The sequence below is a fragment of the Dyadobacter sp. OTU695 genome, from assembly GCF_038440355.1.
Classification (GTDB): Bacteria; Bacteroidota; Bacteroidia; order Cytophagales; family Spirosomataceae; genus Dyadobacter.
The window spans coordinates 1-114,311 of sequence record NZ_JASATN010000021.1 but is presented as its reverse complement, the minus strand read 5'-3'; the positions used below and the strand labels follow the sequence as shown (position 1 = coordinate 114,311).

Annotated in this window: 92 protein-coding genes and 3 tRNA genes; 28 read left to right on the top strand and 67 right to left on the bottom strand. The window is 49.1% G+C overall.

Features of this window, described 5'->3' with window-relative positions:
• Positions 1–27: 27 nt before the first annotated feature.
• Both AAHB90_RS27445 and AAHB90_RS27440 read right to left on the bottom strand, forming a co-directional pair.
• Complete coding sequence (locus AAHB90_RS27445) at positions 28–582, bottom strand: hypothetical protein (protein ID WP_342088453.1); 555 nt, start codon at positions 580–582, stop codon at positions 28–30.
• A gap of 81 nt (positions 583–663) precedes the next feature.
• Positions 664–2,994, bottom strand: coding sequence for a TonB-dependent receptor (locus AAHB90_RS27440; RefSeq protein WP_342088452.1), 2,331 nt, complete (start codon positions 2,992–2,994; stop codon positions 664–666).
• 194 nt (positions 2,995–3,188) lie between these two features.
• Here AAHB90_RS27440 and AAHB90_RS27435 point away from each other — a divergent pair, with 194 nt between their 5' ends.
• Complete coding sequence (locus tag AAHB90_RS27435) at positions 3,189–3,914, top strand: hypothetical protein (RefSeq protein ID WP_342088451.1); 726 nt, start codon at positions 3,189–3,191, stop codon at positions 3,912–3,914.
• 31 nt (positions 3,915–3,945) lie between these two features.
• On the opposite strand, the gene AAHB90_RS27430 is transcribed toward AAHB90_RS27435, so the two are convergent.
• From AAHB90_RS27430 to AAHB90_RS27410, 5 genes are all read right to left on the bottom strand, one after another.
• Positions 3,946–5,007 carry a 6-bladed beta-propeller gene (locus AAHB90_RS27430; RefSeq protein ID WP_342088450.1) on the bottom strand — a complete coding sequence of 354 codons (1,062 nt, stop codon included), beginning with the start codon at positions 5,005–5,007 and terminating at the stop codon, positions 3,946–3,948.
• A 73-nt stretch (positions 5,008–5,080) separates the two neighbouring features.
• Positions 5,081–6,040, bottom strand: coding sequence for a 1-phosphofructokinase family hexose kinase (locus AAHB90_RS27425; protein ID WP_342088449.1), 960 nt, complete (start codon positions 6,038–6,040; stop codon positions 5,081–5,083).
• A gap of 104 nt (positions 6,041–6,144) precedes the next feature.
• Positions 6,145–6,837 (bottom strand): SDR family NAD(P)-dependent oxidoreductase, encoded by a 693-nt coding sequence (locus tag AAHB90_RS27420; protein WP_342088448.1) that lies wholly within the window; start codon positions 6,835–6,837, stop codon positions 6,145–6,147.
• Positions 6,838–6,948: 111 nt separating this feature from the next.
• Positions 6,949–8,193 (bottom strand): ATP-dependent Clp protease ATP-binding subunit ClpX, encoded by a 1,245-nt coding sequence (gene clpX / locus AAHB90_RS27415; protein ID WP_342088447.1) that lies wholly within the window; start codon positions 8,191–8,193, stop codon positions 6,949–6,951.
• Positions 8,194–8,446: 253 nt separating this feature from the next.
• The gene (locus AAHB90_RS27410) at positions 8,447–9,121 is read right to left on the bottom strand and encodes a ClpP family protease (RefSeq protein WP_342088446.1); all 675 of its coding nucleotides are present in this window, start codon (positions 9,119–9,121) and stop codon (positions 8,447–8,449) included.
• A 249-nt stretch (positions 9,122–9,370) separates the two neighbouring features.
• Between AAHB90_RS27410 and AAHB90_RS27405 the strand changes: the two genes are divergently transcribed.
• Positions 9,371–9,748: a helix-turn-helix domain-containing protein gene (locus AAHB90_RS27405; protein WP_342088445.1), complete on the top strand. Its 378-nt coding sequence runs from the start codon at positions 9,371–9,373 to the stop codon at positions 9,746–9,748.
• 59 nt (positions 9,749–9,807) lie between these two features.
• Here AAHB90_RS27405 and tig read toward each other — a convergent pair whose 3' ends face one another.
• Together tig and AAHB90_RS27395 are read right to left on the bottom strand one after the other, a co-directional pair.
• Entirely contained in the window at positions 9,808–11,160 is a 1,353-nt protein-coding gene (gene tig / locus AAHB90_RS27400; protein WP_342088443.1) for a trigger factor, read from the bottom strand.
• 165 nt (positions 11,161–11,325) lie between these two features.
• Positions 11,326–11,407: transfer RNA gene (locus tag AAHB90_RS27395), tRNA-Leu, on the bottom strand.
• Positions 11,408–11,524: 117 nt separating this feature from the next.
• Here AAHB90_RS27395 and AAHB90_RS27390 point away from each other — a divergent pair.
• The 3 genes from AAHB90_RS27390 (at position 11,525) to AAHB90_RS27380 (ending at position 15,871) form a co-directional block, all read left to right on the top strand.
• Positions 11,525–13,864 carry a RelA/SpoT family protein gene (locus AAHB90_RS27390; RefSeq protein ID WP_342088441.1) on the top strand — a complete coding sequence of 780 codons (2,340 nt, stop codon included), beginning with the start codon at positions 11,525–11,527 and terminating at the stop codon, positions 13,862–13,864.
• A gap of 127 nt (positions 13,865–13,991) precedes the next feature.
• On the top strand, positions 13,992–14,492 hold the full coding sequence (locus AAHB90_RS27385) for a Fur family transcriptional regulator (protein ID WP_291204066.1): 501 nt from the start codon (positions 13,992–13,994) through the stop codon (positions 14,490–14,492).
• A gap of 77 nt (positions 14,493–14,569) precedes the next feature.
• On the top strand, positions 14,570–15,871 hold the full coding sequence (locus AAHB90_RS27380; protein WP_342088439.1) for an adenylosuccinate synthase: 1,302 nt from the start codon (positions 14,570–14,572) through the stop codon (positions 15,869–15,871).
• Between the two features lie 132 nt (positions 15,872–16,003).
• Here the strand turns inward: AAHB90_RS27380 and AAHB90_RS27375 are convergent, their stop codons facing one another.
• The 7 genes from AAHB90_RS27375 to AAHB90_RS27345 all read right to left on the bottom strand — a co-directional run bounded on the left by AAHB90_RS27375 (position 16,004) and on the right by AAHB90_RS27345 (position 23,735).
• Positions 16,004–18,946, bottom strand: a complete 2,943-nt coding sequence (locus AAHB90_RS27375) for a DEAD/DEAH box helicase (RefSeq protein WP_342088438.1) — start codon at positions 18,944–18,946, stop codon at positions 16,004–16,006.
• Positions 18,947–19,178: 232 nt separating this feature from the next.
• Positions 19,179–19,949 (bottom strand): isocitrate lyase/PEP mutase family protein, encoded by a 771-nt coding sequence (locus AAHB90_RS27370; protein WP_342088436.1) that lies wholly within the window; start codon positions 19,947–19,949, stop codon positions 19,179–19,181.
• A 94-nt stretch (positions 19,950–20,043) separates the two neighbouring features.
• Positions 20,044–20,856: a helix-turn-helix domain-containing protein gene (locus AAHB90_RS27365; RefSeq protein WP_342088434.1), complete on the bottom strand. Its 813-nt coding sequence runs from the start codon at positions 20,854–20,856 to the stop codon at positions 20,044–20,046.
• Positions 20,857–21,040: 184 nt separating this feature from the next.
• Positions 21,041–22,579, bottom strand: a complete 1,539-nt coding sequence (locus AAHB90_RS27360; protein ID WP_342088432.1) for an FAD-dependent monooxygenase — start codon at positions 22,577–22,579, stop codon at positions 21,041–21,043.
• Positions 22,580–22,620: 41 nt separating this feature from the next.
• Positions 22,621–23,427, bottom strand: a complete 807-nt coding sequence (locus tag AAHB90_RS27355; RefSeq protein ID WP_342088431.1) for a helix-turn-helix domain-containing protein — start codon at positions 23,425–23,427, stop codon at positions 22,621–22,623.
• Between the two features lie 85 nt (positions 23,428–23,512).
• Positions 23,513–23,598, bottom strand: a tRNA-Leu gene (locus tag AAHB90_RS27350).
• 64 nt (positions 23,599–23,662) lie between these two features.
• A tRNA-Gly gene (locus tag AAHB90_RS27345) sits at positions 23,663–23,735 on the bottom strand.
• 392 nt (positions 23,736–24,127) lie between these two features.
• Between AAHB90_RS27345 and AAHB90_RS27340 the strand changes: the two genes are divergently transcribed.
• Together AAHB90_RS27340 and AAHB90_RS27335 are read left to right on the top strand one after the other, a co-directional pair.
• Positions 24,128–25,201 carry a TerC/Alx family metal homeostasis membrane protein gene (locus AAHB90_RS27340; RefSeq protein WP_342088429.1) on the top strand — a complete coding sequence of 358 codons (1,074 nt, stop codon included), beginning with the start codon at positions 24,128–24,130 and terminating at the stop codon, positions 25,199–25,201.
• A gap of 25 nt (positions 25,202–25,226) precedes the next feature.
• The gene (locus tag AAHB90_RS27335) at positions 25,227–29,231 is read left to right on the top strand and encodes an AAA domain-containing protein (RefSeq protein ID WP_342088427.1); all 4,005 of its coding nucleotides are present in this window, start codon (positions 25,227–25,229) and stop codon (positions 29,229–29,231) included.
• Here AAHB90_RS27335 and AAHB90_RS27330 read toward each other — a convergent pair.
• The gene (locus AAHB90_RS27330; RefSeq protein ID WP_342088426.1) at positions 29,226–29,930 is read right to left on the bottom strand and encodes a 3-keto-disaccharide hydrolase; all 705 of its coding nucleotides are present in this window, start codon (positions 29,928–29,930) and stop codon (positions 29,226–29,228) included. The genes AAHB90_RS27335 and AAHB90_RS27330 overlap by 6 nt on opposite strands.
• Before the next feature lie 127 nt (positions 29,931–30,057).
• On the opposite strand from AAHB90_RS27330, the gene AAHB90_RS27325 reads away from it, so the two are divergent.
• On the top strand, positions 30,058–30,447 hold the full coding sequence (locus AAHB90_RS27325; RefSeq protein WP_342088425.1) for an HIT family protein: 390 nt from the start codon (positions 30,058–30,060) through the stop codon (positions 30,445–30,447).
• A 3-nt stretch (positions 30,448–30,450) separates the two neighbouring features.
• On the opposite strand, the gene AAHB90_RS27320 is transcribed toward AAHB90_RS27325, so the two are convergent.
• From AAHB90_RS27320 to aspS, 14 genes are all read right to left on the bottom strand, one after another.
• Positions 30,451–31,935 (bottom strand): capsule assembly Wzi family protein, encoded by a 1,485-nt coding sequence (locus tag AAHB90_RS27320; RefSeq protein ID WP_342088423.1) that lies wholly within the window; start codon positions 31,933–31,935, stop codon positions 30,451–30,453.
• Between the two features lie 107 nt (positions 31,936–32,042).
• Positions 32,043–33,485: a capsule assembly Wzi family protein gene (locus tag AAHB90_RS27315; protein WP_342088422.1), complete on the bottom strand. Its 1,443-nt coding sequence runs from the start codon at positions 33,483–33,485 to the stop codon at positions 32,043–32,045.
• A gap of 48 nt (positions 33,486–33,533) precedes the next feature.
• Complete coding sequence (locus AAHB90_RS27310; protein ID WP_342088420.1) at positions 33,534–34,955, bottom strand: capsule assembly Wzi family protein; 1,422 nt, start codon at positions 34,953–34,955, stop codon at positions 33,534–33,536.
• Positions 34,956–34,993: 38 nt separating this feature from the next.
• Positions 34,994–35,995: a sugar transferase gene (locus AAHB90_RS27305; protein ID WP_342088419.1), complete on the bottom strand. Its 1,002-nt coding sequence runs from the start codon at positions 35,993–35,995 to the stop codon at positions 34,994–34,996.
• A gap of 338 nt (positions 35,996–36,333) precedes the next feature.
• Complete coding sequence (locus AAHB90_RS27300) at positions 36,334–37,401, bottom strand: glycosyltransferase (RefSeq protein WP_342088418.1); 1,068 nt, start codon at positions 37,399–37,401, stop codon at positions 36,334–36,336.
• A gap of 48 nt (positions 37,402–37,449) precedes the next feature.
• Positions 37,450–38,565, bottom strand: a complete 1,116-nt coding sequence (locus AAHB90_RS27295; RefSeq protein ID WP_342088416.1) for a glycosyltransferase family 4 protein — start codon at positions 38,563–38,565, stop codon at positions 37,450–37,452.
• A 30-nt stretch (positions 38,566–38,595) separates the two neighbouring features.
• Positions 38,596–39,672, bottom strand: coding sequence for a glycosyltransferase family 4 protein (locus AAHB90_RS27290; protein WP_342088415.1), 1,077 nt, complete (start codon positions 39,670–39,672; stop codon positions 38,596–38,598).
• Entirely contained in the window at positions 39,665–40,972 is a 1,308-nt protein-coding gene (locus AAHB90_RS27285) for an O-antigen polymerase (RefSeq protein ID WP_342088413.1), read from the bottom strand. Before AAHB90_RS27285 ends, AAHB90_RS27290 begins: the two co-directional genes overlap by 8 nt.
• Positions 40,962–41,693, bottom strand: coding sequence for a glycosyltransferase family 2 protein (locus AAHB90_RS27280; RefSeq protein WP_342088412.1), 732 nt, complete (start codon positions 41,691–41,693; stop codon positions 40,962–40,964). The genes AAHB90_RS27285 and AAHB90_RS27280 overlap by 11 nt, the downstream gene beginning before the upstream one ends.
• Before the next feature lie 3 nt (positions 41,694–41,696).
• Positions 41,697–42,848: a glycosyltransferase family 4 protein gene (locus AAHB90_RS27275; protein WP_342088411.1), complete on the bottom strand. Its 1,152-nt coding sequence runs from the start codon at positions 42,846–42,848 to the stop codon at positions 41,697–41,699.
• Positions 42,845–44,302: a lipopolysaccharide biosynthesis protein gene (locus AAHB90_RS27270; RefSeq protein WP_342088410.1), complete on the bottom strand. Its 1,458-nt coding sequence runs from the start codon at positions 44,300–44,302 to the stop codon at positions 42,845–42,847. Before AAHB90_RS27270 ends, AAHB90_RS27275 begins: the two co-directional genes overlap by 4 nt.
• 123 nt (positions 44,303–44,425) lie before the next feature.
• Complete coding sequence (locus AAHB90_RS27265) at positions 44,426–45,514, bottom strand: lipopolysaccharide biosynthesis protein (RefSeq protein WP_342088409.1); 1,089 nt, start codon at positions 45,512–45,514, stop codon at positions 44,426–44,428.
• Positions 45,515–45,520: 6 nt separating this feature from the next.
• The gene (locus AAHB90_RS27260; RefSeq protein WP_342088408.1) at positions 45,521–47,941 is read right to left on the bottom strand and encodes an SLBB domain-containing protein; all 2,421 of its coding nucleotides are present in this window, start codon (positions 47,939–47,941) and stop codon (positions 45,521–45,523) included.
• Between the two features lie 132 nt (positions 47,942–48,073).
• Positions 48,074–49,843 carry an aspartate--tRNA ligase gene (aspS, locus tag AAHB90_RS27255; RefSeq protein WP_342088407.1) on the bottom strand — a complete coding sequence of 590 codons (1,770 nt, stop codon included), beginning with the start codon at positions 49,841–49,843 and terminating at the stop codon, positions 48,074–48,076.
• Between the two features lie 92 nt (positions 49,844–49,935).
• On the opposite strand from aspS, the gene AAHB90_RS27250 reads away from it, so the two are divergent.
• From AAHB90_RS27250 to AAHB90_RS27210, 9 genes are all read left to right on the top strand, one after another.
• The gene (locus tag AAHB90_RS27250) at positions 49,936–50,859 is read left to right on the top strand and encodes a PE-PGRS family protein (protein ID WP_342088406.1); all 924 of its coding nucleotides are present in this window, start codon (positions 49,936–49,938) and stop codon (positions 50,857–50,859) included.
• Between the two features lie 9 nt (positions 50,860–50,868).
• Complete coding sequence (locus tag AAHB90_RS27245) at positions 50,869–52,755, top strand: CocE/NonD family hydrolase (protein ID WP_342088405.1); 1,887 nt, start codon at positions 50,869–50,871, stop codon at positions 52,753–52,755.
• Positions 52,756–52,787: 32 nt separating this feature from the next.
• On the top strand, positions 52,788–54,878 hold the full coding sequence (locus AAHB90_RS27240; RefSeq protein WP_342088403.1) for a prolyl oligopeptidase family serine peptidase: 2,091 nt from the start codon (positions 52,788–52,790) through the stop codon (positions 54,876–54,878).
• A 182-nt stretch (positions 54,879–55,060) separates the two neighbouring features.
• Positions 55,061–55,723 carry a hypothetical protein gene (locus AAHB90_RS27235; protein WP_342088402.1) on the top strand — a complete coding sequence of 221 codons (663 nt, stop codon included), beginning with the start codon at positions 55,061–55,063 and terminating at the stop codon, positions 55,721–55,723.
• Positions 55,724–55,734: 11 nt separating this feature from the next.
• The gene (locus AAHB90_RS27230; RefSeq protein WP_342088401.1) at positions 55,735–56,706 is read left to right on the top strand and encodes a T9SS type A sorting domain-containing protein; all 972 of its coding nucleotides are present in this window, start codon (positions 55,735–55,737) and stop codon (positions 56,704–56,706) included.
• 11 nt (positions 56,707–56,717) lie between these two features.
• Positions 56,718–58,409 (top strand): T9SS type A sorting domain-containing protein, encoded by a 1,692-nt coding sequence (locus AAHB90_RS27225; protein WP_342088400.1) that lies wholly within the window; start codon positions 56,718–56,720, stop codon positions 58,407–58,409.
• A gap of 80 nt (positions 58,410–58,489) precedes the next feature.
• Entirely contained in the window at positions 58,490–60,325 is a 1,836-nt protein-coding gene (locus tag AAHB90_RS27220) for a leucine-rich repeat domain-containing protein (RefSeq protein WP_342088399.1), read from the top strand.
• 251 nt (positions 60,326–60,576) lie between these two features.
• The gene (locus tag AAHB90_RS27215) at positions 60,577–62,700 is read left to right on the top strand and encodes a bifunctional aldolase/short-chain dehydrogenase (protein ID WP_342088398.1); all 2,124 of its coding nucleotides are present in this window, start codon (positions 60,577–60,579) and stop codon (positions 62,698–62,700) included.
• A 69-nt stretch (positions 62,701–62,769) separates the two neighbouring features.
• Entirely contained in the window at positions 62,770–64,053 is a 1,284-nt protein-coding gene (locus tag AAHB90_RS27210; RefSeq protein ID WP_342088397.1) for a sugar isomerase, read from the top strand.
• A 204-nt stretch (positions 64,054–64,257) separates the two neighbouring features.
• Here AAHB90_RS27210 and AAHB90_RS27205 read toward each other — a convergent pair whose 3' ends face one another.
• A complete protein-coding gene (locus AAHB90_RS27205) occupies positions 64,258–65,277 on the bottom strand; it encodes a GntR family transcriptional regulator (RefSeq protein ID WP_342088396.1) in 1,020 nt (339 codons plus the stop codon).
• A 110-nt stretch (positions 65,278–65,387) separates the two neighbouring features.
• The gene (locus tag AAHB90_RS27200; RefSeq protein WP_342088395.1) at positions 65,388–66,605 is read right to left on the bottom strand and encodes a DUF6600 domain-containing protein; all 1,218 of its coding nucleotides are present in this window, start codon (positions 66,603–66,605) and stop codon (positions 65,388–65,390) included.
• A gap of 118 nt (positions 66,606–66,723) precedes the next feature.
• Between AAHB90_RS27200 and arfB the strand changes: the two genes are divergently transcribed.
• On the top strand, positions 66,724–67,131 hold the full coding sequence (gene arfB, locus AAHB90_RS27195) for an alternative ribosome rescue aminoacyl-tRNA hydrolase ArfB (protein ID WP_342088394.1): 408 nt from the start codon (positions 66,724–66,726) through the stop codon (positions 67,129–67,131).
• Between the two features lie 15 nt (positions 67,132–67,146).
• A complete protein-coding gene (locus AAHB90_RS27190; RefSeq protein ID WP_342088393.1) occupies positions 67,147–68,388 on the top strand; it encodes an MFS transporter in 1,242 nt (413 codons plus the stop codon).
• Here AAHB90_RS27190 and AAHB90_RS27185 read toward each other — a convergent pair.
• From AAHB90_RS27185 to AAHB90_RS27155, 7 genes are all read right to left on the bottom strand, one after another.
• Positions 68,373–68,738: a DUF6984 family protein gene (locus AAHB90_RS27185; protein WP_342088392.1), complete on the bottom strand. Its 366-nt coding sequence runs from the start codon at positions 68,736–68,738 to the stop codon at positions 68,373–68,375. The two genes, AAHB90_RS27190 and AAHB90_RS27185, sit on opposite strands and share 16 nt — an antisense overlap.
• 30 nt (positions 68,739–68,768) lie before the next feature.
• The gene (locus tag AAHB90_RS27180) at positions 68,769–69,800 is read right to left on the bottom strand and encodes a hypothetical protein (protein WP_342088390.1); all 1,032 of its coding nucleotides are present in this window, start codon (positions 69,798–69,800) and stop codon (positions 68,769–68,771) included.
• A 44-nt stretch (positions 69,801–69,844) separates the two neighbouring features.
• The gene (locus AAHB90_RS27175; RefSeq protein ID WP_342088389.1) at positions 69,845–70,189 is read right to left on the bottom strand and encodes a DUF5615 family PIN-like protein; all 345 of its coding nucleotides are present in this window, start codon (positions 70,187–70,189) and stop codon (positions 69,845–69,847) included.
• A complete protein-coding gene (locus tag AAHB90_RS27170) occupies positions 70,179–70,424 on the bottom strand; it encodes a DUF433 domain-containing protein (RefSeq protein ID WP_342088388.1) in 246 nt (81 codons plus the stop codon). The genes AAHB90_RS27175 and AAHB90_RS27170 overlap by 11 nt, the downstream gene beginning before the upstream one ends.
• 127 nt (positions 70,425–70,551) lie before the next feature.
• Positions 70,552–73,983, bottom strand: coding sequence for a PVC-type heme-binding CxxCH protein (locus AAHB90_RS27165; RefSeq protein WP_342088387.1), 3,432 nt, complete (start codon positions 73,981–73,983; stop codon positions 70,552–70,554).
• A 138-nt stretch (positions 73,984–74,121) separates the two neighbouring features.
• The gene (locus tag AAHB90_RS27160; protein ID WP_342088386.1) at positions 74,122–74,676 is read right to left on the bottom strand and encodes a Uma2 family endonuclease; all 555 of its coding nucleotides are present in this window, start codon (positions 74,674–74,676) and stop codon (positions 74,122–74,124) included.
• Positions 74,677–74,752: 76 nt separating this feature from the next.
• On the bottom strand, positions 74,753–75,958 hold the full coding sequence (locus AAHB90_RS27155; protein WP_342088385.1) for a DUF763 domain-containing protein: 1,206 nt from the start codon (positions 75,956–75,958) through the stop codon (positions 74,753–74,755).
• A gap of 22 nt (positions 75,959–75,980) precedes the next feature.
• Between AAHB90_RS27155 and AAHB90_RS27150 the strand changes: the two genes are divergently transcribed.
• Complete coding sequence (locus tag AAHB90_RS27150; RefSeq protein WP_342088384.1) at positions 75,981–77,396, top strand: hemolysin family protein; 1,416 nt, start codon at positions 75,981–75,983, stop codon at positions 77,394–77,396.
• Positions 77,397–77,436: 40 nt separating this feature from the next.
• On the opposite strand, the gene AAHB90_RS27145 is transcribed toward AAHB90_RS27150, so the two are convergent.
• The 7 genes from AAHB90_RS27145 to atpA form a co-directional block, all read right to left on the bottom strand.
• On the bottom strand, positions 77,437–78,126 hold the full coding sequence (locus AAHB90_RS27145) for an SDR family NAD(P)-dependent oxidoreductase (RefSeq protein WP_342088383.1): 690 nt from the start codon (positions 78,124–78,126) through the stop codon (positions 77,437–77,439).
• A gap of 20 nt (positions 78,127–78,146) precedes the next feature.
• Positions 78,147–79,010: a UTP--glucose-1-phosphate uridylyltransferase GalU gene (gene galU / locus AAHB90_RS27140; protein ID WP_342088382.1), complete on the bottom strand. Its 864-nt coding sequence runs from the start codon at positions 79,008–79,010 to the stop codon at positions 78,147–78,149.
• Positions 79,011–79,160: 150 nt separating this feature from the next.
• Positions 79,161–80,156 carry a mevalonate kinase family protein gene (locus tag AAHB90_RS27135; RefSeq protein WP_342088381.1) on the bottom strand — a complete coding sequence of 332 codons (996 nt, stop codon included), beginning with the start codon at positions 80,154–80,156 and terminating at the stop codon, positions 79,161–79,163.
• Positions 80,157–80,339: 183 nt separating this feature from the next.
• Positions 80,340–80,867 carry a YceI family protein gene (locus AAHB90_RS27130; RefSeq protein WP_342088380.1) on the bottom strand — a complete coding sequence of 176 codons (528 nt, stop codon included), beginning with the start codon at positions 80,865–80,867 and terminating at the stop codon, positions 80,340–80,342.
• 128 nt (positions 80,868–80,995) lie between these two features.
• Entirely contained in the window at positions 80,996–81,727 is a 732-nt protein-coding gene (locus AAHB90_RS27125) for an outer membrane lipoprotein-sorting protein (RefSeq protein WP_342088379.1), read from the bottom strand.
• Between the two features lie 83 nt (positions 81,728–81,810).
• Positions 81,811–82,695, bottom strand: a complete 885-nt coding sequence (gene atpG, locus AAHB90_RS27120) for an ATP synthase F1 subunit gamma (RefSeq protein ID WP_342088378.1) — start codon at positions 82,693–82,695, stop codon at positions 81,811–81,813.
• Between the two features lie 86 nt (positions 82,696–82,781).
• Positions 82,782–84,359, bottom strand: a complete 1,578-nt coding sequence (gene atpA / locus AAHB90_RS27115) for a F0F1 ATP synthase subunit alpha (protein WP_342088377.1) — start codon at positions 84,357–84,359, stop codon at positions 82,782–82,784.
• Between the two features lie 289 nt (positions 84,360–84,648).
• Here atpA and AAHB90_RS27110 point away from each other — a divergent pair, with 289 nt between their 5' ends.
• Both AAHB90_RS27110 and AAHB90_RS27105 read left to right on the top strand, forming a co-directional pair.
• Positions 84,649–85,407, top strand: a complete 759-nt coding sequence (locus AAHB90_RS27110; RefSeq protein WP_342088376.1) for an FKBP-type peptidyl-prolyl cis-trans isomerase — start codon at positions 84,649–84,651, stop codon at positions 85,405–85,407.
• Between the two features lie 11 nt (positions 85,408–85,418).
• Positions 85,419–87,545, top strand: coding sequence for a carboxy terminal-processing peptidase (locus tag AAHB90_RS27105; RefSeq protein ID WP_342088375.1), 2,127 nt, complete (start codon positions 85,419–85,421; stop codon positions 87,543–87,545).
• A gap of 75 nt (positions 87,546–87,620) precedes the next feature.
• Here the strand turns inward: AAHB90_RS27105 and AAHB90_RS27100 are convergent, their stop codons facing one another.
• The 4 genes from AAHB90_RS27100 to AAHB90_RS27085 all read right to left on the bottom strand — a co-directional run bounded on the left by AAHB90_RS27100 (position 87,621) and on the right by AAHB90_RS27085 (position 94,080).
• Positions 87,621–89,066, bottom strand: a complete 1,446-nt coding sequence (locus AAHB90_RS27100; protein WP_342088374.1) for an efflux transporter outer membrane subunit — start codon at positions 89,064–89,066, stop codon at positions 87,621–87,623.
• 68 nt (positions 89,067–89,134) lie between these two features.
• Positions 89,135–92,293, bottom strand: a complete 3,159-nt coding sequence (locus AAHB90_RS27095; RefSeq protein WP_342088372.1) for an efflux RND transporter permease subunit — start codon at positions 92,291–92,293, stop codon at positions 89,135–89,137.
• Between the two features lie 29 nt (positions 92,294–92,322).
• Positions 92,323–93,468, bottom strand: a complete 1,146-nt coding sequence (locus AAHB90_RS27090) for an efflux RND transporter periplasmic adaptor subunit (protein WP_446717935.1) — start codon at positions 93,466–93,468, stop codon at positions 92,323–92,325.
• A gap of 192 nt (positions 93,469–93,660) precedes the next feature.
• Entirely contained in the window at positions 93,661–94,080 is a 420-nt protein-coding gene (locus AAHB90_RS27085) for a hypothetical protein (protein ID WP_342088370.1), read from the bottom strand.
• Between the two features lie 319 nt (positions 94,081–94,399).
• On the opposite strand from AAHB90_RS27085, the gene AAHB90_RS27080 reads away from it, so the two are divergent.
• Positions 94,400–95,497 carry a GNAT family N-acetyltransferase gene (locus AAHB90_RS27080; protein ID WP_342088369.1) on the top strand — a complete coding sequence of 366 codons (1,098 nt, stop codon included), beginning with the start codon at positions 94,400–94,402 and terminating at the stop codon, positions 95,495–95,497.
• Positions 95,494–96,111, top strand: a complete 618-nt coding sequence (locus AAHB90_RS27075; protein ID WP_342088368.1) for a YdeI/OmpD-associated family protein — start codon at positions 95,494–95,496, stop codon at positions 96,109–96,111. The genes AAHB90_RS27080 and AAHB90_RS27075 overlap by 4 nt, the downstream gene beginning before the upstream one ends.
• Before the next feature lie 49 nt (positions 96,112–96,160).
• Here AAHB90_RS27075 and AAHB90_RS27070 read toward each other — a convergent pair whose 3' ends face one another.
• The 7 genes from AAHB90_RS27070 to AAHB90_RS27040 all read right to left on the bottom strand — a co-directional run bounded on the left by AAHB90_RS27070 (position 96,161) and on the right by AAHB90_RS27040 (position 102,583).
• Positions 96,161–96,742 carry an HmuY family protein gene (locus AAHB90_RS27070; protein ID WP_342088367.1) on the bottom strand — a complete coding sequence of 194 codons (582 nt, stop codon included), beginning with the start codon at positions 96,740–96,742 and terminating at the stop codon, positions 96,161–96,163.
• 2 nt (positions 96,743–96,744) lie between these two features.
• Positions 96,745–98,142, bottom strand: a complete 1,398-nt coding sequence (locus AAHB90_RS27065) for an HmuY family protein (protein WP_342088366.1) — start codon at positions 98,140–98,142, stop codon at positions 96,745–96,747.
• A gap of 36 nt (positions 98,143–98,178) precedes the next feature.
• Positions 98,179–100,254, bottom strand: coding sequence for a TonB-dependent receptor plug domain-containing protein (locus AAHB90_RS27060; RefSeq protein WP_342088365.1), 2,076 nt, complete (start codon positions 100,252–100,254; stop codon positions 98,179–98,181).
• A 118-nt stretch (positions 100,255–100,372) separates the two neighbouring features.
• On the bottom strand, positions 100,373–100,903 hold the full coding sequence (locus AAHB90_RS27055; protein ID WP_342088364.1) for a YceI family protein: 531 nt from the start codon (positions 100,901–100,903) through the stop codon (positions 100,373–100,375).
• Between the two features lie 24 nt (positions 100,904–100,927).
• Positions 100,928–101,266 carry a n-acetylglutamate synthase gene (locus tag AAHB90_RS27050; protein ID WP_342088363.1) on the bottom strand — a complete coding sequence of 113 codons (339 nt, stop codon included), beginning with the start codon at positions 101,264–101,266 and terminating at the stop codon, positions 100,928–100,930.
• Positions 101,267–101,319: 53 nt separating this feature from the next.
• On the bottom strand, positions 101,320–101,706 hold the full coding sequence (locus AAHB90_RS27045) for a VOC family protein (protein WP_342088361.1): 387 nt from the start codon (positions 101,704–101,706) through the stop codon (positions 101,320–101,322).
• A gap of 67 nt (positions 101,707–101,773) precedes the next feature.
• Complete coding sequence (locus AAHB90_RS27040) at positions 101,774–102,583, bottom strand: helix-turn-helix transcriptional regulator (protein ID WP_342088360.1); 810 nt, start codon at positions 102,581–102,583, stop codon at positions 101,774–101,776.
• A 194-nt stretch (positions 102,584–102,777) separates the two neighbouring features.
• Between AAHB90_RS27040 and AAHB90_RS27035 the strand changes: the two genes are divergently transcribed.
• Together AAHB90_RS27035 and uvrB are read left to right on the top strand one after the other, a co-directional pair.
• Positions 102,778–103,632 (top strand): cupin-like domain-containing protein, encoded by an 855-nt coding sequence (locus AAHB90_RS27035; RefSeq protein ID WP_342088359.1) that lies wholly within the window; start codon positions 102,778–102,780, stop codon positions 103,630–103,632.
• 147 nt (positions 103,633–103,779) lie between these two features.
• Positions 103,780–105,798, top strand: a complete 2,019-nt coding sequence (uvrB, locus tag AAHB90_RS27030) for an excinuclease ABC subunit UvrB (protein WP_342088358.1) — start codon at positions 103,780–103,782, stop codon at positions 105,796–105,798.
• Here the strand turns inward: uvrB and AAHB90_RS27025 are convergent.
• The 3 genes from AAHB90_RS27025 to AAHB90_RS27015 all read right to left on the bottom strand — a co-directional run bounded on the left by AAHB90_RS27025 (position 105,795) and on the right by AAHB90_RS27015 (position 106,923).
• Entirely contained in the window at positions 105,795–106,097 is a 303-nt protein-coding gene (locus AAHB90_RS27025) for a type II toxin-antitoxin system RelE/ParE family toxin (RefSeq protein ID WP_342088357.1), read from the bottom strand. The genes uvrB and AAHB90_RS27025 overlap by 4 nt on opposite strands.
• A complete protein-coding gene (locus AAHB90_RS27020; protein WP_342088356.1) occupies positions 106,084–106,299 on the bottom strand; it encodes a hypothetical protein in 216 nt (71 codons plus the stop codon). The genes AAHB90_RS27025 and AAHB90_RS27020 overlap by 14 nt, the downstream gene beginning before the upstream one ends.
• 90 nt (positions 106,300–106,389) lie before the next feature.
• Positions 106,390–106,923, bottom strand: a complete 534-nt coding sequence (locus AAHB90_RS27015) for a 5' nucleotidase, NT5C type (RefSeq protein ID WP_342088355.1) — start codon at positions 106,921–106,923, stop codon at positions 106,390–106,392.
• Positions 106,924–107,037: 114 nt separating this feature from the next.
• On the opposite strand from AAHB90_RS27015, the gene AAHB90_RS27010 reads away from it, so the two are divergent.
• Positions 107,038–107,787 carry a DeoR/GlpR family DNA-binding transcription regulator gene (locus tag AAHB90_RS27010; RefSeq protein ID WP_342088354.1) on the top strand — a complete coding sequence of 250 codons (750 nt, stop codon included), beginning with the start codon at positions 107,038–107,040 and terminating at the stop codon, positions 107,785–107,787.
• A gap of 11 nt (positions 107,788–107,798) precedes the next feature.
• Here the strand turns inward: AAHB90_RS27010 and AAHB90_RS27005 are convergent, their stop codons facing one another.
• The 6 genes from AAHB90_RS27005 to ileS all read right to left on the bottom strand — a co-directional run bounded on the left by AAHB90_RS27005 (position 107,799) and on the right by ileS (position 113,300).
• Complete coding sequence (locus AAHB90_RS27005; RefSeq protein ID WP_342088353.1) at positions 107,799–107,948, bottom strand: hypothetical protein; 150 nt, start codon at positions 107,946–107,948, stop codon at positions 107,799–107,801.
• A gap of 99 nt (positions 107,949–108,047) precedes the next feature.
• Positions 108,048–108,416 carry a hypothetical protein gene (locus AAHB90_RS27000; protein ID WP_342088352.1) on the bottom strand — a complete coding sequence of 123 codons (369 nt, stop codon included), beginning with the start codon at positions 108,414–108,416 and terminating at the stop codon, positions 108,048–108,050.
• Positions 108,417–108,430: 14 nt separating this feature from the next.
• Positions 108,431–109,210: a 3-hydroxyacyl-CoA dehydrogenase gene (locus tag AAHB90_RS26995; protein ID WP_342088351.1), complete on the bottom strand. Its 780-nt coding sequence runs from the start codon at positions 109,208–109,210 to the stop codon at positions 108,431–108,433.
• A 7-nt stretch (positions 109,211–109,217) separates the two neighbouring features.
• The gene (locus AAHB90_RS26990) at positions 109,218–109,391 is read right to left on the bottom strand and encodes a hypothetical protein (RefSeq protein ID WP_177194259.1); all 174 of its coding nucleotides are present in this window, start codon (positions 109,389–109,391) and stop codon (positions 109,218–109,220) included.
• Between the two features lie 21 nt (positions 109,392–109,412).
• Positions 109,413–109,862, bottom strand: a complete 450-nt coding sequence (locus tag AAHB90_RS26985) for a DUF6934 family protein (protein WP_342088350.1) — start codon at positions 109,860–109,862, stop codon at positions 109,413–109,415.
• 9 nt (positions 109,863–109,871) lie between these two features.
• Complete coding sequence (ileS, locus tag AAHB90_RS26980) at positions 109,872–113,300, bottom strand: isoleucine--tRNA ligase (RefSeq protein WP_342088349.1); 3,429 nt, start codon at positions 113,298–113,300, stop codon at positions 109,872–109,874.
• Positions 113,301–113,477: 177 nt separating this feature from the next.
• On the opposite strand from ileS, the gene can reads away from it, so the two are divergent.
• Positions 113,478–114,107 carry a carbonate dehydratase gene (gene can, locus AAHB90_RS26975; protein ID WP_342088348.1) on the top strand — a complete coding sequence of 210 codons (630 nt, stop codon included), beginning with the start codon at positions 113,478–113,480 and terminating at the stop codon, positions 114,105–114,107.
• Positions 114,108–114,311 lie beyond the last annotated feature (204 nt).

Here is a 114,311-nt window from a genome sequence, read left to right as displayed (position 1 = left end):
ATCATATTTGATACAGCGCTTTTTGTTTTACTTCACCTTCAATATAAAATCCAGATTTACATCGTCGCTGCCGGGTGTAGGTGTGCCGTTTTTGGCGCCTGGCTGGTGGCGTAGCTGCACTTTCAGTTTTCCGTCGCCAGCAGCACCGGTCTTCGCGGAGCCAGTGAGCCCTATCGGGTAATTGTTTTTGTCCTTATCGCCGTAGGTGTAGGTCAGCAGCGCCGCGGGCGAAGGCGTGTAGACGAATAAGTGCTCGTAAGATTCTTCCTCCACCTCTTTGGTGATATCGTCAACCGGAGACTTGCTTTCGTCAAGCAGCTCGATGGCCAATGTATAAGTCGTATTCGGTTTCAGTGAAATCGTATCGAATTTGGTAGGTGCATTGCCACCGTCGCCGTCGGCATCCTTATAGGAAAAAGTACTGACGTTGGAAGTGCCCTGTTCGGTGAATTTCAATGTTACAGAAGTGATCAGCTCGTTCTCGTCGTCCGGTTCCACATCATCGCCCGAATCTTTACATTGCACAAAAGCCATTGTCATAGCGGCGAGCAGCATCCAGGTCAGCTTGCGGTTCATTTTCATATGTAATAGGTTTATGTATTGTATTAAAATTCATTTTCAGGCCGGGCCTCGTCAGGCCGGGCTTCGCTAAGCCGGGCTTCGCTAAGCACCGAACTTCCATTTCAGGCGGAGCGATGCATTGCGCCCCATATCGTCGGCATAATAGCGGAAGCGGTTCAGGTAATCCCGGTAAACGGTATTGAACACGTTCTGTACATTGATACCTATTTCCAGCTGTTGTTTTTCCGAAACTTTCAGCGTTGTGCCGGCTTGAAGGCTCCAAAGCGAATAGGCTTTCGGAGGAGGTAAGAAATCGCTGTTCGGCGGAACGCGTTTCTGCTCGGCTACCAGCAGGTTTCCGATTGAAATAAACCCGTCCTTCCATTTGCCGCGGTCGGCCAGTTGGTATTTCAGCTGATTGTCCAGCCGGTTAGGCGGGATCATAACTAGGTAACCATCGTTGCGCTCGTCGTACACGCGCAGGTAGGTGAGTTTACTCGAAATGGTGGTGCGTTTCACAAATTCCCAGCTACCCGACACGTCGATACCCTTGAAAGAGGCATCGGTTTGAGTGTATTTGAAATACGGAAACGCGCCCCTGATCGTCAGAATGGGTTCTGGTTGTGGTTTTAGGTAAATAAAATCAAATATGTAGTTGTAATAACCTCCTACTTCCAGGCTCCATTTCGGTGCAGCATATTTTGCGCTGGCAATCGAATTGAGCGCTTTTTCGGGTTGCAAAGTAGCGTCGCCTTTCTCGTACGCGGCTGCGCCGTGGTGCACGCCGTCGCTGAACAGCTCGCTCACGTTAGGCGCGCGCCAGGCCGTACCTACGTTCACACGCGCGGAAAAGCGGTCGTAGAAGTTGCGAGTGGCGCCAGCCGTTCCCGAGAAATTGCCGAAATCGAAATGGTCCGCAACCTTCTCGCGGTTCACGATCCGGTAGGTTTTCAATGTGCGGTAATCGTAGCGCAAGCCTGCTTCAAGCTCCCATTTGCTCGTCACATACCGCTCGATCCAGAATAGCCCGATATTGAATTGGTTAAAGTTGGGGATCAGCGGGCGACCGCTCATGAGGTTGTATTGGTATAATGTACTTACACCAATTTGCCCGCTGATCTTCCCGGCGATGGGTTTGTGGTCCCAGACCACATCGTTTGTCAATGAAGTGAGTTTGAAAGTCAGTTCGGGATGGTTGAGCGCCGCTATGCTATCGTTGCGGGGGCGGTGCAGGTCGAACTCGTTGCGGTTATTATACTGCCGAGCGATCGTCCATTGCAGCCGGTTACCATCCTTGAAGTGGTAATGTGTTTCGGCTTTAAGTAATTCGTGTGTCGCATTCTGGTTGGGCCGGTTAATGGCATAGCTGAACCCGGATTTCACGAAAGGCTCACCATTTTTGATCACATTGAGCAAATCCGTAACGCTGCCGATGTGCGAGCCGGAGAAAATGCCGATTTGTGTATCAAAACGACTGTAAAAAACATCAATGCCCAAGCCCTTATTGCGGTAGCCCGCCGCCAACGAGAAATTGTTTTCGCTAATGCCCGTATTATCGAGGAAATAATTGGGTGTGCGGATGTTTCCGCCACGTTTGATCGTACCCTGTGCACGCCACCCAAAACCTTTCACAAAATTTAGCCCGCCCTGCACAGTTCCGGATAACACGCCCTGCCGACCATTGGAAAAGCCCACCGCATTCAGCTCGCCGGTGATCGGCTTGTCGACAGGCAGCTCTTCCGGCTCCACTAAAATGACACCGCCAATCGCATCCGATCCATACCGTACACCGGCAGCGCCTTTCACGACCGATATTCTGGTTGCTATGAACGGATCGATCTCCGGCGCGTGCTCGGAGCCCCACTGCTGGCCTTCCTGGCGAATGCCGTTGTTCATAATGAGCACACGGTTGCTGTGCAGGCCGTGGATGACCGGTTTTGAAATAGATGAGCCGGTTTGTAATGTCGTAACGCCTGTAACGCCTTTCAGGCTCTCGCCCAGCGTTTGTCCGCGTGTTTTATCCAGATCGGCGCCGGAAATAGTGGTTAGCGGCTGTGAGGAAGGTGCATCGGTGCGATGCGCCGTGATTTCCACGTCGCGCAAATGCACTTCCTGTTCGAGCAGGTTGAAATTTTCTTCATGCCCGGCCGTCAGGTCGACCTTTTGCTGGAACGGGCTGTAACCGACAATGCGGCATTCAAGCGTATAATTTCCCGGACACAGGTTCCTGATCTCATAACGGCCGTTCTCATCCGTAAAAACGCCATTGCTTTGCCCGACGATTAGCACGGTAGCACCTACAATGGGCTGGCTGGTGTGCCGGTCTTTCACCACTCCTTTCACGAAGCATTCGCAAGCCGGTTTCTGTGCATTGGCCGCAACCGAAAGCAACGCCAGCAGGATGGTAAAAAGGAAGTTTTTGGCGAAAGACATTGGGGACGGCTCGAAGTGGGTTATGCTCTTTTTGTTACAACGTTGCAAAAATAAGATGATTGCAACTGTGTTGCAATTAAAATCGGGAAGTATTTTCTTAAATTTTCAGTGGATTAGGCCCTTAAATGTAAATTTGTGCTCCATTTTGCCGCATCAAATCATTGTCCGATCTGCTTTTAACCAAAATTATGCTCATGCCCCCGCTCATTGCCGGGGTAACTATGGCCGTCCGCAAATGGGGCGAGGGACTTGGCGGCTGGATCGGCGGGTTTCCATGGGTGGCGGGGCCGATCTCCTTTTTCATCGCATTGGAACACGGCGCTGCATTCGCCGCATCGACGATCACTTCGGCATTGCTGGGGTCTATCGGTACAATGCTTTTTGCGTTGGTGTATGCCACACTTTCCGCGCGGATGCGCTGGCTGCCGACCGTATTGCTTAGCTATGGGGCGTTTTTCGTCGTTGCATTGCTTTCTCTGGGACGGGATATTTCCCTTGCGGCTGGGGTTGGGCTCAATATGGTGGTGCTGACGCTCGTCTTGTATTTTTTTCCAAAACCTAAAACAAAAGCCGATTTCAAAAAGCAGCCATCCTGGGATATTCCGCTGAGGATGCTGGTAGCGACGCTTTTCGTGGTAGTGCTGACCCAGGCGGCCGATTATCTCGGTCCGACGTGGAGCGGAATATTGACGCCTTTCCCGATCATGACCTCCACCCTGGCGGTTTTCACGCATTCGCAGCAAGGGTCGGACGCGGCGATCAGGATATTGTATGGTTTGTTGCTGGCAGGCTATGGGTTCGTTGCTTTCCTGGTGGGGGTGGCATGGCTGGTACCGATCATGCCGATCGGGGCCGCTTATGGTATTCTGACCGTTTCAACGATGGTCGTGAACGGGATCACTATCAGGCTGATCCGCTGACATCTGCCAGCGGACCAGCTATTCTATTTACTTAAACTCTTTCCAGCTTTACCGGATACGTCTTCTTCGCATTCCACTGGCAAACGTAAATGTTGTGATCGTTGTCTACGCAAACATCGTGGCAGTGCATGAATATCGGCTTTTCCTGTAACATCAGTTGCAGCTCGCCGTTTTTGTACTCCGGTTTGGTACCGCCCGGATTGGAGATTACTTTATTGGATTTGTCGATAATCGTTACGAAGCCGGAATTAGGAGTTTGGTTAAGGTAGCGCAGACGCGACCAGCAAACGCCCGCGTAAAGGGTGTCGTCCTTGAAAACCGGCCGGCAAACATATGCACCGGGTAGGAATATGGTGCTGAGATATTTGCCGTCTAATGTAAATTTTTTGAATGCATTGTGCGCGCGCGAAGTGACTATCAGCGTCGGGTTGGCTTTGTCGCGGTAATCGATTGCAATGCCGTGGGCGGTGGAGAACTGCGCGTCACCGTCGCCCGAACCGCCGAACTTGTCGATAAACTCGCCTTTGGGGGTGTATCTCAAAATCCATTGTGAGCCGTAGCCGTCGGCGATGTAAATAGTACCGTCGGGCCCGATGGCCGTTTCGGTCGGCTTGAACGGGTCGGCTTCTTTATAGGCACCTACTTTCGACGGGTGTTCGATCGTCAGCAAGACTTTTCCTTTCAAATCTGTTTTGAAGACTTTGCCGATATTGGGATCGCTGATGAATAGAAATTCTTCTCCGTTCGCATTCCATAGGGTAAGACCATGCCCACCGGGAAACTCGTGTCCCCAGCTTTCGAGCAGCTTGCCAGAGCGATCGTACACAAGGATGTTGTTTTTGACCTCATCTCCCACCATAATCAGCCGACCTTTGCTGTCCTGCACCATTTCATGACAGTTGTTGACCGGGAACTGGGACGCATCGAGGTTGCCCCAGCCCTGGTGCACCTTATAGCGGTGACTACCGTGGCCAATCACCTCGCCATCCGCTTTGGGCTTGGCGTGAAGGATGTAAAATGGCTTGAAAGTAAGGGCTGCGGCAGTAGCTGCGGTAATTTTCGCGAACTGACGGCGGGAATGTGTTTCGGACATGACAAATCTTTTTAATTTTTTTAAAAAAGACCGTACCCCCGATTTCTTACTATTTGTTCGTACATAGATTTGATCAGCTGGCCGAGTAACGTTTTCCGTAACGGTTCAGCCAGTCGAGCAGGCGGTTTACGTCCTGCATTCTAAATAGCTCACTACCTGAGTTCATCGTGGCAGCCGTACCACATGCAACGCCCATTCGTACGGCTTCGCGGTAGGATTTGCCTTGCGACAATGTCCATACAATCCCCGCCAGCATACTGTCGCCGGCGCCAACCGTGCTTTTTGGTTGCACGGGGGGAGCAGGGATGTGTTCCACCTGGTCTTCGGTGACGAGCATGGCGCCCATAGCGCCCATAGATACCATCACGATCTCGCATTGCCCGCGTATGATGAGTGCGCGTGCCGCATCGTCGACCTCGTCCATTTCCAGCTTATCGACACCTACCAGCTCGCTTAGCTCAATGATATTCGGCTTTAAAAGATATACGCCCGCCTCGGTAGCATAGCGAAGGGCATCGCCGGAAGTATCGGCAATGAACCTTGCGCCCTGGTTATGGGCTATTTTAGCGATTTGCCCGTAAAAGTCGGAGGGTACACCCGGCGGAAGGCTGCCGCTGGCGATAATGTAAGATGGTTTCGGGTCGAGCTCCTCCATTGTTTCGAGGATCGCTCGTACTTCTGTCGGCATCATTTCGGTGCCGGGCATTCCGAAGCGGTACTGAAAGCCGGTGCTGGTTTCCAATACGTGAAAGTTTTCGCGCGTCCACTGTTTGGTTTCGATCACCATCGTTTCTACACCCTCGCTTTTCACGAGCTTGTGCAGGCGCTGGCCTGTGGGGCCACCAACGGTAAAGATAGCAATCGGGTTGCCTCCGAGACGGTGAATAGCCTTGGCTACGTTAATACCTCCGCCTCCTGCCTCAAAATTGGGTGTGTCACAACGCAGTTTATTGTCGGGGACAATGCGCGATACATTAGAACTTTTGTCGAGCGCAGGATTTATTGTAAGGGTTACAATCGGTCCGGTAGCCATAGGAGTACGGTGTCTGGTGAACTATTTTACGCGAATAAAAGAAAAAAAGCGATTCTCTCTGCGTTTATAGCAATTTCTTCACAGCGCAGCCGTTTTACCGGCCGTTAGTATTGCTCTTCCAGCACACTCCGGCCACCGTCGACTACGAGCAGCTGACCATTCGTAAACCGTGCATGATCGGACAGAAGATACACGGCGGCACCATCCAGATCGGCGGGTGTTGAGGTCCCGGTTGAGATCACGTTGACGCGGATATCATGTTCAGCATAGGTCGCCGCAATGGATTTAGAAAAGCCGATCACAGCTGCTTTCGAAGTGGCACGCGCATGGCTGGCCAGGTTGCCGTCCGTCGACGGGCTTTCCGGGCTAAGGTTCAGAATAGATCCGCCTTTGTTCATCCCCATAAAAGTCCTTACAGCGGCCTGGTTGGACAGCATCAGCGAAGTTAGGTTCTGATCCAGTGCCTTGCGCCAGCTTTCAAGGTTCAGCTGATGCAACGGGCCGTCGGTCGCAGGCTCCTCGTGTTCTTCCGGAGCGTGATATAATGCGTCGAAACTTCCGAATTCGCGGATACAGAGCTGGATCGCATCCAGCGCTGTTTGTTGCTGCGTAACATCGCCCTGTTTGGCCCTTGCGTTGCTTCCCAGGTTTAGTTCTGCCATCAGGCAGCTTTCAGGGTTGCGCCCCACTACCACTACGTTCGCGCCGTTACGCACGAAGGCTTGTGCCGCGGAAAGTCCCGCGCCGGTGGTACCCCCGATAACAACAATCGACTTATTTATGAGCCAGGTTTCCATTTAAATAATATAGTGTTTTTGTGTAAAAATAGGATTATTGGGATGAAAAAAGAAGCGCCCTGCTTCTTTGAAAGAGGCAGGGCGCTTGTAAAAATGCTAATGCAATGACTACTAAGCTACTGAGCGAAGTAAGGACATGGAAGATTTTTCGAATTTATCCTTCGCATAGTCGAGCGACAGCGTGAATTCTTTTACGTCTTTCTGCGACGGCAGGTCGAACATCGCGTCGGTCATGATCGATTCGCAGATCGCACGCAGACCACGGGCGCCTAATTTGTAAATCATCGCTTGGTCGACAATGTAGTCGAGTACCGCCTCTTCGAAATGTAGGGTAATGCCTTCCATCGCGAAAAGCTTGGCATATTGTTTTACCAAAGCGTTTTTCGGTTCTGTCAGGATGCGTCGTAATGTTTCGCGATCCAGCGGGTTCAAATGCGTCAGCACAGGCAGACGACCGATCAATTCGGGTATCAAGCCGAAAGATTTAAGGTCCATTGCCGTTACGTACCGCATCAGGTTGCCTTTGTCGAAGATCTCTATAATGCGGTTGTCGCCGGAGAAGCCGATCGGACGTGTATTGATCCGCTTTCCGATGTGGCGTTCGATGCCGTCGAATGCACCGCCGCAAATGAACAGGATATTGTCGGTGTTGAGGCTGATCATCTTTTGGTCCGGATGCTTGCGGCCTCCCTGCGGCGGCACATTTACAACCGACCCTTCGAGTAGTTTGAGCAGAGCCTGCTGAACACCCTCACCGCTTACGTCACGGGTAATAGAGGGGTTGTCCGACTTACGGGCGATTTTGTCAATTTCATCAATATAAACAATACCACGCTCGGCAGCTTCCACATTATAATCCGCAGCCTGGAGCAGGCGCGTCAGGATCGTTTCCACATCTTCACCCACATAACCTGCCTCCGTCACAACCGTCGCGTCCGCTACGCAAAAAGGTACCTGCAGAATGCGGGCGATGGATTTCGCCAGATAGGTTTTGCCGGTACCCGTTTCGCCTACCATGATGATGTTGGATTTCTCTATTACAACGTCGTCGTCGGTGTTTGCCTGGTTGAGGCGTTTGTAATGGTTATATACCGCCACCGCCAGTGAGCGTTTCGCTTCGTCCTGGCCAATGACATATTGTTCGAGGAAATGCTTGATTTCAACAGGGGGAATGGGCTTTAATTTAGGAAGTTTCGATTTCTTCTCTTTTTTATCCTCTTTCGGTCCCAGCTCTTCCGTAACGACCTGATGCCCCTGGGCAATGCAGTGGTTACAAATGTGAGCGTCAATTCCGGAAAGAAGCAAATCTACTTCGCTTTTCTTACGTCCGCAGAACGAACAACTTACTTGTGCCATCGATTCGATTTTAGCAGTTTGGTGAATGTTTCCGGCTCTAAAAACGCAAAAGCCGTGTTAAACAAACATGTGAGTCAAAGTAACAAGAAGACCGAACGTAATGTTTCAAATCTCCTTTTCAATTGACAATTAGTGGTTATCTTATTTACAAATTTCCGGTTTTTTGACCGGGTTACCAAATCAAGGTTAGGCCATATACTAAAAACGCCCCGACAGAGTACTGCCGGGGCGATATTTTGAATGGCTATTCAGCTTATTTGTCGCGGGTCAGGACCTCGTCGATCAAGCCGTATTCTTTTGCCTCCAGCGCTTTTAACCATTTGTCGCGGTCCGAATCCAATGCAATTTGCTCTGGCGTCTGACCAGTGTGGTTGGCAAGGATCTCGTACAGTTCGTGACGCAGCTTCACGATCTCGCGGGTGGTGATCTCAATGTCGACCGAAGTGCCTTGTGCGCCGCCCGATGGCTGGTGGATCATCACACGTGCGTGCGGGAGCGCCGAGCGCTTGCCTGCCGCGCCGCCTGCGAGCAACACCGCGCCCATAGACGCCGCGAGGCTGGTACATACGGTCGCTACATCAGGGCGAACATATTGCATGGTGTCGTAAATACCCAAGCCGGCATAAACCGAACCGCCCGGGCTGTTGATATACATCAGAATGTCCTTTTTAGGATCTGCCGATTCGAGGAAGAGTAGCTGGGCCACGATGATGTTGGCGATGTTGTCGTCCACCCCGGTACCCATAAATATAATGCGGTCGGCCATCAGACGGGAGAATACGTCGACCTCGCGGAAGTTCATAGGACGCTCCTCGATTACCGAACGGGTCATGTTTTCAACAGTGTGGTTCATATAACCGTCGACCGTCAGACCATTCATTCCCAGGTGGTGAACGGCATATTTTCTAAATTCATTTCCGTGATTCATCGAAAAATTTAAATTTTAATTAATCAATAGTTAAAGGGTAACCGACTTCGAGAACAAAAAGCAATATAGCTTAGTTTCTGTTTATATCGCCGCTGGTTTCCCGGTTGCATGGCACAAATTTGACTATTTCACCGAATAATCCTTGTCAATTTCGGCGACAATTTATCGAAAAATGCGACAGTCAGCAGCCATCATAAAAGATTACATTGCAGCATAAAAACGTTGTACCACGCATTATAATCGGACATTATGAACGTGACATCCAATTTATCAGAGAAAATTAGACAGATAAGGCTGCAAAAAGGCCTTTCGCAGGAAAATATGGCAGACATGCTCGGGCTGTCGACGACAGCCTATGGCGATATCGAACGCGGACGTACCGAACTTTCAGTTTCAAGGCTTGAAAATGTAGCCAAACTGCTCGACGTGCCGTTGCCGGAGTTGCTGGGCATTGATATCTCCATGTCGGAGACTGAGTGGCTCCGGCAGGAGAATACCCGCATTCTGGCGGAGAACCGTCGGTTGCAAAACGAGCTGGATCAATGGAAAATGAAATTTCGGCAGTTGTTCGGCGACGGCATTATCCGGCAAATAGGAGAGGAGCGCGAACGCATTGGCTTTAAATAAAAAAACACCGCCCGGTTACCCGGGACGGTGAAAAAAAATGCTTTTTATATTTCTGAAAATCAGGCTTCGGCTTCCACTTCGCCTTTCACCAGTTTTTCGAATTCTGATACTTCTACGGTCTGCTCGTCGGTGCTTACCTGGCCGCGGATAACTTCGAGAACCTTGTTGTCAAACACCTGGTTGAACACGCTCGTATAGTTGTCACGTTCTTTATCGGCAAGGTACCCTTGTGCAACGCGGTCGATCGTTTCTCTCATCGATTCGTCGTCGCCGTAGATTCCGAACTGACCTTTCACCATTTCGCGGGTAAATGCCAAGATTTCAGGGTATTCTACTTTAACTTCCGATTTGTCGGCGATCTTGTTTTTGATCAGGCTCAGTTTCAATGATTTCGCGAAATCACCGAATTGCTCGTCGATCTGCTCGCGGGTGAATTTGCCTTCGTTGGTACGCTCCAACCAGTTTTTCAAAAACTCTTCCGGCAATTCGATTGAAATGGAATCCAGCAATGCAGTCTCGATATCGCGGCGTAGCAATGCTTCTGTTTCGCGCTCGTAGTTGCCTTTGATGATTTCAAGAACCTTCTCGTTGAACTGCTCTTCGCTTTCAACTTGGCCTGGCCCCAATACTTTATCGAAAAACTCCTGCGTCAATGCAGCTGGTGCAGAGCGCGTTACGTCTTCAACGGTCAATGTATATTCGCCAGAAAGTTCAGCGATATCTTCTTTCTTTTTACCGGTTACGTGGGCGATCGCCGACTCGTCGGTAAATGTATCCTGAATATCGAAAGTGATCACATCACCTTTTTTCGCACCGATGAACTTCGCAACAGCTTCTTCTTTAACCTGCTTGGTAGGGATCGCTGTGCGGGTTGTAAATTCGGTCGATTCCTGTTTCAACTCACCGAAGATCATGTCTCCTGCCTCGCTTACCTCAGGGTGAATGCTGTCGGCAAAACGCTCGCGAAGGCTGTCGATCGTCTTAGTCAGTTCGTTATCATCAACATTGATCGTGTAACGCTTTACAGCGGGCAGCTCAGCCAGGTTTGCTTCGAAATCGGAAGCAATACCGAGGTCGTAGCTGAATTCGAAAGCGCTCGGGGTGTCCCAGTTCACTTCTGCCGCTTTGTCGCGATCAGGTACAGGATCACCTACAACCTGCAGTTTGTTTTCGCGGATGTAGTTGCTTACCGCATTGCTGAGGATATTGTTCACCTCGTCAACCAGAATGCTTTTACCATACATGCGTTGGATCACATGGGATGGTACTTTGCCGGGACGAAATCCTTTCAGGTTCACGCGTTTCGAATAATCCTTGATCGTTTTATCAACTTTTGGCTGATAATCTTCCTTGGTCAACGTTACTTTCAGAGAGGCTAAGGTCGGCGAACTCTTTTCTAACAAAACTTCCATGTGTCGCTAAGCTATTGGTAAATACCTTTGTTACATTTGAACTGAAAAAATAAAAATGCCCTCAAAACGAAGTCCTGAGGGCATTTGACGGGTTTCAATACTACGGAGCAACTCATTTCCCAAACAAAACAGGAATCTGACGCCCCGTCATTCCCTTGTATTTCGTACGGGCGGAGGGAATCGAACCCCCACGCCTTGCGGCACTAGATCCTAAGTCTAGCACGTCTACCAGTTCCGCCACGCCCGCTCACTTTACCCCGTTTTCAACTCGATCGTCGAATTGGGAGTGCAAAGGTATTCCTATTTTTTAAAAACTTCCAAACTTTTTCCGAAATTTTATCTTTGGGTAAAAGCGTGTTGAAAAATGTCGCTAAAATTTGTTATTTTGGTGAAGCATACCAATTTGAATATAGCAGTGGAGCAACTGGTTGAATCCCTCAACATTGACCTGGAACAGGAGCGTAAGGACATCCTCAAAAAATACCGCCGGCTTTTAAGAACAGCCAAACCTTTTTTGAAGGATAATGATGCTAAATTAATCAAAAAAGCCTTTTATACTTCCGTCGATGCGCATAAAGACATGCGGCGCCGGTCGGGAGAGCCATATATTTACCACCCGCTTGCGGTGGCGCAAATCGTGGTGGAAGAGATCGGGCTCGGTACCACCGGCATCGTGGCGGCATTGCTGCACGACGTCGTGGAGGATACCGATATGGGTATCGACGATATCGAACGTCTTTTCGGTAAAAAAGTAGCGAAGATCATCGACGGGCTGACGAAAATTTCAGGCCGGTTTGAATATGGCTCGTCGCAGCAGGCCGAGAACTTCCGGAAAATGCTGCTCACGCTCTCTGACGACGTGCGGGTGATCCTCGTAAAGCTCGCCGACCGCCTTCATAATATGCGGACGCTCGACAGTATGCCGCGCGACAAGCAGCTCAAAATCGCTTCGGAAACGATATTCATTTACGCCCCGCTCGCGCACCGGCTGGGGTTGTACAGCATTAAGTCGGAGCTCGAAGAGCTTTATTTGAAATACACCGAACCCCAAGAGTATAGGGCCATTGCCAGGAAGCTGCGCGAGACGAAAAATATCCGCGACCGCTTTATTTCGAAGTTTATGGAACCCATCGCCCAGGATCTCGAATCGGCAGGGCTGAATTTTATATTGAAGGGCCGCCCCAAGTCGATCTATTCGATCTGGAACAAGATGCGGAAGCAGAACAAACCTTTTGAGGAAATTTATGACCTTTTCGCGATCCGAATCGTACTGGAATCGCCGCCGGAAAGCGACCGCGAAAAAGCGATCTGCTGGCAGGCCTATTCCATTGTTACCGACCATTACAAGCCCAACCCCGACCGGTTGAAAGACTTCCTGAGCACACCGCGGGCGAACGGGTACCAGTCACTGCACTCGACAGTAATGAGTAAGAGCGGGCAATGGGTGGAGGTGCAGATACGCACGTCGCGCATGGACGAGATCGCAGAGAAAGGGTATGCGGCGCACTGGAAGTACAAAGGAAATGATACGAAGGTAAAAGGCAATATCGAGCAGTGGATCACGCAGGTGCGCGAGACGCTGGAAAATGGATTCGGGGATAAAACGGCCGCTATCGAGTTCTTGGACGAATTCCGTAGTAATCTGTTTAATGAAGAGGTATTTGTATTTACTCCAAAAGGCGAACTGAAGGTGTTGCAGGCCGGTTCAACGGCGCTGGACTTTGCATTCGATATCCACTCGGAGGTAGGAGCACATTGTATGGCCGCCAAAGTGGGCGGTATACTCGTGCCGATCAGCTACGTTTTGAATAATGGTGATCAGATCGAGATCATTACTTCAAGCAAACAAAAACCCAACGAGGACTGGCTGCGCATTGTAGTAACTTCCAAAGCGAGGGCGCGGATCAAGGATTTCCTGAAAGAGGAAAACCGCAGGTATGAGACGGATGGCCGCCAGTTCGTAGAGAAAAAACTCAAGATACTGGGAATGGACGCTACCGCGGAGGTAATGAACCAGCTCAGGGCATTTTTCGAATGTAAAACCACCACTGATTTCTTTTACAGGATCGGCAAGGGGTATATTCCGATCGACGACCTGAAACGGTTCAAGCGCGACCGGGATGCGAAGGAAAAGAAAGCAGCAGAAAACGGTGCATCCAGCAGTGCCGCGCCAACTACGGGAACCGACGGCAAGGCGCTTACCAAATATTTAAAACAGATTCATGGCGACCGTGCTGACAGCGACACGCTGCTGATCGGCGACGACATGGATAAGATCGACTACAAACTGGCGCAATGCTGTAACCCCATTGCCGGCGACGACGTTTTCGGGTTCGTGACGATCAACGAAGGCATTAAAATACACCGCACGACGTGCCCCAACGCGGCCGAGTTGATGTCCAAGCATGGCAACCGCATTATCAAGGCCAAATGGTCGGGCAAGGAGGAGGCATTCCTCGCGGGACTCTATCTGTCGGGTACCGATCGGGTGGGTTTGGTCAACGACGTGACGCGGATCATTTCAAACGAGCTGCACATCAATATGCGCGGGCTGACGATCGATACCAAGGACGGTGTTTTTAACGGGGATATTAAACTTTACGTGCAGGATACCAGGCACTTGGATATTCTGATCCAGAAACTGGAACAGGTTGAAGGCGTTTATAATGTGCAGCGTTTCGACACCAATCTGAGCGGGAAATAGCCATATTGAACCATTGCCGCTCCATAGTGTTATTGGATTGGTAATTAATGAAGTAGCAAGACTATGCTTGCGAATGTGAGAATGATTTAAGTAAAAAAGCGTATTTTCGCGCAAGAATATCAGAGATATGCCACAAGCCAGCAAACCAAATTTCGAGGCCGCTAAGAAAATATTAACGGCTTACCTGGAAAATAAGGGACTTCGTAAAACGCCCGAGCGCTTTGCGATACTCGAAGAAATTTATACCAGGGAGGATCATTTCGATGTAGATGAACTGTATATCAGCATGAAAAACAAGCGTTACAGGGTGAGCCGGGCGACCGTCTACAACACGCTGGACGTTCTGGTGGACTGCGACCTGGTTACCAAGCATCAGTTTGGCAAAAACCTTGCGCAATTCGAAAAGTCGTACGGTAACAAGCAGCACGACCACCTGATTTGTACAGATTGTCATAAAGTAATGGAGTTCTGCGATCCGCGAATCCAATCGATCCAGAACATGGTAGGAGAGATGCTGAATTTCAGCGTAATGCACCACTCGCTTATTTTCTACGGAAACTGCAACAAGGAAAATTGCCAGAACCGCACGGAGGCACCGCGGGAAACGGCAGTTTACGAAGACAGATAATTTCACGATCAGGCCCGGTAATGCACCCATTACCGGGCCACTTACACCATATTAAGTTTCAGTAATCCAATATTTGAATGAAAGTTGACGTACTACTTGGTCTTCAATGGGGAGACGAGGGAAAAGGAAAAATTGTGGATGTCCTGGCGCCACGCTATCAGGTTGTAGCCCGTTTTCAGGGTGGGCCGAATGCCGGACACACATTGGAGTTTGACGGTATCAAACACGTTTTGCACCAGATCCCATCGGGGATTTTCCGGAGCGATATCCAGAATATCATCGGTAACGGCGTCGTGCTGGATCCCGTTGTGTTCAAAAGAGAAATTGAAGGTCTCGCGAAATATAACCTGGACCTGATCAGCAATTTGTTTGTATCTAAAAAGGCTTCCCTGATCCTTCCTACCCACGCCCTGCTCGACGCTGCTTACGAGCGTTCGAAAGGTGATTCCAAGATCGGTTCAACTTTACGTGGCATCGGCCCTGCTTACCAGGATAAGGTAGCGCGCCTGGGTTTGCGCGTAGGAGATATTCTTTCGCCTAATTTTGCCGCCAAATACAAGAAACTCGTCGATGCACACAAAGTAATCCTTGATTTCTATTCATTCGACTACTCGGAAACATTGCCAGCAGCTGAGGAAAAATTCTTCGATGCAATCGAGTTTACGAAACAATTCAAGCTGGTGAACAGCGAATACGTAGTGAACGACGCGTTGACGCAGGGCAAAACTGTGCTCGCAGAAGGCGCACAAGGTTCGTTGCTCGATATCGATTTCGGCTCATACCCGTTCGTAACCAGCTCTACCACCATGACTGCCGGTGCTTCAACCGGATTGGGCATTGCGCCACGTCAGATCGGAGAGGTTTTCGGTATTTTCAAAGCTTACTGTACCCGTGTGGGAAGCGGTCCGTTTCCGACTGAGCTGAATGACGAAATAGGCGAGAAGATCCGTCAGGAAGGCCGCGAATTTGGTGCAACTACCGGTCGTCCGCGCCGCACAGGCTGGCTCGACCTGCCCGCATTGAAATACGCGATCATGATCAACGGCGTAACCCAGCTGATCATGATGAAAGTCGACGTTCTGACCATTTTCGATAGCATCAAAGTTTGTACCCAATACCGTCTTGCCGACGGTACTTTGACCGACCAGGTGCCTTACGACCTTTGTGACGAAGGTGTTGAGCCGGTTTACAAGGAGTTCAAAGGCTGGCAAAGTTCATTGGACGGCGTCCGCGATTTTGACGCGATCCCGGCAGAACTGAATGCCTATGTGAAGTTCCTGGAAGCGGAGTTGAATCTGCCAATTACATTTATTTCAACCGGCCCTGACCGCGAGGCGCTGATCAGCCGTGAGGCGCAGGCCGCCACTGCGGAAGCTTGATATTGAACTAACATTTGTTCGGGGATAACGTTACTGTCACCCTGAGCGCAGTCGAAGGGTAGTTGCGTCACGCGAAGCCCTTCGACTCCGCTCAGGGTGACGGTCGTTTGTGCGTGACTATAATTAATACTATTAAGACAGCAGGTTCAAAACATCTTCCCGCGTCAGCGACTTGATAAACCCTTCTTCGCTGGAAATCAAATCATCTGCCAGCTGCTTTTTCGAGCGCTGCAATGCGAGAATCTTTTCTTCTACCGAATTTTTGGTGATAAACTTATAAGTGAATACCGTCCGGTCCTGACCAATCCGGTGCGCCCGGTCGATGGCTTGTGCTTCAATGGCCGGGTTCCACCAGGGATCCAGGATAAAAACGTAGTCGGCGGCGGTCAGGTTGAGGCCTAACCCGCCCGCTTTGAGGGAAATGAGGAAGATTTTAATGTTTTCGTCATTCTGAAACGATTCTACCTGCTCCTGACGGTCACGCGTGGCGCCGTCGAGGTAGGCATAATTGATTCCCTTTCCGTCGAGATAATGCCGGAAAAGATCGAGGTGTTTAATGTATTGGCTGAAAATCAAAATCTTATGATCCTCGCTCATAACGGTTTGCAGCTTGTAAAGCACGTCTTCAAACTTGCCTGAATCATGCGCATAATCCGGGTCGACCATGAGCGGATGGTTGGCGAGTTGCCGGAGTTTGGTCAGGCCTTGCAGCACAACGAGTTGCGATTTGGAAATACCTTCCGAATCGATGCTTTGGAGGATCAGGTTACGGTAGTAGGCTTTGGCTTCCTCGTACGCTTTCTCCTGTTCATCCGACATGTCGCAATATTGAATGCTCTCTACTTTTTCGGGCAAATCGGTGGCAACCTGGGATTTTAATCTCCTTAGAATAAATGGCTTGATCAGATTGTAAAGCCGTTTGGTCTTTTCCTCATCACCCTTCTTCTCGATCGGGATTTGGAATTCATCCCTGAAAAACGTCTGGCTACCTAATAATCCAGGATTCACAAATGACATTTGGGACCAGAGATCGAGGGTATTGTTTTCAATCGGTGTGCCGGTCAAAACCAGCCTGTGCGCCGAATTTAGCCTTCTTACGGCCTTGGTAATGATCGACGACGGGTTTTTAATAGCCTGCGATTCATCGAGGATGACGTAATTGAAGCGATAATCCTCCATAAGGTCGATATCAAGCCGCACAATGCCGTAGGAAGTCAATACCAGGTCGTAGTTGTCAAACTGGGCGGTATCTTTTTCGCGGTTTGTGCCGGTGTAAAGCAACACGCGCATTTCGGGCGTGAATTTACTGGCTTCAAGCTGCCAGTTGTAGAGCAGCGACGTTGGCATAATGAGAATGGAAGGCCGATCCGCACCACCTTCTTTCTCCGCTTGCAGCATGGCGAGCGTCTGTACGGTTTTTCCCAGACCCATATCGTCAGCCAGGCAGCCCCCGAACCGGTATTGTTTTAAAAAACGCAGCCAATCGTAACCCGTTTTCTGGTAAGGACGCAACAGGCCGTGAAAGTTTATCGGGGATTCCGCAGGCTCGATATGCTGAAAATTCCGCAGGTTTTCGAGTTTTCGGCTGATCACTGCCGTGGCCAGGTTATCCTCTTTCAGTTCCTGGACTAATGCGAGATGATGCATCCTCAGGCGCAGCTGATCGTCCTCGTGGCTGTTTTCGGTAAATGAAAAGAACTCGGAGTACTTGGTAAACCACCATTCGGGAATTACCGCTATTTCGCCGTTAGGCAGCAAAAATTCCTTCTTGCGGTTTAAAATGTAGTTCCTGAGTTGAATAAAAGGTATTTCAAATTCCCCGAACAACACTTTTGCATGGATATCAAACCAGTCGCGGCCTTCCTGAATCGAGATATCGAGCGATGAATAGCCCAGAAAGTAACGCTTTGTATCGGCTGTATTTTGCCTGACTGTAATGCCATGCTCGGCCAATGCGATCGCATTACTTTGTAACCAGCCAAATGCTTCTGATTTAGGCATCCGAACTTTCCCGTTACGGATATTCAGCCCTATGTCCTTTAAAATCCGCACGTGCTGGCCCTCGACCTCTATATTTCTTTTGACCTTGTTGAAGAAATAGTCGTTGCCTTTCTTCTCCATATGGACGCTCGACGCATGTGCAAAGCTGTCGTAATGGAATGAGAATCCGGCATATTGAAACGAAAGCTCGAATGTTACGTCGTTATCTTCTTCTTCCAGCACTTCCACATCCTCACTGTCCTGAAAAAGTACCGCAGATTTTTTCGGGCTGGATGAATATTCTGAAATCGTCAGGATCGTTTTGGGCAACGACGACACGTTTCTGATCTCAAACCCGCGGGCGACTACGTCATAAGACGCGATGAGCGGCGCCACAAAGCGGCCGTAGTATTGTTCTTCAACCTGTCCGGGAATGGCAATGAATTTTTTCGCCAGAAAAGGTTTAATCTTTTTACCATCCACATTACCCTCAAAATGATAAAGATGGCCATCGAGCACCAACCATGCAGGGTCTTCGCAGATCAGAAACGCATTTTTATACTGAAATTCCAGTTTCTGCATTTTATGCCTGATCGTGGGGAAATAATGCGTATTGTCTTCGTTCCGGATAAAATGGAAGCGTATCGTTGCTTTTTCAGGCTCCCATGTGACTGGTTTCCAAAGTGGGTTGCCGTCGTTACCCATAATGAATATGTCCTTTCCGGCGAGCCTGTCCAGAATCCGCGATTTGCAGCTTTCGAGATAGCCGGCAATCGTTTCCTGAATAGCCTTATCACCTTTCTGCGCGTCGTAAACTTTCAGGAAAAAGTCTACCGCATTCAGTTTTTTCGGGTTGTATTTTTTAAGAACGGTATCCTGCTGGATATCGTCGATCAGCTTAACGAGCTCGAAGTCCTTGGTATCCAGCCCGGAGCGGAACTCCTTGATGTTTTTGGAAGAAATATTCTGGACCTGAAACGAAAACTCACCCTGGCTGGTAAGCTGAACGGCAAAGGCCTCGAAGATGTACCCCAGATACTCATGGTTAAGAATTGAATAGACAATTTTAAATGGCTCTGAGGGAGAAACTTTCATTAGGATATCGTTGGCTAAGATTCGTGTTGATGCCGAAGAAGCCCTCCCGTAAATCAGCAGGGATCTTTCGATTTGGGAAACTTCAAATATAAATTAAATCAACCCGAAAAGAAAGACCCCTTTGACCGTTTCTTGAAAAATATTGTAGAATAAATTTGAATTTCGATTGAAATGTTTTCGAAACTAAACTTTTTCTGTTTTTAGTTTAATCATAAATGCAAATCGCCTGATGCTAGGAAAATAATGGAGCGAAACTTTGCGCTTCGATGATATTCCTTGCCAGCGTGCCCGTTTGCGCAGACATCTTGTTAAATAGAAAAGGCCCCATACTGATCCTTTTGACATTCAGGGATTGCAGCGCATTGAAATCGGGCAACGCGGGCATGCACATAACATTAATGGGGAGGACCGTCTCGCGGGTAATGGTCTCGATATCTTCGGCGCGCACTATACACGGCACGAAAATCCCGTGTATTCCCGTATTTGCATATATGTTAATGCGGCTGATGGTTTCGTCCAGTGCATCAGGCAGGCCCAGCAGGAATGCGTCGGTCCTTACGTTCAGAAATACTTTGATATTTTCCCGGTCCAGCTCTTCCGCGATTTCGGTTAGCAGCTGTTTGAACTCGTCGGCGGGGCGGAGCTGGCGCGAGGGCTTGGCGCGTGTGTCTTCCAAGTTGATCCCGGCAACGCCTGCTTCGTGAAGCATTTTAATATGCTCAATAATACCCGCGGCCGTGTCACCGTATCCGCCTTCAATATCCACCGTGAAAGGGATTTTAACCGTAGCAACAACCCGTTTTGCCACACGCAGAAGTAAATCGAACGGAAGATTTTCCCCATCGTCGTAGCCGAATGCGGCGGCCAGCGCGTGGCTCGAAGTACCGATGGCCTTGTAGCCTGCGGCTTCCATGATATGTGCGCTGTTGACGTCCCAGATGTTGGCGAGCAGGAGTGGTTCTGCTTGTTGATGAAGCTGCAAGAATGTTTCGAATGAACTCATGATCTGATATTTACCTTTGTTTTGAAATGAATTGATGTTACAAAGGTATTTCAGTAATAAGGCCGATAATTGTACAAACCGGAACGTTCCGATTTTAATTGATCAGCATCTGGTTCACCGTCGAAAGATTATTCAGATAGGCGGTGGGAGTGAGTCCCGTAAATGATTTGAAATCCCGGATGAAATGCGATTGGTCGAAATAACCTGCGTCATAGGCAATCGATGTAAGGGGCAATTTGTTTTCACCGATCAGTTTAAGGCTCGTTTTGAAACGGTGGATCTTATCGAACGACTTTGGTGAAAGGCCGGTGTGCTGATACACCAGCTTATGCAGGTGACGGGTTGTAATGCCGTGTGTATCCGCAATGCGGCCAATGTTGTTTTCGGAGGCACCCTGGGTAATGCTGGTCAGAATGTGGCCAACTTTGTGCAATCGCTGCACCTTCTTGGGCGCACGTGTGAGCCGCTCGGTAAAGAATGCATCCAGCAGTGCGATCCGTGCGGTAATGGCTTTGCTTTCGGCCAGTTGAATGTGCAAATCGCTGATATTCTTACCCATAACATCGGCGAGGTCCGAAACCTGATCGTTGAAAATCCCTATTTCATCGTCCAGCAAAAAGGAAGTAGCGTGCGGGAAGAAGCGGACGCCCAGCATCGAATGGGCACCAACGGAGCGGATTTGCAGCGGCCGCGTAACCTGCCCCCATAGCTCGACAGGCGGATTTTTTTCATACTGTCCTTGTTGATATGATTCCCAAATGCCATTGCCGAGGTTAAAAATGATTTCCATATCGCCGCTGGGAAATACGGTATCCTCGTATCCTGCAGCCTCGGATGATTCGAAAAGATAATAATTCCGAATGTAAGGCGCTAGTATTTTCGCAGGCTGGAAATGTTGGAATTCCATAGTTGGGGCGATTTCGGACAACTGTCAGTATCAGCGTTTCTGCTGATATTATATAGCAAATATAAGCGTAATGAGCGATCCTGAATTGTACAAAACGGACTTGTAAATGCGAATAGCATTTTTGCATGTAAGTAACCAAGCGGAACTTGTCTTAAAAGGTGATTTCGGGAGTGTTCCTTTGTAGTCATCTCGTGGTGTTCCAATAATTGTTGAAAACGTGCTTCAAACACAGTCCGGTATCCATTTCATCGTCCGAGGCCCAGCCGACTATTCCGTCCGGTCGTATGAGCAGGGCGCTTAAACCTAGCCGGTCTTTTACATTGCCCGAAATGTATCTGACGCATTCCTGATATTCGCCTGCCAAAGTTTCTAGTAATGCATTTCCCTTAAAATCGAGCAATAAGGCTCTGCCATCATGCATTAACTCGCCGGTTTTAGTACCGTCTTCAAGCTCGAAATCGGGGGCACTGCGGCCAGTAAGCGCATGATCGCCTTCGAGATCGTGGCGGGTATGTATGCCCCAAACCCTTCCTGCAACATAGGTAGCGCCATCGCGGGTATTCATCAGATCGCGGAAAATCGCGTAGAGTGCACGTGCGTGCGGGTTGGGTCGCATGATAGCTACCTGCGCACGTGACCAATCCAGAACCTGCGCGCCAACCGGATAACGTTCGTTGTGGTAGCTGTCCAGCAGACCCTCAGATGCATAATTTCGAATGGCTGCGGCGAGCTTCCAGCCGAGATTCACGGCGTCGCCTATTCCGAGGTTAAGCCCCTGACCGCCCAACGGAGAATGAATATGTGCGGCATCGCCCGCCAGCAGGATTTTGCCATTACGGTAGCTGGTAGCCTGACGGGCCCGGTCCGTCCACGTAGTCGCGACATGCAGCGCATGGATCGTTACGTCGATATTTGAAATGCGGCGTAAAACCTCCTGAATGTGCTCCCGTGTAACGGGATTTTTGGCATTGTGGAATGCGCCGCCATCGAAGTCCTGCATAAGCACGTAACCCGGCTGCGATTGCATGTACATGCCTTCGGGTGTTACGTTGCGACCGGGACGGAGTTTTTCGGGATCGGCAATGTCAAGCAAGGTCGTATAGCCCGTGAACTCCGGTTCGGTACCGGCGAATTCGAAGCCTCCTATTTTGCGGACGATGCTGCGGCTTCCATCGCATCCGACGAGCCATTTTCCTTCAAAAATCTGGCTGCCAGACCAAACCTTTACCCCATTGTCAGTTTGGCGGACGTCGGTGACCGGAAATCCGCGTCTGATTTCTACCCCCAAAGCTTCTGCGCGACGCGTCAGGATTGTTTCCAGCTCTGCAATTTCTGATATCAGGCTAGGTTCCGACGATCCGGGTAGGCGATACTTCCACTGTGTGGTATCGATATTGTCTTCATAAAGCGGAATGCCGGCGAAATGTCCCACCTGGCGTTTAGTGGACTTCCCGGACGTTGTGTTGATGTGCGGATTTTTAAGGCGTTTGTGGATTTCCAATTCTTCAAGCAGACCACGCCGGTGAAGCGCTTCAATAGTAGGCGAGGAGAGCCCGCGGATTCCGAAAGGAAGATTTTTTAATGGCGAATGTGGGTTTTCGGTCTTTTCCAGGATCAGTACTGAACATTTGGCCAGGGCCAGTTCACAGGAAAGAAGCAGTCCGACGGGGCCGGCGCCGGAAATGATCACGTCGGGTTCCGGATGATTTTGTATGACTTTCATAATGGAATGATTGAGCCACAAAATTCACGAATGTGCGCGCCTCAGGCTTGTACAAACGCGACAAAATCATTGTTGACAACCTGTTTCCTTTTTCTGGCGAATGCGGCCGGTGTAGTGCCGCTGTAACGTTTGAATTCCCTGCTCAAATGTGCCTGATCTGTGTAGCCCAGCTCATGTGCAAGACCGACGAGATTGGAATCTGGGTCGAGCCACAATTGATTCCGTACTTGCTCAAAACGTGTTAAGCCGGATACGTTCTTAACGGTAAAACCGGAAGAGTGCTTGAACTTCCTTTCCAACGTGCGGGTCGTCGTATGGGCCGCCGCCGCGACTTGGCTCACCGGAATGGTTCCGTTAGCCTCCCGTATTGCATGCCCGGCTTTGAACAGCATACTGTCGATCGCGACCTGCGACCGGACATGCAGGAAATATTGCTTTACCGCGGTCAACACGTCATGGATCCTGCCGGCATTCATGAGGCTATGTAACAGGGGTTGGAGATTCGCAACAGGATGTTCAAACAAATATACTCCGCCTGGCCCTGAAGGCAGTCCAAGCAGATCAAACACCGTCCACGGAAAGCATCTGACGCCAATAATCTCTAAACGGTTTTTCGAGCGAAAAACTGCAGGCCGATTGAGCAGTCCCATTATAAATGGCGAAGGCAAATACTGCGGCAGGCCATCGTGCGCAATGCGGGAAAGAGTTCCGAAGTAAAAGATAATTTCGGCATAACCATCCGGCGCCACCTCGAACTCGGATTCCTGATCCCCGAAATCGCGTCGTTCATACCAAAAGCACTTGATAGTGTCCCGAAGAGCCTCGGGTGATTCAAATTCCTGATGCATTTTGCAAGATAGTGTATTTGAATGCAGGTGTTGCGGAAACAAAAAAGCAGTCACAAACCAGAGTTTGTAACTGCTTGTAAATCAGTACCGGGGACGGGAATCGAACCCGTACGGGCGTTTCGGCCCACAGGATTTTAAGTCCTGCGTGTCTACCAGTTCCACCACCCCGGCAAAGCCAGGTACCGGTACCAGTGAAGAGAAAAAAAGCACCGTCTCCGGTGCTTTGTTCTCTCTGAGCGAAAGACGGGGTTCGAACCCGCGACCTCGACCTTGGCAAGGTCGCGCTCTACCAGCTGAGCTACTTTCGCATATTTTGCATAACCGTTGTCGATTATTGTGGTGCAAATGTAGGGATGTCTGCTATTTGACGCAAGTTTTTGGGAAAAATATTTAGTAAAAAAATCTCACAAAAACATTAACAAATTGTAAATCAATTGGTCTGGGTCCGGAAAAAAAATGATCAAAAAGAGGGTGCAGGAAGCGATTCAGGCCATTTTGCCTTTTAATGTATTCATCCTCGGGAAACACCTGTAAGGCGCTGTCCATTTACCGCCTGTCAGTTTTCGCCTATCCACTTCATATTTTGCTTACCTTTGCCTCCTTTAACCCGTATAGGCTGGGACTTGCCCGGGCACTCCCGCCGGAATGGTCCGGTTTTTGTGATAGCCCCGCCTTTATTCAAAACTAAATTTGCTTGTTCATGTTTTCCAACGAAGTGCTGTTTTTTGGAGGTTTTATTCTGGTAATCAGTGTCATGCTGCTTTTAGATCTGGGCGTTTTTAACAAAAAGGACCATGTGGTCAAGTTTGGTGAAGCGGCAGCCTGGACCATCGCATGGATAGCGCTGGCGCTGGCATTTTACCTGGTCATTAATACGCACGGCGACCTGGTACATGGAATGGACAACTACGGCGAGCTTGAAGCGATTAAAAACAAGTACGCGCCACATTTAAAGCTCATACCCGGCGATTTTCAGGAAAGCCTTGAAATCTACCGGAAAAACATGTCGCTCGAATTCATTACCGGTTATTTGCTGGAATATGCGCTGTCGGTAGACAATATTTTCGTCATAATCCTGATCTTCTCGTCGTTTGGCGTGCGCGCCAAATATTTCAAGAAGGTGCTTTTCTGGGGCGTCTTGGGCGCGATCATCATGCGCTTTGTCTTCATATTCGTGGGCTCGGCGCTTATGCAGCGTTTCGAATGGATCATCTATATCTTCGGTCTGTTGCTGGTGTATCAGGGTGGTAAGATATTCTTTGAAGGCGGAGAAGAAGAGAAGATCGACCCTGCGAAACATCCTGTTGTGAAATTCGCTTCCAAATACCTGCCCGTGTTCCCGCGTTACGTGCACGAGCATTTCTTCGTACTTAAGAAAGGCAAATGGCTCGTTACGCCGCTCTTTGTAGTAGTCCTGATTGTTGAATTTACCGACCTTATTTTCGCAGTGGATTCGGTGCCGGCGGTATTTTCCGTTACCAAAGATCCGTATGTGGTTTTCTTTTCTAACATCTTCGCCATCATGGGACTGCGGTCGATGTTCTTCTTTCTGAGCAATATTATGGGGCTTTTCCGCTTCCTCAAATACGGTTTGGGCGTTCTGCTGGTTTTTATAGGCGGGAAAATGCTCGCACACCATTACCTCGAATCCATCGGGTTCAAAACGGTGTATTCGCTGTACGTGATTATCGGTATTTTGGCGGTGAGCATTCTGGCATCGGTCGTCGTTCCTGAAAAAAAGGAGGTCGAGGACGAGGTACTATCCAATAGTTAGGCATCGGGCAGCGTTTTGAGTACCTATGAGCCGGATTCTTAAAGCCTATCTAAAACGACTTACCAATCTTAGCACGCGCAACAAGTCGCTGTTACTCACAAGCTTGTCTGCCGAGCAGTTCCTGGATTTCCATGACCTGGATTTCCTGCTGTCAAAGTCTTCTGTCGATGTGCTGAAACAGGTAGTCCAGGGGCATAACCGGGTAGCGTTGTGCGATGTGGCTGATCCACGTTTCGAGAAGGTAAATGAGGCTAGCAAACGGTTGCGTAAAATAGCCCGTACCGAGCGGTTTATTGAGGAGGAAAGAGGTTCGCGCGACCTGTATATAGGCTATCCGTTCGTGAAAGGGAAGCTTTCCGATGGCACACCTATCCACGCTCCGCTACTGTTTTTTCCCGTGACGTTACGTTTGGACCGGGAACAATGGTGCATTATTGGGCGCGACGACAGTAATGTTGCTTTAAATCAAAGTTTTGCGCTGGCTTACGGGCATTTCAATGAGGCAAAAATTCCTGACGAAATCCTTGAAAAGTCGTTCGAAGATTTTCCCAATGACTTCCTCGAATTCAGGACGCAGCTTTACGAATGGCTGAAAACAACTCCATTCAAAATCAATTTTAATCAGGCACTTTTTGAAGATAAACTCATTGCTTTCAGCGGTGAAAAAAGCTCGGATATTGTTGCAAATGAGCGCAATGGAGAACTGAAACTTTACCCGGAGGCTGTTCTGGGCATTTTCCCCCAGGCAGGTTCCTATCTCGTTCCGGATTATAACAGGCTCCTGGACCTGGGAGAGGAGGAAGGATTCAGGATTCCACTGATCGATTTTACTGATGAAATCGACGGCGAGCGTGAGGATTTGGCCAACCTGCGCGAATTGCCGTCAGCTGAAAACCGCCCGTCGAGGGAAGAAGAGGTACTGACTCCGTTTCCGGTTGACGAGTCGCAGGAAGAGATCATTCTGGCGGTAAAATCCGGTCGTTCGGTTGTGGTGCAGGGGCCACCGGGAAGCGGCAAGTCTCAGCTGATCTGTAACCTGATCGCCGATTTTACTTCGAAAGGAAAGCGTGTTCTGTTGGTATGCCAAAAGCGGGCGGCATTGGACGTGGTTTACCAACGTCTGGCGACCACGGGTATGAAGGATTTTACAGGCCTGATCCACGATTTTAAAAACGACCGTTCCGCGCTTTACAGCCAGATCGCTTCTCAAATCGAGAAAGTGGAGGCATACCGACAGCAAAATTACAGTCTCGACTCAGTGTTCCTGGAAAGACAATTTACCCAGGAAAGTCGCGCGATTGACAAAACAGTTTCCGAGCTGGATAGTTTTCGCTCCGCATTGTTCGATGAAACCGAGAGCGGAGTTAGCATCAAAGAACTTTACCTCACGAGCGATCCGCAGGCGCCGCATACCGATATGCGACCCTATTACCGGCAATTCAGGATCGATAACTGGGATGGCTTCAAAAGGCATCTGAAAACCCATTCCGATTATGCCTTCCTGATCCACCGTGAACATCCCTGGCGAAAACGCCGGAGTTTCGCTGCATTTGGAATGGCGGAGTTGCGGACTATGGAAAGTATGTTGTCGGAATGGCCTGCTGCATTTGAAAAGCAGACCCGTGGTTTTGAGGAAATAGCGGGTGTTTCCTTCGATAAGGCGTTCCTTCTCAACCGACAGGAAATCGTAGAGCGGCTGACCGATATCACAGAGCTGATCTCTGATGAAGCTGCGTGGAAATTGGCGAAAAAGTACTGCGACGCACCTGCAAACGCGCACGAGCGGCTCGCACTGGTGCGTCAGGCGGTGGATGTGATGGAGGGTTTTATGGCCGAGGGCGGCATTGAAATGTCATTGCCGGCGCAGCAGCTGAATGCATTTGAATTAATGCTAAAAAAGTCGCTCGAAACGAAGCAGTCGGCCGTTTCGGGTTTTTTCTGGGATGTTTTTAGTAAAGAAAAGAAAGAAATAGAGCGGGTGGCGACGGCCAATGGCCTCACCGTTTCCCTTGAACATCTGATACGCCTTGAAGAGCGTCTGAGGAACCGTCGGCAGTTGGAGTCCTGGATGCAAAATGCAAGCCTGGGTTTTGATCCGGCATTTATCGACGATTTTTCAGAGGATCGCGCCGGGGAGTATTTGTCGTTTTTCAGATCTGCGGAGCGCGCGGCGGACGCGGTGGTGCGTATGAATGCTGGCGTGTGGACGAAGGTTTTGCATGAAATCGTTAAAACCAATAGCCAGGTCGGCCGCTTTACCGAAACCATTCAAAACCTAAAACAATGGCTGCAAGTATGGGACCGCATGGAGAAGGCGATGCTGCCCTACCTGTTGCCGGAGCAGATTGCCACGCTGATCGAAGATCCTACTGGGTACAACGTAGTGTTGCTGGATGCTTTGCGTGATGAGTTCGACTCCCTCGTCGATATGGACCGTTTATGGGACGAAATGACGGAATCGCAACGCGGTGCCACGCAGGCAACGCTGGCAAAAGGTGCAGAACTCGGCTTTTCCCACGCGAACGAGGTCCTTAGCCTATTTGAAAATAGTATTAAACTGGCCTGGATAGAGCATATCGAGACTAAATATCCCGCACTGCGATCGGTCACTTCGCTAAAAATGAAGCAATGGGAAGACCAGGTACAGGGAAGCATTGCATTAAAACAAAAACTGAGTGCGGATATCGCGAGCATCAAATTGCGGGAGGCGACTTATGAGGATGTCGAGAAGAACCGGCTGGGGAATCGTGTGACGTATCGCGAGCTGGCACACCAGGTGACCAAAAAGCGGAGAATCTGGCCGATCCGGAAATTGCTGGAAAACTACGCCGACGAGGTATTTGCCCTCATTCCTTGCTGGATGGCTTCCCCCGAAGCGGTCTCGGCCATTTTTCCGATGGAAAGCGGCTTGTTCGATCTGGTGATTTTCGATGAGGCTTCGCAATGCTATGCAGAATATAGTCTTCCGGCTGCATTCAGAGGGAAGCAGTGGGTTGTTACCGGGGATAGCAAACAGCTTTCGCCAAGCGACCTTTATAGGGTAAGGTTCGAGGACAGGACGGAAGATGAAGAATATTCCGCAGCAATTGAAATCGAGTCTTTGCTGGATCTTGCGGGTCAGTCGCTGGATCACTACCAGCTGACTGGCCATTACAGGAGCCTTTCCCTGGATCTGATTGATTTTTCAAATAGAAATTTTTACAAAAAGAGCCTGAAACTCCTGCCGGATTTCAATAAGATCAATGACCGAGAGCCTGGTATTCAATATATTAAAACGGAGGGCGTCTGGAAGAACAATACCAATGTAATTGAGGTGGAAGAAGTATTGCGGCTTATTCGAGAGCTTGCCGGAAGTGGCAGAAGCATTGGTGTGGTGACGTTCAATTTTTACCAGCAAGCCGCCATCCAGGATGCACTGGATAAAGAAATTGCGTTGCCGGAAAGTCTTTTCGTGAAGAATATTGAAAACGTGCAAGGCGATGAGCGTGACATTATCATCTTCTCAATGGGCTATGCTCCGGACGAGAAGGGACGGATCTCCATGCAATTCGGTACACTGAATATGCAGGGCGGCGAAAACCGCTTGAATGTAGCCATTACAAGGGCGCGGGAGAAGATTTACTTTGTTACCAGCCTTTGGCCCTCGCAGCTTCAAACCGAGCAAACCGCCAATGAAGGCCCTAAATTGCTCAGGGCTTACATGGATTACGCATTACAGGTTTCTGATGGCAAATACGAGCCTGCGCCGCTTGCTACCGGGCAGTTCCGTTCCGACTGGCTGTTGAAAGAGCGGTTGGTGCGGCAGAATCCCTCATTTGAGAAAGAGCTTCCATTCGGGGACATTACCGTAAAAGAAGAAGGGACCTACAAGGGTTTGGTGCTTACGGACGACGATCTTTACCATTACAGCAAGTCGTCCAAAGAGCCTCACGCTTATCTGCCCCTTCTGTTGCGACTGAAAAACTGGCCGTTCAGGCGCGTTTACAGTCGCGAATATTGGTCGGGAAACCTTAAAGACGGTTTATTATAGTTCCTTGATGCGGATATTGCGGTAAGAAACTTTGTCGCCGTGGTCTTGCAATGCGATTTTCCCTTTGGAAGAAGCGCCAAAACCCTGCCAGGTTTTGAACTTGCTGTTGGCAACTAGCTTGTCCCATTCAGCACCCTGAGTAGGGAACTCAACCAGTTTTTTGCCGTTCAGCCAGCTTTCGCCTTTGCCGCCTTTGATGACAATGCGGGCCTTGTTCCATTCTCCCGCAGGTTTAACAGCGGTGAAATCGGAAGGGGGGAGCATATCATATAGTGAGCCTGCCTTGTGGTTACCATCCTTACCTGCTTTCGCGTCAGGGTGTTTCACATCGTCGAGCACCTGGATTTCCGGGCCGGTGGAGTAGGGGCAGCAGTATTTTTTATCTTCAATCACATGGTAGATGATCCCGCTGTTACCACCTTCGGCGATCTTCCATTCCAGTTCGAGTTCAAAATCGCCGTATTCCTTGTCGGTAACGAGGTCTTTGCCACCTTTTTCGGCGAGAACTACCGCACCGTCTTCTATTTTCCATTGTGGCAGAACTTTGTCCTGTTGCCAGCTATGCCAGCCGTTCAGGCTTTTTCCGTCGAAAAGGGTTACCCATTTTCCTTTTTGAGCTTCCGCATCATTTGAAAAGGCCAGGGCAGCCAGGGCGATAACGGATGCTTTTCCGAAAGCCTTCCATTTTGTAAAATTCATGTTTCGCTTGTTAAAGTTTTAGGTCACAATATTAAGTACTTTTTGAGTTTTCAAGGCCATATTTGGATCGAAAGTTGGTGGCTCCTATTTTTGGGAGTAGTTCAAAATAATCCGACATCCTATCCACATGGCATCTATATTTTCAAGAATCGTAGCGGGAGAGATCCCTTGTCATAAAATCGCTGAAACAGAAGATTTTCTCGCGTTTCTGGATGCATTCCCTATTGCCAAAGGACATACACTGGTGATCCCGAAGAAAGAAGTGGATTACCTGTTCGATCTCGACGACAAGCTGTACACCGGTCTTTTCGAGTTTGCGAAAAGCATTGTTCCTGCATTGGAAAAAACGGTACCCTGCCTGCGCATCGGTGTAAGTGTGATAGGCCTCGAAGTACCTCATGCGCATGTTCATTTGCTCCCCCTGAACAGTATGGCGGATGCCGATTTCAGCAAAAAAATAAAAACGTCGCAAGAAGAACTCGCGACGCTGGCTGAAAAGATCAAAAGTAATTTATAAGGCTCAGTAAAACGAAAAGTCTTTTCGCACACCCAGCATGAAACCGTAAGTTTTGCGGTACAAATCGCCGATATCTGCTGCGTAGGCACCTTTTACGGTCAGACCGCCGAGGACATCGAGTTTGGATTGCATCAGGAGCATTCCGGAGAACTGCCTGGGTGAGCCGATGAACGGTTCGAGGTATGCGCCGCTGTTCTCCGAAAAGGAGAATTTGCCCAGCCATTCAATTTTTCTGAATAATGTGCCTTTCAGGCCCAAATGAAACATCATCACACGGTTATTGCTCGTGAAGTTGTCGGCATAATTGGGCCATTTCCATCTGGTTTGCGAAGTAGGCGGAATGAATGGCGTTCCGATCGTCCGGTCGAAATAGCCCCAGCCATCGCGGACCTGCTGATTGTTGAAATAGTTGTCGTGCCCTCTTTTATTCGGGTCTCCAATGACAAAATCATTACCGCCCTGGTTTTTCGTATAGAGCATTTCCAGTACAGCTTCATTGATTTCAAAAAGGGCTCCATATGAATTTTTTCGCTTGATCCGCGCACCATATAGCCCGTCGTTGAGCGTCGTCAAATAGAAAAGCGACCCATCTTCATATACGAACTGCTTGTAAAGCAAAATACTCGTTTCATAGGTTTCAATCTCCATGGCTACGTCAATCGAACCGAGGTGGTTCCCGATTCGACTGGTACTATCGAAGTATGTAATATCCTCGCCGCTACCGCCGACAGAACCAATAACTGCATTGATGTAGTTTTTAAAGCCGCTAGGCATCTGCAAGGTCTCACCGTTAACCCCCAGGTTCTTTTTGAGTTTTCCACCCCATTGCACCTGATGGTTGAAGCCCCCGTAAAGTTTCAGCAGCGAATGAGGTTTCCCGATGCGTAAGTAGAGTGCTTTCTGGTGGAATTTTAAATTCTGCGTAATAGGCCTGTTATTTTCAAATAGTCCGTCGGAGTAAAATGCCTGAAAAGAAACCCATCCTTTTGTTAAGGGCACCGGCACAAACCGCATGGTTCCTAAATAGATTTTCGGGATAGGCAATGCATTTCCCGACCAGGCATAGGAGCCGGAGCCAATGGTGGAATCGGCGAGGCCCAGTGCCTGCTTTTTCCGGCCGACATAGAGTTCCCAGTTTTTATATCGCAGCGTTGCATGCACCTGCGGAAGAAGAAAATTTTTGGTCTGAACAAAATTCCCCACTGCTTCCACACCTGCACCAACACGCCATTCGTTGCGCGTTTTGTTCTCCGATATCGTCCAGTAATGCTCCAATCCTGCTCGTGCGCTAAGGTTCGGGCCAGTTTTCGGGACGATCCCGTATTGATTCGACTGGATCCAGAACGGCGTGTACCCGTTGGTGCTGCCCATCCCGACGAATTCTACAAAATTGGTGGTAGAGTCTGTGTAAATAACAGGTTCCTTGATCTCAGATTGGGAAAAGCCAAGGAAGGGCACCGTTAATAATATGAATAGAATAAATCTCATAGGTGTGCCCTCACGCGTTGTCCATAATGTGTATAATAGCCAACAAAAATAAGTATAACTTTTCTATTATCATATTGAACATATACGTCTCTTGCTCGCTAAACGGATTAATCCAGGAAGCCTGTTTTACGCAACCCTATTGCTAATCCGTAAGTGTTTGGATACAGCTTGCCAATATCCGATGATAATGCCGAATAAACACTGCATCCTTTCAAGATATTTAAGTTTTTTTCAACTCCCAGCCATAATGAGACTTGCTGCCTGACATCCTCAAATGGTGTAAGGAACGAGCCTGAATTCCGCGAATAAGTGCCGCGGAACGATAGATTTAAATTTAGCCAGCTGGCAGTTACACCTGTATGAAACGCCCAAAAGCGATTATTATTTGTGAATTCCGAATTATTGCGCGGCAAATTGGCGTCGGTTGAGGGCGATGGGGGGGCTAATGGTGTGCCGATGCCCGAACCGTAATAGGACCAGCCTCGTTGGTATACGTAGCTGTTGAAATAATTAGCCCTTTCGAATAATACAAGTTCCGATATCGGATAAAGGTTGGTCTGGTTACGTGTTCCGATTACTTCCAGGAGAAATGAATGGAATGCAAAATAAGAAGAGCCTTTCGGAAGTGGTTTCGTGCGTTTAACGCTTAATCCGTTCAGTCCATCCTCAAAATTGCTGACCTTGAAAAGGGAGCCGGTTTCATAAATGTTCTGCCGGTATAGGAAGAAATTCCAATCTTTCCCATGCCATTCGCCACCCACATCGAACGTACCGAAATGGTTTCCGACTTTCTTGTAATCAAGGGTTTTGCCTGAAATGGTGTACCAGTAGGCTTTCAGCATATCGAGGCGGTAGAGAGGCATCGTTTCTTTCTCACCACCCCAAATGGCCTGATGGTTGGCTCCGAGGTATATGCGGTAACGGTTCGATTTGTTGCCGAGGCGGAAATAGAGCTGCTTTTGATGTAAATAGGTGTCGGGAATACGGGTGACGCTGCCATAATTGATCCCGCTGGCCCCCAGGTATCCGTCGGAGTAGCTAAACTTTATTGAAACGAAATTGTTGGTAAAATAAAGCGGCCAATAATCAGGAACGGATATCTGTATCCTTGGATATGGTCTTGCGTTGCCGGCCATGGCGAGTGAACCGGAGGAAAGCGTCGTGTCGACGAGCCCGGCGGTCATTCTTTTCTGCCCGGCAAGAATTTCCACTTTGCCGATTTTCAATGCGGCATATAAATCTGAGAGGAACACATTCTCCGATTTTCCGTAGCTGGCAATACCCTGCACGCCGGCGCTCCATTGAAGCAGCCGGGGGTTATGAGGATTGTACACTTTATATATCCCGGCGTCGATAATGCCGAAATTGCCGTTCAGCGGGATGCTGCCGTATTGGTTGGCATGTTGCCAAAACGGAGTCTGGGCCGTTGCTCCGGCTGCCGTTACCGACGCTTTATAGTATACTGTTGAGTCCTGGGCTTGTAATTCAAAGACGATGAGCAATAGATAAAGGGTCAGGCAAACTCGTATCAGGGAAATGGGGAACGACATTAGTAAAGCGAAAAGTTGGTCAGCCGTGGTTATGTTAAAAATTTAAAGTTACCAGATTAAGCCGGATTTCCTCCAACTGACCATTACTGCCATATTCTGCGTATATAGATGGCCGAAATCAGAGGCTATATTTAAACCGAAAATATCATTTTTTGCGCTCAGAAGAGGCGCTTCGACTCTGAGCAAAAGAGATGTCTGCTTGGCCAGTGGCCGGATCGGGGAGTCGTATGTACCCGAGTTTTGAGAAAAGCTTCCTTTCAGCAGAAAATTCAACTTTTTCCAGGATGCCTCCGCACCGAGGTGATAGGCGATGACCATGTTGTTGGCGGTGAAAAGCGTCCCCATGGTGAAGAGGTTGTCACGCGTGGTTGTCTGAGGCGCGATCATCGGGGTCCCAAGGCTTCTTCCGCGGTACGACCAGCCCTGGTTGTAAACGTAGTGATTGAAGTAGTTATCCTTGCCGAAAACGCCGTTTAAGTAATCGAATATCGCCCCGCCCTGATTTTTTGTGTAGAGAAATTCGAATAGCAGGGTGTTGAAGCGGAATGCCGGCGTGTTTTCGCTTTTTTGTCTCCTTTTGAACCTTAGCCCGCTCAAACCGTCCGAAACAGTGGAGAGGTTGCTAAGCGAGCCATCTTCGTAAATCGTTTGGCGGTACAGAAAAATATCCCATCGTTTTCCTTTCCATTCAGCAGCTAGGTCGATCGTCCCGAAATGATTGCCTACCCGGCTACTACTCCATGGTTTCCCGAAGACTACATACTCATAGGCTTTCGACCTCTTGAGACCGCCCGTAAAAATCTTGTCCTCGCCCCCCCACATTGCCTGATGATTGAACCCCCCGAACAAATTGAGGCGATGGCTGCGCTTGCCCAATTTCAGGTAGAGGGATTTTTGATGAAGATAAACATCGGGGACGCTGGTTGTGTTGCCATAATGCACTGCTGCAGAGCCGAGAAGCCCGTCTCCGTAAGAAAACTTGAAGGAAAAGATATCGTTACCGGGAATCAGGTTTACGAAATTGGGCGTAGAGAGCTGGATCTTTGGATAGGGGCGGTAGTTCGGGGACATGGCAATAGGTCCCATCGTGAGAAGGCTATCTCCCAGGCCCATGAATTCCTTCCGCTGACCAATGGAAAGCTCAACGGGGCCTGCTTTGCCGGCAATGAACAAATCCGTAAAGAATGCGTCCGATTTCTTGCCGGCATAACCTATCAGCTCGGCTCCTCCCGACCATTGCAGAAAACGGGGATTGTTTCTATTATAAACGTGATGGAAACTGGCAGTACCTTGCACAAAAGAGCCTTTCATAGGCCGTGCCGCATACTGATTGGCATGCAGCCAGAGCGGTACACCCGCTGTCGAACCCGCCGCGTTGATTTCGGCAGAATAAAAAAAGGTAGAATCCTGTGAGTAACTTTCAGCGGAAAGTGCTGCCGATAACAGCAGCACATAAATGAATTTCCTCATTCCAGGACTATTAAGAATTCTACGAGGTGTCAGAGGGATTACCTGCCCTTTTTGCCGAAAATGACCACGGCTGTCAGGAGTATAATTTTCAATTCCAGGAACAAATTCCAGTTCTTGATATAATACAGGTCATACATGAGCTTGTGGCGCGCATCGTATACGCCTGCCCCGTACGAATACATTACCTGCGCGTAACCCGTAATGCCTGGCTTGATATTGTGGCGAAGGTTATAGTAGGGAATGATCTCGTCGAACGTTTCAGTGAAAACCGGACGTTCCGGACGTGGGCCGATCAGAGATAGGTCACGTCTGAAAATATTGATGATCTGAGGCAGTTCGTCGATCCGCGTGAGGCGCATGAAAGAGCCGTATGAAAATATCCGTGAATCGTTCTTCTTCGAAAACGAGGCCCCGTTTTGTTCTGCGTCCAACCGCATCGAACGGAATTTGATACAGTTGAAAGACTTGTTGTTCATCCCCACACGTTCCTGAAAGTAGAATACCGGGCCGGGCGATTCAAACTTGATGCGGAAATAGCTGAGTATCCAGAGCGGGAACGTAAGCAGGAATAATATGATCGAAATCGTTATGTCGATGATTTTCTTGGGATAACGTACCCTCCTGCCGAATGTAGGGATTGTGAGAAGATTTGGATTGATTTCCGTGACATCGTCGGGGATATATACCTTTTTAAGGTCTCTCTCACAAAAATCGTAAACGGTGGTGATTCGTATCGATTTGTTTTTTCGGACAACCAGTTCGTAGATTACCCTGTTACGGCGGTCATAATGTGGATTGGTGACCAGGTGTATTTTTTCGAACCTGTCGAGCAGTGGCCTTACCGTGTGGTTGAGAAGATAATCGTCATTATCTGAATGTGGGATCAGGATAATCTCCCTGTATCTTTTTAGGAGCAGAGCCAGGTCGTGTTTTTGAAGAAAGTAGTCGTAGCTGGTGACAATCAGGACTTCTTCCGAAACGGCGTTTTTGCTTAGAAGCCGGTGAATGTATTTGCGGTCAGATACGTAAGTGTTGCCCATATGTGTGTATTTTATGAACTAGAAAATAGTGTGATTGCAGGATACGCGTGTGTCAAGCTACAAGTTTAGGAATAAACTTTTGAAATACGAAATTATAAACATCGTCAATTCAAATATAATTTTTGGCAGAGAAGGGCTTTTGTGCTAAAAATTTATATTTGGTGGAGAAGGGGTAAAACTACTTCTGGCAAATATAAGGAAGGATTTAGCGCGAAATATTATTTTACTGTAAAGAATTTTTCCATTTTTTTTCACGCCACTCTGGCTTCTACCGGTTTTGCCGATTTATCACATTTCCTATAATTGGACGTCATCCATATGTGTCTGCGCGGTGAAGTCTAGCCAAGTGACTTGTACAATGACAGATACATCCGGTACATCGCACCCACCGTAAAATATTCTTCATACGACTTTCTGGCTTCGGCCTTTGCCTGCTTCAACTCGGCGGGGTGGCTGGCGTAATGCAGAATCTGCCGTGCAAATTCACTGGCTGTATTAGCTACTGCTCTGCCATTCAGCCCGTTAATTACTTCTCCGACCCCTCCAACATCTGAGGCCACTACCGGAACGGAGTAGCACAATGCTTCGAGGATGGACATCGGCATACCTTCATAATTCGAAGGAAGCATGAACAAGTCGGCATATTTCAGGAGCCGGTGCGCGTCTTCCGCTTCGCCCAGGCAGTAGGCATTTGTCGGGAGATCGGCCATCTCGTCTTTGTTGCCGATCCAGAAAAAATGGACATTATGAGAGGCCAGCAATTCCGCTACCTCGCAGAAAAGCTCAAATTTTTTCTGTGGCGAGATTCGCGCGATGCACACCACTTTGAAACCGGATTTAGACCGGATCATATCCGCCAGGCGCCGGTAACTCTCACTTTGGTCAACATGAGGGGCGATTGAATAGTCGGTAATGCCATTATAGATATAGGAGACATTCTTTTTGATCCCCTCGCTCAACAGGTTCTGGTAGTCATATTTACTCACACCTACAATATGCTTGGCCCTGATTTGTAGCAGTCGCTCTAGATGAAGAAATTTCCTGAACGCGACCCGGATCGAGTCGAAACCGTGAACGGTATAAATGATCTTTTTCCGCGGAAATGCCAGCCTTCCGAGAATCCCGATTTTGGACGAATGCAGGTGGATTACGTCCGGTTTGAAGACCTGGTAAAGGCGTCGCAGCTCATTCACGACCTTGTGTTCCCTGGAAAGACTGATTGATCGCTGCAATGGATTAATCTTCCATTGGGCCACTTCGGAAGGAAGGACCTTCCAAAGTTCGCCGTCCGAAGACGATGCTACCATTACCTCATGACCGTCGTTGATGGACTCCCGCGCCAGATTGACCACCACGGATTGAGCGCCCCCCAGTTCGGCAAGCGTGATGACATGTAATATTTTCATAATCTCAATAACAATTCCATTGGGGCTGTTTTCCTGTTAAATGCGACATTAATGCATGTCGCCAACAATGCTTCCTTGAAGAATTCTCCGAACACCGCGTATCAGGGATTCCGAGTAGGTTCCTACCGTTTTAAAACCTTCGTAGCTGTTTGACGAAATGCTGTCGTAAAGACCGGGGTCGGCAATTACGGATTCCAGTTTTTTCAAAGATTCAGCGAATGTTTCAGGCGTACTAATATCGGCAAAAACGGCGGTCTTCATATCCGTGGCGTAGTTGGGAATTTCACCCACTGCAGACACGAAACAAACCAGTCCATTTTGCATTGCCTCCGCGACGCTCATGGCCATTCCTTCATGGCTGCTCAGCTGAATAAGGAAGTTGTAGTCCCTGAATATTTCCAGCTTCTGGGCGCCATTTACTTCTCCCAGAAACCGGACGCGGCTTTCGAGTTGGTTGGTCCGGATATATTCTGTAACTGAGTCGAGCATGCCGTCGTTCCTGCCATAAATATCTAGCGACGCATTACATCCGCGGCTGGCCAGATAGCGGATCGTGTCGACGGCCAAAGGTAGGTTTTTTACGGTATTGATGCGTCCGAGAAACATAAACCGCACATTCTGGTTATCGAAGGGCGGAGCTGCTTTAAATTCCGGCGAAGCGTTTGTAAAAAACGAGATGACCTCTATTGGGGCGGAAAGCTTGAAACGATTGGCTACAAAAGTTGCAGTCGCCTGGGAATCGGTGAAAACTGTATCGGCAGAGCGGATGGCTGTCTTGCTAAACAGCCTGTCGAAGCGATGAAAAAACGCTGTATTATGGATAAAAGAGACGAACCGTAGTTTAGGCCTGAGTTTTTTGGCGATAATCCCTAGTAAGGATGCGCGCCATAAGGAGCAGATCATAACGTCGGGGTTAAAGCGTAGTATGAACCTGATCATCTTTGGAATGACCAATGGGTACATCGTTAGCTTATAGTCGAAAGGAACCAGGCAGGCTTTTTCACCGGCAGTAAGATGGTTGGTCATGTTCGGATCGACAGTCCCCAGCACCATTACTTTCAGATCAAATTGCCTGTTCAGCTCGGGTAAGGCCGATAGCAAGGCTACCTCGACGCCGCCGATCTGCACATCATGCAGTATATAAAGCAGTTTTTGTGTTTTCAATGCTAGTGTGTTCTCAAAGGTGCTGAGTTTTTATTTCAATACGCGGCTCCATTGCTCCACGATGCCGCCCAGTTCAAGTGTACGCAATTTTTGCGACTTATATTTCCTCATGCGCTCGCGGAGGCCGTCATCTTGCATGAGAGTAGTCAGCGATTCCGACAGTTTGTTTACATTGCATGCTTCGACCAGAATCCCGTTTTCTCCATGCTCGATCAGCTCTTCTGGTCCGGTATCACAATCGAATGCTACAATTGGAAGGTGAAATGCCAATGCTTCCAGAAGTACCATGGGCAGGCCTTCGAACCGCGAGCTAAGGCAGTAGACAGACGCTTTTTCGAAGTAGGTAAAAACGGCTTTTGTAGCTCCGACAAATTCCACAGAATCTTGCAAACCCAATTCAGCGATTTTCTTTTCAAGGAGAGGTTTGTCCTCCCCGTCGCCGATAATGAGCAGCTTCCATTCTTTCCGAAGCTCAGCAGGTACTCCTTCCCAGGCATCCACCAACAAGTCAAACCCTTTCTGAAATGTAAGCCTTCCGACAGAAATGACTGTTTTAGAAGGATTTTCATTCAATTTTTGCTCTTCCAGAAACATGGGGTTCGGAATGTGCACCAGCTCGGCATTACGGTACCATGCGCCTTGTTTCCAGAATTGGACATCACGGGCCGTCAGGGTAACGATCTTATCGGCGAAATAAAGTGCAAGCTGCCGCGCAAAGGACCTGGCCGCAATACCCAGGTTGACCTTGAAATTGAAATGCTCCCACACGACATGCCGGATGCCGGTAAATGCCAGTGACGGAACTGAATAGGTAGCCATGATCGATTCAACCGTAACAAATGTGTCGATCTGGTTTCTGTTGATGAACTGCCGTATCCTGTGCTGCGAATAAAGGATTTTGCTGACGCCTTTCATATCGTCGATATGCAGGCTGGTAACTTGCACATTCGTCTCGAAAGGAAAGAAAACTTTCTCGGGATCGCCGTAGAGGCCCAGTACGTGAACGCTATAGTTCCTTTTAGCAAGTTCGTTTATAATGATCGAAGCTACTCGTTCTGTTCCGCCGACTGCCGAGATATTATAAATGAAAAAGACAATATTAGGCATACGATTTTGTTCTGGTGACCACTTGGAGCACCATATACAGGATTTTAGCTACCACATAAGATACTGTCAAAAATAGCAGGGCCCAGAAGCTTGTGTTACCAAACAGCAGGATGTCATCGATCAGGCGGGTTGAACAACTGATCAGCACCACCATGAAAAGGAACGAATAATAGTTCATATTCAGTGGGTTCAGACTCTTATACATGCTGCGCAAATATCCCACCAGTAATCCGATGATCAGCGCATAGATGATCCCGCCCCAAAGTCCGAAGAAATGATAGGCCAGGTAGTTGTACCGTCCGTTTGCGCCGGATGTCCTGCGTCCCGAATAAAAAGCGAACACATCCACACCGATCGGTTCAGGGGGAATGATCTCAAAACCAAGATTTTTCAGGATTGTCCCCCAACCCGGATAAAAGGCATATTTGAAAAATGACGATTCCTGGATGCTGTCCATTACATCGTCGTAATAGCCCAGCAAAAAAATATCTCCACTCGACATAAGCCGCAAGCCAACCTGCTGGATGGCAGAGGATGCATCGGCACCCACCGAGATCATGACGATGGCAACGGGAAAGCTCAGCAAAACGATTATAAGAGGTAGCGATAGCTTGATCGTGCTCATTCTCCCCTGAATGACCATTGGGTAGGTGATAAGAAAGTAAGTGACGAAGAAAACAATTATGGCCGACTTCGATCCGCTGGTGACAATGTCTAGTAGCAGTACACCGCAGATGAATATTTCGAAGAGGCTAAACCGCTTTTTGAGGTAGATGACCTTGTAGTAGAGCGACATGATCACCAATGTCCGGTAGGAAGTCACAAATGCGCGGATAATCCCGTGGCCCCCATACACGGAAACGTGATTTTCTTCCTTGTTGAGAAGTACGATACCTACCGTTTTTAAATTGATAACTTCTACCAGAACGTAGGCGATACAAAGCACGAAAAGGAAGACATCGAACTCGCTTATGCCCTGGGTCGGGATTTCAACTTTATTCGTATTGCCCCCGAGCTTCACCACGGGAATGTACGCGGCGATCGTTAGCCCCAGAAACAATGCGATTTCAGTCCCTACGAATGACCAGCCGTAGATCGGTTTCAGGGTTTCGTCGGAATACAGGAAGTAAACGCAAAACGCTCCACCGGTTAGGTTGATGACCGTCAGCAACAGCGGATCGAGGATGCCCCAGTAGATCTTTCGGTAAAGGAAAAGGTAAAGGCATAGAAATCCAGCATAAACGGCCCCGTAATAGAGCCAGTTATCCAGAATCGCTCGTACGAAAAACTCATTTCCCACCTTTCAAGCTGTTTTTAAAATTCGAAAGCTTCACCCTGAACCAGTAGTAAGTACCTACCGCACCTCCAAGATTATCGAAAACAATGCCGACGATGTCTTTCTTATGCTGTTGGTCAACATTGACAGAGCTCATACCCAGATCGTTATATATTGAAATCAGCTTGGGCATATAAACGAAATCGCCGGCTAGGCGGCTGTATAGTTCCAGGTTATAAACGTGGTCGGCAGTTAATTTATAGTCTAAGTTATACTTCTTTTGCTTATAAACGGATTTGGGGTAGAAAATGGCCTGGTGTGAAATGTTCCGCAGTGCAATATTCCATTTGCTTACTTTACCCGTATAAATCTGGTTACTTTTTTTGAGATAGGTGTTGCCGTAATAGATAACGTCGGCATGGGTGAACTCGGCAACCACTTCTTCGATGATCGTAGGCGATGCCAATACATCGTCGCAGCCGAGAAAATAGACCCAATCGCCTGTGGCGAGATCAAGTCCTTTGTTCATGGCGTCAAAAATCCCGCGGTCGGCCTCGCTTTTCCAAAGTGCGATCTGATCCTCGTAACTCCGGATGATATCCAGCGTACTATCGGTCGACAGGCCATCCAGAATGATATACTCAATATTGTCGTACGTCTGATTGACGACACTTTTAATGGCACTTTCGAGGTCCTTCTCGCCGTTCCTGACAACTGTAATGATCGAAATTTTGGGATGCTGCATGACTTAATTTTTACGGCAACTTTCTACTTCCCTGAGAAAGTTGTCGCGATATTTTGAAATCGTGAAATTTTGGAAAACATGTTCCCGCGCACGTTCGGCTATGCCTGCGTACAAAGATTGATCGTTGAGTAACCTTTCCAGTTCGAAGGCAAGGCTGTGTTCGCCGGACCGGTAAAGCAGTCCGGTTTGTTCATGTTGCACAATTTCGCTGCTGCCGGCCGAATCGAATGCCACCACGGGAACGCCGTACATCATTCCTTCGATCGTCACACGGCCCAGCGCCTCATTAGGAGAGCACATAAGCAGCACGTCGAGACGGCGGTAAATGCTTTGAATATCTTTGGTAAACCCGGTGAAACTGATCGACCCACTTATTTCCTGTTCTTTGATATAGGCCGCAATTTCCTCATAATAAGCCGGATCGCCAATTTCCCCCACAATTTCCAGTTTAATACGAGCCCCCTTCTTGAGAAGCATATTGACCGCTTTCACGGCTGTCATCTGTCCCTTCGCGGGATCGATGATACCGACGATGCCTGCCAGGGGTACTTCATTTCGCGTACGCGGAGCGTAGGCCGGAAGCGTATCGACCAGCCCGTTGTAGATTACCACATGCGGCGCTCTGACACCCGCTTCAATTACCCTTTTGGCTGCAATGCTTTTTGAAATGCAGATGATACGGGCTGCCTTGTTGGCCCAGAACCGGAAAGACGATTTGCCAAAGTTGTATTTCAAATGGTAATCCTCATAGACGAACTCCCGGATGTGCCACAAATGTTTGCGGCCCGAGAAGAATGCAACGAGCGCGCCGAAGAATATCACTGACGAATTGGTATGGACCAGATCGATTCGTTTTTTAATAACCAGTGCCGCGATGTATAGTGCGGCTGTAACATTGAATGCAAATCTTTTAATACTATGAAACCATTGAGGATTTCTTGGAACCTTGTGGATATCGTTGGCAAAGGTGACAATCTTGAATTCGATGCCGTTATTGGCAAGTTCTTTCACAAAGTCGCCATCTTCCAGGCAGATAACCCACCAGTCGATTTGATCGCGGGTAGCGGTTAGCAATGTCAAAAGTGACCTGTTGGCGCCGTAAAGCGTCCCATAGTGGCTGAATGACAATATTTTAGGTTTCGTATCGGTCCTCATGACTTGCTTTTCAGGGCGCTAAGCTTTTTGACATAAGGTTCAATGAGCGGAAAGTTGAAAATGGCGGTAACCATTCCCATAATGCAAAGTTTGATCCCCAGCGAAATAATCAGCATGGAAGGCCCGGTAGTCCAATCTTTCGCAAAGTTTGCCTCCGCCAGGTAGGCGAGTATCAGTATAACTACGGATGGGATCTGCCGCGCGAGCAATGCGTATAGTTTGAAAACGCTTTGTTGCAGAACCGTGTTGATCAGCACGTAAAAAACAACTGCAAAGTTGAGGTAAAAGGCAACGACGAGCAGAACGGCTGTCTGTTCGAGTGATTTAAAATACAAAACACCAAACAGGATCGACACGATCATGATCGCGCCGCAAAGCAGACCGGCGGTAAACAGCAGATCGGTACGCCCTGCCGCCTGATAAATCGAGCCGCTGCTGGACATGATCATCTGAATCCAAATGGATATGCTTAGTATTCGGAGGATAGGAACGACCTCAGTCCATTTTTCGCCCAGGAATATGTGGATGATTTCCGGCGAAGAAAAATAAACGAAAACCGATATCGGTAAACCGAGGATTGCCAGTATTTTGACTATTTTGATATACTCCTGAAAAATAACTGTTTTGTTGTTTTGATATTTCGCCAGGATCGGGTGGATTACCGGGGTGATCACATGGGTGAGATTGGATACCGGGTACATCATCAACTGATAAGCCTGGTTATAAAGACCCAACCCGGCATTGCCGATAAACTTACCGACAAGGATATTGTCCAGATTCCGGGAAAAATAGTTGATGCAGTTGAATGCGAACTGATATGAAGAGTATTTAGCAATTCCCCGGATGCCAGAGAAGGAAATACCCGACTGTAGTTTCAGCCCGGAATTGGCAAAATACAGCGCAAAGACGAGCACACTGTAGGCAATCGAGCGCCAGATAATAGAATAGAAGCTGAAATTCTGGTAGGCCAGCACGACAGCCAGCAATCCTGTCAGAAATGCACAGCCGACGTCGATGAAGCCAATGGTTTTAAAGGCCTGTGCCTTGATGAGCATGTTCTTGGGAACAATCGACAGCGCACTGAAAAACACCTGAATGGCGAGTAACTGGCTGATAGGTATGTAGACTTTATCGCCGTAAAAGGCTGCAATGCCGTATGAAAGCAATGCAAATGCGACCGCCAGTACGACGCTGATCAGGACGCTTATTTTAAATATGTCGGAAAAATCCTTATTGCCGAAATCCTGCTTCTGGACGATTGCGGAGCCTAGTCCGATGTCGCTGAGGATATTAAAGAACGTAATGAAAACGGTGACGATTCCGACGATTCCGAACTCAGCCGGAGAAAGAAGCCTGGCCAACACCGAATTGACAACCAGCCCCAGTAATATTCCGCTATACTTCGTGATAAATACGATGATCGCCCCCCTCTTGATTTCCTGCTGAACTTTCATCGACCAGTTATATTTGAACGGATTTCAGATGGACAGCAATGAGTTTTGCAGGTACCTGCGGGGTAGACGGGGAATTCAAAATATTAAGCATGTGTACAAAGTTGAGTATGGCGCGCCGGATTCTTATTCGTTGGCGCCTGAAACGATCTTCTGTATTACCTTTTCTTTAAAGATGATGATATATAGAAGGGTGAAAAATCCTCCCAGAAAGCCCCAAATCAAACCGATGCGCAACCGTTTCGGACTGCTTTTCGCCAAAGGTACTTTCACTGGTTCGAGCACCTTGAAAACCGGCCGCTCTTCTTTTACGTTGACTTTGGCCTGCTCGTATCTTCGCACGAGGTCGCTGTACAACGATTCGGACAACACATATTCAGCCTGTAATCGTTGTTCTTCGATTTTTGCAATGTTTGAAAAAACATTCCTGTTTTGATCGCGGTAGCTCTGGAGTGCGTATTCGGCTGTGCGAAGCCTGGCTTTGGCTTCCTTCACACGGTCGGCAAGCAAACTCTCGCGTTGGCTCGCTTTGGAGGAGCGATAATCTTCTACATAGTCGATCAGGTACTTTTGAGCCGCTTCCACGACGATCGCCGAAACAAAAGGATCAATTGTTTCAGCGCTGATCTCGATTACACCACTTTTTTGATCTACTTCCGCAGAAAGCAGGGAAATCGCGCCGGCGATATTGGATTGCTCCTGACGAGAGTACGAAAGGATTCCCTCTTTGTTTAGTTTGATCTCCTTTTTAGGGGTTTTCGACGAAGAAGAAGAAGAGAACAGGCCGGATAATAGTCCCGGTTTTGCCTGTGCCTTCATAAAATCGAGCAGCGTTTTATACGATTTGTTTTCCTGGTCGACAACTGGCTGTTTGAGCAGGTATTCACCAAACGGCGAGCTCTGCATAATCGTCGGGTAAAGGTCGGGTTGCAGCTTTTCCGCACCGTCACCATTAAGCCCCGCACCCAGCAACGAGAACGAACCCCTTTTTGAGGTACCGTATTCAGGTAGCAGGCTTACTTTTGCTTCATACTTTTTGGGGAGCGTGTAGCTGTACAATACGCCTCCTATCAGAGCCAGTATCGCGATCAGCATCAACATTTTGATATACTTGCCTACAAACAGGATGATATCGGTAAAACGTATTTCCGAAGCATCGAACGATCTCTCCTTGCTGTCAGCTACTTGCGGCTTTTTTTCTGGATGGGATATCATGATTAATTATCTGCTCAGGGTAATTGCCGCCAGGGTGACCGTACTTACAATCGATGCGATGAACGAGAACAATGCGATACGTTCGCCGGGTGTTCTCTGACGATCCGGCTGTGTTACTTTCACCGGTACCGTTACAACAGCGCCCGGTTCAACTTTGGGGAAAGACCTGAAAAACAGGAAATTTTTCGTTCTGTGAGTCCTGCCGTTAGGATATGATACATAAACACGTTTTTTCCAGCCTTGCTCGGTATAACCACCCGCCTGTGAGATATAATCCTCATAGCTAAACTTCGAGTCGAAATTCATCACCGACGGGTTGTGAACGCCGCCCTGAATGCGAACTGTTTCCAGGCGTCTTGGAATGATCAGCGTGTCACCATGCATCAGCAACAGGTTCGATGGGAGTGAGGGCTTGTTGATGATCGCTTGAATATCGACGGCAATCAGCTCCTGTCCCCGGTAGAAACGTGCTCCGGGTAGATATGCTTCGGGCCGCAATCCGCCTACTTTACCGAACAGGTCAGAAATACGTTCGAAATTATTGATAATGGTGTAATTGCCGGGATACCTTACTTCGCCCATGATCGTAACTGCTTTTTGGGCCTCATAGCGCGGCGATTTACGCACGACTATGATGTCCTGCGGCTGCAGTTTGAATTTCTGGTCATCGGGATTAAGTACCAGGTTATCGGCGACATCGATTGAGAAAATGCGGACGTTCTGCGAAGATGGCAGGTCGAGCGTATCGTTCTTCACGCGGCGAGATACTTCAATGCGGTAGGGGATACCGCCTTCGGTATAGCCACCCGCCTGGAAAATGAGGTCGGCAATGGTAATGTCTTTGTAATAATAATAGTTGCCCGGGTTGATCACCGATCCTGAAATGGTCAGGAACGTAAATTCTTTAAGGTCTTCCACGGATTTGATCGTCAGGATGTCCCCTGCTAGCAACGGAATATCCGCTATTTCGCCGTTAACGAGTTTTCTAAGGTCTATCGCCACAATGCCCGTTTGGGTATCGCCGCTGGACCTTTCGAGGATAGCCCTGTTCAGGAACGCGCGTGGGCTCAGGCCCTGTGCCGCCTGGATCAATTTCAAAACCGAATTGCAGCGCTCTTCCAATGCGTATGGGCCGGGCAATGTAACTGCGCCACGGACCTCTACCTGGTTTGATACGATATCCAGTATCCGTTTTATATTGAAAATATCACCATTCTTTGGGGTGAAAGTTTCGATTTGAACGGAGTCGATGCTTCCGATCATGTAGTTGGTACCGGTGTTCCGCTGGTAAGTGAAAGACTTGGTGTAAGCTTCGGGAGTAAACCCGCCGGCATAGCGGATGATGCTAGCCAGGCTCTCGCCTTGTTTTGCTTCGAAAATACCGGGGCGTTTTAATTGTCCATTCAATTCAATCCTTGTTTCAAATGGCCTGATCAGGATAATGTCCTGATCCTGCAAGGCAATGTTGTCATGTAGGTCTGCATCGACAAGGAACCGGTAAAGGTCGATTTTTCGGATGACCTTATTGTTCCTGATTACTTCAATATTGCGGTATGAGCCGTTCAGGCTCGGGCCGCCGGAAATGGAGAGCGCATTGAATGCAGTTGCGAGCGAGGATACGGTATAAGTACCGGGGCGTGCAGCCTCACCGGTGATCATCACATGTATACTGCGTACATTGCCGAGCGTGATAGACGAATACGTCCCCGACCCAGGGCGGTTCAACGTGGAGTAAGCTTGTCGTAAGCGTTGTACAATGCGTTCACTGGCTTGCTCGATCGTTAACCCGTTAACGTATACCGGCGCCAGGTTAAGCATTTTTACCGTTCCTTCCGGACTGATCTTCATGCGGAAGTTATCCACCGCATTACCGTAAATGTCCACGACGATTTCGTCTTCCGGTCCGAGGATGTAGTTCCGGGGCGTGGCAATGCGCAGGTTAGGCTCGAATGTGGAGCGCGACCTTGAGAAGAACGAGTAACCGAAAGTGCGTGTCAACCGGCGGTTCCGTGCACGACGCAGACTGGTAGAGTCGCGTTCGTTGTTGGCTTCATCGTCCAGTTCATCCGCATCGTCCTGATCCCGGGTTTCATCCAGTTCATCGCGGTTCGGATCGTCCACTTTCCTCTCGTCCGGCTTCTGTTGCAGCCGTTTGCGCATGGCAGATATCTGATCGAGTGTATAGCCTCTCTGCAACGCGGCTCTTTCGATGTCCATATCCGACATCCCTGCCGATTTGGCCTGGTTATAAAAGTCGACCGCCTGCTGGTTGGTAACCTGCGAAGGGTCAATTTTTGGCTGTGTCGGGTCCGTCGTAGGAAGCTGAGGAGAAGTATTGTTCTGAGCAAAAACCCCGATGTTGGCTAAGAGGAGCATCAACATGAAGCTATTCCTGAAATAATTTCTTACAAAGGATTGATAATGCATGCAGTGTAGTTTAATTACAGTCAGGACCGATCCGTTTCCGGATGGTCCTGCGGTTAAATTTAAATTATGCCCGGGGCAAATCTACAAAATCTTATTTTATTTAAATTATCTGGCAGATCGATCCTGTTTTGGCTACGAATTTGCGGCCTCTACCCGAATTGCCAGCTCTTTCAATTGGCCTTCCGATATGGTCGAAGGCGAATCGATCATCACATCACGGCCGGAGTTGTTCTTAGGGAATGCAATGAAATCCCGGATCGAATCCGCACCGCCGAAAATAGAGCAAAGCCTATCGAAACCGAATGCGATACCGGCGTGAGGAGGGGCGCCGAATTCAAATGCATTCATCAGGAAGCCAAATTGCTCTTGCGCTTCTTCGGCCGAGAACCCGAGGATCTCGAACATTTTCCGTTGCAGCTCTTTTTCGAATATCCGCACAGAACCTCCGCCAACTTCAACGCCGTTGATGACCATATCGTATGCATTAGCCCTTACCAATCCCAGATTTTTATCCAGTAGTTCGATATCTTCCGGTTTCGGGCTGGTAAATGGGTGGTGCATCGCAAACCAGCGGTTTTCCTCTTCTCCGAATTCGAGCAGCGGGAAGTCTATCACCCACAAGGCACGGTATTCGTCAGGGTTGCGTAGTCCCAGGCGTGAGCCTATTTCGAGACGCAGCTCGTTGAGTTGCTTGCGGGTTTTATCACCTTGCCCGGAAAGGATCAGCAAAAGATCGCCCGGTTTGGCGTCGAACGCTTCAACCCACTTTTTAAGCTCTTCTTCCGTATAGAATTTGTCAACGGACGATTTGATCGACCCATCGGTATTGTAACGAACATACACCAATCCTTTCGCGCCAATTTGAGGGCGCTTGATCCAGTCGGTCAGCTCATCGATTTGTTTTCTGGTATAAGCTGCGCAGCCGGAAGCATTGATACCCACTACAAGACCAGCATCGTCGAATACACCGAAGCCTTTTCCGGAAGTCAGGTCCCGGTCTTCCCCTTTCAGTTCGACGAATTGCATATCAAAACGGATATCCGGCTTGTCGGACCCGTAGAGGCGCATGGCGTCAGCGTAGGTCATGCGGGGAACTGTCGGGAGCTCAATGCCCTTCACTTTGGCGAAAAGCTCGCGGATCATCCCTTCGAATGTATTTAGAACATCCTCCTGGGTCACAAACGACATTTCGCAGTCGATTTGAGTGAACTCGGGCTGACGGTCTGCACGCAAATCCTCGTCGCGGAAACACTTCACAATCTGGTAGTAACGGTCGAATCCGGCCACCATCAGAAGCTGTTTGAATGTCTGCGGGGACTGTGGCAATGCATAGAATTCGCCCGGATTCATACGGCTTGGCACGACGAAATCGCGTGCGCCCTCCGGCGTCGATTTGATCAGGACCGGCGTTTCTACTTCGATAAAGTTCAATTCATCAAGGTAAGCGCGGGTATACCGTGCGACCTGATGGCGCAGTTGCAGGTTTTTGCGTACCACATTCCTCCGAAGGTCTAGGTAGCGGTATTTCATGCGGATATCGTCACCGCCGTCAGTTTCGTCTTCAATCAGGAACGGTGGCAGTTTCGCTGGGTTCAGAATGCTGAGCTCTGTCACGCGGATTTCGATGTCGCCGGTGGCGATCTTATCATTTTTCGCCAGACGTTCTATCACCGAACCTTTGGCCGAAACGACGAATTCGCGGCCCAGTGAGCGGGCGGTTTCCAACACATTTGCGGGGGTTTTGCCCTCTTCGAAAAGAAGCTGGGTGATGCCGTAACGGTCACGCAGGTCGAGCCAGATCATGCCTCCTTTGTCGCGGACGCGCTGAACCCAACCACACAATACAACGTCTTGATTTACATGTCCTAAGCTTAATTCCCCGCAGGTATGTGTACGTAACATATAACTATTTTAATACTGATATAATGAAAGTCGCTGATAATAAATGCCGCAAAAGTACGTATTTTTAGCAAATCTAACATGAAGTGTTTTTTATGAAAGTATATGACAGTGTGGCCGGACGAGTGGGGCTGGTTCTTTCTTCACTTGTTTTTTGTGTAACCTGTTCATGCAACGACCCCGAGCCGGCGCCCGGAGGAAATGGCTTGTCCGACCAGTTTGAAGCTACCCCCGAACAATTCCCGATAGCTACCGGTATCGTCGATGAAGCATCGGGCCTGGCTGCCAGTGCTGCCATGCCCGGTTATCTCTGGACGATCCAGGACTCTGGCAAACCCAATGCACTCTACCTGATCAGCAAGGACGGGAAAAACATTAAGGAATATCATGTACCCGGTAGTAATAACCATGACTGGGAGGAAGTGGCGGTAGGCCCCGGACCCGATAATGGCGTGTCTTACGTCTACATTGCGGATATTGGGAATAACAATCAGCCCGCAACCGCTACCAATACTATTTACCGCATTCCGGAAATCAACAGTACCGATGGTTCTTTCAGCCAGAATGCATTGCAAAAGATCAGTTTCAGCTACCCCGACGGCCCGCGCGATGCAGAAGCGTTGATCGTAGACCCGGTTACAAAGGACATTTTCATTTTGTCAAAGGAAGCGCCTAATTCCAATATTTATAAATTGAGCTACCCACAGTCGACCACAGACGTAAGCGTTGCCGAAAAGGTTGGCACAGTTCCTGGGGTAGCGCTTGCGACGGCAGGCAGTATTTCCAAAGATGGGAATGAAATAGTGGTCCGTACCTATCTGGGCGTATATTATTGGAAAAGAAGCAGCGGGGAAGCAGTCGGCCAGACGCTCGTTAAATCTGCTAACAAAACTTTGACAGTTGCTCTTGAACCGCAGGGCGAGGCGATCTGTTTTGAAAACGAGGGCAAGGGTTTCTATACATTGAGTGAAAAGGGAAATGCGGCCGGCGTGTCTTTGAATTACTATAAGAGAAAATAATCACAAGCTATGATCAAAAATCTACTCTGCGCAGCACTATTCGTGTTGGCTCAGCATGTTTATGCACAGGTTGCTTCGGACCTGCAGTACATCCAGGAAAATTATTCAAAAGCGGAATACGATATTCCGGTAAGGGACGGCGTGAAACTCCACACGATCGTTTATTCACCCAAAGACGCGTCTCCCGACAAGAAGTATCCCTTTTTAATGCAGCGTACTTGTTACAGCGTAGCTCCATACGGCGCCGACAAGTACCCGCCACGCCTGGGCCCGAGCCCGGTACTGATGCGCGACAAGTTCATATTCGTGTACCAGGATGTACGCGGTCGTTACCTGAGCGAAGGCACCTGGACGAACATGACCCCGCACATAGACCAGAAAAAGAGCAACAACGACGTCGACGAGGCATCGGATACTTACGACACCATTGAATGGCTGCTCAAAAACGTCGCGAACAACAATGGCAGGGTAGGGCAATGGGGCATTTCTTATCCGGGATTCTACACCACAGCGAGCGCATTAGCCGGTCATCCCGCATTGAAAGCCTCGTCGCCACAGGCACCGATCGCCGATTTCTTTTTTGACGATTTCCATCATAACGGCGCATTTACCCAGGGATATTACCTCACATTCCCCGTTTTCGGCATTAAGCCGCCCAAGCCAACAACGGATTCGTGGTTTGTGGGCGAAATGTTCACGCCGAAGCCGGATGGTTATACATTCAACCTGGAAATAGGCTCCTTGAAGAATTTTGACAAATACTATTCACAGAATTTTTTCTGGCAGGAGACTGTCAACCATCCTAACAAAGATGAGTTCTGGAAAAAGCGGGACATTCTGCCGCATTTGAAAGGCGTGAAACATGCATTCATGACCGTGGGAGGCTGGTTCGATGCCGAGGATTTGTACGGTCCTTTAAATACCTATAAAACGCTTGAAAAGCATAACCCTTCCATGTACAATACCCTGGTAGTGGGACCTTTCGGTCACGGCCGTTGGAGCCGCGAAACCGGGCATACATTGCACAACGACATTTATTTCGGGGATAGCATTGCCACATTTTACCAGAATAACATCGAAGCTAAATTCTTCAAACACTTTTTGAAAGAAGCAGGCGACGGAAAGACCGGTTTGCCGGAGGCCTATTTGTTTGATACAGGCAAAAAAAAATGGAAGACTTTTGATAAATGGCCGGTAGCGAATGCCGAAAAGCGTAAGCTGTATTTTCATTCAAAAGGTAAACTGGATTTCAATGCACCGAAAGAAGGCAAATCGGTGACCGAATATGTGAGCGACCCGTCGAAACCGGTGCCTTACACGGCTAATTACAAGCAAATGTCAGGTTTCACGCCGTTCGAATACATGTCGGAAGACCAGCGCTTTGCAGCTACGCGCCCGGATGTGTTGGTTTTTGAAACAGATATCCTGACCGAAGACGTTACCCTGGGTGGGGAGATCAATGCATTGCTCAAATTTGCAACCACAGGTACCGATGCCGATTTCTTCGTAAAACTGATCGACGTGTACCCGGACGATGAAAAGAACCACGCCTATATGCCCGATCCGAAAGTGGTACTGGCCGGGTACCAGCAAATGGTACGCAGCGAAGTAATGCGCGCCCGCTTCCGCAACAGCTTTGAAAAACCCGAGCCGGTTGTGGCTGGCAAGGTAACCGACCTGAAATTCCGCTTGCAGGATGTATTGCATACTTTCAAAAAAGGCCACCGCATTATGGTGCAGGTTCAAAGCACGGCATTCCCGCTTTTCGACCGTAACCCGCAGAAGTACGTGGAGAACATTTATCAAGCGCAGGATTCGGATTTTACGACAGCCAAACACACGATTTATCATCAGGCCGATGCTCCCAGCTCATTGGAAGTGGAAATCATTAAGTAGCGGCCTTTTTTATGCATTCAAAAACTTTTCTGATGACTTTAATGACGGCATCGGCATTGTCGGAACCAGGCAATGCGCAGCGACTGGAATATCCTGAAACCAGAAAGCAGGAGCATTATGACGAGTACCACGGCAAGAAAGTGGCCGACCCTTATCGCTGGCTTGAAGACGACCGGTCCGAGGAAACGGCAGCTTGGGTGAAGGCGCAGAATGAGGTCACATTCGGCTATCTGAATGCAATTCCTTTCAAGGAAAAAATATTTGAAGACCTCGAAAAGGCCTATAACTATCCCAAATATTCTGCCCCTAAAAAGAAAGGGGACTATTTTTATTTTTACAAAAACGATGGTTTGCAAAATCAGGCCCTATTATACCGCCAGAAAGATCTGAACGGCGCGCCTGAGGTAGTGATCGATCCGAACAGGCTTTCGCCGGATGGTACCACGCGGCTTACCGTTTTCAGTTTGTCCAAAGATGGCGCTTACGCGGTTTTGGGCTTTTCGAACGGCGGCTCCGACTGGCAGGAGTACCAGGTAATGAACATGAAGGACCTTTCCATGCTGGCTGACAAGGTCGAGTGGGTAAAAGTGTCGGGTGCATCGTGGCAGGGCGACGGCTTCTATTACAGCCGCTATCCGAAGCCGGATGGCAGCGCGCTGGCCGCGAAAAACGAAAACCACCAGGTATTCTTCCATTGGATCGGTACTACGCAGGAGCAGGATAGACTGGTGTTTGAAGACGCGGCAAACCCGCAACGCTTCCACACCGTTGGTACTACGGAGGATGAGGAATATGCAATCCTGAGCGTGAGCGATCGCGGAAAGGGCAAGGATGGCAATGGGATTTGGGTCATGAAAAAGGGTGAAAGCCGTTTTGTGCCGATTCGCGAGGAGATCACCGGCGCAAGTTTTCGTGTTATCGAAAACCTGGGGCCTGATTTCCTGATTGAAACCAACGATAATGCGCCAAATGGCAAGGTAATGCTTTTCAAAACGGCTGGCAGGACCTGGGAAACGGTGTTACCGGAGCGTGAGGAGCCACTGGAATTCGCGCAGCTGGCAGGTGGGAAGCTGTTTGCGTCCTATTTGAAGGATGTAACCTCGCGCACCTACGTGTACAACCCCGAAGGCGTTCTTGAAAGCGAGATCGAAATACCCGGATTGGGTTCGGCAGTAGGTTTTGGGGGCGATCAGGAGGATACATTCGTGTTTTATACCTTCACTTCTTTCAACTATCCGTCGACGATTTTCCGCTATGACATTGCCAGCGGGAAAAGCAGCGTTTTCCGGGAGCCGGAAGTAGCATTCAAGCCTTCCGACTATGAAACGAAACAGGTATTTTACACAAGCAAAGACGGAACGCGCGTTCCTGCATTCATTACTTATAAAAAAGGCCTGAAACTGGACGGCACCAACCCGACGATACTGTACGGTTATGGTGGCTTTAATGTCAGCTTGCCACCTGCGTTTAGTCCCACCCGTATCCCGTTTTTTGACCAGGGCGGGGTGTATGTTCAGACCAATCTGAGGGGTGGTAGCGAATACGGCGAGAAATGGCACGAGCAGGGTATGAAGCTCAAAAAGCAAAAAGTGTTTGATGACTTCATCGCCGCGGCTGAATATTTGATCCGTGAAAAATATACCTCGCCGGAGCGCCTTGCTATTCAGGGTGGTTCCAATGGCGGGCTGCTCGTGGGCGCGGTCATGAACCAACGTCCGGAGCTTTTCAAAGTAGCACTCCCTGCTGTGGGCGTAATGGACATGCTTCGGTTTCACAAATTCACCATCGGCTGGAACTGGATCGCCGATTACGGAAGTAGTGATAATGCGGAGGAATTCAAGGTTTTGTACGGATATTCCCCGCTTCACAATATCAAAGCAGGCGGCCAATACCCGGCCACGATGATCACCACCGCCGATCACGACGACCGCGTAGTCCCGGCGCATTCGTTTAAATATGCAGCCGAATTGCAGGCAAAAGCGGGAAAATCGTCTTCCAATCCGTTACTGATCCGGATCGATACCAACTCCGGTCACGGCGCGAGCAACACGAAAAAAGCGCTGGAAACCCAGGCGGATATTTACGCATTTCTGTTCCATAACATGGGCCTTACCTGGAAGTGATCGACAGGCAGAGGAACACCGACATTAAGCTTCTATAATTTTTTGTAACCGGTGTGCAATTTTGTTGCGCATTCGGTTACATTTGTATATACAATATTCTTACAGTACCGGCAGCATTGTTCTGTCGCCCAGGCACCCGCTCAACGTTTTTCGAGGAATTACTTAAACTTTTTAGTAACACTATGAAAAAATGTCTACTGGGGTTGTTGTGCCTTTTTATTTCAATTCAATTATTTGGTCAGTCGCTGGAAAGCGATCGGTTGGCACTCATTGCATTCTACCAGGCTACCGGCGGAAATAATTGGTATGACAACACAGGCTGGGTTGTCCCCGGAAATCCGGGTGATAATCCCTGTGGTTGGTTCGGGGTGACCTGCGAGAGCGGGCGCGTTACCAAGCTGGTCATAAAAGACAATGACATCGTTGCGCCTATACCGGCAGCAGTAGGAGGCCTTTCGGCACTGAAACATCTGGACCTGTCCGGCCCCGGAGGCGAGTTCCTCTACTTTTATGGCGATTTGCCTGTCGAACTCGGAAATCTCTCAAACCTTGAATACCTCGATTTAAGTGGTAATCAGCTGACTGGCGTCAATGTGTCGGTTATAAATAATCTGACCAAACTGAAACATCTTTCACTGTCACCCTATCACAACTGGTCTGCTCTTCCCTCATTTGCCAATCTTGTTAATCTGGAATATCTGCGTCTTGCAGTAGAGGACGCTGCAATGCAGGGCGAAGGAATGGTGGGCGCTATTCCTGCCTACATGGGAAATTTCACCAAGCTCAAAACGCTGATCATGCGCCATGGGGGTGTCACGGGTACGATTCCATCAAGTCTGGGCTAACGGACCTGGAAGTGCTGGATTTGAGCCAGAACAAGTTGACAGGGGCTATCCCGGCGTCTTTTAACAATCTGACCAAACTGACGAAACTGGATTTGTCCAATAACAACCTGACCGGGCCGATTCCTGATATTCTGGGAATTCCTGTGGCAGCGTCTGTCGACGTCAGCAATAACCTTTTTGGCCTGGCGGGTACCATCGAGAACCGAACGGTACTCGATAAGTATGCTCCGCAAGGCTTGATTTCATTGATTGTGACTCCTGGCTTTCCTAACTTTTCTGTTATCAAGGCCGAAGGCGTGCAAGCTTATCACGCCACTAACGCCTATAAATATTTTAGGGACGAAATTGAGGTGCCTTCAAATCAACAATACGGGGATTATTGGGCTACGGAAGAGGGCTCCTACCGGATAGAAGTCCGAAATAGTCTGCTCCCGGACCTTGTATTGTCTACAAATACGAAGTTTGTTGAGCCTCCGCTGCCCGTGGCGCTCATTTCCTTTGATGGGAAGTCGGAGAACAACCAAACCAAGCTTACCTGGAAAACGACTTCTGAAACCAATAACAAAGGCTTCGAAATCGAGCGCAGCGTCGATGCACGGGCTTTCGAGACGATCGGTTTTGTGGATGGTAATGGGGATAGTAAAGAAGTTAATACTTATTATTTCACGGATTTGAACCCGTTGACAAACTCCTATTATCGTCTGAAACAGCTCGATCACGATGGAAAATTCGAGTATTCAAAAGTGATTGCAGTAAAAAGTGGAAATGCAAATGTGTGTGTGTATCCAAATCCTGCACAGGAATATCTGATTGTATCCGGGATAGGAAATGCTCAAATGGTTTCTATCCTCGATCAGACGGGCCGCGTTGTCATGAAGCGGCAGGTAGCGGAAAAGCAACGTATAGGTATCTCGAAGCTAACGACCGGTGTTTATACTGTTATGCTGGATGGAAAAGGTATTAAATTTTTTGTTATTAGATAATTAAAAAGATTATGCGTAAACTCTTACTACTCATTCTGCTTACTTCGCAATATTCCTTCGCCCAGTCGCTGGAAAGCGATCGGTTGGCTTTGGTAGCGATTTACAACAGCATGGAAGGGGCAAACTGGTTTTCAAAAACGAACTGGACAGTACCCGGAACGACCGGGGATAGCCCTTGTGGCTGGTACGGGGTCACTTGTGAAGGAGGTCGTGTAACCGGCCTGAATCTATCCAATAATAACGTAGGCGGAACCATACCAGCGGCCATTGGTAACCTTACGGCGTTAAAGAACCTGGATTTCAGCTTTTCAACCGACTTCGAGCTTCCCGAGCAGCGGGTAACAGGCAATATTCCTCCGGAGATCGGGAATCTCGTGAATCTTGAAAACTTAAATCTGGCCGGGGTAATGTGCGACGAGGCCATTCCCGCTTCGATCGGAAATCTTACGCAGTTGAAATCACTTGACCTGCATTTTGTGGCGATCGACGCCGGGTTTACCCCATATGGTAATCTTTCAGGTAGTATCCCAGCCGAGATAGGGAATCTGACTGAACTGGAATATCTCGATCTGTCGTCTCAAAATTTTACCGGTGCGCTGCCTGCCCAGCTGGGAAACCTTGTTAAACTCCAATTCCTTTATTTGTTGCATAATGATTTCAGCGGCACACTTCCGGCATCGCTGGGGAATCTTGTCGAGCTTAAACATTTTTATCTTTCTTATAGCAATTACCTGAGAGGCCACCCGAAAGGCCTGATAACCGGCACAATTCCTTCGACATTTGCAAATCTGACCGGCCTTCAAGTGCTGGACCTTGACAATCAATCGCTCACGGGGCCGATTCCCAACATTCTGGGCATACCGGTTTCTGCATACATTTCCATTCTCAACAATAACTTCAATTTTGAGGGAATGGAGGCTAATATCAGCCGCCTTGACGTGTACGCACCACAGGCACTGATCGACGCAACGCTGATAGGTCCATTGTGCGTTGGTTGCATCCCGACCCAGATCAGACCTAACACGGGAGGCACGATCGCCAACCTGACACACAAACTTTATAAAGGCGATGTGCTCATCAGGACCGTGAGCGGTGTGAATATGGTGGATCTTGATGGCGAGGGCATTTACCGAGTGGAAACGACCAACAGTCTTGTACCTGGTTTAACATTGGTAACAAAGAACTACGTGGCCGTGAAGCTGCCGGTAACGCTGGTTTCCTTTGACGGAAAATTCGAAAACAACCAAACCAAGCTTACATGGAAAACGACTTCTGAAACCAACAATAAAGGCTTCGAAATCGAGCGCAGCGCTGATGCCCGGAGTTTTGAAAAGATCGGTTTTGTAGATGGTAATGGGGATAGCAAAGAAGTTAATACCTATCATTTTACGGATTTGAGCCCGCTATTCAATGGTTATTACCGTCTGAAACAACTCGATCATGACGGGAAATTTGAATATTCGAAGATCATCATAGTGAAAAGTAGCAAGACGCTTAGGATTTATCCTAATCCTGCTTCGGACCACGTGATTGTTTCAGGTATAGATGGGGTGCAGGATTTACAGGTGGTAAATGAGGCTGGCAGGACTGTTCTGAAAACCCAGGCTAGTGCAACAAAACCAATTTCTATTCAATCGTTAAAGCCCGGCTTATATACCATTAAGATTGGTACCGAGGCAGGGAGACTACTGATCAGCAAATAGCGGAAAAGTTTTGTAACCGAACGTAAATATTTGATGAAATTACGGGAACTTTAAGGGTGTCATTCTTATAAAGTTCTTGTATGAAGCAAATTTTATCCTTCCTTCTTCTATTTTGTTCATTTAATACCTTTGCACAAACGCTCGAAGCGGATCGGCTTGCGCTTATCGCCGTCTATAATGCAATGGGGGGTACCGGATGGTATTCCGAAAGGGACGAGCCCTGGCCACTCCCCAGCCAGCCAGGCGCCAGTCCGTGCGGCTGGTACGGAGTTACCTGCGAAAATGGCCGCGTGGTGGTACTCAATCTCAGTGGTAACGATTTCTCTGGACAAATCCCGCCCGAAATTGGTAACCTGACGGCGCTGCGGGATCTCTATCTGTCCTGGTCGGAAGGGCTAAATCCGCGTTCACCCCTGACAGGCGAAATTCCCGCAGAGTTCGCTAATCTGGTAAGTCTCGAGACGCTGGATTTGAGTAACAATAATCTTGATCCCGACGGATTGGACGTGCTGTGGACGTTGCCCCGATTGAAAGTGCTTAGTATATCACCTGCAGGACCGATTTCAGAGTCTATCGGAAACGCAACTACTTTGGAATCACTCACAATGCTCCACGCGGGGAACATCACTTCACCTGATTTGGGAAATCTTCCCGTATCGATAAGTAATCTGACACTGTTGAAAACGCTGGTTATTTCGAATTGTGGTTTTACAGGAACATTGCCGGCGTCAATTGGAAACCTGGGCAACCTGACCAAATTGGAGATCACGGACACCGGGCTCTCAGGGAACATTCCCGGAGGAATAGGTAATCTGGTCAATCTGAAATCGTTGAGTTTATCTGGCAAAGGGCTCACAGGCCCTATTCCCAGCCAGATCGGCAACCTGACCGGCTTGACGTCTCTAAGTATAACAGGCTTAAAAGCAGGGGGTAATATCCCTACGGAACTCGGAAACTTGTCGAACCTCGAAACGCTGACTCTTGCCAACAATGAGCTAAACGGAAATTTACCTGCCTCGATCAATAATTTGTCGAAAGCATGGCTCATGGATTTGAGCGGGAATAATCTGAGCGGGGCTATCCCGAATATTGCCAACATTAAAATTAACAGGTTACAAATAGCTGGAAACAAGTTTACATTCGACGGAATGGAGACCAACTTTTCCAGATTGTCGGTCAACATCCCGCAACAGAAAATAGGCGTTTCGAAAACGAATCGCACATTATCCGTCTATGCGGGCGGAACCCTGGCCAATAACACTTATCGCTGGTACCGCTTCGGAGAGCTGATAGCAACCAAGGTAGGAGATAGCACGTACCTGGCACCGCAGGAAGGAAACTACCACGTGACCGTCACAAACTCGATTGTTACAACGCTGACGTTGACAAGCGAAATTTATAGTATGACGCTCCCGGTAACCCTCGTCTTCTTCGAAGCCAAATCCGAATCCAACCAAACCCAACTAACCTGGAAAACCACTGCCGAAACCAACAACAAAGGCTTCGAAATCGAGCGAAGTGCCGACGCGCGAACATTCGAAAGAATCGGTTTTGTAGATGGAAGCGGAGACACACAGGAGAACCAGTTTTATCACTTTACCGATCTCAATCCGCTGGTAATGGGCTATTACCGCTTGAAGCAGCTGGATTATGACGGGAAATTCGAATTCTCGAAAACGATTGCCGTCAAAGCGGCTAAGGAGCCCATCCGCATTTACCCGAACCCGGCACAGACGGAGCTGACAGTGGCCGGAGCCAGGGGAAATGAGCAGGTGTCTATAATTACCTCGACCGGGAGACCAGTTATCAGCAATGCGAATTTGTCTGTCGGCAAGCTTGATGTCAAGGATTTAAAAGAAGGCATCTACACTATCAAAATCGGAGATGTCTCAAAGAAACTGTTAATAAAGCGCTAGCGCAGTAAGGTTATTTCTCTTTTTCGTGGTCTGAACTGTTACAAGCACGGTTCAGGCCATTTATTTTATATAAAACTTCCAATTCTCACATTAATTCTCAATTTATTTCAACATGCAGGATACAACAGGACGGTGTGCTTTGCTAAGTTTCCTAATCTTGCACATAAGTTCAGAGTAGTATTAATCTGTTAAAATACTTTCAGGAAAGAAGAACTTTTACCTCAAAAACGATAAATAATCAGGAAACAAATATGAGCAGTTCTAAAGTAAGCCAGTACAGGTACGTAAGCTATTTATGGGATGAAGAGAAAGCCGCTTCCCTGGGTGATGATCAGGTAGCACTTCTTCTGTACCGTTCAAATCTGTTGGGTGCGGATCTTCGCCTGACCAACTATGCTGGTGGAAACACAAGCTGTAAAACCATTGAAAAAGATCCCCTGACAGGCAATCCCGTAGAAGTGATGTGGATCAAAGGTTCAGGAGGGGATATTGGTACTTTAACAAGAAGCGGCCTGGCCGGTCTGTATGTCGACCGCCTGCATAGCCTGAAAAACATCTACCGCGGACTGGAATTCGAAGATGAAATGGTGGAGCTGTTCAACCATTGCATTTACGACCTGAAATCGAAGGCTCCGTCTATCGATACGCCGCTGCACGGCTTGCTGCCTTTCAAGCATATCGACCACCTGCACCCTGATGCATTGATCGCGATAGCGGCATCGAAGGAAGGTGAGGCTATTACAAAGGAACTGTTCAGCGGTGAGCTGGCGTGGGTACCCTGGCAGCGCCCCGGCTTCGATCTCGGCCTTCAACTGGAACAGGCGTTGAATGACAATCCGGGCATTCGCGGTATCGTACTGGGTGGCCACGGCTTGTTTACCTGGGGTGATACTGCTTACGAATCTTACATTAATACACTCGATACGATCGAAAGAGCGTCGGAATACCTGGCTGAAAACTACGGCAAAAAACGCCCTGTTTTCGGGGGCGCACGCCTGGAAAGCGAGCCGAAAGAGCGCCGCGCTTCCATAGCAGGCAAGCTGGCGCCTTATTTGCGCGGTCTGGCTTCCGAGCAGCAGGCGATGATCGGTCATTTTACCGACGACGAGCGTGTATTGGAATTTATTGCAAGTAATGATCTGGACAAACTGGCGCCCCTCGGTACCAGTTGCCCTGACCACTTTCTGCGTACGAAGATCCGTCCGTTGGTACTTGACCTGCCATTTGAAAAACTCGAAGCGGCCGACGCCGAAATCCTGGATCACATCCGTCCGCAATTCGAAGCATACCGTGCCGACTACATCGCTTATTACGAGCGTTGCAAGCATTCCAACAGCCCCGCAGTGCGTGACCCGAATCCGGTGATCATCCTGTTGCCAGGCGTGGGTATGTTCTCGTTCGCCAAAGACAAGCAGACTGCACGTGTTGCGGCTGAGTTTTATATCAATGCAATTAATGTAATGAAAGGCGCCGAGGCGATCTCTTCTTATGTTTCATTGCCGGAGCAGGAAGCGTTCGACATCGAATACTGGTTGCTGGAAGAAGCAAAATTGCAGCGTATGCCGAAAGAGAAATCGGTATCCCGCAAAGTAGCTTTCGTAACCGGCGGATCAGGCGGTATCGGTAAGGCAATTGCCCAAAAACTATTGCAGGAAGGCGCTTGTGTGGTGATCTCGGATATTGATGAAAAAGCATTGGCCGAAACCAAAGCGGAATTCGATGCGAAATTCGGCAAGGACTTTTCGGATACGACCGTAGCGAACGTGCTCGACGACGAGGCGATCAAAGCGGCATTGCATGCGACGAAACTGAAATACGGCGGGTTGGATATCGTCGTAAACTGCGCCGGTTTGTCGATCTCGAAACCATTGGCGGATACAACGATCAAAGACTGGGATATTTTGCAGGATGTGTTGGTAAAAGGCCAGTTCCTGGTATCGCAGGAATCGGTGGCTATTATGCGTCAGCAAGGCCTGGGCGGTGATATCATCAACATCGCGAGCAAGAATGGCATTGTTTCCGGCCCGAACAATGTAGCTTACGGAACAGCCAAAGCGGCTCAGCAGCATATGTCGCGCCTCTTGGCAGCGGAACTAGGCCCCGACAAGATCCGTGTAAATGTGGTGAACCCCGATGCGGTAATTGCCGGAAGCAAGATCTGGGAAAGCGGCTGGGCTGCCGGACGTGCGAAAGCGTATGGTATCAAAGTCGAAGAACTGCCAGCTTACTATGCGAAAAGGACCGTACTGAACGCGGAAATCCATACAGAGGACATTGCGAACGGCGTATACATTTTCGTGAGCGGCTTGCTTAACAAGAGCACCGGAAACGTTATCAATGTCGACGGCGGTGTTCCTGCGGCATTCCTGAGATAATGATCAAAATATGTTAAATCAGACTTGGCGGGTTGTACAGACTTGCCAAGTCTTTTTAATTCTATCCAGATGAAAATTGAACAATATCAGATCGACCAGCATAACGACAGCCTATTTTCGCGGCATAACAACCAGTTCATTTTCCTGCAAGAGCAGCTGGGTGAGCAGGGTATCAATGCAAAAGACATCGTAAAAGCGCTGGAAGCATTCCAGGTAGCGATCCCGAGCTGGGCATTGGGCACCGGTGGCACGCGTTTCGGACGTTTTTCGGGAGTAGGGGAACCTCGCTCGCTGGAAGAGAAAATTGAAGATGTTGGCCTGCTGCACGCATTGAACCGTTCGAGCGGCTCCATTTCGCTGCATATTCCCTGGGATATACCCGGCCAGGCACAGCCGATCATCGATTTGGCGACGTCGCTTGACCTGAAATTCGACGCGGTGAATTCCAATACATTTCAGGATCAGAAAGACCAGGAGCATTCATACAAATTCGGCTCGCTCTCGCATGTGGATGCGAAGGTGCGCAAGCAGGCGGTCGAACATAATATCGAGGTTATCAAGCATGGTGTGAACCTGGGTTCCAAATCACTGTCGATCTGGCTCTCGGATGGTTCCTGCTTCCCTGGCCAATCGAACTTTGTGCGGGCTTTTCAGAATACACTGGAATCTTTGCAGGAGATCTACGCCGCATTGCCCGATGATTGGAAAGTTTATGTGGAATACAAAGCCTACGAGCCTAATTTCTATTCAACGGTGATCCAGGACTGGGGCAGCTCGTTGCTGTTCTGCCAGAAACTCGGCCCGAAAGCAGATGTACTGGTTGATTTGGGCCACCATTTACCCAATGCAAACATCGAGCAGATCGTAGCGACACTGATGATGGAAGGCCGTTTGGCAGGTTTTCATTTCAATGATTCCAAATATGGTGATGATGATTTAACGGTAGGTGCCATTCGCCCATATCAACTGTTCCTGATTTTCGTAGAGTTAGTAGAAGGTATGAAACGCGCCAACCGCGCCAGCGACACCTACGCCTGGATGATCGACGCGAGCCATAATGTGAAAGATCCGTTGGAAGACCTGCTGCAATCGGTAGAAGCCATATTGATCGCACAAGCACAGGCATTGCTCGTTGACCGGAAGAAACTGGAACAGGCCCGCAACGATAACGACGTGGTACTGGCCCAACAGATATTGCAGAATGCATTCCGCACCGACGTGCGCCCGCTCGTGCGCGAGGCCATGCGCCTGAGCGGTGGTTCGCTCGACCCGATCGGGCTGTACCGTCACCTGGGCGTCCGCAATGAACTGCTGAATGAGCGTGGGAAGCTGACGGTAGCCACCGGTTTGTAATACTCTGTCACGCTGAGCGAACCGGGCCGCCGGGCGGTCGAAGCGCATGTACGACGTCACGGTACTGACTGTCTTCGACTTCGCTCAGACTGACATCCTTCGACTTCGCTCAGACTGACATCCTTTGACTTCGCTCAGACTGACGTCCTTTGACTTCTCTCAGAATAACACTACTCAGTGTGACATTACGCAATGCGACATCGCTTAAAGCGACTTCCGCCGAATCAATGTAAACGGGTTTTTGATAATGGCCCTTTTTCCTTCCTTGATGATCTCGGCTGCCGCTTTACCCATTTGCTCATGATCCGTCGAAATGGTGGTAATGCCATCGAGCAGGATCTCTTTCAGTGGCGTTTCATTGTAGGAAATAATGCCAACGTCTTTTCCTACCACAAGCTGTTGTTCCTTGCACTTTTTGATCAGATTCACCAGATCGTTTTCTTCGATCACCACATAAGCCGTATCCTTCATCGCCACGCCGTTTTCGTGAAAATCATACATGATCTCGTGCTCGAACTCGTGCTGAATGCAGAAAATCCGGAAACCTTTGATGATTTCCTTCGGATAGCGGATCATCGTGGGGAAAATGAGGATTAGTTTTTTGTAAACTTTCAGCAAATCCACCGCCTCGTTCAGCGCGTGCACAATGTCTTTCTCGAAGTTCTGGAAAACGGCCGAATGCTTTTTGGTCGGAAATTCAATGTCTTTGTCAAGTAAAATCAGTTTCTCCGGCGGGATCATTTTCAGTGTCTCGACTGCTTCTTCCATTTTTTCGTAGAAATGCGGCATGATTACGTAATAGTCGTATTCACCCAGACTGTTCTTGATCAGGTTTTTGAAGATGTTGGTATTCGAGTGATGAATATGCAGATCTACATTCACATTGCGGCCGATATTCTCGACAAATGCATTGTAAACCTGCTTTTTGTAATTGCTTATTTTATTAAAAACCAGCAGGATACGAAGTGAAGTTTCAATGTCTACCCGGTTGATGAAATAGCCCTTCCCGCGAACTGAAATCAGTACGCCGTCCTTGATCAGGTGCTTGTAGGCCTTTTCGACGGTATCGCGAGAAAGCAGGTATTCCTCACTTAACTGGTTAATGGAAGGTATTTTATCGCCTCGTTTCAGCTTTCCTTTGCTAATCGCCTGCAACAGCGATTTGATGATCTGCATGTACTTGGGTGCACTCTCCTTGAACTCAATGTCAAATTGTATTTCCATTCAATACCGTGGGTTGGGGATCAAGCTAAAAATAACACTTTTAAAACAAAAACAACCCGACGGAGAATACTTACTATCCCGCCGGGTTGTTTTTATGTTAAGGGGTGCAATTATCTCGGGCCCCTGCCGCTGCGTTCACTGGAACCGCCGCCACGGTTTCCATTATCGCCGCCACCGCGGTTACCACGGTCGTTGTTGCGAGGTTCCGGTGCACTTCTTTCCTGACGTTCCACACGCGGCGCCGGTTCGAATGACCGGTTGCTGCGTTCCTGTCTCTCAGGGCGTTCTATGTTCGGGCGTTCCACTCGTTCCGAACGGCGCTCGGGGCTGTTGCCGGGGTTACCATAATCGCGGTTACGTTCCGAGCGGTTTGGTGCTTCATAGCGATCATTGCGGCTGGGGTTTGGTGCTTCGTACCGGTCGTTCCGGTTATCATTCGATTCACGGTTGCGTTCGATGCGGCTGTCGCGGTCATCGAATGGATTGCGTGAGCCCCGTCTTGAATTATCGCCGGGTTCAATCCGGTTATCGTCGTTGCGGTTGCTCCGGTCGATACGTGGGTTGGCGTCGATTGTGCGGCCTCCGCGGTCATGATCCCGTGTACCGTAGTCGTAGCGGCCATTTCCACGGTCAGCGATAATCACCCGTCCGCGGCCTCTTGGGCTCGCGTCGATTGTACGCACCGGCACGCTTCTACGGGTGATACGTTCGATTTCGTCGCGGCGCGGACCATACACATAGGTGCGGTTGTTGTTGCGGTAATAGTTATTGATTACCACTGTGTTGTTGTAGTAATGCGATACGCGTCTTTGCGGTGCGCAATACGAGTGCCAGCCGGGGCTCAGGATATAGCGTTGGGGTACAAACACCCACCAGAAAGACGGAATGTTGATCGATACATTGATATTCACGCCCGGTCCCAGTGGTGCCCAGCCGTAATAGCCGCCACCCGAACGCCAGTTAACCCAAGCCGGGCCCCATTCGTAATCAGGCACCCAGAACCAACCGTAATAATCGTCGTACGACCAGCGACCGTAGTGGAAAGGTGCCCAGCCCCAGTCGTATTCCGAAACCCAGGTATTACCATATTCTGTCTGTTCCCAGTAACCGGCGGTGGAGTAGGGCTGAAAGCCACGGGGCACGTCGGGGATCCAGACGGAACCATATTGCGGATTACGCATCCAGCGGCCATAGGGTGTGAGCTCGTCGTAAAAAGTTTCAAAGGTGATCCTGAAACCAGGTTGTGCCTGGGTTTTGTTGGAAACCGAAACACCGCCGAGCATCAAAATGAACAGGCCGATTATTCTTAGTGTACGCATGGTGTCCATGACTTTATGTTTTAATTGTTTTCCTGTTGTTAAAAATCGGTTCTTGGACGTTACTTTTAGATTCTGGTTTAATGGCTCCGCCGGACATTAACACGTGTTAACAAAACTTCAATTACAGATGATCGATCCTGAAATCCTGCATTCCGAACTGGTCTTTCAGACAGCCCGGAGCGGTGGTAAAGGGGGGCAAAATGTGAATAAGGTAGAAACAAAGGTAGAGCTGCGTTTTGATATTCCGAATTCGCAATTCCTGACCGGCGAGGACAAGCAAAAGCTGACCGAAAAATTATCCAACCGATTAACGAACGGTAAAGTGCTCGTATTATATCACCAGACCGAGCGCTCGCAACTGGCTAACAAGGAAAAGGTCGTCGAGAAGTTCGATCGCCTCGTTCGCCAGGCACTTACCGTCGAAAAAGACCGTAAAGCCACCAGGCCTACATTAGCCTCCAAACTGGAAAGATTAAAGTCCAAACAGCGCAATGCCGCCATTAAATCGACGCGCCGCAAGCCTTTTGACGAATAAACAAAAAAACCTTTTATGACCGCCGTCACGCCTGTTCAGCCCAAACTCAGTGCCGTTTTTACATTGCCCGTGATTGTAGCCTCGCTGGGCTATTTCGTGGATGTGTATGATTTGCTGCTTTTCAATATCGTGCGTGTACCGAGCCTGAAAGACCTCGGGCTTTCGGAAGAAGAAATTTCACAGATTGGCGCCAATATTTATAACTGGCAGCAGGCCGGGTTGCTGATCGGTGGTTTTTTGTGGGGAATTCTGGGGGATAAATTAGGTCGCCGTTCGGTACTTTTCGGCTCTATACTGACCTATTCACTCGCAAATATCGCCTGCGGTTTTACACAAAACGTTGAAATCTATTCGATACTGCGGTTTATCGCCGGCTTCGGCCTCGCCGGAGAGTTGGGGGCAGGCATAACGCTGATCGCCGAGATCCTGCCCAAAGAGTTACGCGGTTATGGAGCGTCCGTCGTGGCGAGCGTCGGCCTGGCCGGAGCGATCGCCGCATTCTTTGCCGTAAAGCTCACCGACTGGCGAATGGCCTATTTTATCGGCGGCGGGATGGGACTGATATTGCTGATCCTTCGGGTAAATGTGCTGGAATCCATTGTCTTTAATAAAAGCCTTGAAAAACGAGGCTCGAAACCTGTGCCCTGGTGGACGATATTTACCAGTTGGTCGCGGTTTGTACGCTACATGCGTTGCATGGGGATCGGTCTGCCGACTTACATGGTGATTGGTATATACTCGACATTCGGCAACGAGTTTGCCAAAGCCCTGGGCATCGCAGAGGAGGTTCCGGCGGGTACCTGCGTACTGTACACGTACATAGGCGTAGTCACAGGCGACTTTTTCAGCGGGATACTGAGCCAATGGCTGCGCTCTCGCAGGAAGGCCATTTTGCTAATGATGCTCATGACGCTCGCGGGCGTAGCCTGGCTGCTTTCAGGTGGGATCAATACGCCGGCCGCCCTCTACATTTGCTACGTTTGGCTCGGCTTCTCGATCGGCTACATTGCCATGTTCCTGACAACCACCGCTGAACAATTTGGGACTAACCTTCGCGCGACGGTCACTACTTCCGTGGCCAACAATGTCAGGGCAACCGTGTTGCTTACGTTGCCGTTGTTCCAATTCCTGAAAAAGGATTCCGGCGTTTTACATTCTGGCGCGGTAGTGGGTGCCATATGCTTTTCGCTGGCCTTGCTCTCGCTTTGGAAAATGGAGGAAACCTATGGAAAAGAACTGGACTACGAAGAAAACTGATCGCCTTGTTCTTCGGGCGTTTTGCCGAAAATCAGCTTGTCGGGAGTAGGGTATTCCAAAAGTTTGGTAAAATCCACCTTCCAGAAATCCAGGTCGAGCAGCTGTCCGTCGGTGTCCTGTGTTAATGTAATCACAACCGGCGTGTCGTCGATATCGACATACTCGGCCTGAATGAGGTCGACGGCATAGCCATTGACATTCCCGCCCAGGCTAATGCTGCCCATCTTTCCGCCTTCGTATTCATCCACCATTTCGGCTACCGGGAAGTCGATCGGATCAAGCCCCAGCTTTTCCAGGAGAAAATGAATAATGTCCAGTTCTTCGCCCCTGATCGGTCTGATGTTGCTCATGATATTATTTTTGTACTAAAACTAAACGGGTTATCCTGCGGCTTTGCTGCGCCATTGCTCTGCTTTTTTAGCCACGAACCAGAAGGATAACGCCAGCAATGCAAAGAAAATCCCTGCATTGGTACGATCCCAGAAATATTCGAAATACCGGGTATAGATATTCAGAAGAAAGAAAACGAGGCAAAGGTCACGCAGCGTTTCCTGCTTGAATTGAAATGCATAATACAGCATTCCCGCCAGTACAAGCGTGAAACCGAGTGCCCAGAACCAGAAATGGCTTTGTTTAAGCGCCTTCCAGCCTTCATAATCGGCATAATTACCAAAAATCGAGAGTGTCCAGCCGGCGATTAAAAAGAGGAGCAGTCCGACGGTGTAGGTAACTTCTTTCAAAAAGGCAGTGGGCCGGATCTTGCCGACGACGAAAGACGAAGCCCAGATCACGAGACCAAAAATCGTCATCCGAAGCGGATAATTCATGCCCAGAAAGCGAAAGCTGCCTCCCGACCAGTAATGCGTCTGCGCACCCCACCAGCCCGCGAGCGCGACGATCGCCGCGACCCAAAGCAAGGTCGATCGAAGAAAAATGGAAATGCCGCCGTAAGCCAGCGCCGCAAAAAGGAGCGGTAGTGCATAATTTCCCGGCCCATCCAGCAATCCGCGTGTCCAGTACGTGATCGCGATCGCGACGGTCAGAATGATGGCGATGTTATAAACTTCATTACTGATTTTAGTGCGCGAGTTTTTATTGATGCGTCGCTTGGCGAGGTACACAAAAAGTCCCGCGACAGAGGTAAACAGGATCCCGACAATATTTTCCGAGAAACCCCAACGCTTCCGCAGTAATTCGATCCATTTTTCGTCCAGTACCAAAGCCCCGAATGCAAGCAGTCCGCACGAAACGGCAGAAATTAAAGCATAGATAGCGATCGCGTCCACATTCGCATTCCGGACGCTATAACTGCCACGCAATTCCGTAGCCAGTTCCTTTGAAATCCGCGCATCTTCCTCCCACGACTGGATTGCTCTGTTTACGATCTCCGCCTCTTTTTTGTCGAGTTCCATTCAAATTTTTTAGTGCTGATGAATTAAAATTGTGCCTGGCCTGGCTAGTTGAATGCTTCGATTTTGTCGTTGAATATGACTTCCAGCTTGTAGGTTTGGCTTAGCTGAATTACCTCATTCCATACCTCGGAAATAAGCGTGTGAAATGCCTTCATAGATATGTTGCCGGTACGAAAATGGATTATGCGGGGAGGAGGTGTAGAGACGAGTATTCTGTTTGAAAAGTCAGAATCCTTGGTGATAATCGTCATCTCTTCGCTTTTAGCGTAGGACCAAATATTGGAGTCTTTTGCTGTGCGTTCGATATCCAGTTGATGAACGTAATCCGGATTATTCCAAATTGAAAAGTAGTAAGGCAAATTTACGTCAACAAAGTATTTAGGCGACATGCTTTATTTCTTTGATGAAATAGTTCCGGTTCATCATCTCAATCGCGAACTCAAAACAGGCATCGATATCTTCTTTTTCGATGGCGGGATATTGATATGGTAATTCTTCCCTCGTTGTTCCGGCAAAAAGAAATTCGAGCACGGTCTGAACGGTTATCCGCATTCCCCTGATGATAGGCCGACCATTGCAAATGTCCGGATCAATGGCTATTCGTTCGGTTAGATACGTTGTCATGTCTTAACTTTTTTCAAATATACCCAAATCAATCATATAACAATTGACAGGCCACTTTTGTCCAATGCGTAAAAATAAACCCCGGAATCCTAAAATCCCGGGGTTTGTGATATAAGGTGTTCTTCGGTTACTTTTTCAAATTCGAAAGGAATTCCACTACATCCCGTATCTCCCTTTTCGACATGATGTTGCCCATAGGCGGCATGCTGGAAGGTACGTTTTCGCGTTTCGCAATGCGTGAAACAGCTATCTTCAATGGCTCCGCTTCCGAGGTTTTCAGAACCAGTTCATGCTCGTTTTCCTGGGCCAGGATGCCGGCTGCGGAAGTGCCGTCTTTCAAAGTAAGCATGACCATCCCAAACCCGGGCGACAGGCGCGCGCTTGGTTCAATGAGCGCCTGGAGAATCTGCTCGCGCGTGAGGACACTTCCGATGTTCGAAAGGTTAGGGCCTACTTCTCCGCCTTGTCCGCCGATCGAGTGGCAACGCACGCATTCGGCTGCTGAGCTGGTCATGAAATAGCGACGACCCGCCTGAGCGTTTCCGCCGAACAATGCATCCTGATAGTCGGCTGCCGTGTTACCCTGCTTGCGCAGCGGCGCTATTTTGGCGATCAACGTGCTGGATTTCGTAGAATCGACAGCCTCGCCCAGGTCGAGTAGCAGGTTTTGCGGGAGCTTGTTATCTGCCATTTTACCGATCAGGCCTGTAAAGATCGTTTCGGTTTTCGCTACCGGCAGGCTACCCAGCACTTTCAGGATTTGCTGCTGCTCGCGGACGCTGCCTTTTTCGAATATGGTGTTTGAAATATCCGACAATGCTTCTTTGGACATGCTTACACTTCCTACCATGCCCAGTGCAGCCGTGCGGACGTCGGCATCCGAATCGCTCATACCTTTTTTCATGACGGTTTCCATGTCCGTGTATTTCAGGTCGTTCAATGCCAGGAGCATTGCCGCACGTACCTTCGGATCGTTGCTGTCGTTGAGGATTTTCGCTAACGCGGCGTTGTTATCGCTTACATTCAGGTTGGTCAGCATTTGCGCAGTAGCAATGAGGATCGCCGGCTCGTTTTCCTGCAAAAGATCAGCCACCATCGGCTTGATTTTCGCTTTCACGCCTGCCGGATCACGCTCCATCGGGCCGCGGTAACGGCCATCGACGCGGTCGGTAACCGAAGGACTTGCCCATGTGCCAAGCGTTGCAAGCGCCTCTGCGCGCATTTCCTTGTTCACGTCTTTTCTTTTAGCAAATGCGATCAGGTCGTTCAGTTGCGTTTCACCGCCCACACGCAATGCAGCGTTGATCGCCCGGCGCAAAAGTGGCTCGGAAGTGAATCCTTTTTCGTTCAAAACAGCCGCCAGCGCAGGTAATGCAGCGGGAATGGACAAATCGTCGTTGATACCGCGTGCGGCTTCCGTTACAATGTATTCGTCCTTGTCTTTCAGGAATGCGCTGATCTGCTCGTTTTTCATGCGGCGCAGCACAAGCACACCCGCGATGCGAAGCGATTTTTCAGGACTGCTTGCCAATGCGGCGATCGGAGCAACCTCGCCTATGCGGGAGAGCGCAAGCACGCCTGCGTGACGAATGTACACGTCCTGGTCATTGTTAACCTTCACCATATCGATCAAGGGCTGTACCGCATTTTTATCACGGACACGGCCAAGCGCCTGTGCCGCGAAGAATTGTACGCGCGGGTTTTTGCTTTTCAGCATCGGTATCAGCATCGGAGCCGCTTCCGCGATTTTAGCATCGCCCAATACTTTTGCCGCCTGCACGGTAATTTCTTCATCCGAGTCCTTCAACAAAGTCATCAGCACATTGGCATATGACTTATCCTGCCGAGCCAATTGACCCATTCCCCAGATACCGTGAATGCGACCGAACTGGTTGCCGGTTTGTGCAATGGCTTTGCTTAGCACCGCAGCGCCTTTGGCACCTCTGGAGGCGAGTTCAAACTGTGCTTTCTGGCGGATGCGCATATCTTCATAAGAAAGCAGCGGCAGCAATGCGTCGTCGGATTGTTTGGTATAATCCAGTTGCATCAGGCGCTTGGTTTCGGTGCGGATTGCTTTCAGGTCGTTTTTGTCGTCGGCAACATCGAGTTTCCACACACGGCCATAGTTTTTAGTATCCCAACCGTTGATCCAGTCGGCAACGTACAATGCGCCATCGGGACCGAAACGGATACCGGTTGGCAGGATACCTGTAAGAATGTTTTTCTCGCCATCCAGCACGAATGAAGCGCCTTTTGGTTTCAAACCAAATGACCAGATCGGCGAACGCGCAGGGTTACCCACGAATTCAACGAGGAAGAATTTGTTTTTCCATTCCTTACCCAATGCCGTTCCCGGGTTGTATTGCATGCCGGTAGGGCCGTTGTGGTAGTTTTGAATGGGAGGAATGATATAGGCCGCCTGGCCTTCCCAGCGTGGTTTGAAGAGCTTTTCATCCATCCAAACCTTGTAGCTGTTGTTTTTAGGATCGGTGTATTTACCATACTGCCAGTTGGAACGCCAGCCGGCGTCGGAGCCTTCCACAACGTGTACCAGGCGCTCGCTTTCGCCAGGATGGTCACCGTCGTTGTCGGAACTGATGAGGTTACCATATTCGTCGAACACAAACTCGTGTGTGTTGCGGAGTCCGTGCGCGAAGATTTCAAAATCACTGCCATCCGGGTTGGAGCGTGCGATGATACCTGAGTTCGGGTGCTCATGCTTTACACCTTCGGCAGTAGTAATATTAGCGCCAATGTCACCGATGTTCCAATAAATCTTGCCATCCGGCCCTTCGATCGGGTTCGACATGCCGTGCCCGCTGAAACCGATATGGACGCCGTAACCGTGGCTGATGGATGTTTTTTCGTCCAGAACGCCGTCTCCGTTGGTGTCTCTCAAACGCCATACATCCGGTGCGATGGTTACGAAAATATCTTTTGCCCGTACGAGCAAGCCGCCCGCAACGTCGGAAACTTCATCGAAGAAGTCGTCGAGGATGCGCATCGACACATCGGCGATACCATCGTTGTCGGTATCTTCAATGCGCCATACTTCGTCTTTCTCAACCGCGAGGTCCTTCCAGTCGTGCGAGCCGTCGCCGTTGAGGTCTTTCAGCCAGTTGTTTTCTTTGCTTTTTTCGGGTGCAAATGTCTTGTGCAGGAATTTGCGGCGGTCTTCTACCGTCTGCAAAGCGATCGATTCGGTGATCCAGTTACGGTGCCCGCGAATATCGAATTCCGAGTTCTTCTGGCGATTGGTCCGGTTCAGATACACTCTGCCGGCATCGTCCATCGCAATCGCTACCGGGTCCGGAGCGAGGGAATCGGATGCCCAAAGGTCGAGTTTTAACCCGTCTGCGAGTTTAACGACTGTTTTTTCGCGAATTTCTTTGGCCCTGGCCTTGGCAGTCGCGGCGTCTTCTTTCACCACGATTTTGGTGCTGTTGGTCTTCACGACAGGCCCCGAAGACATAGGAGCCATTTTCATACACGACACTACCGCAATAGTGGTCGCCGCCATCAGGGTTAGGGGTGTTTTGAGATGTTTTTTGGAGATCATTGAGGACGTTGCTTAATGCAGGTTAATCGGGCTCAGTTATGAACCGGGTACAAAGGAATTAAAAATAGCGCTAAAATCTGTCTTTACAGTCTGTAAAGAATGCAGATATAACTTGGAAAGGTGATTAATTTGGGGGAACTAAGCCGACAGCAAATCCCGCACGGAAATATCGAAATCATTCATCACAGGAAATGCCGAACAAACATCCAGTTCTGTGCAGATTTTGACATTCTTTCTGGCAGTATAGACATATACCACCTCATTGTCGGGGTAAATGTGCCAGACGACCTTCACGGAGGAATTGAAATATTCGACTAACTTTTCTTCCACTTTTTCGGCGTCGTCGGTCGGGGAGATTACTTCAATGAGAAATTCCGGGACAGGTTCTTCGTCGGAAGTGGCGGAAGCGCCGATCTGGCGGCCAGAGAAAAAAGCAAGGTCAGGTCTGCGCATTTGAATGCCACTGAGCATGACATCCTGTTCCATGATCAGCGCACCGCCCTTTGCAAAGGCAGCCGTATGAAAGAACAGCTGTTGCAGCTTTCGGATGATGAACAAATGCTTTTTCTTCAATTTGCCGAATCGGATGATTTTGCCGTCGTTCCATTCATATTTAAAACCATCGACAGGCTCCCACTGAATGAATTCATCCAGAGAGTGGGGTAAAACCGGTGATGTGGAACGCAGTATCATTGATCTCGGGTATAAGCTACGGTACTTTGAATGAGCCATTAAGACCATTCTAAAATTAGCAAATCAAATATTCACTTCAAAACAGCTCCAACTGTCCGTTCCAGCCCTTGGGTTTGGGCGCTTTGCCTTTTACGGTCCGACCTTCGTATTTCCACGAGTTGTCGCGTTCGTGTTGCACGATGTCGTTGAAGCGGTTGTTGGGCTGGAAGTCCTTTTCGAGCTGTGCAGAAACTTTGGAGAGGTTTTTCAATGCGTCGGATTTATCCTTATCTCCCATTTTAGCGAGTTTAATAGCCCTGTCGAGGGTTAGGATGGATTCGTCGTATACGGTGATGGGAACCGGGAACGGATGCCCGTCCTTCCCGCCATGGGCGAACGAGAAGCGGGCCGGATCGCTGAACCGCGACGGCGTGCCGTGTATGATCTCGCTCACGAGCGTCAGCGACTGGATCGTGCGCGGACCGACGCCTTCAAGCATGAGCAGAGATTCCATATTATCGACCGGATTGTCGTGCGCCAATGCCAGCACGGCGCCGAGCCTTTTCAGATTGACATCTTCCGCGCGGACATCATGGTGGTCGGGCATAATCAGCCTTGAAACTTCCCGCATGATCTTGTCCGGGTTTTCTTTGGTAAGATCCAGAATGCCTGTACGAGTGGGGGCGGCGGCTTTGGCAGTGAGGTTAAGTATATCGCCCTGATTTTGTCCATAAATGAATGTATGGGGCTCTTCGATGAAGGACCGGATACTCGGAGAGTGCCAGTGATAGCGGCGCGCAAGGCGGTCGTCGGTGTTCATACCTTGCTGAATGACTGCCCAATTACCTTCTTTCGAAAGGACAAATGAATGCAAATACAGCTGGAAACCGTCCTGAATGGCGGTATTATCTACTTTCGCAGATAGCTTACTGTGGTGGACGAGCAGATTACCGTCGAGCCCGGTTTTCTCGGCGATCGCAAGCAGCTCGGTGGGAGTCTGCCTTGAATATTTGCCCCGGCCTCCGCAAATGTAAATGCCTAGCTCCGACGATCTTCTGTTGACCGATTGCTTTAAAGCACCCATTACGGACGTGGTGATACCCGACGAATGCCAGTCCATCCCGAGCACACAGCCGAGCGACTGAAACCAGAACGGATCGCTCATTTTTTGGAGCAATGCATCCCTTCCATACTCCATCACAATCGCTTCCACGATCGCGCCCCCGAGGGCACTCATGCGTTGCGCGAGCCAGACGGGCACTTTCCCGTAATGCAGGGGTAAATCGGCGTGACCACTTTTCATAAGACATTCAATTTACGAAAATTTGGGCCAGCAACAGGTAACCGGAAATGCATTAATGCCGGTCGCGGTTTCTCAATGGTATGATTTTTTGTTAAAATGCAGCTTTAAAACGCATTTTTATATCAAAACTGATCCGCCGGCCTCCATGGTTTTACAGGTTATCATTACCCTTGTACTCGTTCTGCTGAATGGATTTTTTGTTGCTGCCGAGTTTGCAATTGTCAAAATCCGCGCCTCGCAGCTCGAACAGAAAGCCCAGGAAGGGAACAGGATGGCTATTCTTTCGAAAAAGATTGTCGCAAACCTCGATGGCTACCTGGCCGCTACACAGTTCGGGATCACGCTCGCGAGCCTTGGATTGGGTTGGATAGGGGAGCCGGTCGTTTCCAAGATGATCATCGGCGCCATGGACCTGGTAGGCCTTTCCGTGGATCCGGAACTGGCGCATCATATTGCATTGCCAACTGCATTTGCAATTATCACTGTTTTACACATTGTGTTTGGCGAGCTCGCGCCCAAATCGATCGCGATCCAGCGTCCCGAATCGACGACATTGGCCTTGTCCTATCCATTGCACGGCTTTTTCCTGGTATTCAGGCCGGTGGTGTGGATGCTAAATGGGATTGCCAACGTGATTTTGAAAGGAGTAGGTATTACACCGTCTCACGGGAGCGAGGTACATAGCAGCGATGAGTTGCGCTACCTGGTTCAGCAACAGAAAGATAGTGGTATGATCGAAGCCGCGGATTACGATCTGATCAAAAATGCATTCGACTTTTCGGAGCGTTTGGCACGCCAGGTTATGATTCCCCGCCCGCAGGTGGTTGGTATTGATGCGAATGATTTTTCAGAAGCCAAAATTGAAAAAGTCATAGAAGAAGGTTACTCCAGAATGCCGGTTTATGAGGATACGCTGGATCAGGTAATCGGCGTTTTGCATTTGAAAGATTTGTTATTGAAAATGCGGCAGGGTAAAGATATTGTCTTGTCGGAACTGATCAGGCCGATCTCGACCGTGCACGGTTCCAAGCCGATCGGTGTATTGCTGCGCGAGTTTCAGGTCAATCGCCAGCAAATGGCGGTAATCGTTGACGAGTATGGCGGCGTGGACGGCATTGTGACGATGGAGGACATTCTTGAAGAGCTGGTGGGAGAGATTCAGGACGAGTATGATAACGAATTGCCGATCGTCAAAAACGAAGCAGACAACACTTACACCGTGCAAGGAGCAGCCTCAATCGCGGATTTAAACGATAAGTTGCCACACGACATTACCAAACGGCCTGACTATGAGACGCTCGCCGGCTATCTGATCTGGAAGTTTGGACGCATTCCGGCAGTTGGTGAGAAATTCAGGACGAAGCACTATGAATTTACCGTGCTTAAAAAACAGCGTAGTACGGTTTCGCAGGTGAAGATTTCGATTCTGGAAAGCTAGCCGGCGTGGCTGTCAGGAATTGTCAGCCGGGGGGGCGCTTTCAGGCTTCGTTGTAAAGTTTCAAAACAGTTTGGCGTAGCTTTTTGCCCGTATCACTTAAAACAAATGCAATACCCTCGGCCATATCCGAAGCGGGAATCCATTTGCTAAAATCCGAGCCGGGCATAGCGGCACGGTTATCCGGGGTGTCGATGATACTCGGGACGATTACCGTGGCGGTAATGTTTTTCGATTTCCCTTCTGCATTGATCAGTTCGGCCATTTGGAAGACCAGGCTTTTAGCCAATGTGTATGCGAAGCTTCCCGTACCCGCCTCGGGTACGAGCGCCGGGCGCGCGCCTATGAGGATGAACTGCCCGCCTCCGGTTGCTTCGAAGTGCCTCATCAACGGTTTCACGATATGGAAAGCGGTTCTGAAATTCATTGTGAGCATTCGCTCTATATCGGCATCGGAAGTATCGGTCAGTTTGGCCATCGCGAAACCGCCTGCGAGCAATATGCCAGCTTCGATTTTGCCTGCATTGGTAATGGCTTCGGCTACGAATTGCCCAGCCTGTTCCGCGTTGGCTAGATCGGCGAGGTAGTTGGACACGCTCGCATTGTCGGCATAGGCGTCGGTTTTCCCTTCCCGGACATTGATATGCAAGCCATAACCAAGCGCTGTGAGTTTCCTGACAACGTCTTTACCCAGATTTCCGGTGGCTCCGCTGACGATGACTTGTTTGGACATGGTTATGGCTTGTTTAAGAGTTATTTATTTAGAATATCAACCAGGAATTTCCGGAATGGTTCAGCGAATTCCTTTCTTTTCAATGCAAATTCTACCGTCGTTTTGAGGTAATCGAGCTTGTCGCCGATATCGTGGCGCTTGCCTTCAATATGGTGTGCAAATATGTTTTCGCGTTTCAAAAGGAGCAGCAACGAGTCTGTAAGCTGGATTTCGTTGTTTTTACCCTTTGGAGTTTGCTCAATCGTATTAAAAATTTCAGGGGTTAGCACGTAGCGGCCGGCAATGGCGAGGTTGGAAGGCGCTTTATCAATGGCAGGTTTTTCTACCAGGGTGCTCAGTTCAAGAATCGTGTCGCTCAGAGAGTTTCCACCGACAATTCCGTAGCGGTTCACCTTGTTGGCCGGAACTTCTTCCACGGCAATCACCGATCCCCCATACTGTTCGTAAGTATCCATCAATTGCTGCGTAACCGGAATTACGGAGTCCATGATCGTATCGCCAAGCAGAACGGCAAACGGCTCGTTACCGACGTGGTGTCGGGCATAGTAGATCGCGTCACCGAGGCCATTGGCTTCTTTCTGACGGACGAAATGTACATTAGCCATATCCGCGAGGCGTCGCATTTCATTGAACCATAGCAGGTCTTCCTTCTCTTCCAGACGGCTTTCAAGCTCTACATTCCGGTCGAAATGGTCCTCGATGGCGCGCTTACCTTTTCCGGAAATGATCAGAATATCTTCAATCCCCGAATCCACGGCTTCCTGTACCACATATTGAATGGTAGGAATGTCGATAATCGGGAGCATTTCCTTCGGCATCGATTTGGTTGCCGGCAGGAATCGGGTCCCAAGCCCGGCGGCAGGTATAACAGCTTTGCGAATCATAGTTTTTTTTAAGGCTGTAAGCTCTAAGCTTTAAGCTGTAAGCGGGCAGCGTTGATTTTTTATTATTGAACGAAATAGTGTAAATATCTAACGGTTATAGAGCCGGAGCCAACAAAAAGCTTATTGCCTAGCGCTTACAGCTTAACGCCATCAAACCACAAACGGCCGTATCACCCTTGCATTGAATTTTTTCAACTGTACGAAGAGCTGGTTCAGCATATCGTCGTCTTTATAAATGCCTATGATCGTACCGCCGGAGCCTGCGAATTTCGCGGAGGCACCGCACGCACGCGCCGCATTGATCAGCTTCTTATTCGATTCGGGGACATTGTAAATTTTACAGCGCAGGTCGAAGTTTTCGTTCATCAACGAATGTAAATCGTCCGGACGGCCTTCCAGCAGTGCCGTGCGCCCGTCTTCTGCTTTTTGGGCGATCTGGCCAAGGACGTCGATTACGTCCTGCTCTCCGCGGTCGTAACGCGTACGCACGTCGTTGTGCACCTTGCCCGAGACTTTGCTGAGGTTGGTGTTGTAGGCCACATACAGTTTCGGCAACAGTTCGGGGTTAATGCGCTCATAACGGCCATAGCCCTGGGTTTGGATCAGGTTTTTATCAAAATCCATATACACACAACCCTCGTAGCATTGGATCACACGGTCCTGCAAGCCCGCGGTAATGCCCAGCTCCTCGGTTTCCGTCACCATCACCAGCTGCGGCAATATTTCAATCGGTATCTCGACTTTGTAAAATTGCATCAGCGCCCGGAACAACGCGACGATGATCGCGCTGGAACCCGACATGCCTACCTGGCGCGGGATCGACGAGCGGTAGCGCACCGTGAAGTTCTTATTGGGCAATTTAATGCTGTTTTCCTCGCAATAATCCCCGAATTTCTTGATACCAGCCTTGATGAGCGGGATTCCTCCATTATAACCCAGCATGTTCACCGAATCGCGGAGATGGAAAATGCTGCGGAATGTGTTCAAATCCTGCGGCTGAGGCTCGATATGCAGCTCAGGCGACTCGTAGAGCGAAATGGAAGCACCAAAATTTCTTACGGATATGGAGATCGTTTTGCCGAAAAAACCGTCAGAAGGATTGCCTAAAAGTCCCGCACGGGCATAGGCGCGTGTTTCAATGATCAATGTTAAAGCGTGTTTAGCCGGACGTAATAATAATTGGGACGATAAAATACCATTTTGCCCTGATAGGCCCGTATTTCGAAATTTTACCCAATGCGGCTTGAAATCTATGAACGAACGGGCTGGAAACAAAAAAAGCGCGGATAAAAATATCCACGCTTTCTTGAGAGGAACGGTTTATTGATATTATTGTTTTACGACCTGAACGTTGGCGATCAGTTTCACTTCGTCACCCACAACCACACCACCTGCCTCGGTTACCACGCTCCATTCGAGGCCGAACTCTTTACGGTTGATTTTGCCGCTGATCTCGAAACCTGATTTGTTGTTGCCGTAGAAGTCGGTCATGTTACCACCATATTCTACGGCAAAATCTACGGGTTTGGTAACGCCTTTGACGGTTAAGTCGCCGTGCAGTTTATAGCTGTCATCGCCTTTTTTCACAAGCTTGCCCGAGAAAGACAGTTTCGGATGGTTTTCTGCATCAAAGAAATCCGGCGATTTCAAGTGTTGGTCACGTTGGGCTTGTTTGGTATCTATGCTTTCCACGTCAGCGGAAAAATGGACGGTAGCGCCGTCGAAATCTTCATTTTCTGTTTCAACACCGCCTTCGAAGCTGTTGAATGCACCGGTTACAGTTGAAATCACAAGGTGTTTCACTTTGAACTGGATTTCTGAATGTGTTGGGTCGATTACCCATTTAGTAGTAGCCATGTCTATGTTGTTTTTTATGTGTATTTACATTTAATGTATATACATCTAATTACAAATATTAGTTTCAAAAAGGATAAAAAAAATCCCGAAAAAATTTCCGGGATTTAAGAAAGCTATGTTTTTGGCTTCTATTGAGGCATTTCAAAGATTTTAGGATCGACTTTCGGATTCACTTCGAGCGAAGTGATTTTTAGTCCCATCTTGGTGCCGGGCATGGCTGATGTCGTCACTTCGGAGGTAAATGGATGATAGATGCCATCCACTGCACGGAAATCGGATTGGGTGTTTTCCGACATAATGTCCTGGCCATTGACTTTCGTTTGTGCGACAATCTTCAAAATATAGAATGTGTCCTTGGAAATATAATTGATCCTGCGGACGCCGTTGGGCAACGTCATGGTTACCTTATAAACCTTTGCTCCTGAAAGGTCTTCTTCGCCGTCGAGCGTGACTTTATATCCTTTCTCCTTGTAATTGTAGAGACCGGTAAGATCGGTTTCATTCGCCAGCGACTTCACTGCGTCTTCCGGGAGGGCGACGGCCTTGGTATTTCCGGTCATCGGATTGATCGTCCAGCCGGTACTGCCGCTCACCGCCTGCACCACGGTCATACCCTGTACGGTGGTTTCACTCCGGAAGCCCTTGTTCTGCACAATAATCGTGGTGACGGGCACTTTCATATTCATGATGTCCATTTCGGCGGTGATCTTCATGCTTTGCAACTTGCCGAGCTTGTCGCCACCCATCGCCTTGACATGCTTGGCCACGATTTCATCAACGGTTTGGGCGGTGACGGCATGGGTAATGCAGGCGATGATGAGGAATGTGAGTAGTTTAAAAAGGCTTTTGGAATGTTGCATGATGTGGTTGTTGGTTTGCTAAATAAACAAAAAAACGGCCGGATTGTTGTAATCCGGCCGTTTGGAATATGTTTGGGGTAACCTTAGTTTTTCAATGCTTCGGCACCTCCGACGATTTCGAGGATCTCTTTCGTGATCGCTGCCTGACGCGTACGGTTGTAAACGAGGCGCAGTTCTTTCAGAAGTTCCTGGGCGTTTTCCGTTGCCTTGTCCATTGCTGTCATACGCGCTCCCTGCTCCGATGCATTGGATTCGAGAACAGCACGGTACAACTGGATTTTCAGCGACTTAGGGATCAGTTCCGCAAGGATTTCTTCTTCGGCCGGTTCGAAAATATAGTTAACCTCTGTCTTCTTCGACTTGGTCGATTTGTTTTCAGCTACGATCGGCAAGTATGGGTCGGTATGGATGATCTGCGTAGCTACGTTTTTGAACTCGTTGTACACGATATCCACCGCGTCGTAGCGCCCTTCCGAGAAATCCTTCATGATTTCCTCAGCTGCGCTTTTCACATTTACAAAGCTCAAACGGCCGAAAAGATCGGTGTAAGCAGTGTTAACAGTAAAGCCGCGGCGTACGAGCGACTCTGCTCCTTTTTTACCGATGGCAAAAATCTCTACATTTCCTTTCGCTGCCTGAGCCGCATATTTCGTCTCGATCAGCTGGAGTGTAGCTTTGATAATATTGGTATTGAATGCTCCGCACAATCCACGGTCGGAAGTTACGACTACTATCAGCACCTTTTCCACCGCGCGAACGGTTTTTAACGGGCTGTCGGCAGCGCTTTCCGATGCTGACGAAACTGTCAGAAGCATTTCTCCAAGCTTCTGTGCATAGGGGCGCATTTGCAGAATGTTGTCCTGTGCACGACGCAGCTTGGCTGCCGCTACCATTTTCATGGCTTTGGTGATCTGCTGTGTGGAATTAACCGAAACAATACGGTTACGTACTTCTTTTAAGCTTGCCATTCTCTGGGTGTTTTAAGCGATCCGGTGATCCTTTTGAATTGTTCTAGGAAAATGCCGGAACGGGTAGGTTCCGGCATTTTTACCGGTTAACGATATTTTACAGCAACTTCCTTAGCTACTTTCTCGATAACGTCTGTTACGCTGTTGTCCAGTTTTCCGGCACGCAAAGCAGCAAGTGCTTCTTTATATTGTCCAGCCAGTACGGTGGTGAAGTCTTTTTCGAATTCTTTCACACGCGCTACGTCTACGTTGTCCAGCAAACCTTTGGTGGATGCGTAAACGGTCGCTACCTGCAATTCAACAGGAACCGGCGCATACTGAGCTTGTTTCAAAACTTCCTGGTTGCGGCGTCCCCGGTCGATTGCCAGCTTGGTAGCGGCGTCGAGGTCGGAACCGAATTTCGCAAATGCTTCCAGTTCACGGAATTGCGCCTGATCGAGTTTCAGGGTACCCGAAACTTTCTTCATTGATTTGATCTGCGCGTTACCACCCACGCGGGATACCGAGATACCTACGTTGATCGCAGGGCGGATACCCGAGTTGAAAAGGTTGGATTCAAGGAAGATCTGGCCGTCGGTGATCGAGATTACGTTCGTAGGAATGTAAGCCGAAACGTCACCAGCCTGTGTTTCGATGATCGGAAGGGCCGTCAATGAACCACCACCTTTTACTTTACCTTTCAATGAAGGCGGAAGGTCGTTCATGCTGGCAGCGATCGTATCATCAGCGATGATTTTCGCAGCACGTTCCAAAAGACGGCTGTGGAGGTAGAATACGTCACCTGGGTAAGCTTCGCGGCCCGGAGGACGACGGAGGAGCAGGGACACCTCACGGTAAGATACCGCTTGTTTCGAAAGGTCATCGTAGATCACGAGTGCAGGACGGCCGGTGTCACGGAAGTATTCACCGATCGCAGCACCTGTAAATGGCGCATAGAATTGCATTGGAGAAGGATCCGAAGCACCAGCAGCGACGATCACGGTGTAATCCATCGCGCCGTATCTGCGAAGGGTAGCTTCGATCGACTTGATAGTCGAAGCTTTCTGACCGCAGGCAACATAGATACAGAATACCGGTTCGCCTTTGTCGTAAAATTCCTTCTGATTAATGATTGTATCGATCGCAACCGCAGTTTTACCTGTCTGACGGTCACCGATGATCAACTCGCGCTGTCCGCGTCCGATGGGGATCATCGCATCGATCGCTTTGATACCGGTTTGAAGCGGCTCAGTTACAGGCTGACGGTAGATCACCCCCGGAGCTTTACGCTCGATAGGCATTTCGAACGTCTCACCAGTAATAGGTCCGTTTCCGTCGATCGGCTCAGCCAGTGTGTTCACCACACGGCCGATGATTCCGTCACCTACTTTCACGGAAGCGATTTCTTTGGTACGTTTTACAGTAGCACCTTCTTTGATGTCACTGAAATCCCCCAGCAATACGGCTCCTACATTGTCTTCCTCGAGGTTAAGAGCGAGGGCCTTAAGGCCGTTCTCGAAAACAAGCAGCTCACCTGCCTGTACCTGGGAAAGACCATAAATGCGGGCAACACCGTCACCAACCTGAAGGACTGTTCCTACTTCTTCGAGTTCTGCTTCTGATCGAGCGCCTGCAAGTTGTTCGCGCAGGATGGCCGAAACTTCATCCGGTCTAACAGATACCATAGTATAATTGACTTATTTAGAGTATAGTAGTAAGTTTTCTGAAAACTGCCGCAAAGGTAGAGTTTTATTTTGGTAAAAACAGAATGATTTAACTAAAACCTGCGATATAAAATTAGATTTTTCCAAGGAAGTGGGCGGAAGGGTATCGCCGGGCGCAAATTTACCGTTTATCAGCCTCTAATAACATTTTTAAAACTTTTTTAGGTACTGATTGTGTTTTTGTTGTAATTGAGATCGTTAATAACACTTATATATTGAATTTTAATCTTTTCGACCATCTTTCTTAATAATGTACAAATTAGAAAAAACCATTTTAGCAGCCCTGGCATTTGGAGTATTGGTAACCGCGGAAGGCACAGCACAAACTATCAAAAAAACAACTAAACCCGCTGCAACTGTAAAGAAATCAGCGGCAACACCTGCAAAAACATCGGCAGGTCCTGCAACATTGAAAACGACTGCCGACTCTTTGTCAGCAGCGATTGGAGTTAGCTTCGCAAATTCGTTATCTTCACAAGGTATCAGCGATATCAACACCGAGTTGCTCACACAAACCGTTAAAGCGGCTCTGAAAGGTGAAAAAACAGCCTTTTCAGCCGATGAGGCGAATATGTTTATCCAGGGTTACTTCACAAAGCTGATGGAAGAAAAAGGCGCTGTGGTGCGCAAGGAAGGGGAGAAGTTTTTGGAAGAAAACAAGAAGAAGGAAGGCGTAGTGACCACCGCGAGCGGCCTGCAATATCAGATTATCAAGACAGGCGACGGTCCCAAACCGGCGGCGACAGATAAGGTTAAGACACACTACCACGGTACACTGACCAATGGAACGGTTTTTGACAGCTCGGTCGATAGAGGCGAGCCAGTCGAGTTCCCGGTCAATGGTGTGATCAAAGGATGGACCGAAGCGCTTCAGTTAATGCCTGTCGGATCGAAATGGAAGCTTTTTATTCCATATCAGCTGGCTTACGGTGAGCGTGCGGCAGGACCTCAGATACCGGCTTATTCAGCCCTCGTATTTGAGGTTGAATTATTGGAAATCGTAAAATAGCAAACGAGCAAATGAAAAAGTATCTTATCACTCTTATTCCGGTTGTGTTGCTTGGTTGGCAGCGGGGCCCTGTTCAGGAACGAGTGGGGGTAACGGCACCAACGGCCGCCTCCATGGATGAAGATATCAAGCCGATTCCTGCGCAATACAAAGCGGAGGAGCTGACAACGAGGATCTTATCCAGCTATCATTATAGGAAAACGAAGCTGAACGATTCTCTTTCGGCGGCAATGTTTGATAAGTACCTCGATGCGGTAGACCATGGAAAACTCTACTATCTGGCGAGCGATATTGCCGAATTCGAGCAGTATAAGAACTCTTTCGATGACTATTTGCAGAAAAGAGAGCTAGATGTCCCTTTTCAGATCTATAATGTTTTCAGAAAGCGCTACAAGGAAAGAAGCGAGTATATCCAGACTTTGCTGAAAGAACCGAAACCTTTCGATTTTACGCAGGATGAGTCGATGGACACCGACCGGGAAAAAGCTGCCTGGGCGAAAAACACCGACGAACTGAACGATACCTGGCGGAAATACCTGAAAAGCGAGGCATTAGACCTCAAACTGTCGGGTAAAGCGGACACTGCGGTGGTAACCACCCTGCGCGACCGCTACAAAACCCGTGACCGTGCCCTGGGCCGTATCCGGACAGAGCAGGTGTTCCAGATGTTCATGAATGCCTATGCCGAATCTCTCGACCCGCATACCAGCTATATGGCGCCTACTTCGGCCGACCGTTTCAAGCAGGAAATGAGCCAGTCGCTGGAAGGAATCGGTGCATTGCTTCGTGAGGAAGATAACTATATCAAAATCGTAGAGGTAATCCCCGGAGGGCCGGCATTCAAAGGGAAGCAACTTAAAAAAGAAGATAAAATCGTAGCGGTTGCACAAGGCGACGAAGGCAAGTTTGTCGACATCGTGGGCTGGTTTGTCGACGATGCCGTGAAACTGATCAAAGGCCCTAAATCGACTGTCGTGCGTTTGCAGGTAATTTCTGCCGATGCATTGCCCGGATCGGCTCCCAAAGAATATCGTCTCGTGCGAGAGAAAATTAAACTGGAAGAACAGCGCGCGAAGAGCGAAATCGTTTCCATTAACAACGGTAATAAGGAGTATAAAATCGGTGTGATCGATATTCCTTTGTTCTACCGCGATTTTGAAGGTGCACAGCACCGCGAGAAAGAGTTTTCAAGCACAACGCGGGACGTTCAGAAACTGATTACCGATTTGCAGGCTTCGAATGTGGACGGCGTCGTGATCGACTTGCGTAACAATGGCGGAGGTTCGTTGACAGAAGCTGTTTCACTGACCGGCTTGTTTATCAATCGCGGACCGGTTGTCCAGGTAAAAGAAAGCCAGGGTGAAATTGAGGTACAGTCGGATAACGATCCTGCGATTGCCTACGATGGCCCGCTGGCGGTAATGGTGAACCGTTTCAGTGCATCGGCTTCTGAAATCTTCGCGGCGGCGATCCAGGATTACAAACGTGGACTGATCGTTGGAGAGCAAACCTATGGAAAAGGAACCGTTCAAACGCTGATCGACCTGAACCAGTGGGTACCTAAGGAGCAAGACCAGCTTGGCCAGGTGAAACTGACCGTTGCGAAATTCTACCGTATTAATGGAAGCAGCACACAGCTGAAAGGCGTAACGCCGGATCTCGAATTGCCGACCGCATTTAAAGTGAATGAGTACGGCGAAGGCTCGCAGCCAAGTGCATTGCCCTGGGATCAAATTGCATCCTCGCGTTACGAGGTTACCAGCAATATCAATCCTAAAATCGTAGATCAAATCCGTGACAAGCACAAGCATCGTCTCAAATCCGACGAGGAACTGAAAACGCTTGTGAAGACACTGGATGATTTCAAGCAGGCGCGTGAGAATAAAATTGTGTCTTTGCAGGAATCCAAACGTAAAGCGGAGCGCGATGAAGCTGAGAAAAAGCGCGTGGCGATGAAACAGCTTGGAGAAGACAATGTCGACGGTGACGATGAAGAGGAAACGGATTCAAAAGTTGCCGAGGCTCCAAAAGACGTAAAGAAGAAGAAAGATATTTATCTGACTGAAACCGGCCGCATTCTGGCGGATCTGATCGTGATTTCGAAAGAGCCGAGTCTGGCGGGAACCAAGAAGAAGTAAGTATCTCAAACCAGATATGAGAAGAGCACGGATCGCAAGGTCCGTGCTCTTTTTGTACACTATTAATCCGAATGACTACTCCCAGCCTCCGCCTAATGCCCTGTACAACTCTACCAATGCGAGAAACTGTTCCTTCTGCACGTTGGTCAGGTTTAATTCTTCCTGCAAAACACTTCGCTGGGCGGTGATCACTTCGAGATAGGAAGCGTAACCGGTCAGAAAGAGGTCCTTGGAGGTAGTTACCGCTTGCTGCAGTACTTCCACCTCCTGTTTTTTTAAATTGCTGATCTGGCGCGTGTTTTCCAGCTTTTTAAGACTGGTGCTAACCTCGCGAAAGCCGTTTAGAACCGATTTATTATAAGCATAGAGTGCTTCCAGGCTGGCCGCTTCGGCGCGTTTCTGGTTTGCTTTTAATGCTTTCCGGTTCACCAGAGGGGCTGTAAGGCCGCCGAGCGCGCTGTATGCGATCGAGCCGGACGAGAAAAGCAGGTTACTTTTAAACGCATTGAAACCCAGAAATGCCGTAATGTTCAATGAAGGCAGAAATGCCAGCTGGGCTACCTGCTGTTCGGAATAGTTGGCGAGCAAATCCAGTTGTGCCTGCTGAATGTCGGGCCTTCTTCGCAGCATTTGCACAGGTATGCCGGCGCTGACGGACTGCGGCATTATCTGTTCCAATGTGGTACTTCTTATAATGGGTTGTGGAAAACGGCCCGTGAGTAGGTTGACATTGTTTTCGATTTCGACGATCTTTTGCTGCACTTCGAATTCGAGACTGCGCGTATTGAGCAATTGGGCGGTAAGCTGGCGGACGCCGAGTTCGTTAGCGCGGCCCGCCTCTTTCTGGATTTTGATGGTTTCTACCGCAGACTCCTGTAATGCGATGTTTTTCCGGATAATATCAAGCTCGGTGTCCAACGCCATCAGTTCGTAATAGGAGCGGGCGATTTCTGCGATGAGGCCGGTAATGATCGCCTGACGTCCTTTTTCGCTCGCCAAAAAACGCGTGTAGGCGGCTTTCTTCTGATTTTTAAGTTTACCCCAAATATCTATTTCCCACGAACTGCGCAGGCCGACGAAGTAATCAGGCATGAAAGGCGCAGGGAGGCGGCGGTCTTCATCGATGTTGCCCGAGAAGTTGGTATCGTAATTACCTACGCCGTCCATAGTATAGTCACCGAATTTGCGGCCGCCACCGGAAACGTCGCCTGACACGATCGGAAGCATGGCCCCATGCGCGGTCATGATGTTGGTTCGGGCCATTTCAATTCGCTGAACGGCCATTTTCAGGTCGAGGTTGTTTTGCAGGGTGGTATCGATCAGCGCTACGAGGTGCCGGTCGTTGAAGAACGTTTTCCATTGCAGCGATCCGATACCCGCGGAATCGGCCTGGCCAGCGAATGTTTCCGGTGTTTTGATTTGGGTGCGCTGCTCGACGGGCTGCATCATTCTGCAACCCGACACCGAGATCAGGATCGCGGCGAACAGAAGGCCGGGAGCGTACTTTTTATTTCTTTTCATCAATATAAAATCTGATTTGAAAGGCCGCGGAGCATGCCCTGCGGCCGAAACTGGATTCGAGGGGGCTTCTAATGCAGCAATGCTTCTTCCTCAGTGGCAATGACAGGAGGAGGCGTCTTTTTCTTTTTGGCCATACTCGCAAACACGACATACAATCCCGGAATGATGATCACCCCGAAAACAGTACCGATGAGCATACCGCCGGCAGCCGCAGCACCAATCGACCGGTTACCGATCGCTCCCGCGCCGGATGCCATTACCAGGGGAATAAGCCCCGCGACAAATGCGAAGGATGTCATCAGGATCGGGCGCAGACGTTCAGTGGCACCTTCGAGCACGGCTTCTATGACCGTCCGGCCTTCTTTTTGGCGGATAATGGCGTATTCCACGATCAGGATCGCGTTTTTACCTAAAAGACCAATCAGCATGACGAGCGAAACCTGGGCGTAAATGTTGTTTTCCAGACCCATTAATTTCAAGGCAAGGAATGCCCCGAAAACTCCGGTTGGAAGCGAGAGGATTACCGGCAGCGGCAGCAGGAAGCTTTCATACTGTGCGGCCAGCAGCAGGTAAACGAATATGAGACAGATCGCAAAAATGAATATCGCCTGGTTCCCGGAAAGGATCTCTTCACGCGTCATACCCGACCAATCGTAGGTATAACCTCTCGGTAAGCTCGTGGCGGCTACGCGCTCGACGGCTTTGATGGCATCGCCGCTGCTGTAACCAGGAGCCGCGTCGCCGTTGATCATCGCCGACGTATACATATTATAGCGCGTCAGCAATTCGGGACCGTACACCCTTTCAAGTTTGATAAAAGTCGAGAACGGGACCATTTCCCCCCGATTGTTTTTGACATATAATTTGAGAATGTCCTCGGGATTTTTGCGGAAACTCGCGTCCGCTTGCACCATTACCTTGTACATCTGCCCGAAGCGGATGAAGTTGGAGGCATAATAGCTGCCGATCATGGTTTGGAGCGTGCTCATGGCGATGTCGATCGATACGCCCTTTTTAGCGGCAATATCCGAGTCGACGTGGATCATATATTGCGGGAAACTTGCGTCAAAGCTGCTGAATGCTGCCGCTATCTCCGGCGTGGCAGCCAGATCTTTGATGAACTTGTTGGTTACCTCGGCCGTTTTTTGCAGATCTTCATTTCCTGAACGATCCTGGACCCTCAATTCAAAACCACTGGAATTACCAAAGCCAGGCACGGTAGGAGGAGGAAAAAACTGGATTTCGGCATCGGTAATGTGCTTTGTTTTAGCCTCCATTTCCTTGATAACATCCTGAACGGAGGCTTTCCGCTGATCCCAGGGTTTCAGGTTGATCATCGCCATCCCATACGACGAACCAGCCGATTCGGTGAGCAAGCTGTAACCTGAAAGTGAAGAAACTGATTCGACAGGTTCAAGACTTTCGGCTACCTTTTGAATTTGATCCAATACAACTTCTGTCCTTTCGACGGTGGCACCTACCGGTGTTGTGACATTCACGTTGATTACCCCTTGATCCTCCGTAGGGATAAAGCCGCTCGGGAGAATGCTGTTAATGCCAAAAGTGGCTGCGCAGAAGCCTATCAACAGTCCGATCGTAATCATCCGTCGGCTTACTATGGATGCCAGCAGTTTCCGGTAGCCGGTCTGCAATCCGTCGTAACCCTTGTTAAAGCCATCGAAAAACCTTGTGAGCGGGTTTTTCTTCACGGGCTGCCCATGCGTGTTTTTCAGCATCAACGCGCATAATGCGGGCGTGAGCGTAAGCGCATTGATACCCGAGATAACGATTGAAATCGCGAGGGTAATGGAGAACTGCCGGTAGAAAATCCCGACAGGGCCGGACATGAACGCAACCGGAACGAATACCGCAGACATCACCAGCGTGATCGCGATGATAGCCCCGCTCATTTCCTTCATCGATTCGATCGTAGCTGTTTTGGCATCCAGATGCTTTTCGGCCATTTTGGCGTGGACCGCTTCGACGACCACGATCGCATTATCGACCACAATGCCGATGGCCAGTACCAATGCAAAAAGTGTGAGCAGGTTAATGGAGAACCCGAACATTTGCATAAATGCGAATGTCCCGACCAACGCCACCGGCACCGCCAGGGCCGGAATGAGGGTGGAGCGGAAGTCCTGCAAAAACAAATACACGATCAGGATTACGAGGATAAATGCTTCGATGAGCGTGCGGATTACCTCGTGAATGGAAGCGTCAAGAAAGCGGGAAACGTCGTAGGAAACGAAATAGTCCATTCCAGGTGGGAATGTGGTCTTTTTCAGCTCCGCCACCTTGGTTTTGATATTCTGAATAACCTCCTGCGCATTGGAACCAGGGCGCTGCTTGATCATAATGGAAGCGGAAGGCCGTCCGTTCGATTTGGAAGCCATATCATATTCCAGTGTTCCGAACTCGATCTTGGCAACATCCTTCAATTTCAGGATGGAACCGTCGGGATTGGAGCGTAGCACGATGTTCTCATATTGTGCGGGTTCGAAGAGCTTGCCGGTGTATTTCAATACATATTGCAATACATTCTTTTCACGGCCGGAACTGACGCCTGTCTTACCTGGTGCCGCTACCACGTTCTGGTCCCGGATGGCTTTGATTACCTCGTCGGCGGAGACATTATAGCTATTCATACGGTCGGGTTGCAGCCAAACGCGCATGGAATAGTCCTTACTACCCATGATTTGCGCGCGGCCCACGCCGTCGATCCTTTTCAGCTCTTTAAGGATATTGATATCGGCGAAGTTGTAAACGAAATCCTCGCCTACGGTGGAGTCGGAACTCATGATGTCGAGGTACATGAGCATGCTGTTCACCTCTTTTTCGGTGGTTACACCGGCTTTGATAACTTCCTCAGGGAGCTCGTCAATGACCGTTTGTACACGGTTCTGCACGTTCACCGCGGCGAGGTCCGGGTCGACGCCCACGTTGAAGGAGATATTGATCGTCGTTACGCCATCGTTACCGGAAACGCTCGTCATATAAGTCATGCCGGGCACCCCGTTGATCGCCTTTTCAAGCGGAACGGCCACTGCATCGACGCACACTTCCGCGTTGGCGCCCGTGTAGGTGGCCGTAACGACCACAGAGGGTGGAACAATGTCGGGAAATTGGGAGACGGGTAGTTCCAGCACCGCCAGAACCCCGAGCAGGGTAATAAATATGGAGATGACCAGCGATAAAACCGGTCGCTCGATGAATTTTTGAAACATGATCTACAATTCAGGTGAAAGAAAGAATGCTACCGCGCCGTGAGCTCGATTTTCTCGTCCGACACCGTGTCGGTGGACACCGTTTTCGGGTTGATCGTCGCCCCGTCGCGCAGGGATTGTAGTCCCTCGCAAACAATCGTTTCGCCTGATTCCAGGCCTGATTTTACGACATAGAAAGTAGATAACCGGGATTGCGGCACAAAGCTGCGCGTCTTGATCTTGTTATCTTTCCCCAGCACATACACAAAGTTTTTGTCCTGGATTTCAAATGCGGCCTGTTGCGGGATGAGGATCGCGTTCTCTACCGTGTTAGTGAGGCGGATCGTGCCCGTAGAGCCGTGTTTCAGCAGTTTTTCAGGGTTCGAAAAGCGTGCTCGGAAGGCAATGGAGCCTGTACCTTCGTCGAATGCGCCTTCCATGGTTTCGATAACACCTTTGTGTTTGAAAAAGGAGCCATCGGCCAGTTCCAGTTCCACTACCGCCTGTTTGGTAGCAGCCTTGTCGCGTGCTTTTACATATTCCAGGTATTCGTTTTCAGATACATTAAAATAGGCATACACCGTTTTGATGTCCGACAGCGTAGTGAGCAAGGTGCCCTCGTCGATGAGGCTACCCATTTTAGTCGGAAGGCGGTCGATCACGCCGTCGAATGGCGCTTTGATCACCGTATGCGCCAGCTGAATGGCCGCATTCGATTTCTCGGACTTGGCTTCCTCGATTTTGGCATTGGCAGCGGCCAGTTTCGCCTGCGCTACTTCCAGTTCGCTTTTAGCGACAACGTTCTTGTCGACGAGCAGTTTTACACGCTTGACTTCCAGCTCGGCGCCTTTTGCGTCGGCAATCGCGCTTTGCAGGTTCGCCTTCGCTTTGGCCAGCTGGGCCTCATATTCTTCATTGTTAATGCGGAACAAAGTTTGTCCTTTCCGGACTTCCTTACCTTCGTCCACATACACTTCTTCGAGGTAACCTTTCACGCGTGCATATATTTCGACGTTCCGTAGGGCGTGGATGTTGCCTACGTACTCGCGGTGCAGTTCGGTTTTCTGGGGCCTGAGTTCCGTTACGGGGATGGTCGGAATGCTGTCTTTCGTCTCCGACAAAGTTTCACTTTTCGAGGCACAGCCGTAGGTGAAAATGCTGGCGAGCAAAAGGAGCGGCCATTTTAGGTCTTTCATCATGATGCGTTTGTATAAATTGGTTGGCGGTAAATGCAGGGGAATAGGAATAGCCTTTTGGCCGCACGGGGATACCGGGCAGCAAAAAGAATAGCATGAATGAGCGGGACGACCTGGATATGCGCGAACGGGCATAACGGGACGATCCGTCAGCTACGAAAATTTTGAGTTAAAAGAACGCTTGCGGCGAGTTCAAAAAGGGCAAAGGCGGTGGAGAAAGCTGTAATAGTCGGGCAGCGTGATTTCTCCATTGGTGGCGTAAAGCGGCTGAACAGACTCCTTGATGATTCTGGAAGTCCGGGTGATTTCGCATTGGGGTACTGCCTGCGAGAAGAGCGTCAGGAAGCGGTAGGTGGAATGCCGGCGGTTAAAAAGCCTGGAAAGCGATTCGTTCCATTTTGTTTCGTCGGCCCTTACGATTGTCTCGTTTTTGCAGATTGTATCATCGATTAAGACAATATCGCTGCTGCCGGGTTTCTCCTTGATTTCGAAGGGAGAAAAGGCTTCGGTTCCGATATCAATCTTGCACCCAATAACCTTCTGCTGCCCGAGGAGCAGCGTTACGGCGAATTGTGCGAGCCAGAAAAACAATACAAAAGTTCTTTTTGTCATGATGCTGATTGTGATCAGGTCATTGAAAAATTCATACTTTTATAATGAATTCAAGAATGATTGGAACTATTAGAGCGGAATTGTGATACAAACGGGCAATAATTCAAATATAACGTTTCAAATGTAGATTGCAAATTTTCGGGATTGTTAATGAACGTTAACAGAAAATATTTGACTGGTAATAAATGGGAATCCGCTCTTTCTCCAAATGAATGGGCGATTGAATAGTCGGTTTCAAACTTGTGTTTTTCCGCTCAAACAGGGAACTTGACCTCCTGGAAATCCAAACCGGAAAATGGCTTAACTTTTTGAGAGAAAAGTGTATATTGACAAGGCTATCCGATTTTTCGCGAAACGCTCAATGCCGCATACGATGGTCGTTACACCTATTTATACCGAGCATTTTGTGCTGACCAAAATGACAGCCGGAGACGGTGACAAGTATTTCAGGTTGAGCAATAATGCGAATGTGATGAAATATGTGACCGGATATTCGCTTACCCGCGAGGAGTCGGACAGTATGCTCAAAAGTTTCCTGGAAGAATACGGTATGGACACGTATCTGGGGCGGTACCTCATCGAAGACAGGCATTCGGGGGAACTGATAGGGGCAGCCAAGCTGGACAAGATAGGATCGGCAATCGAGATCGGCTACCGGGTGATGGAGGAATTCTGGGGGCGGGGAGTGGCGACAGAGATCGCAACCGGACTGATCCGGTTTGCGAAAAATGTGCTGAATGCAAGGGATGTGATCGCATTTGTGAATGTCAATAACACTGCCTCTATCCGTGTGCTGGAAAAGGCGGGAATGACTAATACCGAACTGATTGAAGATCTTGATGAAGTCAAGTACAGGTTTAATTATTCACCAAAAAGTACCCACCCTATGAAAAAAGTGCTCTACATTATCCTGGGTCTCATTGCGCTGGCCCTCATTGCCGCTTTCATTATGCCTAAGGAGTACGCCGTCGAGCGTGAGATCGTCGTGAACAAACCCAAAGCCGAGGTTTTTGAATACCTGAAATCCCTTAAAAAGCAGAACGACTGGAGTGTATGGGGCCGCCGCGATCCTAAAATGGTCAAGACCTTCTCTGGTACAGACGGTACCGTAGGCTTCGTCTCGATGTGGGAGGGGAACGACGACGTAGGTAAAGGCGAGCAGGAAATTACCAAAATTGACGAAGGCCAGCGGATCGATACCCAGCTGCGCTTCCTGAAACCGTTTGAGAGTACCAGCGACGCTTACATGATTACGGAAGGGATCGACTCGACGTCCACCCGTGTCCGTTGGGGCTTTACGGGCAAAATGCCTATCCCGATGAACATCATGCTTCCTTTTATGAATATGGATGAATCGATCGGAAAGGATTTTCAGGAAGGATTGACGAATCTGAAAGGAATTCTTGAAAAACAATGAGTAACACCGACCCGCGTATTGACGCTTACATTGTCAAATCTGCCAGTTTTGCGATTCCCATACTCGAATACCTGCGTGCACTCGTACATGAGGTGTGCCCGGAGGTGAAGGAGACGATGAAATGGAGCTTCCCGCATTTTGAATACAAAGGTGCTATCCTGTGCAGTATGGCGTCTTTCAAGCAGCATTGTGCATTCGGCTTCTGGCTCGAATCACAACTCAGCGACCCGCACCAGTTGTTGGCTGTGAATGGCGAGCGGGTTGGAATGGGAAGCCTTGGAAAAATCACCAGTGTTGAAGACCTGCCGGCTGAGGAGCATTTAAGAGGGTTTATCCGCGAAGCAATGCGGCTGATCGACAGCGGTGTAAAACTCAAAAAAGAGGACAAGCCGAAAGAAACGAAAGAACTGGTAATTCCAGCATATGTTACCGAGGCATTGGCCGACCACGCAGCCGCAAAAAAGGCTTTCGAGGGGTTCAGCTATTCCAACAAGAAAGAATATGTGGAATGGTTTGAAGATGCCAAAACCGAAGCCACGCGTGAGAAGCGCATCGCGCAGGCGCTGGAATGGCTGGCGGAAGGGAAGGTTCGGAACTGGAAATACGTCAGATAACGAAAAAATCCCGGATCGATCCGGGATTTTTGCATTTCAGGGTTTCGGATTAAAACTTGCCATCCTCGCCCGCAATTGTGTATCGAAAAGTGTAGTAGCTGGACTCTTCCGTAGGTACATCTTCCGGTGCGCCTTTGTAATAGCTGATTATCTCCACCTTGGCGATTTTACCGTCAGCGGTTTTTACCAAAAGCGTTCGTCCCGGGATCGGCAGGATCGCGTGAACGCTCATATCATATTTGTACCAGCTATTACCGCTTCCGCCCGGAATGGCGAAACCTGCATCTCCGTCGGTTTTGTAGCCCTCTTTGGGCGCTTCGCTTACCTGATCAAAAGGTTTTTCCAAAACGATCGCACCGCCCTCGCCCGGGCCACTGGTGCCGCTGTTGGTAGCAATGGTGGTTTTGCTGAATGCAATGTCCCAGTTTTTGGTCTTCGCATCGGCCGCTGGTACTTCCTTCCCGGTAGCCAGGCTGAAATAGACGTAAGTCTTGGTATTCGCATTCAAATCTTTGATCACCCTGATTTCCGGCATCGCAACTGCCGTGAATGGTGAAGCATTAACAGGAATCGACGCTTCCGGCATTGCTGCTAATGCCCACGCCGAAAGGATAATGGATTTCAGTATCATATTCAGGCTCCTTTTTTAACAAGCTTGTATTCTACCTTTGGCTTGCCGCGCTCACCGCCATCGTCTTTGTGGAAGCTTATGAAGCGCAGTTTGTAGATATTGCCGGCCGCGTCTTTGATAAGGTAAAAGCGATCGGTTTTTACGCCGATAGTACCCTGCGTAACGCGCCATTTCGAACCGATGGCATCAGCAGCCTTGTTGAATGTGATGCCGGTAAGGTTACTTTCGGCAAATGCGTCGTAAGTCGCCGTGGTAGTGAGCACCTCCGCGGCTTCTACACCGGCCAGATTGTTGATAAACACCAGGTCGGAGAAGCCGTAGGGGATCAGTCCCGCACCGAAATTGGTGAAATACATGCTATAACCCCATTTCAAATCCCAGCGGTCTTTCGCCGGTTCTATATCGACAGCCGCGCCTTTTTCCAGCGAAACAAATTCGAAGTTGTAGGCGGCGTCCTTGGTAATGTCCAGGGTTTTAAAAGTGGTTTCATTTACTTTGGCATACTGCAAGGTGTAGCCTGTGCCTTTCCGGAGAATGCGAATTTTGTACAGATCAGCTGCCGGAAGGACGTCCATCGATCCGCCTTTGCGGTTGAGAATGTAAACCTTGTTCTCGGCGTCGGTGGCTGAAACTGCCGCAATTACGGTTTTAGTGAGGTCGCCGGCAGCGTCGTCTACGAGCGACAGTTTACCTGCTCCCTGGCCAACAGCCAATGAATCGGTTTTGAAATCCTTATCGGAAACCGCGTTGATGTCCGTTTTATTAATCGCCAGTGCCGAAGCGCCATTCGTTGCATTGATGGTCACGCGAAAATCGGTACCATTGAAAAACCCGAGATCCCAGCTGTTGCGGAGAACGGGTGTTTGCACATTGGCGCTAAGGTCGAGGAAAACCGAATTAGCGGCGCTGCTTCCAGGTTCACTGCCCGCGATACCATTCAGCTGAATGCTTGTGCCGTCGGAAATGATCGCTTTGAAGCTCAGTTTCAGACCTGAATTGGTGCCAATCAGGACCGGCGCGCCTACGGACGCAATTTTAAACGCAATGCTTTCATCACCGTCCAGGAGCACACCCGATTTTTTGCTCACTTTAAAAGAAACGGACGACTGCCCCGCAGGTACCGATAACGTGATCGTATTGTTTGCCCCCGTGGCAGCGGGAGTAGTGGTGAATTCCTTGTCGTAGGTAAGTTGTGTCGGGGTTAATGTCACAGAAACGGGCGTGGCGGCATCCACTGTTCTCGTAAGCGCGATTTTGATCTCGGTTTCTTCACCTTCAAAACCCTTTTCAGTGGCCTCAAAAGTCGCCAGGTTATCCGGCAGTGGTGGTTCGTCGTCGTTGCAGGCGTTGAATGTTCCCAGGAATGCAATCAGTAATAGCGACCGGATTATTTTCTTCATAATTAATTGTAGTTATAATGAAAGGGTATTTGATTGTTAATGCTTTGTCCATTGAAAACTGAGGCCCAGGAAATACGACCGGCCGAATGACATCGGTACTGCGCCACCAGTGCTATGCGCGCCTCCTGTATCGGTAGAGGTATTTTGCAGGTTGGTGACATCGAAGAGATTTTTAATGCCGCCCAGCAGATTGACGTATTTGCCGAGCGTCTTGCTAAGCGTCAGATCGGCCATGTGAAAGCCTTCTGTTTCGGCCAGGTGGATATTGACCTGGTCGGTAGTCTCGTAAACAGGGCGCTTCCCGGAGAATTTATAGAACAGGTTAATGCTCGCGCCGGCTTTTTTGAAGGTGTAAAGCAGGTTTGCATTCACCTCGGTTGACCATACAAACTCCGGCAGGGAGCCGAAATCCGCAGGCGACTCCGAAAATTCATTATAGCGGCCAATATAAGTGGCGCCCACTGTCGCTTGCAGGTTTTTCCAGAATAGCTTGTTGTCAATCGAAAACCCCGTGGTTTTGAACAAATGGATGTTCAGGTAGGTCGTTTGCGTCCGGTCATTCGGATCAATGCCGGTGTCGATCAGGTCATGGAACACATTGTAGAAGCCACCAAGCGTAGAGCTGATGCGGAGCCCTTCGTGACTGACGGCCTGCCACACGAGGAAAGAGTTGAAGCTGTTGGAATATTCGGCTTTCAGGTTGACATTACCATTAATGGAATGCGATGCGTCATGAAAATCGAAATACAACTCGCGCAATGCGGGTGAGCGGAAGCCGCGTGCATACCCGAAGCGGAAGTCCAGGGTTTTGCTCAGTGTAAGCTTACCATTCAGTGACGGAATCACCGGTGGAGCGTCGTAAACCGAGTTTTTCAGGAACCGCAAACCAGGCGTAAGCTTGAAAAACTGCCCGAAGCGGATTTCAGGAGCAACGAACAGTGCATATTCATTGATGGTAGGGGAGCCATTGATTCTCGCACCGGAGGCATTGTTGTTCGAGAAATCGACTCCGCCCAATATGGAAAAATGGTTTCCGGCTTTGTAAAAGGCCGTTCCGCGGAAAAATGCAGTGGTAAAAATGGATTTGTCCTGTGCGCCTGGTTCGAGAGAGAGCGTGCGGCGGTCGTTGATATCAAGATTTGTACTAAGTGTGCGACGGGAATAGTCGGTATAGGAGCCTACCGCGGTGATATTCAGCTTTTCGTTTGGCCTGATCTCCGATTGTACCTGATGGAACCAACGTTTGGTAATGTAGTCCTGATCGGAAGCAATGCCGGTATTCGGGTTCCGGTTGCCGAGGTATTTGATCGTTTCATCGGTGCCGTTGAAGCGGTACCAGGCGTTCCATTTTTTGCCGGTGAAGCGTGTGCCGGCGGTGTAGAGCATCTGGTCCTTGGGCATCCAAGCCTTCGCCCGGCCTGTCGAAGCCCCCTTCCAGCCACCGAAGTTGTTTCTGGTTACATTACCTGAAAACTGTAAATGCTCATTCTGCCAGGTTAACCCCAATCCCTGATTATGTATCCCCTTTTTGGTTAACGCGTCATATTCTTCACCGACTGTTTCGTCCTGTATCCGCGCATTGATGGTGAGTGAATTACCGCCATGCCCCTTTTTCGTGATAATGTTGATCACTCCGGCCAATGCATCGGTGCCATATATGACCGACATGGGGCCTTCGACGATTTCGATTCGCTCGATAATGTTGATGTCAATCTGCCCCAGGCTTTCGCGAGTGCCGCCGCGGTCGACCATCGGAATGCCGTCAAGGAGAATCTTGACACCCTGTCCCGACATTCCCATGAGCTGAATATCGCTGGTGCCCAATGTAAGGTCGTTTGAAAACCGTATTCCGAGCTCGGTATTGAGGATCGTCTGCAAATTAGTCGCGCCTCTCAGGCGAATACGCTCGCTGTCGATCGTGCGCACCTGGTACACGGAGTTTCGCAACGACTGTGGCTCCGATTGCCCTGTTATCACGACCTCATTTAAAGAAAGTGTCGTATTCGAAAGCTTGGTAGTGTCCGTCCTGGTCGCGGCAATGCCGCTTCCCTCCTGTGCTATCAGCCTACTGACTACCAGCAATATCAAAGAAACGGTAAAATAATATCTCACAGAGGATTAATTTAGACTAATTATAATCACAAAGGAAAATATTATTTAGACTAATTACAATTACAATGAAGTATTTTTTGTGGACGGGCAATGGCTTCCCCTGCAAAGTAGAAGAGTGCTACTTAATCGTCGCCTGGAGATTGACGGTTACGATGTCTTTCAGCTTCCAGTCTTTTTCGCCGATTTTATAGTCGAGGCGATTTACATCGAAGGAACTCGTGAGAGAATAGGTACCGTCGGCATTCTTTTTGGCATCGAAGGGAAGCGTAACCGTTTTGGACACGTCGCGCATCGTCAACGTGCCGGTGGCCTGGTACTTGTCGCCTTTCTTCTCGACTTTGGAGGATTTGAAATGGATATCGGGATATTTCTCGACCCAGAAATACTTGTCGCTTTTCAAATCCTTATCCCGGGAGTTGTTGTTTGTTTTGAAAGTGTTAGCGGCAATTCTGACATCGAAGAAAGCATTTTCGGGACTCTTCTCATTAAAAACGGCTTCTCCCCGCGGGGCGTCGAATGTGCCGTTACAAGTGCCCAGGATAAACTTGACACTGAATTTCGTAGAGCCGGAAACGATTTTGGAAGTTTGAGCGGACACCTGGCCGGCGAATGCGGCAAGTATGATCCACAAGGTAAGTTGAAGTCGCATTACAGTTTCAGTTTGGATGAAATATCACAATTCTTCCAGCAATGATTCGCCTTCCGAATAGTCGCCTGAAGTCCATTGCCATTTTTCATGCATACGGATTTTCCCGTTCGGAAGTTGCTCGGGTGTTGATTTACAAATACCCGTCGTGATCTCGCCCTTATCGTTCACCTGATGATAACGCATATCCAGGTTTCCCCGTTCGTCCACGAGTGCGATGAGATGCCCGCTGCGAATGCGCCCGCCAGCGTAGGTGGACGTAACGATATGGCCCGTTTGCTGATATACGAATTGCATGGTCAGATCCACCTCGCCGTTTTCGGAATTGGACAATGGAACGAATACTTTGTTGTTATAATTGATCATAGTAAAAATGCCGTCTTAATGCGCTAAATATAGGTATTAAGACGGCATTTCGGTTATTGAACGGAGGTGATCCACCAGGTATTGCCGCACGGATCGGACACGCCGCAGCTCCGGCCGTACTCCTGGTCGGCGGGTGGCATAATGCTTGTACCACCCGCTTGAAGCGCTTTTTCATAACTCGCGTCTGCATTTTCCACGTATACGAATAGGTTAGCCGGTTGCGCGGGCCATTCGGGGCGGGCGTCGCAGAACATGATTACGCTACCGCCGATGGAAACTTCGGAATGTTTGATCATTTCGGGGGCATCTTCCTGGTAATGGGTGGAGGAGATCGTGCCGTCGAATACACTGGTGGTAAATTCTTTGAACCGGGCGGCGCCGTCCAGCATCAGGTAAGGGATGACGGCCTGATGGCCGTTCGGGATTTTTACATTGCTCATGTCTTTTTGTTTTTGGTTTAAACAAAAGTAACCGGGCTGCCTGCCCTGAAATTGGAAAAATGCGACATCACGCGTCGCGGTAACCCATCCCCTCCGCATTGCCGGAAAAATAGGTTTTGGGATGTTCGCCCGAGAAGGCCTTGAAATCATGGATGAAATGCGATTGGTCGTAATACCCGCATTCGTAAGCGATCTCGGTGAGTGATTTCTCCTTGTTGCCATATTCATTGAGTGCCGAATGAAACCGGATGATCCGGCTGAACAACTTTGGGGTAAAACCGGAGAATGCCAGGAATTTCCGTTCGAACTGCCGGGTAGACAGAAAACTTTGTGCCGCGAGATCCGGGATTTTGGCCAAGCCGTTGGAACGGATTACACTGCTGATTACCGAGAAAACCGCCGGCTCATGCACCTCATGGCTGCGAATGCGTTTCCTCAGAAATTCTGAAACAATATGAATGCGTTCGGCGTGATCGGTTGCGAGCATAACCCGTTCTTCGAGCTCCGTGCCGGTATGGCCGAGAAACGTGGTGAGGTCGGGCATCTGGTTGCTCAATTCCGCCGCAGGAATGCCAAAAAGTGCCGGAATAGCGAAAGGGTAGAGGTACACCCCGAAAATTCCGAAATTCTCGCTGATGCGGAACCGCCGGAATGACTGTGATTGTCCATGAATGCCCGAGCGGAAAGAAAGTTCCGACTGCTCGGTTTTCAGGATTTCATCGAACCGGCCTTTGAAATGAAATACCATTTCCGCGCAACCGTCGGCCATCGTCCGGTGAAAGTAGGGCTCACTTTCGGCGAGGTCGTGTTCCAGCACCCAGAAGAAGCGGACATACCGGGCGAGATCGGCTGACGGAAGTATGGTGAAATATTTCATAGATAACCTATTTAGTCTATCTGTTTTAGGGATATACTTTTATTATATTTTACGAAATTTATATTTTTGAAATCTGTTTAATACATTTGACCGGATATTATGTTGGGTTTTAAACCCAGGCGGTTATCCTCCCGTTATAGTTGAAAATGTAACGGTATTCCATAAATAGTCGATTACCTACTCAGTTTCTTGCTATGAAATTAGTGCCCATAGAGAAGCGCACCGGACTGACGCGCGAAGAATTCATCGAAAATTACTTAAAACCAAGTCGCCCGGTGGTGTTTACCGACCTGGCAAAAGATTGGCCTGCCGTTCAGAAATGGACTTTTGAATGGCTTCGGGAAAATCACGGAAACCTGGATGTTCCTTTGGTAGATAATCACATTCACGACGCCGACAAATATTTCCAGATTGCCAAAACGATGAAGTTCGGCGATTACCTGAGCCTCATCGAAAAAGGCCCGACCGATCTGCGTATTTTCCTTTTCGATATTTTCAAGAAAATTCCTGAACTGGCTGACGACATCCGTTTTCCAACGATCATGGATGGCTTTTTGAAGTCCTACAAATTTGTGTTTTTTGGTGGAGAAGGTTCGATTACGAACCTGCATTATGATATGGACTGCTCGAACGTGTTCCTGACGCAGTTCCAGACCCGCAAGCAGGTTATTTTGTTCTCCCCCGAAGAAAGCCGCCGGCTTTATCACCACCCGTTCACGGTAATGAGCAAGGTGAACCCGCTTGACCCGGATTATGAGAAATTCCCGGCATTGAAAGGGGCGACAGGCTACGAAACGATCCTTCAACACGGCGAGACGATTTTCATTCCCTCGCTCTGGTGGCATTATATTCGTTATGTGGACGGCGGTTTCAGCCTCGCATTGCGTGCGAACAACTCTATTTTCACGGCGGTCCGTGGCGGTATGAACCTCGTCCGCCACACGTTTGTAGATAAAAGCATGACTAAATTGCTCGGCCTCGACTGGCAACACTGGAAAGAAAAGAAAGCGGTTGAGAACGCGCAAGAACTTTTGCAAAAGCAAGCGTAAGAAGATCTGGCCGTCCGCAACTAGCCGTCCGCAACTGGCCGTCGGCAACTGGCCGTCCGCAACTAGCCGTCCGCTAACAGGAACGCATTTCAAAGAAACTAATTTATCTTTGAAGTGCGTTCTTTTTGTATTGCTTCACGACTTGCTATGAACTTCGAACTTACCTCAGAATACCAGCCGACGGGCGATCAGCCGGAGGCAATCAAACAATTAGTACAGGGAATTGAAAACGGAGAGCCTGCTCAAACGTTGCTCGGGGTAACGGGATCCGGAAAGACATTTACGATCGCCAATGTGGTGTCGCAGGTAAACAAGCCGACGCTCGTTTTGAGCCACAACAAAACGCTGGCCGCCCAGCTTTACGGCGAATTCAAGCAGTTTTTTCCCACCAACGCCGTCGAGTATTTCATCAGCTACTACGACTATTATCAGCCGGAAGCATTCATTTCCAGCACCAATACCTACATTGAAAAGGACCTGATGATCAATCAGGAGATCGAGAAGCTGCGTTTGCACACGGTTTCGTCACTCATGAGTGGGCGAAGGGACGTGATCGTGGTGGCGTCGGTTTCCTGTATTTATGGCGCGGGAAACCCTTTGGAATACAAAAAGAGCATTGTCAGTGCCAAGTTGGGCGATGTTGTGAGCCGCAACCAGTTTCTTTTCAGGCTTGTGGAGATCCTTTACAGCCGGACGGAAGTAGAGTTCAATCGGGGCACTTTCCGTGTGAAAGGGGATACGGTTGACGTGTTTCCGGGTTATGCGGATTTTGCCTACCGTTTTATTTTTTTCGGGGATGAAATCGAGGAAATTCAGCGGATCGAGCCGGAAACGGGCAAAAAGCTGTCGTCCGAAAAAGCCATTGCCATATTTCCCGCGAACCTGTTCGTTACCGGACGGGATGTTTTGAATCAATCCATTAAAGAAATACAGGATGATCTGCAAAACCAGATCAAGTACTTTATAGCAGAAGGGCGGCTTGCGGAAGCCGAGCGTGTGAAGGAGCGTACCGAGTTCGACATGGAAATGATGCGCGAGCTGGGCTATTGTTCCGGTATTGAAAACTACTCCCGCTATTTCGACCGCCGGATGCCCGGGCAACGCCCGTTCTGCTTGCTGGACTATTTTCCGGAAGACTTCCTAATGGTAGTCGACGAAAGCCACGTAACCATGCCGCAGATCCGCGCGATGTGGGGCGGCGACCGCTCGCGTAAAGAGGCGTTGGTAGAATATGGTTTCCGATTGCCGTCGGCATTGGATAACCGACCGCTGACATTCCAGGAGTTCGAAGATATGACGCCGCAAACCATTTTTGTAAGCGCTACGCCTGCGGATTATGAGTTGCGAAAGTCGGAGGGTGTTGTGGTAGAGCAGATTATTCGTCCTACCGGGCTGCTGGACCCAGAAATCGAGGTTAGGCCAAGCCTGAACCAGATCGACGACTTGCTGGAAGAAATTACCGAACGTATTAAGCTCGGCGATCGTGTGCTAGTCACTACGCTGACCAAACGGATGGCAGAGGAACTCAGCAAATACCTGGATCGGGTGGGCATCAAATGTCGCTACATTCACTCGGAGGTGAAGGCATTGGACCGCGTGGAGATCTTGCGCGAGTTGCGGCTTGGTGTTTTTGATGTGCTCGTGGGTGTTAACCTTCTGCGCGAGGGGCTCGACTTGCCCGAGGTATCGCTGGTAGCCATTATGGATGCTGACAAGGAAGGCTTCCTGCGCGATACCCGCTCCATGATCCAGACGATCGGCCGTGCCGCGCGTAACGACCGCGGGAAGGTGATTATGTACGCGGATGTGATGACGGGCTCAATGCAGCTCGCGATCGACGAAACGAACCGCCGTCGCAGCATTCAAATGGACTACAACGTGGAGAACGGTATCACGCCGAAAACTGTCCGCAAATCGAAGGAGGCCATTATGGAACAAACCTCGGTGGCCGATTCCAAAGTCCGTAAGGTATATGTCGAGCCGGATGAAGTTCGCATTGCCGCCGATCCGGTTGTTCAATACATGGGTAAAACCGATTTACAAAAACTCATCGCCGAAACCCAACGCAAAATGGAAGCAGCCGCGAAAGATCTGGACTTCCTGGAAGCTGCGCGGTTACGGGATGAATTGTTGCAATTGAAGGCGCGGGTGCAGGAGCAGGGTTAGGTAAAGAACTTTTTAGGATTGCGGCTTGTGTGGAAGATTGAAACGACTTGAATCACTTGTTCATCTTCCTCTGACCGATAAGCAATAATAAAAGGGAAAACCGGCAACGGTACAAAACGTAACTTTTGGCCATACCTTTTAGCAAACTTGTGGGGATTGTCGGCTATGGAATTCAAGCGGCCCGATATTTCTGCTATAAATCTCTTACCTAATCCGATTTTTCTTTTTTCATACCATTCGTATGCTTCATGAAGCTCGATTTCAGCAGTTTTAAGGAAGAGAATGTTATACTGGGCCAAAGTCTTTTTTTATGTCGTTCCAAGGGCGTGCCGATAATTTACCGTCCTCGAATGCAGCAATTCTCTTGAGCAGTTCATCCAATCCTTCCGGAGACAGCTCAAAGCCTTCTAGAGAAGCATTATGAGGCTGTATTTTGTCGATCTCTTCAAGGTCTTTAACAAGATCTGCCAGTGGGTCAAGAGAAATTTGCTGCTTAGGCATAAGACGGTGATTAGGCTTCAAGATAATTGCTGGAACTACATAAAGTTACATAAAATACCCGAAATAACCCGTTGGATGATCAGCCGGCAGCTAGACCAGCTCCGACGCCAATAATTCCAACACCTCATCCCAATTATTGACCCGCGTATGCCTGTCAACCCCGTGGTTATGCCCGGCTGTGAACAAAATAGGCTTCCCTTTGTGAAAATCGAGGTTTTTCAAATGGTCATCGATCAGATAATCTGTGTTGATAACGCTTTTATCGCCGCAGAAAATGATGTTTCTCCAATGGATCGAAGGGAAATGCTCGGCTAGCCAGTCGTATTTCTCAGGAAGGGAATTGGGGAATTCCATGGCTGCCGACACAATGTAGACCTCATAGTTTTCCTGCAATTTGATGATCGCCTCCTGCGCTCCGGGAATGAGCGGGGCATTGCGGAAAAAGCCAGGTATGTAAAGGAGGCTGCGTGCAGCGAGCGGATCGGGAAAGGCCTGGTCTTCGGGGATACCGTGCATTGCTTCTTTCGTTACTCTCACGCCAAATGCATCGGCGTAATGGTTAATCCAGTTAGCTTCAATGTCAACGATGACATTGTCCATGTCCACTGCAATCGATTTTTTCATGATGATCAATTAGTATTTGCAATTATTTGCAACAAATGTAAGTCAAGAATGCAATATTTTGCAATTTTAAATTTAAAATGTTTGTTAAATTTGCAAACATAATCGGGGATACCTATGTTAAAAGAAGAACGTTTCCAGATCATACTGGATCAGCTGGGACATGAGCAGAAAGTCTATCTGGGGCATCTGAGTACGCTTTTGAATGTGTCGGAGGATACCGTGAGGCGGGATATCAAGGAGCTCGCCGACCAGGGCCTGCTCAAATCCGTCCGCGGGGGCGCAGTACCGCATTCGCCCGGCCCGCACCATTTCCGCGACCGGATTAAGTACGATAACGACCAGAAGCAAATTATTGCAAAAAAGGCATTGCAGTTCCTCAAAGACGATCAGGTCGTGATTTTTGATGGCGGTACATCCGCATTGCTGATCGCTCAGATGCTGTCCAAAGATTTGAAACTGACTGTCATTACCAATAGTTTTCCCATCGCCTCTATTCTGGAAGAACACGAGCATGTTGACGTATTGTTCGCAGGCGGCCGCTTGCTGAAAAATTCATTTGTTACGATTGGCAACGATTCGATTCAGTTTTTCAAGAAATTCAGGGCCGATATTTGTCTCCTTGGCATTTGCAGCATTCACGCGGACCTGGGCGTTACGGGGCCTGATTTTGAAGAAAGCGATGTGAAGCGGACCATGATAGAATCTTCCAAAGATGTGATCGCATTGGCGACTACCGAAAAGCTGGGAACGGCTGAGGCATATTATGTTTGTCCCACGGGGCGTCTGTCGATGATTATCACGGATAAAGAGCCCGAAAACGAAGCATTTGACATTTATAGAAACCTGGGAATCAGTATGATCTGATCCCCGGGTTCTTATTTTTTAGTAGTCTCTTCAATTTTGAAAGTAGTGTCGTCGATGCTCTTCGAGTCCTGGTTAATGGCATTCGAAAACCCGAGCATAAACGAAATGGCGATCCGCAGAAGCCATTTCCGCAGAAAGAAAATTGTTCGTCTTATTCCCATTTTTCATTTGAGTTAAATGAACCGTAAAGACCGCGCATAGCACAGCCCGGACGTGCTTTGGCGCGTCATTACAAGCTGCCGCGAGATGCGGAAGCCGTGTTACGATTGGAAAATGGAAAAATCGTCGGAGGGAAGCGTTCGACTCCTGAAATGCTGATTTTGAATGTGAAAGCTGCTGAGCCCGAGATGAGAACTTAGCTCCGGATAAGAGCCAATGGCGGTGCTAAGCGAATTGGAAAGGAAGATAAACTGCGCGTGTTGCGCGTTTTTGAAATAAACAAAAGTCGGCGACTGAACAGCAAAAGCCTTGAAACTGGAAAAGTCAAGACACAGCTTTTGACTGACGTTATGCTCAAAAGAAATCTGCTCGATCCGGTGATGACCGACATTGCTACGCTCGCGAAAATGAAGGGTGCTGACAGAAAGTACCGTCAGAAAAAGCCATTTTAAAAAGTAATGTCCTCGCATAACGATCGGTTTTACTATTTCGGAGCCATCCTGATCGCCCCGTCGAGCCGGATCACTTCCCCGTTCAGCATGGGATTTTCAACGATGGATTTTGCAAGCAATGCATATTCCGAAGGTTTTCCAAGCCGTGACGGAAATGGAATCTGCGCTCCGAGCGAAATGCGAGCATCTTCTGGCAGGCCCATAAGCAGCGGCGTTTCAAAAAGCCCCGGTGCAATGGCCATGACGCGGATGCCGACCTTTGCAAGATCACGCGCCACGGGCAATGTCATACTTACGATCCCGCCTTTGCTGGCGGCGTACGCTACCTGGCCCATTTGACCGTCATAGGCGGCGACGGACGCCGTGTTGATGATCACCCCCCGTTCACCTTCAGCATTGGGTTCGTTATTTTCCATCACAAATGCAGCCAACCGCATTACATTGAATGTACCTAGCAGGTTAATGCGAATGGTTTTTTCAAAAAGCTCAAAGGAATGCGGGCCGTAAATACCGTCGGCTTTCCCAACGATCTTGCGTGCAGGAGCGATGCCTGCGCAGTTGACGACGATTTGAATGCTGCCAAAGGTTTGCAAAGCAATGTCCAATGCATGCTTTACCTCGCTTTCGCTCGTGACGTCCGTTTTGATGAATTTAAGCTGGTTGGGGAATTCGCTTTCAAGTGCTTGTCCGGCTGCTTCGTTCAAATCAAGAACTACAACTTTGGCACCGTTGGCTATGAATAACCGCGCAGCAGCTTCGCCGAGGCCGGACGCGCCGCCGGTGATGATTGCGGTAGAGTTTTTTAGTTGCATAAGGTGGTTATTTCCTCCTCAGCATATGCTCGGGAATGGGGTGTTCTTCGAGAAATTTACGAGCACGCTCGACTTTGGCTTTAACAACGGGATTCTCTGACAAATCTGGGAGCGAGTTGTCTATCGTAACTTTTCCAGGAATGTTGGGTAGCGGAACGAACTTTTTTTCGAGGACTTTCATATTTAGCGTATGTTGGATTTACTAATCTAGCAATTTTCGTTCAATCAAAAAACTTTCAAAGGAGCCGTTAGGTTCAAAATCAGACCATTGCCCATTTTTGTAGCCCTTGATTAATAGGAATACATGAACATCAGGAAACAGTTTCCCTAGTGCAATTTGATAAAGCCGGGTTTTGGAATCACTGTTGCCCTGAATAAAGACTGTTTGATAAGGATTTTGAGCAAGAAACTGAAGTGCGATTTTTAGCACAGTAGCGAGCACTTCCCGCATATCACCATTGTCAGTAATGGTATCGTCGGAATATTCTCCCGTTTCCGGATTGAAATCAAGCAAAGCCAGATTGTAAACATTATCATTAAGAGGGGAAAACTCAATAGCTTTCTCAAACACACCGCGTTTGCCGATGCTTTGAAAATGATAGTGTGTTTTCCCCTCATTGAGGACAAATGGATATGCCTCGTATAGCTGCATTCTTATTGGTTATACCACCTCAATCTTCACCTTCAACAAAAACTCATCCATTTCAATCTCCGTGGCTTCTCCATTCAGGTCGCCGACGAGGGTGAGGTCCAGGGCTTGTACTTCCTGGCAGATGTAATCTTTGTTGGCGGTTACTGCGCTGGCGAGCAGGCCGTCGTTGTTTTGTAAGGTAATGCGAATCTTATCCGTTACTTCAAAACCACTGTCTTTCCGCAGATTCTGTACACGGTTCACGAAATCGCGGGCGATACCTTCCAGGCGCAGGTCTTCGGTAACGGTGATGTCGAGGGCAACGGTAAGGCCGCCTTCGCTCGCTACGAGCCATCCCGGAACGTCTTCTGCGATGATCTCCACGTCGGTCAATGCGATTTCGATCGGGCCACTTGCGGCTGGCAATGTAATGGCGCTGCTGGCCTCTATCTCGCGGATCTGATCTTCGGCCATCGCTGAAATAGCTGCTGCCACTTCCTTCATTTTCGGGCCGAATTTCGGGCCGAGGGTTTTGAAGTTAGGTTTGATTTTCTTCTTCAAAATGCCGCTATCGTCATGCACAAACTCAATATGCTTCACGTTCACCTCGGAAAGGATAATGTAAGCCACCTGCTCGATCTGACGTTTCGTTTTCTCGCTTAAAACCGGGATCAGGATTTTCGACAATGGCTGGCGCACTTTCAGCTTATGCCCTTTCCGGATCGAGTGTACGAGCGAGCTGATGCGCTGCGCAAGGTCCATCGCTTCTTCCAAGTCGTTATCCACCACCTCGGCTTCGATCTTTGGCCAGTAAGTCAAATGGACCGAATCGTATTTGAACGGCGCATTATGCTGGATCGACGCTTCGCGATCACTATCTGTCAGGTTTTTATACAACCATTCTCCAAAAAACGGCGCGATAGGCGACATAAGCTGCGAAACAGTTACCAGGCAATGGTGCAAAGTTTCATAAGCAGCTGCTTTATCGTCAGTCAAACCGGCTCCTTGTTCCGCGGACGGGTTCCAGAAACGGCGGCGGTTCAGGCGGATGTACCAGTTTGAAAGCTGGTCGGTCACGAAATCCTGAACGAGACGGCCCGCTTTCGTCGGGTTATAATCGTCGAATTGCTCGCCTACTTCCTTGATCAAAGTATTCAGTTTCGAAAGGATCCAGCGGTCGAGCTCGGTGCGTTTTTCAATAGGTACCGAACTGGCTTCGTGGAACTCATAACCATCAAGATTGGCATACAATGCAAAGAAATTGTACGTATTAACCAACGTTCCGAAGAATTTGCGCTGCACTTCGCCGATACCGTCGATGTTGAATTTCAGGTTGTCCCATGGCTCCGCATTGGTGATCATGTACCATCGCGTCGCGTCTGGGCCGTATTGTGCCAATGTCGCAAACGGATCGACTGCATTGCCCAGGCGCTTCGACATTTTGTTGCCGTTCTTATCCAGTACCAGTCCGGTTGACACTACATTTTTAAATGCAACCGAATCGAACAACATGCCCGCAATGGCGTGGAGTGTAAAGAACCAGCCACGGGTTTGGTCTACACCTTCTGAAATAAAGTCGGCAGGATATGCCTGGTTAAAAATTTCCTGATTTTCAAACGGGTAGTGCCATTGTGCATACGGCATTGCGCCCGAGTCGAACCAAACGTCGATCAGGTCCGGTTCGCGGTGCATGATATGGCCGGTTTTGCCCACCAACACTACATCATCCACATACGGACGGTGCAAGTCGTAGTCGCCGTGTTCCAGTTTTTGCAGGTAATCTGAGTTATGTAAAGCCTGCTCGCGGGTCAAATGGCCGGAGATAATAGCTTCTTCCAGCTTGTCTTTCAGCTCTTCGATAGATCCGATGCACGCTTCGTCGCCATAATCGTTGCGCCAGATAGGCAGTGGCGTTCCCCAGTAGCGCGAACGCGAGAGGTTCCAGTCAACGAGGTTTTCGAGCCAGTTGCCAAAGCGGCCGGTTCCCGTGCTTTCGGGTTTCCAGTTGATGCTTTTGTTCAATTCTACCAAACGGTCTTTCACCGCTGTGGTGCGGATAAACCAGCTATCGAGCGGGTAGTAAAGCACCGGCTTGTCCGTACGCCAGCAATGCGGGTACGGGTGCTCGTATTTTTCAACTTTAAATGCTTTGCCTTCCTCTTTGAGTTTAATGGCGATCAGCACGTCGGTAGGGCGGAACTCGGGATCGTCCTGTTCAGCTTGCGAGTAATATTCAGGCTTTACGAAACGGCCTGCATAATCGGTGATCTCCTTCACAAAACGTCCCTGGCGATCGACGATAGGCACTTCTTTGCCGTTTTCGTCTTTCACCATGATGGAAGGAATGCCGTTGGCCTGCGCCACCCGGAAGTCGTCCGCACCGAAAGTAGGAGAAGTATGCACCACGCCGGTACCATCTTCGGTCGTCACGAAATCGCCGAGGATTACGCGGAATGCGGGAGTTCCAGGCTGGATGTAAGGCAAAAGTTGCTCATACTCGATGCCTTCCAGGTCCTTGCCTTTGAATTCATTGACAATGCTCCACGGCAATACTTTTTTGTCGCTGGTAGCATAGCCTTCGAAATCGCCCTCGTGGCCTTTTTCGGAGAAATACTTGCCTACCAGGTCCTTCGCAAGCACCACCGCCACCGGCTCGTACGTGTAAGGATTGAATGTTTTTACCAAAACATAGGTAATGTTCCCGCCCACCGTCAATGCGGAGTTTGCGGGAAGCGTCCAGGGCGTGGTCGTCCAGGCAAGAATGCGAATGTCCTCGTTTGCAGAACCTGCTAATGCAGGCCATTTGGCGGCTTCTTTCACCTTGAACATCGCCACGATCGTCGTGTCCTTCACGTCTTTGTACGTGCCGGGCATGTTCAATTCGTGGGACGACAACCCCGTTCCCGCAGCCGGTGAATAGGGCTGGATCGTGTAGCCTTTGTATAGCAAACCTTTGTCATACAGCTTTTTAAGCAAATGCCAGAGGCTTTCGATATATTCGCTCTTATAGGTAATGTAAGGATTGTCGAGGTCTACCCAGTAACCCATTTTCTCCGTCAGGTCATTCCACTGGTCGGTGAACTTCATGACTGTCTGGCGGCACTTTTCATTGTAATCCGCTACCGAAATTTTCTTTCCGATATCGTCCTTGATAATGCCCAGTTCTTTTTCAACTTGTAGCTCAACCGGTAACCCGTGCGTGTCCCAGCCGCCTTTACGTTTCACCTGGAAGCCCTGTAATGTCTTGTAGCGGCAGAAAATGTCCTTGATCGCCCGGGCCATTACGTGGTGGATACCCGGTGTTCCGTTGGCGGATGGAGGGCCTTCAAAAAATGTGAAAGTAGGAGCGCCTTCGCGGGTCTCGACCGACGCTTCAAAGATCTTCTTGTCTTTCCAGAATTTCAGTACCTCGTCCCCGATTTGAGGGTAACTCAGATTTTTATATTCGTTGTATTTCATATGCGTAGTTGGCCCCGGCATTTGCCGTGACCGATCAATGTAAATAGCACTATTTATAACCCTCTCCGGATTTTAAGAGTGCAAAATTACGGATTTTTTTCCGCTAAAAGGATGTACGCTTTTGAATGAATCTGAGAGAGATTGTATTATTTTGGTACTTCAATCATCAATCACGAAATGGAACTTATCAACACCCTGTTGTCAGCGAATAAATCCTGGGCCGCACGGCAGCTCGAAGTTGACGAAACGTATTTTGACCAACTGGCCAAAGATCAGAAGCCGGATTTCCTCTGGATCGGATGTTCCGACAGTCGCGTTCCCGCCGAAGATCTGACAGGGTCGAAGCCCGGCGAAATGTTTGTACACCGTAACGTGGCCAACCTCGTGGTTCATACCGATATGAACATGCTCAGCGTGTTGCAATATGCCGTTGAAGTGTTGAAAGTGCGGCATATATTGGTCGTTGGGCATTACCAGTGCGGTGGGGTGAGGGCGTCGATGATGCACAAGGACCTGGGACTCATTAACAGGTGGCTCCATAATATCAAGGATGTGTACGACAAGTTTGCGGCTGAACTGGACGCGATCGAAGACGAGAAAAGGCGTTTTGACCGCTTGGTGGAGCTTAATGTGATCCAGCAGGTACATAACCTCGCACAAACAAGCATTGTACAGGGCGCATGGCATCAGGGACAGGAGCTGCATCTGCACGGTTGGGTATTTGGCCTGCACGACGGACTTTTGAAAACCCTGGCCCACATGCCGCCGACCACGAAGGTGGAAGGGATTTATCGGTATGACTTCTGACAATAGCTGAGAAAATGTCAGTCTGATTTCTATGATAAAACCAAGTGATCTTGAAAGGTTGCTTGGTTTTTTATTAGGGCAAAGATGGTGTGGACGATTTTGTTTCTGACAGCATTAAGGACGGACATTTTATTCTTGCCTTCGGCTACCTTTCTGCGATAGTAGTTTCTGAACTTGTTGTCGAATCTAATGGCGCTCATCGCA

Excerpts from the sequence above, each read along its gene's own strand:
- AAHB90_RS27360 (WP_342088432.1), bottom strand. The coding sequence starts at position 22,579 with ATGAAAGTCATACAAAATCATCCGGAACCCGACGTGATCATTTCCGGC.
- AAHB90_RS27085 (WP_342088370.1), bottom strand. The coding sequence starts at position 94,080 with ATGACAAAAAGAACTTTTGTATTGTTTTTCTGGCTCGCACAATTCGCC.
- can (WP_342088348.1), top strand. The coding sequence starts at position 113,478 with ATGGAACTTATCAACACCCTGTTGTCAGCGAATAAATCCTGGGCCGCA.
- AAHB90_RS27425 (WP_342088449.1), bottom strand. The coding sequence starts at position 6,040 with ATGGCTACCGGACCGATTGTAACCCTTACAATAAATCCTGCGCTCGAC.
- AAHB90_RS27220 (WP_342088399.1), top strand. The coding sequence starts at position 58,490 with ATGAAGCAAATTTTATCCTTCCTTCTTCTATTTTGTTCATTTAATACC.
- AAHB90_RS27310 (WP_342088420.1), bottom strand. The coding sequence starts at position 34,955 with ATGAGGAAATTCATTTATGTGCTGCTGTTATCGGCAGCACTTTCCGCT.
- AAHB90_RS27015 (WP_342088355.1), bottom strand. The coding sequence starts at position 106,923 with ATGAAAAAATCGATTGCAGTGGACATGGACAATGTCATCGTTGACATT.
- AAHB90_RS27180 (WP_342088390.1), bottom strand. The coding sequence starts at position 69,800 with ATGGAACTCGACAAAAAAGAGGCGGAGATCGTAAACAGAGCAATCCAG.
- AAHB90_RS27445 (WP_342088453.1), bottom strand. The coding sequence starts at position 582 with ATGAAAATGAACCGCAAGCTGACCTGGATGCTGCTCGCCGCTATGACA.
- galU (WP_342088382.1), bottom strand. The coding sequence starts at position 79,010 with ATGATTCGCAAAGCTGTTATACCTGCCGCCGGGCTTGGGACCCGATTC.
- AAHB90_RS26985 (WP_342088350.1), bottom strand. The coding sequence starts at position 109,862 with ATGCAGCTATACGAGGCATATCCATTTGTCCTCAATGAGGGGAAAACA.
- AAHB90_RS27420 (WP_342088448.1), bottom strand. The coding sequence starts at position 6,837 with ATGGAAACCTGGCTCATAAATAAGTCGATTGTTGTTATCGGGGGTACC.
- AAHB90_RS27290 (WP_342088415.1), bottom strand. The coding sequence starts at position 39,672 with ATGCCTAATATTGTCTTTTTCATTTATAATATCTCGGCAGTCGGCGGA.
- AAHB90_RS27130 (WP_342088380.1), bottom strand. The coding sequence starts at position 80,867 with ATGGCTACTACTAAATGGGTAATCGACCCAACACATTCAGAAATCCAG.
- AAHB90_RS27035 (WP_342088359.1), top strand. The coding sequence starts at position 102,778 with ATGAAATTAGTGCCCATAGAGAAGCGCACCGGACTGACGCGCGAAGAA.
- AAHB90_RS27125 (WP_342088379.1), bottom strand. The coding sequence starts at position 81,727 with ATGCAACATTCCAAAAGCCTTTTTAAACTACTCACATTCCTCATCATC.
- AAHB90_RS27380 (WP_342088439.1), top strand. The coding sequence starts at position 14,570 with ATGAAAGTTGACGTACTACTTGGTCTTCAATGGGGAGACGAGGGAAAA.
- AAHB90_RS27095 (WP_342088372.1), bottom strand. The coding sequence starts at position 92,293 with ATGTTTCAAAAATTCATCGAGCGACCGGTTTTATCGCTGGTCATCTCC.
- AAHB90_RS27185 (WP_342088392.1), bottom strand. The coding sequence starts at position 68,738 with ATGAGCAACATCAGACCGATCAGGGGCGAAGAACTGGACATTATTCAT.
- AAHB90_RS27355 (WP_342088431.1), bottom strand. The coding sequence starts at position 23,427 with ATGCATCAGGAATTTGAATCACCCGAGGCTCTTCGGGACACTATCAAG.
- AAHB90_RS27330 (WP_342088426.1), bottom strand. The coding sequence starts at position 29,930 with ATGAATTTTACAAAATGGAAGGCTTTCGGAAAAGCATCCGTTATCGCC.
- aspS (WP_342088407.1), bottom strand. The coding sequence starts at position 49,843 with ATGTTACGTACACATACCTGCGGGGAATTAAGCTTAGGACATGTAAAT.
- AAHB90_RS27430 (WP_342088450.1), bottom strand. The coding sequence starts at position 5,007 with ATGTCCGAAACACATTCCCGCCGTCAGTTCGCGAAAATTACCGCAGCT.
- AAHB90_RS26995 (WP_342088351.1), bottom strand. The coding sequence starts at position 109,210 with ATGCAACTAAAAAACTCTACCGCAATCATCACCGGCGGCGCGTCCGGC.
- AAHB90_RS27005 (WP_342088353.1), bottom strand. The coding sequence starts at position 107,948 with ATGGGAATAAGACGAACAATTTTCTTTCTGCGGAAATGGCTTCTGCGG.
- AAHB90_RS27370 (WP_342088436.1), bottom strand. The coding sequence starts at position 19,949 with ATGAGTTCATTCGAAACATTCTTGCAGCTTCATCAACAAGCAGAACCA.
- uvrB (WP_342088358.1), top strand. The coding sequence starts at position 103,780 with ATGAACTTCGAACTTACCTCAGAATACCAGCCGACGGGCGATCAGCCG.
- AAHB90_RS27340 (WP_342088429.1), top strand. The coding sequence starts at position 24,128 with ATGTTTTCCAACGAAGTGCTGTTTTTTGGAGGTTTTATTCTGGTAATC.
- AAHB90_RS27100 (WP_342088374.1), bottom strand. The coding sequence starts at position 89,066 with ATGAAAAGAAATAAAAAGTACGCTCCCGGCCTTCTGTTCGCCGCGATC.
- AAHB90_RS27270 (WP_342088410.1), bottom strand. The coding sequence starts at position 44,302 with ATGAAAGTTCAGCAGGAAATCAAGAGGGGGGCGATCATCGTATTTATC.
- AAHB90_RS27165 (WP_342088387.1), bottom strand. The coding sequence starts at position 73,983 with ATGATCTCCAAAAAACATCTCAAAACACCCCTAACCCTGATGGCGGCG.
- AAHB90_RS27365 (WP_342088434.1), bottom strand. The coding sequence starts at position 20,856 with ATGGAATTCCAACATTTCCAGCCTGCGAAAATACTAGCGCCTTACATT.
- AAHB90_RS27065 (WP_342088366.1), bottom strand. The coding sequence starts at position 98,142 with ATGAAGAAAATAATCCGGTCGCTATTACTGATTGCATTCCTGGGAACA.
- AAHB90_RS27410 (WP_342088446.1), bottom strand. The coding sequence starts at position 9,121 with ATGAATCACGGAAATGAATTTAGAAAATATGCCGTTCACCACCTGGGA.
- AAHB90_RS27000 (WP_342088352.1), bottom strand. The coding sequence starts at position 108,416 with ATGCGAGGACATTACTTTTTAAAATGGCTTTTTCTGACGGTACTTTCT.
- AAHB90_RS27250 (WP_342088406.1), top strand. The coding sequence starts at position 49,936 with ATGAAAGTATATGACAGTGTGGCCGGACGAGTGGGGCTGGTTCTTTCT.
- AAHB90_RS27240 (WP_342088403.1), top strand. The coding sequence starts at position 52,788 with ATGACTTTAATGACGGCATCGGCATTGTCGGAACCAGGCAATGCGCAG.
- arfB (WP_342088394.1), top strand. The coding sequence starts at position 66,724 with ATGATCGATCCTGAAATCCTGCATTCCGAACTGGTCTTTCAGACAGCC.
- tig (WP_342088443.1), bottom strand. The coding sequence starts at position 11,160 with ATGGAAGTTTTGTTAGAAAAGAGTTCGCCGACCTTAGCCTCTCTGAAA.
- AAHB90_RS27070 (WP_342088367.1), bottom strand. The coding sequence starts at position 96,742 with ATGATACTGAAATCCATTATCCTTTCGGCGTGGGCATTAGCAGCAATG.
- AAHB90_RS27110 (WP_342088376.1), top strand. The coding sequence starts at position 84,649 with ATGTACAAATTAGAAAAAACCATTTTAGCAGCCCTGGCATTTGGAGTA.
- atpG (WP_342088378.1), bottom strand. The coding sequence starts at position 82,695 with ATGGCAAGCTTAAAAGAAGTACGTAACCGTATTGTTTCGGTTAATTCC.
- AAHB90_RS27190 (WP_342088393.1), top strand. The coding sequence starts at position 67,147 with ATGACCGCCGTCACGCCTGTTCAGCCCAAACTCAGTGCCGTTTTTACA.
- AAHB90_RS27405 (WP_342088445.1), top strand. The coding sequence starts at position 9,371 with ATGAACGTGACATCCAATTTATCAGAGAAAATTAGACAGATAAGGCTG.
- AAHB90_RS27205 (WP_342088396.1), bottom strand. The coding sequence starts at position 65,277 with ATGGAAATACAATTTGACATTGAGTTCAAGGAGAGTGCACCCAAGTAC.
- AAHB90_RS27050 (WP_342088363.1), bottom strand. The coding sequence starts at position 101,266 with ATGATCAATTATAACAACAAAGTATTCGTTCCATTGTCCAATTCCGAA.
- AAHB90_RS27175 (WP_342088389.1), bottom strand. The coding sequence starts at position 70,189 with ATGTCGCCTAAATACTTTGTTGACGTAAATTTGCCTTACTACTTTTCA.
- ileS (WP_342088349.1), bottom strand. The coding sequence starts at position 113,300 with ATGAAATACAACGAATATAAAAATCTGAGTTACCCTCAAATCGGGGAC.
- AAHB90_RS27235 (WP_342088402.1), top strand. The coding sequence starts at position 55,061 with ATGAAAAAATGTCTACTGGGGTTGTTGTGCCTTTTTATTTCAATTCAA.
- AAHB90_RS27245 (WP_342088405.1), top strand. The coding sequence starts at position 50,869 with ATGATCAAAAATCTACTCTGCGCAGCACTATTCGTGTTGGCTCAGCAT.
- AAHB90_RS27040 (WP_342088360.1), bottom strand. The coding sequence starts at position 102,583 with ATGAAATATTTCACCATACTTCCGTCAGCCGATCTCGCCCGGTATGTC.
- clpX (WP_342088447.1), bottom strand. The coding sequence starts at position 8,193 with ATGGCACAAGTAAGTTGTTCGTTCTGCGGACGTAAGAAAAGCGAAGTA.
- AAHB90_RS27210 (WP_342088397.1), top strand. The coding sequence starts at position 62,770 with ATGAAAATTGAACAATATCAGATCGACCAGCATAACGACAGCCTATTT.
- AAHB90_RS27020 (WP_342088356.1), bottom strand. The coding sequence starts at position 106,299 with ATGCCTAAGCAGCAAATTTCTCTTGACCCACTGGCAGATCTTGTTAAA.
- AAHB90_RS27390 (WP_342088441.1), top strand. The coding sequence starts at position 11,525 with ATGTCGCTAAAATTTGTTATTTTGGTGAAGCATACCAATTTGAATATA.
- AAHB90_RS27090 (WP_446717935.1), bottom strand. The coding sequence starts at position 93,468 with ATGAAAGACCTAAAATGGCCGCTCCTTTTGCTCGCCAGCATTTTCACC.
- atpA (WP_342088377.1), bottom strand. The coding sequence starts at position 84,359 with ATGGTATCTGTTAGACCGGATGAAGTTTCGGCCATCCTGCGCGAACAA.
- AAHB90_RS27320 (WP_342088423.1), bottom strand. The coding sequence starts at position 31,935 with ATGAGATTTATTCTATTCATATTATTAACGGTGCCCTTCCTTGGCTTT.
- AAHB90_RS27160 (WP_342088386.1), bottom strand. The coding sequence starts at position 74,676 with ATGATACTGCGTTCCACATCACCGGTTTTACCCCACTCTCTGGATGAA.
- AAHB90_RS27010 (WP_342088354.1), top strand. The coding sequence starts at position 107,038 with ATGTTAAAAGAAGAACGTTTCCAGATCATACTGGATCAGCTGGGACAT.
- AAHB90_RS27170 (WP_342088388.1), bottom strand. The coding sequence starts at position 70,424 with ATGACAACGTATCTAACCGAACGAATAGCCATTGATCCGGACATTTGC.
- AAHB90_RS27385 (WP_291204066.1), top strand. The coding sequence starts at position 13,992 with ATGCCACAAGCCAGCAAACCAAATTTCGAGGCCGCTAAGAAAATATTA.
- AAHB90_RS27265 (WP_342088409.1), bottom strand. The coding sequence starts at position 45,514 with ATGATATCCCATCCAGAAAAAAAGCCGCAAGTAGCTGACAGCAAGGAG.
- AAHB90_RS27440 (WP_342088452.1), bottom strand. The coding sequence starts at position 2,994 with ATGTCTTTCGCCAAAAACTTCCTTTTTACCATCCTGCTGGCGTTGCTT.
- AAHB90_RS27225 (WP_342088400.1), top strand. The coding sequence starts at position 56,718 with ATGCGTAAACTCTTACTACTCATTCTGCTTACTTCGCAATATTCCTTC.
- AAHB90_RS27045 (WP_342088361.1), bottom strand. The coding sequence starts at position 101,706 with ATGAGCAATGTAAAAATCCCGAACGGCCATCAGGCCGTCATCCCTTAC.
- AAHB90_RS27435 (WP_342088451.1), top strand. The coding sequence starts at position 3,189 with ATGCCCCCGCTCATTGCCGGGGTAACTATGGCCGTCCGCAAATGGGGC.
- AAHB90_RS27325 (WP_342088425.1), top strand. The coding sequence starts at position 30,058 with ATGGCATCTATATTTTCAAGAATCGTAGCGGGAGAGATCCCTTGTCAT.
- AAHB90_RS27280 (WP_342088412.1), bottom strand. The coding sequence starts at position 41,693 with ATGCAGCATCCCAAAATTTCGATCATTACAGTTGTCAGGAACGGCGAG.
- AAHB90_RS27305 (WP_342088419.1), bottom strand. The coding sequence starts at position 35,995 with ATGGGCAACACTTACGTATCTGACCGCAAATACATTCACCGGCTTCTA.
- AAHB90_RS27145 (WP_342088383.1), bottom strand. The coding sequence starts at position 78,126 with ATGTCCAAACAAGTCATCGTCAGCGGAGCCACCGGAAATCTGGGTAAA.
- AAHB90_RS27300 (WP_342088418.1), bottom strand. The coding sequence starts at position 37,401 with ATGAAAATATTACATGTCATCACGCTTGCCGAACTGGGGGGCGCTCAA.
- AAHB90_RS27260 (WP_342088408.1), bottom strand. The coding sequence starts at position 47,941 with ATGCATTATCAATCCTTTGTAAGAAATTATTTCAGGAATAGCTTCATG.
- AAHB90_RS27075 (WP_342088368.1), top strand. The coding sequence starts at position 95,494 with ATGAGTAACACCGACCCGCGTATTGACGCTTACATTGTCAAATCTGCC.
- AAHB90_RS27315 (WP_342088422.1), bottom strand. The coding sequence starts at position 33,485 with ATGTCGTTCCCCATTTCCCTGATACGAGTTTGCCTGACCCTTTATCTA.
- AAHB90_RS26990 (WP_177194259.1), bottom strand. The coding sequence starts at position 109,391 with ATGAAAGTCCTCGAAAAAAAGTTCGTTCCGCTACCCAACATTCCTGGA.
- AAHB90_RS27275 (WP_342088411.1), bottom strand. The coding sequence starts at position 42,848 with ATGAGGACCGATACGAAACCTAAAATATTGTCATTCAGCCACTATGGG.
- AAHB90_RS27055 (WP_342088364.1), bottom strand. The coding sequence starts at position 100,903 with ATGCGACTTCAACTTACCTTGTGGATCATACTTGCCGCATTCGCCGGC.
- AAHB90_RS27200 (WP_342088395.1), bottom strand. The coding sequence starts at position 66,605 with ATGGACACCATGCGTACACTAAGAATAATCGGCCTGTTCATTTTGATG.
- AAHB90_RS27375 (WP_342088438.1), bottom strand. The coding sequence starts at position 18,946 with ATGAAAGTTTCTCCCTCAGAGCCATTTAAAATTGTCTATTCAATTCTT.
- AAHB90_RS27105 (WP_342088375.1), top strand. The coding sequence starts at position 85,419 with ATGAAAAAGTATCTTATCACTCTTATTCCGGTTGTGTTGCTTGGTTGG.
- AAHB90_RS27335 (WP_342088427.1), top strand. The coding sequence starts at position 25,227 with ATGAGCCGGATTCTTAAAGCCTATCTAAAACGACTTACCAATCTTAGC.
- AAHB90_RS27155 (WP_342088385.1), bottom strand. The coding sequence starts at position 75,958 with ATGAAAAGTGGTCACGCCGATTTACCCCTGCATTACGGGAAAGTGCCC.
- AAHB90_RS27215 (WP_342088398.1), top strand. The coding sequence starts at position 60,577 with ATGAGCAGTTCTAAAGTAAGCCAGTACAGGTACGTAAGCTATTTATGG.